This window comes from Streptomyces sp. NPDC005438, from assembly GCF_040606315.1.
GTDB lineage: Bacteria > Actinomycetota > Actinomycetes > Streptomycetales > Streptomycetaceae > Streptomyces.
The window spans coordinates 115,344-230,686 of the sequence record NZ_JBEXEP010000004.1; the positions used below are offsets into that span (position 1 = coordinate 115,344).

The window sequence follows — 115,343 nt, forward strand, 5'->3', positions numbered from 1 at the left end:
GGGACAGCCACCACGCCACCCTGGCCTCGGGGGTGACGGGCACCATGGGCCGGCCGTCGAGTACGGCGCGGAGCACGGCGTGGGCCACCCTCCGGGGTGGATAGGCACGGCGGGCGTAGGCGCGGGTGGTCCGCCGCCGGTGTTCGGCCTCCTCACTCGGGGTGGTGCCGACGAAGCGGGCGCGCTGGGTGATGCCGCTGTCGACGATGCCGGGACAGAGCACGGAAACCCCGATGTCCCGCCCGGCCAGTTCGGCGCCCAGGCACTGGCTGAACATCAGCACCGCCGCCTTGGAGGTGGAGTACGCCGGCAGGGCACGGGTGGGGAGGTACGCGGCGGCGGAGGCGATGTTGACGATGTGCCCGCCCTGACCCCGACGGACCATCTGCCGGCCGAACACGGTGCTGCCGTGGATGACGCCCCACAGGTTGGTGTCCAGCAGGCGCCGCCAGTCCTCGACGGTGGTCTCCAGCAGGGGGCCTGCCATGCCCAGGCCGGCGTTGTTGACCAGGACGTCGACGACCCCGTGTCGGTCGGCGACCCGCTCGGCGAGGCGCTCCATGGCCTCCTCGTCCCCCACGTCGACCCGCTCGGCGTACGCCTCGGCGCCGAGGGCCCTGGCCTCCCGGGCGGTGCGCTCGGCCCCGGCACCGTCCAGGTCGACGACCACCACCCGGGCCCGGGAACGGGCGAAGGCCAGCGCGGTGGCCGCGCCGATGCCGTGCGCCGCACCGGTGACCAGCACCAGTTGGCCGGCGAACCGCTGGGTGGCCCGCCCCTGGTCGGTGGGCAGGGCGTCGGGGTCCGGCGCGCCCCCCTCGGGGGCTGCTGACGCCGGGGGTGGGAGCGGGTCGGCGGACTGGTCGCGGGGCGGGCGGGGGTGGTGGGCCCGGGTGAACTGCCGTATCCACCGGGTGAGTTGGTCGGGCCGCTGGCGGGGGACCCAGTGGCCGCAGGCCACGGTGCGGCGGAGCAGCCGGGGCGCCCAGCGGTCGAGGTCGTCGTAGAGGTGGGGGCCCAGATAGGGGTCGCGGGTGGGGACGACGAGCTGCACCGGCACGTGGGCGTGGGCGTCGGGGCGGGGGTCGCGGTACCGCGCGGCCACGTTGTCGCGGTAGAGCCAGACGCCGACGGCGGCGTTGTGCTGCCGGTCCTCGGGGCGGGGCACGTCCTCGTCGGGCCGCGTGCCGTCCCGTCGTCCGACCAGCCGGAGGGTCTCCCGGCCCAGTGGGCTCCGCCAGAACAGCTCCGGCAGCCGGGGGGTACGCAGGGCGTGGACGTACCACGACCGGCCGCTCTGGCCCAGGAGTTGGGCCAGCCGTCGGGGATCGTGCGCGGTGCGGCGGTCCCGCGTCCAGTGGGCGAGGTGGTCCAGGGAGGGCCCGGATATGGAGGTGAAGCTGGCGATCCGGCCCCGGGTGCGGGCCACGGTGGCGAACTCCCACCCCTGCACCGAACCCCAGTCGTGGCCCACCAGGTGGACCGGTCGGTGGGGGCTCACGGCGTCGGCCACGGCCAGGAAGTCGTCGGTGAGCCGCTCCAGGGTGAAGCCGCCGCGCAGGGGGCTGGGCGGAGTGGAGCGCCCGCATCCCCGGACGTCGTAGGTCACCACGTGGCAGTGCCGGCTGAGGGGTCCGACCACGGCGGACCAGAGCCCACGGTCGTCGGGATACCCGTGCACCAGGACCACGGTGGGCCGGGAACCCTCACCCTCCTCGGTGGCACCGTCGGCGCCGTACTCCTCCACCAGGAGGTCCACCTCGCCGGAGCGCACCCAGCGCTCCCGCCCCAGTGGTCGGCCCATTCCACGCCCCCTCGCCTTCACGGGGGACGTCCTTCGCCTCCCGGTCCCGTGACCGTCAGCCGGGGTGTACGCGGAATGCCGTGGTCCCACGGTCCCATGGTTGACGGTGACAGCAACGACTGTGACAACAGCGCCTGGGCCCGTCAAGGCGTGCCCCCAGCCTGTGGATACCGCCGGTAAGCACACGTGGCCCCAGGTCAGGAGGCCGCACCCGTACCGCACCCGTACCCCCGCGAAGTCCGCGCCCCACGAACGTCCACCGTTCCCACCCCTTTCCGCCCGTTCGTCCACGCGGACCCCCACAGCGACCCCCATCACGACCCCCGGTTCCCCACGAGCCCCCTTAGGGCGCCGCTACGACTTCGGTAGCACCGGAGAGCCCGCTTCGAGGACGGAAGTCGGACGCGCCGGCCCCCGTGGCACCGCTAGCGTCGTCAACGTGACTGTGATCGCGACCGAAAACCTCAGCAAGCGGTACCCCGGTGTCGCCGCGCTCGACCGGCTCACCGTCGACATCGGCCCCGGCGTGACCGGACTGGTGGGTGCCAACGGTGCGGGCAAGTCGACCCTGATCAAGATCCTCCTGGGCCTGGCACCGGCCACCGAGGGCTCCGGCACGGTCCTCGGACTGGACGTGGCCACCCAGGGCGAGGCCATCCGGGGACGCGTGGGCTACATGCCCGAGCACGACTGTCTGCCACCCGACGTGTCCGCCACCGAGTTCGTGGTGCACATGGCGCGGATGTCGGGCCTGCCGATGTCCGCCGCCCGGGAACGCACCGCCGACACCCTCCGCCACGTCGGCCTCTACGAGGCCCGCTACCGCCCCATGGGCGGCTACTCCACCGGCATGAAGCAACGGGTCAAGATGGCCCAGGCGCTGGTCCACGACCCCCAGCTGGTGTTCCTCGACGAGCCCACCAACGGCCTCGACCCCGCCGGCCGGGACGAGATGCTGGGCCTGATCCGCCGGGTGCACAGCGACTTCGGCATCTCGGTGCTGGTCACCTCGCACCTGCTGGGCGAACTGGAACGCACCAGCGACCACGTGGTGGTCATCGACGGGGGCAAGCTGCTGCGCTCCTCGACCACCCGGTCCTTCACCACCGGCACCTCGGCCCTGGTCGTCGAGGTCACCGACGACGACCGGCACCCCGACGGCACCAGCGTGGCCCAGCGGGCACTCGCCGAGGCCGGGCTGAACGTGAAGGCCGACGGCCGGCTGCTGAACGTGGAGGTCGCCGAGGAGTCCGTACACGACACGGTGCGGGACGTGGTGGCCGAACTCGGCCTGGGCCTGGTGCGCATGGAGGAGGGGCGGCACGGCATCGCGGAGATCTTCCGCGACCGCCCCGAGGCCGCCGCCCCGCCCCCGACGGCAGACCCCGACTCCCCAGCACAGCAAGCCCCCGCGGCGGTGAGGAAACCATGAGCAGCCCACAGGCAACCCCCACCCAGGGGGCCTCCGCCTCCATCCACGACATCGGCTACCGCCACTACGACGGTGAGCGCAAGGGCACCGACTACGCCCGCCGCTCCCTGTACACCCACTCGCTGCGTGGCGCCTTCGGACTGGGCCGGGCCGGCAAGTCCAAGGTCCTGCCCATGCTGCTGCTGGGCATCATCTGCGTACCGGCCGCCATCGTGGTGGCCGTGGCGATCTTCACCAAGGCCGACAGCCTGCCTCTGGAGTACGGGGCCTACCCCACGAACCTGGAGCCGGTGATCACCCTCTTCGTGGCGGCCCAGGCACCCCAGGCGGTGTCGCGGGACCTGAGGTTCCGCACCATGCCGCTGTACTTCTCCCGCCCGATGAGCCGGCGCGACTACGTACTGGCCAAGTACGCGGCGCTCAGCAGCGCCGTGTTCCTGCTGACCGCGCTGCCCCAGGTGATCCTGTACGCCGGCGCCCTGCTGGCCAAGCTCGGATTCGTCGACCAGACCGAGGAGTTCGGCCGTTCCCTGGTGCTGGTCGCGCTGATGTCCCTGCTGTACTCGGGCCTCGCCCTGCTGGTCGCCGCCCTCACCCCACGCCGTGGCTTCGGGGTGGCCGGGGTGATCGCCCTGTTCCTCATCTCCAGTGGGGTGGTCGCCGCGCTCCAGGCCATCGCCTGGGAGCAGGGTGACAAGGGGCTGATCAGCTGGCTGGCCCTGGGCTCGCCCTCCTCCTTGGTGGAGGGCGTCAAGTCGGGTCTGCTGGGCTTCGAGGCCAGTTGGCTCGGCCCCAACCCCAGCGCGGCCATGGGGATGACGTACGCGCTGGTGTCCCTGTTGTTGATGGCCGGCTGCTACGGCCTGCTGATGCTGCGCTACCGAAAGGCCGGACTGTGAGCACCCTTCAGATCGACCACACCTCCCGCTGGTTCGGGACCCTGGTGGCCGTCAACGACGTCACCATGGACATCGGTCCGGGCATCACCGGGCTGCTGGGCCCCAACGGCGCCGGCAAGTCCACCCTGATCAACATGATGGCCGGCTTCCTCGCCCCCTCGACCGGCACGGTGTCCCTGGACGGCCAGCGGATCTGGCGCAACGAGGGCATCTACCGCGAGATCGGCCTGGTGCCCGAGCAGGAGGCGATGTACGACTTCCTCACCGGCGGGGAGTTCGTACGCGCCAACGCGGAACTGCACGGGCTGGCCGACGCCAGGGGAGCGGCGGCCCGCGCCCTGGAGACCGTGGAGATGACCCAGGCCGCCGACCGCAAGATCTCCACCTACAGCAAGGGGATGCGGCAGCGGGTCAAGATGGCCTCCGCCCTGGTGCACGACCCCTCGGTACTGCTGCTGGACGAGCCGTTCAACGGCATGGACCCCCGGCAGCGGATGCACCTGATGGAGCTGCTGCGGCGCATGGGCGAACAGGGCCGCACCGTGCTGTTCTCCTCCCACATCCTGGAGGAGGTCGAGCAACTCGCCTCCCATATCGAGGTGATCGTGGCCGGACGTCACGCCGCCTCCGGGGACTTCCGCCAGATCCGCCGGCTGATGACCGACCGGCCCCACCACTACGCCATCCACTCCAGCGACGACCGCGCCCTGGCCTCCGCGCTGATCGCCGACCCCTCCACCAACGCCGTGGAGTTCGACACGGCGGAGGGCGTACTGAAGGTGCAGGCCACCGACTTCGACCGCTTCACCACCCTGCTCCCCCGCCTGGCCAGGGAACACGGGATCCGACTGCTGAAGGTCTCCCCCTCGGACGAGTCGCTGGAATCCGTCTTCTCGTACCTCGTCGCGGCCTGAGGCCGCGCCCCAACGATCAGGAAGCCTGAGCGATGCCCGCAACCCAAGCCCCCGGGAAGGCACCCGGGGCCCCGAGCACCCCTCCTCCCGAGGGTGCCCTCTTCCATCCCACGGTCGCCCGGCTGACCCTGCGCGCCCTGCTGGGCCGCCGTCGGGCGCTGATCCTCTTCGCGCTGCCCGCCCTGCTGCTCCTGCTGTCGGTCGTGGTACGGCTCATGGTGGACGCCGACGACGACGTGGCCGTCTACGTACTGGGCGGCTTCGGCATGGCGACCATGGTGCCGCTGGTCGGGGTGATCGCCGGCACGGGCGCCATCGGCCCGGAGATCGACGACGGTTCGGTGGTGTACCTGCTGTCCAAGCCGTTGCGGAGGTCGTCCATCATCACCACCAAGCTGGTGGTCGCGGTGGGTGTGGCGATCTGTTTCAGCGCCCTGCCGATGCTGCTGTCCGGTTTCCTCCTCAACGGCAACGGACAGTCCATCGCCGTGGCGTACGCGGTCGGTTCGGCCGTCGCCGCCCTGGCCTACGGGGCGCTGTTCCTGATGATCGGCACCATCAGCCGCCACGCCGTGGTGTTCAGCCTGGTCTACGCCCTGCTGTGGGAGGCCCTGGTCGGCAACCTGGTGCCGGGCGCCCGGACGCTGAGCGTGCAGCAGTGGGCGACCGCCCTGGCCGAGAAGGTCGCCGCCCCCGGTGCGGGCGTCAACTCCGACGTCTCCTACGGCACTTCGATGGTGCTGCTGGTCGTGGTCACGGTCGGCGCCACCTGGTTCGCCGGCCGGAGGCTGCGGTCGATGACGGTCAGCGGCGACGAGTGACCCGCGCGGGCGCTCCCGGCTCCGCCACCGTGGGGGAGCCGGGAGCGCCGAGCCGTGGTACGTGCGGTCAGCCGGCCCGCCAGCGGACGGCGGCGGCACCGGAGAAGTCCCCGGCGTGCGCGAAGCCGCCGAACATCAGCAGGTCGCCGTCCGACACCCGCCCCTGCTCCAGCCCGTGTTCGAGGTTGATGGTCATCGCGGCGCCCATCAGGTTCCCGTACAGGTCGAAGGTCTCCAGGTGGCGGTCCGGCCCCAGTTCGAGCTGACGGGACCAGTGCTGGAGGAAGAACCGGTTGGGCTGGTTGGTGATCAGCAGGTCCACCTCGGAGAGCTTCAGGCCCAGCCGGTCGACCAGGGCCTGTACCGCCTCCGGCACCAACCGGCTGCCGCGCCTGATGATCTCGGTGACCTTGTCCGGGCTGAAGTCCAGGTGCATCTGGCTGGTGCCCGGCTCCCAGTACTTGCGCCCGTCGTCCAGGCGCAGTCCGGCGTCGGCCGCGAACTCCCCGTGGTAGCGGGTCTCCACCCCCAGCACCGGGGAGGCGCCGCTGGCCGCCACGTAGCTGACCCCGACCCCGTCCCCGGGGATCGCGGCCTCGGGCAGCTTCATCACCTCCGGCTGACCCATCACCGTCCCGGCGGTGTTCTGCACGTTGCACAGCAGGGCGTCCCGGATCTGCCCGGAGTCGATCAGCGCCTGGGCCAGCCCCAGCAGGTGGACGAGTGAGGCGCAGCCGCCGTTGTGCGAGTCCAGCACCCAGTCCGGGCGGGCGCCCAGCCGGTGGGCCAGCTCCGCGCCACAGCCGGTGAAGGGCAGGTCGGGGAGGTGGACGTTGGTCAACACCGCGTCCACCGAACGGAGTTGGTCCCAGCCGATCCTCTCCGCCAGGGCGTGGGAGGCGCGCTCGGCCATGTCGGCCGCGCTCTCCTCGCGGGCCACGTGGCGGCGGTACCGGGGAGGCCGGAACATCCGGTGGTCCCGGGCCTCCTCCTCCGGCTGCTGGGCGCGGAGGAAGTGCGCGGTGTCCAGCTGTCGCGGCGGTACGTAGGACGCCACCTCCAGCAGGCTCATGGTGGTCATACGAGGTCACCCTCCCCACCCGGGCCCGGCCGGCCGCCGTCGTACGGGCGTGGCCGGCCGTCAGGGAACCGTTGCCGAAGGTGCGCCCCCGCTCCCGGGGGACGCGCTATGCCCCCGCTGTCGGGGGGTGCGAGTGGACTGTTCATCCTCGGGGCTCCTGAGCGGTAGCTGATGGTTGACGGTCACCGGCCGGTACGGTCCCGGGGCACCGGATGGCCGGGGGGCCGCCCCGGTCGGCGGGGGCCGGGGTGCCCGGACCGGTCGCGGTGCCGTGACGCGACGGGGCTGGTGACGGGGGCTGGTGGGGTGCGGGGGACTCCCGGGCCACCCGGGGGAGGCGCGGTGGCGGTCGCGGGGGCACCGGAACGTCCACGACACGGTGTCGGTCGCTCACTGTTCCCCTCAGTGGTCGCCAGGCCGGGAAGTGTGCGTTCCCCCTTTTCCCGGGCGCTTTGGGAGAAGGGCCCGGGGAGCCCGCCGGATACGCCGGAAGGGCGCCGACGGCGCACGCGTCGCGGTCACGCGCTTTCCAAGTTGTAAACGATTACACAAGGGAGCGCAAGACTTCTCAACGTGAGGGGAAAGAAGGGGAAAGTCTTTCGGACACCGCTCACCAGGCGGTCCGGTGCGGAACGGGGAGAACCGTCCGCCGGGCGAACCCGCGCCCCCTCGGCAAACCCGCCGGAGGACAAAGAACTCCCCAAGTCGCCGCTAGGAAAGGGCAGGTGACGGCCCGTGCGCTCAGCCGAAGGGATTGCCGGCCAGCGGGTCCACGTCCCCGTCCCACTCGGACCCGGCGTAGGCGCAGGCCGTGAGCACGGCGTTGAGCTGCTTCTCGATCTCCTCGTGCGACATCATCTCCGGCACGCAGATCGCGGTGAAAAGGATGCCGTCCAGCATCGCCGCGAACATCCGGGCCCCACTCTCGGGATGGGGGAGGTCCAGGGAGTGCAGCACCCGCTGGAGGTGGCTGACCAGGAAACCCCGCCAGGAGGTCAACCGCTCCTGCAACTCCGGCTTGCGGGCCGCGTAGAGACACAACTCGAAGCGGGCCAGGGTGGTTTCCCGGGAGTCGTCCAGAAAGCGTTCCGTCGCCTGGGCGAAGACGGTGGCGATCTCGCTGGGCCCGCGCGGTTCCCGGAAGTACGGGTCCCGGGTCAGCTCGCTGATCGACTGGTTGTCGCGTTCCGCGAGATAGGCGACCACCTGTTCCAGCAGGGCGTCCCGGGTGCGGAAGTAGTAGCTGGTCGAGCCGTGGGTGGTACCGGCCTCGCGCTCCACCGAACGGTGGGACAACGCCTGGAGCCCCTCGCGCGCGATCAGCCTCACCGAGGCGTCGAGGAGTCGGGTCCGGGTGTCGGTTCGCTCAGCCATCTCCCCCAATCTACTTTCTCCGCTCGTAGAAAGAGAAAGCTTTCGGCATCTCCTCTCCCACCGTCGCGCCCCACCGGAGGCGGCGGCCGGCACCCCGAGGGGGCCGGCCACCCACGTGGGGCGCACCACGCGGCCGGGGTCAGCGGGCGGGGGCCGTCCACTCGGGGTCGCGGCCCAGCCAGGCGGCGAGCCGAGTGGTGACCTCGGCGTCCTCCGCGACCGGTCGCGGCTCGTCGAAGGGCACCCCCTCACCCCGTTCGGCGGAGACCGTACGAGCCACGCCCAAGGCGAACTCCCCCAGCTCCGGGTCGAGTTGGCCCCCGTCGCCGAGGGCCCGGGCCAGGTCCCAGGAGTGGGTGACCGCGTCCATGGTGAGCCCGCCGAGGGCGGCCCGCCCCGGCATGGTGCCCCAGACCAGGGTCACCGACTGGGACAGTCGGGCGTCGTCGGAGTACGCCGAGGCCAGACGGCGCCTGGCCCGCTGGTAGTCCTCCGGCCCCGGGGAGGGGGTGCCCTCGGGGGCGGAGGACTCCCCGCCGTCCACCAGTGCCGCGTAGTGGTGGGTGGAGCCCACCACGTGGGCCGCCAGATCCCGAACGGTCCACCGGGCACAGGGGGTCGGCAGGTCCCACTGGTCCTGACGTACCGACTCCAACAGCGCGGCGAACTGACCGCCGGCTCGTTCCACCATCACCCGGGGGTCGAGGTTGTTCTCCATGGCCGGACACACTCCTGCTCGTTCCCTGTCGACGGCCGTCGTCGACGGGCACCACTCTGCGGCCCAAACCTGACAGGTTCCGTCAGGTTTTCCGGGCGGGTCCCGTGGAGGGGCTCGCCGCGCGGGGCCGGGCGGGTGTGGGGCAGCCTGGTGGGGTGAGGTCCGACCGGCTGCTGTCCGTACTGCTGTTGCTCCAGACCCGGGGGCGGGTGACCGCCCCCGAACTGGCCCGCAGGCTGGAGGTGTCCACCCGCACCATCTACCGGGACGTGGACGCCCTCTCCGCCGCCGGGGTACCGGTGTACGCGGACCGTGGCCGAGGTGGGGGCATCGCCCTGCTGCCCGGGTTCCGCACCGACGTCACCGGACTCACCACCGACGAGACCCGCGCCCTGTTCGTCCTGGCCGGCGAGGCCACCCACGGGGCGCTGGGGCTGCGGGACGCCCTCGGGTCGGCGCTGCGCAAGGTGATGGCGGCGCTGCCGGACCAGCCGGCGCCCCACCGGGAGGCGGCCGAACGCACCAGCCAGCGCATCCTGATCGACCCGGACCGCTGGTTGTCCGGCCCCCGGGCCACGGTGGACCTGGACCCCCTGCACCACGCCGTGTTCGCGGACCGGCGGCTCCGTCTGCGGTACCAGCACAGCGGGGACCCCGCGCCGCGCCAGTACACCGTGGACCCGTACGGGCTGGTGTCCAAGTCGGGTCACTGGTACCTGGTCGCGGACCGGCGGGGGCGGCCCCAGCTGTTCCGGGCCGACCGGGTGCACCGGGCCACCGTGCTGGCCGAACCGGTGCGGCGGCGTACCGGTGTCGAACTGGCCGAGGTGTGGGCGGGGTTGAGGCGGCGCGTGGAGGACCGCCCGGTGGAGGTCACGGTACGGGCGCGGGTGCGGCGTGACCGGCTGGGCCGGTTCCGCCGCATCGTCGGCTCCATCCTGACCGGCCCGCCACCGGACGAGGAGGACGCCGCCACCCCCGACGGGGAGTGGGTGACCGTGGAGCTGGCCTACCCCGCGCGCCCCGCGGTGCGCCAGCTCCTCCAGTTCGGCACCGACGTACGGGTGCTGCACCCGGCGTGGGTACGTACCGAACTGGCCCGGATGGCCCGGGAGGTGGCGCTGTGGCACGAGGCGGACGACGGCTGAGCTTCGGCCTCCGGTGGCCGGACGGCCGCCCGGTTCAGGCCTCCGACAGCAGCCGTTCGAGCACCAGGGCCACGCCGTCCTCGTCGTTGGTGGCCGTGACCTCGTCGGCCACCGACAGCAGCTCCTGGTGGGCGCCGCCCATCGCCACCCCGTGGCTGGCCCAGCCCAGCAGGGGCACGTCGTTGGGCATGTCCCCGAAGGCGATGCTGCGGGCTCCCCGCAGGCCGAGCCGCCGGGTCACCAGCGACATCCCCGAGGCCTTGGTCAGCCCCAGCGGCAGCAGCTCCACGATGTCCGGGCCGGACAGCACCACGGTCACCAGGTCGCCGACCAGCTTCTGGCAGGACTTCGCCAACACCTCGTCGGACAGCCGGGGGTGCTGCACGTACAGCTTGGTCACCGGCTCGTCCAGCAACTCCTCCCGGGGGACCACCCGCACCGCGAGCGGGCCCAGCGTACGGAAGTCCGGTTCCTGGACGACCTCGCCGGCCAGGCCGTCCCGGGAGGCGGACACCATCAGGGTGCCCAGCTCCTCCTGGACCCTGGTCAGGGCCGCCCGGGCCACGCCACGGTCCAGGGTGAGGGAGGTCAACAGCCGTCGTTCGCCGGCGTGGTAGAGCTGGGCGCCCTGCCCGCACACCGCCAGTCCCTCGTACCCCAGCTCACGCAGCACCGGTTCGGTCACCGCGGCCCCGCGCCCGGTCACCACCACGTGGGTGGCTCCCCGACGCACGACCTCCGCCAGCGCCTCGCGGGCGCGCGGGGACACGCTGTGGTCCGTCCGCAGCAGGGTGCCGTCCAGGTCGGTGGCGACCAGGGCGTAGGGGAAACCGTCCACCGGGGCGGCCCCGGTCGCGGGCACGGTGTCCGTCACGGCGCCACCGGCTCCAGCAGTTCACGACCCCCCAGGTAGGGGCGGAGCGCCTCGGGCACCCGTACCGAACCGTCCTCCCGCTGGTGGTTCTCCAACAGGGCCACGATGGTGCGGGGTACGGCGCAGAGGGTGCCGTTCAGGGTGGCCAGCGGGCGGGTCCGTTTGCCGTCCCGCATCCGTACGGCCAGCCTGCGGGCCTGGAAGGAGTCGCAGTTGGAGGCGGAGGTCAGCTCGCGGTACTTCCCCTGGGTGGGGATCCACGCCTCGCAGTCGTACTTCCGGGAGGCGGAGGCGCCCAGGTCACCGGAGGCCACGTCGATCACCTGGAACGGCAGCTCCAGGGAGGTCAGCCACTGCTTCTCCCACTCCAGCAGTCGGCGGTGCTCCTCCTCGGCGTCCTCCGGGTTGGTGAAGGAGAACATCTCCACCTTGTCGAACTGGTGCACCCGGAAGATGCCCCGGGTGTCCTTGCCGTAGGAGCCCGCCTCGCGGCGGAAGCAGGGGGAGAACCCGGCGTAGCGCAGCGGCAGCCGCTCGGCCTCGACGATCTCGTCCATGTGGTAGGCGGCGAGGGGCACTTCGGAGGTGCCGACCAGGTACAGGTCGTCCTGTTCCAGGTGGTAGACGTCCTGCGCGGCCTGCCCCAGGAAGCCGGTGCCCTCCATGGCCTGCGGCTTGACCAGGGCGGGGGTCAGCATGGGGGTGAAGCCGGCCGCGGTGGCCTGGGCCAGGGCCGCGTTGACCAGGGCCAGTTCCAGCAGGGCGCCGACGCCGGTGAGGTAGTAGAAGCGGGAGCCGGAGACCTTGGCGCCGCGTTCGGTGTCGATGGCGCCGAGCAGCTGGCCGAGTTCCAGGTGGTCGCGCGGGGTGAAGCCCTCGGCGTCGAAGTCCCGGGCCTGGCCGTGGGTCTCCAGGACCGTGAAGTCCTCCTCGCCACCGACTGGCACCTCGGGGTGCACCAGGTTGCCCAGCTTCCTGAGCAGCTGCTCGGCCTCCTCGGCGGCCTCGTCCTGGGCGGCGTCGGCGGCCTTGACGGCGGCGGACAGCTCGCCGGCCCGCTTCAGCAGCTCGGTCTTCTCCTCACCCTGTGCCCTGGGGATCTGCTTGCCCAACTGCTTCTGTTCGGCACGCAGTTCGTCGAAGCGGGTGGAGGAGGACCTACGTCGTTCGTCGGCCTCCAGGAGGGAGTCGACGAGGGCGACGTCCTCTCCTCGGGCGCGCTGGGAGGCGCGTACGCGGTCGGGGTCCTCACGGAGCTGGCGAAGGTCAATCACGAGCGACAGGGTACCGGGCGCCGCCGACCGCCAGATCTGGCGGTGGACGGAGTCCGCCGTACGTCACCCCGAGCCCCTCGGCCCTCTCGAACCCCACCGACCGTGCCCGGTGGGCCGGTTGCCCCACGCCGGCCCACCGGGGGCGGAACTGCCGGGGTGGTTCCGCCGAGGCGGACCTCACACAGCGGTCCCCACAGAACAGCCGACCTCACAAGAAGGGGCGCTGGAGCGTCTACAGGGTGAGGGCCGCCCGGACGGGGCGTCAGCGCCTTCCGGGAGGCGGCGCCTCGGCGCGGCCGGCGACCGGGGTCCGGCCCGGGTGGGCCACGGGGCCGGCTCGGCCGGAGCCGGGGTCGCTCGGGGTCGGCACGGGCTCAGCCCGGGTGCTCCACGGGGCCGGCTCGGCCGGAGCCGGGGTCGCTCGGGGTCGGCACGGACTCAGCCCGGGTGGGCGCCGAGGCGACTCCGACGGGACGGCGAGAGCCACGGCAGGACGAGAGACACGAGGGGAGTGCACAGGTTGATGAGAGATACGCGACGAGTGGGGCGCCGGGTGCCCGGCACACCTGGCCGGGTCCGCCGTTCGACCAGGGACGTTGCCCCCATGAGGTCCGCACGGAGGGACTTCTGTCCACAGGGGGGTGAGGATTACGGCAAGTTATCCACAGGCTGGGGGTGGCGGGCGGGCCCGCCCCGGCCGACCGGGAGAAGCCGTGGTGAGCGGGGGTGGGGGCGGAAGTTCTTGGGCCGTTTCCCCTGTCGCTATGCCCTGTTCCAGGGAGAATTGCCCGACGAAACCCGACGGACACCCAGGGTCACGCCACCCGGAGTATGCTCGCCGGTTCGCCGCACACGTCACCTTTCGCGGCATTCACGTCGTACGCCGGATTTGACGACAAGTTATTCACAGCCTCCACGCACCCTGTGGACAACTCGATTCGGGAGAGAAACCGCCCCTGGTCACAGCCCCCGGACGGTACGCCGGACCGGGCGCCCACCACTGACGGCCGGTCCCACCGACCGCTCAGGCACGCCCGTCCATGCAGCGGTTCAGCCAGTCCGAGGCCTCCTCGAACGCCTTGTCCGAGGTGCCCTCACGAAGCTGGGGTGCCACCGCGTCGGCGCGCGGATAGGAGCCCAGGAACCGGACCTGGGCACAGGCCCGCTTCAGCCCCATCAGGACCTCACCCACCCGACGGTCGGTGACATGGCCCTCGCAGTCCACCGAGAAGCAGTAGCGTCCGATGCCCTCCCCCGTGGGGCGGGACTCGATCCTCATCATGTTGACGCCACGGGAGGCGAACTCCTGCAACAGCTCCAGCAGCGCACCGGAGTGGTCCTCGCGCAGCCACATCACCACCGAGGTCTTGTCCGCACCCGTGGGGGCCGCCGGCCGGGCCGGGCGCCCCACCAGCACGAAGCGGGTGGTGGCGTTGTGGGCGTCGTGGATGTCGGTCACCAGGGCCTCCAGCCCGTAGGTGGCCGCCGCGAACTCCCCGGCGAAGGCCGCGTCGAAACGCCCCTCCTGCACCAGCCGGGCGCCGTCCGCGTTGGAGGCCGCCGACTCCCAGTGCGCGTCCGGGAGATGGCTGCCCAACCAGTTCCGCACCTGCGGCTGGGCCACCGGATGGCCGGTGACGGTCTTGACGTCCTCCAGCTTCGTTCCGGGACGCACCAGCAGCGCGAAGGAGATCGGCAGCAGCACCTCGCGGTAGATGACCAGCGGCTCGCCCCGGGCCAGCTCGTCCAGAGTCGTGGTGACCCCGCCCTCCACCGAGTTCTCGATGGGTACCAGGGCCGCCGCCGCCTGACCTCCACGGACCGCGTCCAGGGTGGCGGCCACCGACACCATGGGCAGCAGCTCCCGGGTCGCGGCCTCCGGCAGCGTACGCAGGGCTGCCTCGGTGAACGTCCCTTCCGGGCCCAGATAGGTATAGCGGCTCACTGACATGTGGCCACAGTAGTCCCACCAGCGACATCGACCGACCCGTCTCACTGGGTGGGCAGCCGCCCCGTCCCGAAGCGCACCCGGGTCCCGCCCCGGGCGACTCCGGCAGGGCCCCATCGGGGTCAGCCCTCCAACAGCGCCTGCCCCACGTACTCCCCCGAGGCGGCACCCCCGGGCACCGCGAACAGTCCGCTGGCCTCGTGCCGGATGAAGGGGGACAGCGCGTCCCCCCGGTCCAGCTTCCGCTGCACCGGTACGAAGCCCTTGAGGGGGTCCGCCTGCCATGCCACGAACAGCAACCCGGCGTCCGGGGAGCCGTCCGAACGGAAGCCGTCGTGATACGAGAAGGAGCGCCGCAGCATCGCCGCGCCGCCGTTGCTCTCCGGCGCGGTCACCCGCACGTGGGCGTTGGCCGCGATCACCAGCTCCCCGTCCACCCTCTTGTCCAGGTCGACCTCGGTGTCCTCCTCGCCACCCGACAGCGGGGCGCCGTCGGACTTCCGCCGACCGATCACCCTCTCCTGTGCGGCCAGCGGCTTCTTCTCCCAGTCGTCCAGCAGCATGTGGATGCGGCGGAAGACCGCGTAGGAACCCTGCGCCATCCAGGACGGCTGGCCGTCGGACGGCACGAAGATCCGGCGGTCGAAGTCCTTCTCCTCGGGCTTGGGGTTGTTGGTCCCGTCCACCTGGCCCATCAGGTTGCGGCCGGTCATCGGCTGGGCGGTGGCGCCGGGGGAGCGGTGGAAACCGCTCATCTGCCAGCGGAGTCCGGCGTACCCGGCGGCCTGCCGCTGAAGGACCCGCAGCGCGTGGAAGGCCACCAGCCCGTCCATGGCGCCGATCTGCACCCACAGGTCGCCCTCGGAACGGTCACGGTCCAGCTGGTCCATGGAGAACTCCGGCAACGGGGCCAGCTGACGCGGCAGTTGGGCCTTCAGCCCGGTGCGCCCGAAGAAGCTCCGCCCGAAACCGAAGGTCACGCTCAGCGAACAGGGTCCGGCGTCGCGGGCCACCCCGCTGTCCCCCTCCGGCTCCCTCCCGGCCATCAGCTCGGCGGCCGTACGGGACCAGCGGCGCATCAGCGCGGCGGCCTGCCTCCGTCCGGTCCCGGGCTTGAGGTCGAAGGCCGCGAGATGGGCGTACGCCTGCTGGGGGGTGGTGATCCCGCTCTGCCGGCGCCCGTGGAAGGGCACCCGGGTCGCGCCCACACTGGCCAACTCGGTCGCCGGCTCGCCGTCCTGGGCGTGGGCCACCAGAGCGCCGCCGGTGGCGCCCAGGGCCACACCGGCCGCTCCGGTGGCCCCGACGGTTCCCAACAGGCGTCGGCGGGAGAGGTGTCGCTCGTCCATGGGTGGTTGTCCTTGTCGTGCCGCTCAGCCGATGGTGAGCTTCCGGGTCTCGGTGACCTGCTCGATCTCCGAGCTGCGGAGGGTGAGGGCAAGCTCCCAGTCGCCGGCGACCGGCAGCCTCAGCCCCTGACTGCTCCAGTGGCCCTTCTCCTCGGACTTCAACCTGACCGGCAACGGGCCGATGTCCTTGTCCTTCTGGGTGAGGCTGGCCTTCAGCTCCAGCATCCGCAACGGCCTGTCCCTGGGGTCGGTGAGTCGGAGGTGCAGGGTGTTGGCGCCGCTACGCCCCGGGTCCAGGTTCACCTCGGCGGTCCCCTTGCCCCCGGGCCCCGAGGTGTCGAAGGGCAGTCGCACGTTGATGGGGCGGTTGGGCACGGCGGGGGCGTCCCCCGACCGCGCGGCGTCCTCGGTACGGGCCGGCTCGGTGCCGGTCAGCAGGGTGGCGACCAGCAGGACGGCGGCGGCGAGTACGGCCTCGGCCAGCACCGTACGCCGCAGCCGTACCCGTATCGGGTCGGCGTCCCGCTCCCTGCGGCGCCGCGCCAGCTCCACGGCGGCGCGCTGTCGGGCCAGCTGCGCCGCCCGTTCCGGGTCGCCCTCCCCCACCTCGGAGGAGTCGGAGGGCGAGGCCCCCTCCTCGGAGGAGTCGGGGTGCGAAGTGCCCTCGCCTTCCCCCTCCTCGGTACGGTCAGCCCCCGGGCCCTCCCCCGAGGTCGGTGGCCGCTTCCCCGAACGGGCCCCGTAGCCCCCGGTCACGGGGCCACCAGTCACCGGCCCCCCGGCCGCGCGGTCCCCCCTCTCGGGGTCACCGTCCGAGGCACGCTCACCGGCGGCCCCCTCAGAGGCACCGCGCCCGGAGTGGTCCCCCTCCAAGGACCCACCCCCCAGGTCGGCACCCCCAGCTGGAACACCGCTACCCGAGGCACCCCCAGCTCCGGCGCCCTCTCCCGAGGCACGTTCACCAGCACCGGCACCCCCCTCAGAGGCACCGCGCTCAGGGCCGTCCGCAAAGGCACCCTCATCAAAGTCGCCGTCACCAAGAGCACCGCGACCCGAGGCACCCCCCGACCCGGCATCCCCAGCCGAGCCGCACCCAGCGGCATCCTCCTCAAAGCCACCCCCAGCGGCAGCGTCCTCCTCAGGGGCGCCCCCCGAGCTGTCCCGGGAAGCGGCTCCCCTCACCGGGAACCCCGGGGCGTCGCCGTTCAAGCGGGGCGACCGGTGCGCGGGGCCGCTCTCGGCCCGCGCCCCCGGGGTGGCACCGTCCAAGGCCGGGGGTGCCGGCTCGGGGACGCCGCCCGGGGAGGCGTGATCCCCCGGGGGCTGACCGGGGAGTGGTGCCCCGTCCCCCACACCGGCGTTGGCCGTGGCCGGCACCGGAGCGGGAAGCCGCTGGGCGGAGGGGAGGGAGGCGGCGGAGGCGGAAGCCGAGGGGACGTCAGAGGTGGTGGAGGCGAACCAGCGGGCCAGGCCCCGACGGGAGTACCAGGCCAGCACCAGCAACGGCAGCAGCAGGGCGAGCTTCCACAGCAGCAGCCGCCCGTAGTGGGTGCCGGTGAGCGTGCCCCAGCCGCCGAGTTGCCGCCAGGACTGGTAGACGCCGGTGACCACCAGTACGGCGACCGCCGTCATGGCCGCGCCGGAGAAGCGTCGTACCGCCGCGAAGGGTGCGCCCTCGGGCCGGTACAGCGCGAGCAGCAGAGTGGCCAGTCCGCCCAGCCAGACCGCCACCGCCAGCAGGTGGAGCACGGACATCGGCATGGCGAGGGCGGGCTGGGGACCGGTGGAGGCGTGCTCGGCCATGGCCCAGGTGCCGGCCACCCCGGTGGCCAGCACCCCGCCGCCCAGGCTCAGCCCCCACACCAGTTCACGTTGGCGTTCGGCGGGCCGTTCCCGGCCGAACGGCCCGAACAGTACGGCCAGGAACAGCGCGGCCACGCCCAGCAGCAGCAGTCGGCTCACCAGCAGGGTGCCGGTCTTGGTGCCGATCACCTGGGAGAGGCCGCCCGGGTCGAACACCTCGCCCCAACTGCCCTGCCCGGTATAGGAGTCACGCAGCAGCAGCATCAGCAGCGTGGCCCCGGTGAGGGTCACCCAGCCTCCGCTGATCAGCCGCTGGACCGGTCGGGAGCCGGCGGCCTCGCGCCAGCAGAACAGTACGAAGAACGCTCCGCCGACCAGGACCGTCAGGCCCCCGTAGGCGAGGTAGCGGGCCGTTTCGTAGGTGAGGCCCACCGGGCCCTCGTTCCCCACCGGTTCCTCGCTGACCGACACCGAGGTCTTGGAGGGGGCGCCGATGGAGAAGGTGAACGCCCCGGACACCGGGTGGCTGTCGGCGGACACCGCCCGCCAGGCGACGGTGAAGGTCCCGTCGGGGAGGCCGGAGTGCAGCGGGGTGCCGTAGCGGACGAGGTTCTCCCCGCACAGGTCGAGCAGCTCTCCGGTGTCGACCCGTTTGCCCCTGGGGTCGAGCACCCGGATCGCGCCCTCGGAGATCGAGACCCCCTCGGAGAACGTCAGGGTGACCTGTCGGGGCGCGCTGCTGAGCACCGCCCCGGACTTGGGGTCGCTGTCAGTCAGCGCGGCGTGCGCCGAGGCCGGGGTGGCCGTGCCGAGGACGCCCCACAGGGCGCACAGCGCGGTCACCAGCGCGGCGCACCACCAGCGGGGTGCTCCACGACGGCCCGTTGCCGTGGCGGTGGCAGGCATCGTTCTCTCCCTTGGAAGTACCAGGGGCGCGCGTTCGGAACGTGGCGGGTGAGCGGGCCCGACGCCGCGCCTCGATGGACCGCGGTCGGCCCTTGGCGCAGCGGTCCCGGGGACGTCCCGCGCCTCGGGTTTCCGCTGAGGCGCGGGACGTCGGGGCCCGCTCACCCCCGGTTCACGTCGCTCCCTAGTGGTGGGGCATGTGGTTGGTGGCCCGCACCGGCATGGACACCGTGAGCGGCCGGGACTCGGCGAAGCGCAGGGTCACCGTCACCTTGTCGCCCTTGACGGGCTTGTCCCTCAGGTCGAGGAACATCAGGTGGTTGCCACCCCGTTTGAGGGCCAACTCCCCGTCGGCGGGTACCGGCAGGGACTTCACCCGCTGCATCTGCTGGTCGACCGTACGGTGGATCTCCACCTTGCCGGCGACCTTCGAGCGGGCGCCGACCAGGCGGTCGGCCCGCTCGCCCTTGTTCCGCAGGACCAGGAAGCCGCCGGCCATCTCGTCGTTGAGCGGCTGGGGCATGTAGGCCCCGGTCGCCGACAGTTCCGGCGCGGCCTTGGCCTCGTCTCCCGAGTCCTCGGACCCGCAGCCGGCCAGGGCGAGTACCCCGACCAGCGCGCCCACCAGGGCGGTACGCACTGCCGTCACGGGTTCTCCCCCTTCACCAGCCTGGGCAGGTCCTTGGTGTAGGTGGACTCGGGCACGTTCTCGCCGTAGAGCACGTGCGCCCGGTCGTCCTTCGGGGAGAAGGCCAGCACCTGGGCCCCGTGGGTGGAGACGACGTCCCCGTTCTTCTTCTTGTACGAGGGCTCGATGGAGATGCCCACACTGCGGGCGCCGGCCTGGATGGTGTCGAAGTCACCGGTGAGCCCGACGAAGGAGGGGTCCTGGGAGCGTAGCCACTTGCCCAGTTCCCTGGGGGTGTCGCGCTTGGGGTCCGAGGTGACGAACACCACCCGCAGCCGCTTCTGTTGTGCCTTGGGCAGCTTGGACTTGGCCACCGCGATGTTGCCCATGGTGAGGGGGCAGACGTCCGGGCAGTGGGTGTAGCCGAAGTACAGCAGTGTCGGCCGGCCCTTGGTGGCCTCGATCAGGTCGTACTCCTCACCGGTGGTGTCGGTGAGCGTCAGGTCCGGCTTCTCGAAGGGGCGGTCCAGCACCGAACCCTTCTTGGGCGAGCTGCCGCCCTCGACCTTGGCCGCGTCGTGGTCGTGCTGGTCGGAGTCACCGTCCGAGCCGCCGCAGCCGGTCAGCAGCAGGGCGGCCAGGGCGCCCAGGCCCACCGCCGCCCGCGCGGTACGGGTACGGCCGGTGCGTCGACCCCGGGGGTGCAGGGTCCGGGTCATGCTCCACGCCTCCGTCCGGCCAGCGCGCCGAAGGCCACCCCGGCGGCGCCGATCACGATGCCCGCCACGCCCAGCACCCGGGCGGTGGTGTCGCTGCCCGAGGACTTCGCCGCCTGGTCCTGGTCGCCCTTGCCGGAGTCCCCGGAGTCCTTGGAGTCGGTCTGTCGCGCGGTGCCGCCGTGACCGTCCTCCTCGGGGGCGGTCAGTCGCAGCACCGGCGCCGGGGTCTCCGGCTCCTTCTCCCCCTTCTTGGGCTCCTCGATCCACCGCACGACCTCCTTGTTGTCGTACGTCTGGAGGGTCTTGAGCACCAACTGGTCACCCTTGGAGGGGAGTTGGCCGAGGGAGACCGGGAACTGCTGGAACTGGCCGGGCTTGATCTCCCCGCCGCTCCACACGATCCTGCTGGCCGCCTCGGTGATCTTCCGCCCGTGGGACTCCAGGGGCTTGTCCAGCTTGGACTGGGTGACCTTCACCTTCCAGCCCGGTACCGGCTGGGGCATGACCGAGGCCAGCGGATGCTCCTTGGGCAGGAAGACCTCGACCTTCACCGTCGAGGCGTTGTCCCGTTCGTTGGGGACCTTGAAGTTGACGGTTCCATAGCCGCCCCGCTCGGCGGTCTCGGGCACGCTCACGTGCGCCAGGGCCGGGCCGGTGCCCAGGGTGAGGGCCGTCACGGTGACCCCGCCGAGCACGAGCAGGCGTCGTACGGACTGATGCATCGGGTTCCACTCCACTTGACGGCACGGGAGGTTCGGCGGGCCGGTGGCCCACCCGCGCAGGGGCGCGCTCGCGGCGGCCACCCCACCGGTGCCGTCACCACAGCGGGATGGACCTCAGGCCGCGAGGTCGAACGGGGAACGGTCCCCGCCCGGTGGGCCCCTACGGCTCACCACGTGCCGCAACAGGGGGACCTGACGCTTCGCCTCGGCCCGTTCCGGGGCGGCGACCACCCACATCGGGCGCGGGCGGGTCAGCGGCCCCCGGGCCCACACCACGGCCACCCACCAGGAGGTGACCGCCCCAAGTCCCGTACCGGCGGCCCGTACCAGCCGCCACAGCGCCACCTCGCCGCGCCGCACCAACCAGCCCACGGCCAACGCGGCGAGCAGGTGGGCGAGCAGCATCGGCCAGTCGGCCAACTGCTCCAGGGCGCCGTGCAGCACGCCGTCCACCGGGGATCCGCCGGTGCCCTGGAGGTGACCCGCGTGGCCGGCGACGTCGGGGGACAGGCCGGCGTCGGCGACGACCTGCCGGGCCCGGGCCTCGGTCAACGGGCCGGCCCGGTGCTCGTCGCACAGCAGGGTGGCGGCCAACTGTCGTAGCCGTTCGCCCTCGTCGACGGGGTGGGTACCGGTGTGGGCACCCCCGGAACACAGGGAGAACAGCAGGTGCAGCCCGAGTTGGCTCGCTCCGAGGGCGGCGCAGATGCCCCGGCCTCCGCGTTCCCGACCGGCCAGGGGCACGGCCACCGCCAGGACCAGCAGGGTGCCCCACAGCAGGGGCCACACCCCCAGGTCTCCGCCGGCGAACAGGTGGGCGCCGGCGGACAACGCCACGCAGGCCGCGGCGAACAGCGCGGCCCGTAGCAGTCGGAAGCTCCCACCAGCGGCCATGGCGGCGCCATCATCCCACCCGTCACCGGACCGTTCGGCGCCGCCCCCTGTCGACCGAGGGTGGAGGGTCCGGTTCCCGGACGACGATCACGGTACGGACTCCGGGTGGACACGCTCGTGCCCCCAAACCGGGGACACCGGGATACCGGGGGCTTAGTCCCGCCGGTCTGGGGCAATAGGTACCCATGTGGCTACGTGGCCCCTGTGGGGCCGGCCGTCGAGCCGTGGCCAGGAGGCAAGAGCATGAGCATCTGGTGGTCTCTCCACTTGCGACGTGAGGCGGCGAGCGTGCCCCTCGCCAGAAGGCTCCTGCTGGGCACCATGGAAACCGCCGGAGTCGATCCCGACATCTCCTACGAAATCTCCCTGGCGCTCAGTGAGGCCTGCGCCAACGCGGTGGAGCACGGAAACGGCGAACACTCCGAGGCCTACCGGGTCAGCGCCTACGTGGAGGGAGACCTCTGCCGTATCGAGGTGACGGACGCGGGCCCGGGCTTCGATCCACCCCGTGCCCCGCTGCCCTGCCCCCCGTCCATAGAACGCGCCACCGACTGCGAGAACGGCCGTGGCCTGTTCCTCATCGAGTCCCTCGCCGACCACGTGCGCTTCGAGAACCTGCCGGGCAACGGCGCCGTGGTCACCTTCGACAAGATCCTCAAGTGGCGGGACGACCGGCAGGGCGAACTCCTCAAGGCGTCCTGACCCTTACCCGTCACGGGCGTCAACCGGCTCCGGTTTCGGTGGAGTTGGGGCGCTGAATGGTGGGATCGTCCGAAACCGCCGAGCGAACGGGGTTTCGTCGGACTCCTCGGGCCAGAATGGTCCTCCCGGGGATCTGCACCCCCGTGGGCGAGGGACGGGGCCGGTCGGTGCGCTGGTTGAGCGGCCAGCGCAGGCCGCCGTCCGGGAACCCGTTCCGTGCCGGGTGCTCGACCGACGTACCCCCTGGCGCCGGGGCCCGGCACGGAACGGCGCCTGAGCCGGCGTCAGCCACCCCCACCGGGCGCGGGTTGCCCGCTCACCCCCACAAGCCGTAGCGGGGAACGCCCCCGCGAGGCGTCAACTCGGGCCACGTCCAGACGCAGGTGCAGCGTCCGATGGCGCGAGGTTCCCGATGGCGTCGACGACGGCCACGACGACGCTCGGTCGCAAGGGCCAGCCGTGTCGGAAGCCGCCCACCGGGCGCAACCGCCAGAGGGCGCGTGGGCACCCGCAAGAGGTTCGCGGCCTCAACTCGCGGTGCCCCGAGGGGGGTTGACCTGGCCCCGAGGCGGATGACCGGCGCCGCTCTCCTCGCTCTCCGGGGCCCGACGGATCACCACCACCCGGTCGGTGAGCTGGAGGGTCGCCGCCTCCGGGTCGTCGAAGCCCAGGATGCGGTGCCCCCGCAGGACCGAGACCACCAGGTCCTCCAACTCCCGTGGGGAACGCCCGGCCTCCGCCTTGGTGATCGGACGTTCGCTGAGGTTGAGGCCGCTGCCCTGGTGGATGAGGTCCTCGATCACCGAACCGGCACTGGGACTGACCGTGGAGACGCCCAGCAGCCGGCCGGCGGCGCTGGAACTGGTGATCACCGAGTCGGCGCCCGACTGCCGCAGCAGGGGGGCGTTCTCCTCCTCCCGTACCGCGGCGACGATCTTGATGCGGGGGTTGATCTGACGGGCGGTGAGGGTGACCAGTACGGCGGTGTCGTCCCGCTGGGTGGCGATGACGATCTGCTTGGCCCGCTGCGCCTGGGCCCTCAGCAGCACACCGGAGCGGGTGGCGTCCCCCATCACCGCCGCGTACCCCTCGGAGGTGGCCAGTTCCACGGCCTTGGAGCTGGGGTCGATCACCACGATGCGCTCCTTGACCAGTCCGCTGGAGATCAGGGTCTGGGCGGCGGAACGGCCCTTGGTGCCGAAGCCGACGATGACGGTGTGATCACGCAACTGGGACCTCCAGCGGGACTGCCGCCACTGTTCCCTGGTGCGCTCGGTGAGCACCTCCAGGGTGGTGCCGACGAGGATGATGAGGAACAGCACCCTCAACGGGGTGACCAGAAGGATGTTGAACAGCCGGGCGCTGTCACTGACCGGCGCGATGTCACCGTAGCCCGTGGTGGAGAGGGTGACGGTGGTGTAGTAGACGCTGTCCAGCAGGGACACCGAACCGTCGTAGTTGTCCCGGTATCCGTCCCGTTCCACATAGACCAGCAGCGCGGTCACCGCCATCACCAGCAGCGCCAGCAACAGCCGCCGGACCACCTGGCGCAGCGGCCCGGCCGACCGGTGGGGCAGCCGCACGCTGCGGGAGGTCTGGTCCTCCACCGCGACCTCGGTGGGCCGCCGGTTCCGGGTACGCCTCAGTCGCGCCACGGCACCTCCCTCACGTACACGGTCCCTCCCGCCTCGGCACCGCCCGGAGGTACGACCGCGAGCCCGTCCGCCGAGGCCACGCCCCGCAGCATCGCCGGGCCGGCGAACTCCAACGGCTCGGCGAACCGCCGTTCCTCCGGCCCGCCCTCGGCCCGGTACTCCGCACTCCAGGCGTCACCCGACTCCCCCGGTGCGCCCCCGGGCCGGTCCAGGGCCACCGGCAGCAGCACGGTATCCCGAGGGTGGCCGGTGGCCGGGCGGGCCAACCGGGCGGCGACCAGGGGTGGTTGGGGTCGGCCGGCCAGAGCGAACAGCAGGGGCTCCACCAGGGTCAGCAGCCCCGCGACGGCCGCCAGGGGGTTACCGGGCAGCCCCACCAGCGGTACCCCGCCGGGCAGTTGGGCCAGCAGCATCGGATGCCCCGGCCGCACCCGTACCCCGTCCACCAGCAGGGCGGCGTCCACCGCGTCCAGGACGGGGCGCAGGTGGTCCCGGGGGCCGGCCGCGGTGCCCCCGGTGGTGAGCAGCAGGTCGGCGCGGCTGGTGTCGACCGCCTCCCGCAGCGCCTCCCGGTCGTCGCCCAGGTGCCGGGTGACCAGCACCTCGGCGCCCAGCCGCCGGAGCCAGGGGGCCAGCATCGGGCCCAGCGCGTCCCGGATACGGCCCTGCCGGGGGCGGCCCCGGCGCAACAGTTCCTCGCCCAGGACCAGTACCTCGACCCGGGGTCGGGGCCGTACCGTCAGCTGGTCGTAGCCGGCCGCCGAGGCCAACCCCAGTACGGCCGGGGTGACCTGGGTGCCCTCGGCCAGCAACGACTCACCTCGACGGCACTCCTGCCCGCGCGGGCGGATGTCGGCGCCCTGTTGGGGGGTACGGAAGGCCCGCAGACGTTCCCCGTCGACCTCGCCCCGTTCGGCGCGGAGCACGGCGGTGGCGCCGGCCGGTATCCGCGCCCCGGTGGCGATCGGTACCGCCTCCCCGTCGGCCAGGGCCGGCCCCTCGTCCGCTCCGGCCAGCACCCAGTCGCCCACCAGCTGCCAGGGGCCCGGCCCGGACACCGCCCAGCCGTCCATGGCGGAGGAGTCGAAGGAGGGCAGGTCGCTCAGGGCCGGCAACGAGGTGGCCAGCGGCTGGTCCAGGGCCTCGTCCAGCGGCAGGGTCACCGGGGGAGCGGGACTGCCGAGCCGTCGGGCCAGGACGCGGGCCCGGCCCCAGTCCAGGTCGGTGATCGCGGACGCCGCGCCCCCACCGGTCGGGGCGGCACCTCCGCCCGAGCCGTGCGGGGGCGCGGGGCTCCGGCCCTCGGACCACCCGTGGGGGCGCGGCCCCCAGCCGTTGGCCAGCGCCAGGGCCTGGTCCAGATCGTCGGGGTTCATTCGTCCGCCCACCGGCGGGCCAACTCCGAGGCGCGGCGGGCCACTTCGGCCACGTCCTCGGGCGAGCCGCCTCGCTGGGCAGCCGCGTAGCCCACCAGGAAGGTGGTCAGGGGGGCGGCCGGACGCTCCACCGAGTGGGCCGCGTCCCGCGCCAGGTCCAGCAGGACGTCCAGGTCGACGTCGAGTTCCACGCCCAGTTCGGCCTTGGCGGCCGTCATCCATTCGTGCAGCACCCGCTCATGCTCCCTGATCCTGACGCGGGCCGCGCCCAGGTCCTCCCAGGTGTCGCAGTCCCACGTCTGTTCCGGCGCCGGCGGCGGCACCCGGCGCAGCCTCAGCTCGTCGGTGAGCAGCCGTAGCGGCAGCCCGGCGAGGGTGCCGAACTCCCCCGCCAGTACGGCCAGTTGGTGCCGCAACGCCTCGGTTCGGTACATCCCCACCAGGGGCTGGTCCCGTCCGTCGTGCAGCAACGCCCCGTCCGTACCGTCCCCGGTGCCCGCACCGCCGGGGGCCAGGGCACGCACCGTCTCCCGGTTCAGGAACGGCAGGTCGGCGGAGAGCAGCAGCAGCCACTCGCCGGGGCAGTGGCCAAGCCCCGCCTGTACGGCGGCCAACGGGCCCCCGCCGGGGGGTGACTCCTGGGTCCAGCGCACCGGCCTGCGGGTGGGCTGCCGTGGGCCGACGACCACGGTGCGTTCGGCGTCCCCGGTGGCGTCCAGCACCCGGTCCAACAGGGTGCGGCCCCCCACGGTGAGCGCCGGCTTGTGCGCTCCGTCCAGTCTGCGGGCGGCGCCACCGGCGAGGATCAGCACGTCGAAGAGGGGTTCCACGGGGCAAGTATGACCATCGACGGTTCCCGGTCGGCCCGGGGGCCGGTGCGGGGCGCACCGCCGCCGGGGGAGTCGGGCTCCCTGGGTGTGTCGTGGGGATGTGGGGAGATCAGTGAGCGCGTTCTGGTGTGGTGCGCCCTGGGGGACAACGAGGCGGAGTCGACGTCGCGCATCGGCGACCCCGACCGCCACGGCGAGACAACGCTACGAGGTGCGGCACTCCCGGTGACGCCGCTCGCGCGCCTGGCGGTGATCCGAACGACGCGCCCTGGGGGTGGAAGAGGGACGCGTCCCGTGCGTACGGGCCCCCCACAGGCCGTACGCACGGGACGCGGCTGGCGGAGCGTCCGCACCCCTTGTGACCGGACGCCTCGCTCTCCTCCACGCGCCGGCACACCGACGCGTTCGTGGTGAGCGCGCCCCCACGCGTGCTCACCAAGCCGCCCCACGCACACGACCCCCATCGGGTGCGCGGGCGGACGACCCTACTGCGTGTCGGCGGGATCGGCTCCCGCTCTACAGGCAACGAAGCAGCAACGAAGGTCGTTCCACGCAGTCGGCCACGAACCGCAGGAAGCCCCCGGCGGTGCCGCCGTCACAGACCCGGTGGTCGAAGGTGAACGACAGCTGCACCACCTTGCGCAGCGCCAGCTCGCCCTCGTGCGCCCAGGGCCGGTCGACGATGCGGCCCACGCCGAGCATGGCCGCCTCCGGGTGGTTGATGATCGGGGTGGAGCCGTCCACGCCGAACACCCCGTAGTTGTTGAGGGTGAAGGTGCCGCCGGTGAGGTCGGTGACCCCGAGGCCGCCGGAGCGGGCCTTCTCGGTGAGCCGCCCCATCTCCTCGGTCAGCCGCTCGGCGTTCATGGCGTGGGCGTCCCTGACCACCGGAACCACCAGGCCACGGTCGGTCTGGGCGGCGAACCCCAGGTGCACCCCGGGCAGCCGGACGATCTCGTTGCGCTCGGTGTCGACCGTGGCGTTGAGCGCCGGGTACCGCTCCAGGGCCAGGGTGCTGATCCGGGCGAACAGCGCCAGCAGCGACACCTTGGGCCGGGCCGGGTCGCTGTTCATCTCGGCGCGGACCCGCACCAGTTCGGTGGCGTCGGCGTCCACCCAGCAGGTGGCGTCGGGGATCTCCCGCCGGCTGCGGGCCATCCGTTCGGCGGCCACGCCCAGGGCACCGCGCAGCGGCACCCGCTGCTCCCCGGGGGTCGGCCGGCGCTCGGGCTCGGCCGGGGTGGCGGGGCGGGTGGCGGCGCGTACCGCCTCCTCCACGTCCCGTCGCAGGATCAGCCCGTCGGGGCCGCTGCCGGTGAGTGTCGTCAGGTCCACCTGGTGTTCCCGGGCCAGCCGGCGCACCAGGGGGGAGATCACCGGTACGTTGCGGTGCCCGGTGTCCCCGTTGAGCCGGCCGGTGCCGAGCGGCGCCTCCGGGCGGGGTGCCGGGGGCGCGGGGGGCCTGGCGACCACGGCGGCGGTCCGCTCCACCCGGCGCCGGCGGGCGGCCGGCTTGCCGGTGCCGTATCCGACCAGCACGTTGCCGGAGTACTCGGAGCTGACGGCCTCCTCGGGCGCCGGCGCGGATACGCCGCCGTTCCGCGCCGCCGCAGACGCCGCTTCGGGGGCCGCCCCCGGTGTCGTCTGGGGTGCCGTCTGGTCGGGGGTGCCGGTGGTGGCGCCGACGGCGACCGTGACCAGGGGGGAGCCGACCGGGATGTCCTGCCCCTCCTCGCCGAACCGGGCGGTGACCACCCCGGCGTGCGGACAGGGCACCTCCACCATGGCCTTGGCGGTTTCCACCTCGACCACCGGCTGGTCGATGACCACGACCTCGCCGACCTCGACCAGCCACCGGACGATCATCGCCTCGGTGAGTCCCTCACCCAGGTCGGGCAGCGCGAACTCCCGCACCTCAGCCATGCCGTGCCCCCTCCACCCAGTCGCTCTCCCACTGCAACCGTGCCACCGCGTCGAGCACCCGGTCCACACCCGGAAGGTGGTGGGACTCCAGCATCGGCGCCGGGTAGGGGATGTCGAAGCCGGTGACCCGCAGCACGGGGGCGTGCAGGTAGTGGAAACAGTGCTCGGTGATCCGGGCGACGACCTCGGCTCCGGGGCCGCCGAAGCCGGTGGCCTCGTGGACGACCACGGCACGGCCGGTGCGGCGCACCGAGGCGATCACGGTGTCCTGGTCGAAGGGCACCAGGGTGCGCAGGTCGACCACCTCCAGGTCCCAGCCCTCCTCGCGGGCGGCCTCGGCCGCCTCCAGGCAGACCGGGACCGAGGGGCCGTAGGTGATGAGGGTCGCCGAGGTGCCCTGGCGGCGCACCTGCGCGTGGCCGATGTCCGGCACGGAGGCGGGGGAGTCGGGGTTCCAGTCGGCCTTGGACCAGTACAGCCGCTTGGGCTCCAGGAACACCACCGGGTCGTCGGACTCGATGGAGCGGCGCAGCAGCCCGTAGGCGTCGGCGACGGTGGCGGGGGTGACCACGTGCAGGCCCGGGGTGGCGGTGTAGTACGCCTCGGAGGAGTCGCTGTGGTGCTCCACCCCGCCGATGCCGCCGCCGTAGGGGACGCGGATGGTGATCGGCATGGGCACCCGGCCCCGGGTGCGGTTGCGCATCCGGGCCACGTGGGAGACGAGTTGCTCGAACGCGGGGTAGGCGAAGGCGTCGAACTGCATCTCCACCACCGGCCGCATCCCGTACATCGCCATGCCCACGGCGGTGCCGAGGATGCCGGCCTCGGCGAGCGGGGTGTCGGCGCACCGCTGGGGGCCGAACTCCTCGGCCAGCCCGTCGGTGATGCGGAAGACCCCGCCGAGGGTGCCCACGTCCTCGCCCATCATCAGGACGTCGTCGTCGGCGGCCATGGCGTCCCGCAGCGCCCGGTTGAGGGCCTGGGCCATGGTGGCCGGCTTGGGCGCCGTCTTCCCGGCGGTCTTCGTGGCGGACTTCGCCGAGGTAGCCGAACTTGCCGAGGTCGCTGAGGTCGCTGAACTCACTGCGCTCCACCCTTCGCGCCGCTGTCGGCCTCCGCGTCCAGTTCGGCCCGCAGCTGGGCCGCCTGCTCACGGAGGGGGACGGTCTGTTCCGCGTAGACGTGGGCGAACAGCTCCGTGGGGTCCAGCGCGGGGTCCTGGTTCATCCGGTCCCGCAGGTCGCTGGCCATGGCCTCGGCGGACTCGGTGGCCGAGTCCCGCAGCGCGTCGTCGAGCAGTCCGCGCCGGTTCAGTTCCTGTTCCACCAGCGCGATGGGGTCGTGCCGCAACCAGGCTTCGACCTCCTCGTTCTCGCGGTAGCGGGTGGCGTCGTCGGCGTTGGTGTGGGCGTCCACGCGGTAGGTCACGGCTTCCACCAGGGTGGGGCCGCCGCCCTGCCGGGCGCGCTCCACGGCCTCGGTCAGCACCTGGTGCACGGCGGGGGCGTCGTTGCCGTCCACCAGCCGGCCGGGCATCCCGTAGCCGACGGCCTTGTGGGCCAGGGTGGGGGCGGCGGTCTGCTTGGCCAGCGGTACGGAGATGGCGAAGCCGTTGTTCTGCACCAGGAACACCACGGGGGCCTGCCACACGGCGGCGAAGTTCAGCGCCTCGTGGAAGTCGCCCTCGCTGGTGCCGCCGTCGCCGACCATGGCCAGGGCCACCACGTCGTCGCCCTTGAGGCGGGCGGCGTGGGCGAGGCCGACGGCGTGCGGCAGCTGGGTGGACAGCGGGGTGCACAGCGGGGCGACCCGGGTGGAGCGGGGGTCGTAGCCGGTGTGCCAGTCGCCTCGCAGCAGGGTCAGCGCCTCGACGGGGTCCACTCCCCGGGCGACGGCGGCGAGGGTGTCGCGGTAACTGGGGAACAGCCAGTCGCGTTCGGTGAGCGCCAGGGCGGCGGCGACCTCGCTGGCCTCCTGGCCGGTGGTGGAGGGGTAGACGGCGAGTCGGCCCTGCTTGGTGAGGGCGGTGGCCTGCTGGTTGAAGCGCCGGCCCCGGACCAGTTCGCCGTAGAGGCGGGTCAACAGGGCCTCGTCCACCTCGGTGTCGGTGCCCAGCAGACGGTACGGCTCCGTGTCGGGCAGCAGCGGCTCGGGGTCACGGCGGGGACGCCAGGCGGGGGGCGGTGCCGGTTGGTACGCACCGGACTGTTCGAGGACCGTCATCGGAGCACCTCCTTGCGGGGTGGGCGGGCGCCGGGGCCGGTCCGACGGGGTGTGTCGGACGAGGGCAGGTCACACCGGGGGTACGGGTGGGGCACCCCGCTACCGATTGTTGGGCGGGGGGCACATTTTGGCTACAGCGGGGGGCAACCTGTGGACAATCGGCCGCCCCCGTTCTGTGATGGCAGCCGTACGTCCACGAGGGGAAGGCTGTCGGGCATGACCGAGGAACAGATGGCCAACGATCAGGTGCCCGAGTCGGTGGCCCCCTCGGCGCCTGTGGCGCCCACCCGTCCGCTGGACGAGATCGACCGGGAGATCATCAAGCTGTTGCGGCGGGACGGCCGGGCCTCGGTCCGTTCGGTCGCCGAGCGGGTGCACGTCTCCCGGGGCAACGCCTACGCGCGGATCAACCGTCTGGTCGAGGACGGGGTGATACGGGGGTTCAGCGCCCGGATCGACCAGGAGCGGGCGGGGCACGGGGCGTCGGCGTACATCACCCTGAAGATCGTGCAGAACTCCTGGCGCTCGGTGCGCGAGCGGTTGCAGCAGCTTCCCGGCGCGGCCCATCTGGCCCTGGTCAGTGGGGACTTCGACGTACTGCTGCTGGTGCACGCCACCGACAACCGCTCGCTGCGGGAGCTGGTGCTGAACCAGATCCAGTCCATCCCGGGGGTGCTGTCCACCCGTACGCTGCTGGCCTTCGAGGTGACCGACCTGGATCCGGCGCCCTGAGCGGGGACGGTCAGGGCCACACCATCTGGACCACGGCGGTGGCGCCGACCACCACGATCGCCGCCCGCAGCACCGTCGGTGGCAGCCGTCGGCCGACGCTGGAGCCGAGTTGTCCGCCGAGCACCGAGCCGACCGCGATCAGCAGGACGGCCGTCCAGTCGAAGTGGGCGACCAGCAGGAAGAACCCGGCGGCGACCCCGTTGACCACGGCGGTGAGCACGTTCTTCACCGCGTTGAGCCGCTGCATCGAGTCGTCGAGCAGTACCCCCATCAGGGACATGTAGATGATCCCCTGGGCGGCGGCGAAGTAGCCGCCGTAGACGCTGGCGAGGGTGAGTCCGACCAGCAGCAGGACCCCGCCGTCCGCCCGGGCCGGCTGCTGTTGCCGCTCCCGGCGTCGCCGTACCCAGGCGCTGGCCCGGGGCTGGAGGATGACCAGCACCAGGGCGAGGGTGACGAGTACCGGTACGACCGTCTCGAAGGTGTCGGCGGGCAGGCTGACCAGCAGGGTGGCGCCGACGAAGCCTCCGCACAGGGCGCCGGCGGCGAACCGCAGCACCCGCCGCCCCTGGCCGCGCAGTTCGCGGCGGTAGCCGAAGGCGCCGCTGAGCGAGCCGAACACCAGGCCCAGGGCGTTGGAGACGGTGGCGGTGACCGGGGGCAGTCCGGTGGCCAGCAGTACGGGGAAGGTGACCAGGGTGCCGGAGCCCACCACGGCGTTGACCGCCCCGGCGAACACCCCCGCCAGCAGGACGGCCAGCATCTCCCAGACGCCCATGAACCCCCCTGCCGGTACCGATGGCCCACCACGTGCGCGGCGGTCGGGGGCAGCCTAGGCGCAGCGACCCGGCCACGAACGGGCGGGCACCTCACCGGGGCGGGGGGGCGGTGGTCCCCGTAGCGAACAGGCGGGCACCTCACCGGAGCGGGCGCCGCCCCGAGCGGCGACCCGGGACCCGTCGGCTCACCCGGGGTGCGGTTCCCTCTCGGTGTCGGCGTCGGGTTGGTCGTGGGTGTGGGCCTCCCACAGGGCCCGGTAGGTGGGGCTGGCAGCGACCAGTTCCCGGTGGGTACCGGCGGCCTCCACCCGCCCCGCGTCGAGCACCACGATCTGGTCCACCTCGCGGACCGTCTCCAGCCGGTGGGCGATCACCAGCGTGGTACGTCCGGCCACCAGCCGGGCCAGCGCCTCCTGGATACGGGCCTCGGTGCGGGGGTCCACGGCGGCCACCGCCTCGTCGAGGATCAGCACCGGGGAGTCCTTGAGCAACGCCCGGGCGATGGCGAGGCGTTGGCGCTGGCCGCCGGAAAGGCTGGCCCCGCCGTCGGCGAGGTGGTGGTCCAGCCCGTCGGGGAACGCCCGGACCACGTCGTCGCACTGGGCGGCGGCGAGCGCGGCCCACACCTCCTCTTCGGTGGCTTCCGGCCGGCCGAGGGTGACGTTGTGCCGGACGGTGCCGTCGAACAGGTACACGTCCTGGTAGACGGTGGTGACCCAGCTCATCACCCGCTCGCTGCCCATGTCCCGCAGGTCGACGCCGCCGATGCGCACCGCCCCGGCATCCACGTCCCACAGGCGGGAGGCGAGGTGGGCGAGCGTGGTCTTGCCGGCCCCGGAGGCGCCGACCAGGGCGGTGAGGGTGCCGGGGCGGCACCACAGGTCGACCCCGTCCAGCACCGGGTCCCGCGTCGGGTCCGGCCCGTAGCCGAAGCGCACCGCGTCGAACTCCAGGGTGGCGTCGACCGGTTGGGCGGGCCGCTCGGGTTCGGGGAGCACCGGGGCGTCCCAGACCTCGGCGATCTTGCGGGCGATCTGCTCCTGGTTGCGGCGGTAGCCCGCGAGGGCGGTGAGTTCCTGTATCGGCTGGTAGAGCACCAGGGACAGCAGCAGGAACATCAGCAACACGCTGGCCGACACCGAGCCAGACCCGTAGAGCGCCGCGCCCACCACGATCAGCACCACCAGGCCCAGTTCCACCGCGATAGAGGCCAGGGCGGTCACCGGGGCGGCCCGTACCGACATCCGTACGCTGGCCAGCCGCAGCCGCTCTACCGCGTCCCGGTAGCGCACGGCGAGGGAGGAGTCAGGGTGGGCGCGCAGCGCGGCGGCTCCCCTGGCCTGCTCGATCAGCACCATCGAGGTCTCCGCCCGGGTGCGGTGGACCTCGGCGAACACCCGGTGGTAGACGCGGTCGCTCCAGGCGGTGAGCGCCACGAACAGGGGCAGCCCGACCAGAGCGGCCAGCGCCAGCCGCCAGTCGACGACCAGCAACACCACGGAGACGTAGAGGGGTTGGAGCAGGGCGCCGGCGAGCATCTGCGGCAGGTTCTGGAAGTCGACCATCACCACGTCGTTGGTCACCAGGGTGGAGACCCGGCCGTTGTCGACGCGGGAGAAGAAGCCGAGCGGGACCCGGCGGAGCCTCTCGATCACCGACAGCTGGAGGTCGGCCTTGCCCCGGCTGGCGACCGGCCAGACCACCGCGTTGGCCCGGTCGGCGGTGACCAGCCGCAGCACCAGTCCGACCGCGAGGAACGCGGTGACCGCCCACACCTGTCCGTGGCTGACCGGCTCGCCGCCGCCCTGTTGCCGTACCGCCGTGTCCAGCAGCAGGAACACCGCCGCCAGGGGCACCGACCGTACGGTGCCCTCCAGCAGCAGCCGTACCAGTCCGCGTCGCAGCAGCTCGGGCCAGCCGCGTCCCAGCAGGGCCCGCCACTGGGCGAGGAAGCCCAGGCCGCCCACGCCGGGGCGGACCACCTCGCGGGCGGCCCGGGTCCAGTCGTCGAGCGGCGGGGTGGCGGCGGGCACCTCCTCGGCGGCTGCGTGCCTCGCCCCCGCGCCACTGTCCGGCGCGTCCGGGTCGGAGGCGACCAGATGCCAGCCGGTGGCCTCCCGGTACGCGGACCACAGCCGGCGGTAGCCCTCGTCGGTGGCGAGCAGGTCCCGGTGGTCGCCGAGGGCGCTGACCCGGCCGTCCTCGATCACCGCGATCCGGTCGGCGTCCCGCACGGTGTCCAGCCGGTGGGCGATGGCCAGGGTGGTGCGGCCGGCGGTGAGGGTGCGTACCGCCTGGAGGGTCCGCCGTTCGGTGAGCGCGTCCAGGGAGGCGGTGGCCTCATCGAGGATGACCACCGGGGCGTCCTTGAGCAGGGCGCGGGCCACCGAGATCCGCTGCCGTTGCCCACCGGAGAGGTTGCCGCCGCCGGCGCTCAGCTCGGTGGCCCAGCCCCGGGGCAACTCGGCGGCCAGTTCCCCGAGTTGGGCGGACTCGGCGGCGGCGACCACCTCGCTGTCGGTGGCCTGGGGCCGGGCGATGCGGATGTTCTCCAGCAGGCTGGTGGCGAACACGTACTCGTCCTGCTGTACGAAGGCGACCAGCCGCGCCAGTGCGGCCGGGTCGATGTCCCTCACGTCCACCCCGCCCAGGGTGATCCGTCCGGCGCCGGTGTCCCAGAAACGGGCGACCAGCCGGGCGACGGTGGACTTGCCGGAGCCGGTGGAGCCGACCAGGGCGCAGCTGGTGCCCTCGGGTATCCGCAGGTCGACGCCGTGCAGCACCGGGCGGTCCGGGTCGTAGCCGAACTCGACGCCCTCCAGGGCGATGTCGTACCGCTCGGGCAGCCGGGGTTCGGCGGGGACCGGCAGCGGTTCCTCGTCGAGCATCCCCCGCACGGCGGTGGCGGAGAACTGCACCCGCACCATCACCGTGGCCAGCACCCCGACCAGGGAGATCACCGGGGTGAGGTAGCCCAGACCGACCACCAGGTACAGCGCCAGGGTGTCCAGGCCCAGGCCGCCGTCGACGAAGCGGTGTCCGGCCACCGGCAGCAGCAGCGCCACCGCCAGGCCGGTGCCCACGGTCATCGCGTTGACCAGCCAGCGCACCGGGCTGCGCAGGGTGCGGTCCTGGAGTTCGACACCGGTGATGACCGCTTCCCGTGCCTGGTCGTAGCCGGAGTCCTGGCGGAGGTAGCCCCGGATGACCTTGATGCCCTGGAGGTAGTTGAGGACGGCGGTGTTGAGCACCGTGGTGTGGGCGGCCAGGGCGGCGTTGTTCCTGGTGGCCAGGGCCATGCCGGTGGCGGAGACGGCGAGCAGCAGCACCAGGGCGAGCAGGGCGACCAGTCCGAGCCGCCAGTCGACGGCCACCAGCAGGGCGGTGGTGGTCAGGGGTACGGCGACGGCAGCGGCAAGGTCGGGTACCCCGTGGGCGAGCGCCTCCTCCAGCTGCTCCACGTCGTCGTGGAGCAGCTTCTTGGTCTCGCCGCCGGAGCGGGCCTGGACCCGGCCGAGGGGGAGGCGTTGCAACTGGTCGGCGAGGGCGAGCCGGAGCCGGGCCAGGATGCGGTACGCCGACACGTGGGCGATGTGGGAGGAGGCGCCGGACAGCACCGAGCGCAGGACGACGGCGACAGCGGTCCAGGCCGCGACGCGGCCGATGTGTCCCTGGTCAATGCCGTCGGGTCCGGGGGCGAAGAGTTCGGCGGCGGTGAGGTAGACGGCGATGTAGGGGGCCATGGAGCAGCCGGCCGCCAGGACGGACAGCAACGCCGAGGCCAGCAGGCCCCGTTGGTGGGCAGTGACCACCGAACGCAGGGTGGGCGGACGGTGGTTGGGTGGGCTGTTCACGGTGCTCCGCCTCCGTGGCGCGGGTAAGGGTCGCCTTACTTTGGCAGCGGAGCCCCAATAAATCAACGGTGTGTGTAATTAATCGGGGAGGGCGAACCCGCCCTACACTCGACGCCCCACCGTCGTCCCCCATCGGAAGCCGGCCCGCGATGAGTTCACCAGGCGCCCGCCCCCGCCGAGGCCGCCCTCCGGCCGCCGAGCGCCCCCCGCTGGACCGGGACCAGATCGCCCACGCCGCCCTGCGGATCGCCGGACAGGAGGGGTTCACCGCCCTGACCATGCGACGCCTGGCCGCCGAACTGAAGGTCACCCCCCGGGCGCTGTACAACTGCGTACGCGACCGGCAGGAGGTGGTGGACCTCACGGCCCGGCTGATGATGGAGCGGCTCCCCCGCCACACCTTCGACCCCGACGACTGGCGGGGCACCCTGCGACGGGTCTACCGGGACACCCGGAACGCCTACCGCGAGGCCCCCCGGGCCACCCTGATCTCCCTGGACGAGACGGTCACCCCGCAGGAACTGCACCCTGGACGGCTGTTGCGCTCCGAGGAGTTGCTGGCGTTCCTCCACACCATCGGCTTGGACCTCCAGGACGCGGTAGCGGTCCGGGGCCGACTGCTGTTGGACGTCTTCGCCTTCGTCCTGCTGGTGGACTACCGCTACGACCGGGTCGACGAACCGCTACGCCGGCAGATGCAACAGCCGGTACCGACCCCCTGGCTGGACGCCCATCCCGAGCTGGACCTGCCGCACTCCCGGGCGGCGGCCGACCTGCCCGTCCTGAGCAGCGACGAGCAGTTCGAACGGTTCGTGGACGACGCCCTGTTGGTGGTGGAGGCCAAACTGCGACCCCCCGGGGAGCGCGGCTAGAGAGTGTCGTGGGGCCTTGGCAGGTCAGTTAGCGCGTTCTGGTGTCGTGCGCGATGAGACGGAGGAAGGCGGAGGAGGAGTCGACGCGGCACATCGCCGACCGCCCCCTACAGCGGCCGACACGGCCGATGGGACCCACAGCGGCCCACAGCGACAACGCGGCGAGGCACGGCACACGCGGGCCTCCCCGTGATCCGAACGCACCTGGGGAACCCGACCTCCGGCCGGGGCTCGGCGGCCCCCCAGGCCAGGCCGTACGTCGGTACGGTACGGGCCCCTCGGCCGGGCGGCTCCCCCGGCACGGACCGGGCTACAGCACCCTCGGAGGCGGTCCGGGCCGGCCTCGACCGGACCGTTCCCACCCTCGGGGTGAACGGCTCCCACCCTCGTGGCCGGGGACCGGCCGGGCGTTGCCCCGACCTCACGGGCTCACGGGCTCACGGCCGTCCCGGGGAGGGTGGCTCGGTCCGCCCCCTCGTGGCCGGGGCGACGGGAAGGGTCGGGGTCCGGGCCGGGCGCCACACGTACCCGCCCGGGCCAGGCGCCCGCCGCGGTCCAGATACCGGCCGCAGCTCAGCGGCGCAGTCCGGCGAAGGCGGTGAGGACCACCGCGTCGGCGAGCTGGCCGCCGTCGACCCGGTCGCCGTGGCCGGGGCGGTACCACTCCACGATGGAGTTGATCATCCCGAACAGCAGCCGGGTGGCCAGCCGTTCGTCCAGGTCACGCCTGAGGTCGCCCTCCTCGGCGGCCCGGCGCAGCAGCTCGGCCACCCGCTGGTCGAACTCCCGCCGCCGGCGCATCGCCCAGCGCTCGGTGTCGGTGTTGCCCCGCACCCTCAACAGCAGCGTGACGTAGGGGAGTTCGGCCACCAGTACGTCGACGGTGCGACGCACCACGTACTCCAGCCGGTCCACCGCGCGGCCCTCCCGGGCGGTGGGCTCCTCCAGTACGGCGAACAGCTCGTCCAGGGCGCGGCTTATCGCGCGCCGGAGCAGTTCCTCCTTGCCCCGCACGTGGTGGTAGATGGAGGACTTGGAGATGCCGGCGGCCTGGGAGAGGTGCTCCATGGAGGTGCCGTCGTAGCCGCGCTCGTTGAACACCCGGGCGGCGACCGTGAGCAACGAGTCCGGGGTGTAGGTGTCGCGCTTGGCTGCCATGGCCCCGATCAAAGCACACGCGCTCGGCCCGGGGCCCGCCACCGACGGCCCGCCCCCCTTGCACCGACCGATCGTTCGGTTGCAGTATCTGTGGGGTGGCGCGCGAGGGCGCGTCCTTGTCCGATCCCGCTCGACGAGGAGTTGGTCATTCCATGACCCCGACGCTCTCCCCGGTGTGGCTCATCGAGAAGCACCGCCCCACCCTTGACCAGGCGCTGGACGCCATCCGCACCCGCGCCTACTGGTCACCGCACCCCGAGCACCCCAAGGCGTACGGGGAGGACGGCACCCTCGGCGCGGCCGAGGGCAAGGCCGCCTTCGACGCCCTGCTGGGGAACCGGTTCGAGCTGGACCAGCCGGGCGTCGACGGCTGGACGGCCACCGAGTCCTCCCCGTACGGGCTGGAGCTGGGTATCTCCTACCCGCACTCCGACCCGGAGGCGCTGCTCCCGGCGGCCAGCGCCGCGATGCCCGCCTGGCGTGAGGCCGGCCCGGAGATCCGTGCCGTGGTCTGCCTGGAGATCCTGGCCCGGATCAACGCCCGCACCCACGAGTTCGCCCACGCGGTGATGCACACCAGCGGTCAGGCGTTCCTGATGGCGCTCCAGGCCGGAGGCCCGCACGCCCAGGACCGTGGGCTGGAGGCCGTGGCCTACGCCTACGCCGAGCAGGCCCGCACCCCCGAGGTGGCCTCCTGGACCAAGCCGCAGGGCAAGCGTGACCCGCTGAACCTCACCAAGCGGTTCGTGGCCGTGCCCCGGGGCCTGTCCCTGCTGGTGGCCTGCAACACCTTCCCCACCTGGAACAGCTACCCGGCCCTGTTCGCCTCCCTGGCCACCGGCAACCCCGTGCTGGTCAAGCCGCACCCCCGGGCCGTACTGCCGCTGGCGCTCACCGTACGGATCGCCCGCGAGGTGCTCGGCGAGGCCGGTTTCGACCCCAACCTGGTCACCCTGGTCGCCGAGAACGAGGGCGAGGGCGTCGCCAAGCGGCTCGCCACCCGCCCCGAGGTGCGGATCATCGACTACACCGGCGGCACCGCCTTCGGTGACTGGCTGGAGGCCAACGCCCCCCAGGCGCAGGTGTTCACCGAGAAGGCCGGCGTCAACACGGTGGTCATCGACTCCACCGACGACTACCGGGGCATGTTGGGCAACCTGGCGTTCTCGCTGTCCCTCTACAGCGGCCAGATGTGCACCACCCCGCAGAACCTGCTGATCCCCCGGGGCGGCATCGAGACCGACGACGGCCACAAGAGCTACGACGAGGTGGTCACCGACCTCGCCACCGCCGTCGACAAGCTGCTCGGCGACGACCAGCGGGCCAACGCCCTGCTGGGCGCCCTGGTCAACCCCGGCGTACGGGAGCGGCTGGAGTCGGCCCCCTCCCTCGGCGAGGTGGCCCTCGCCTCCCGCCCGGTCGACCACCCCGACTTCCCCCAGGCCACCGTCCGCACCCCGACGGTGGTGAAGCTGGACAGCGCCAAGCCGGAGGCCGAGGGGTCCTTCCTGTCCGAGTGCTTCGGCCCGGTGTCCTTCGCGGTGGCCGTGGACTCCACCCCCTCCGCCCTGGAACTGCTGGGCCGCACCGTACGGGAGCAGGGCGCGATGACCGTCGGCGGCTACACCACCGACCCCGAGGTGGCCTCCGCCCTGGAGGAGGTGTGCCTGACCGAGTGCGCCCAGCTGTCGCTGAACCTCACCGGTGGGGTGTACGTCAACCAGACCGCCGCGTTCTCCGACTTCCACGGCTCCGGCGGCAACCCGGCCGCCAACGCCGCGCTGTGCGACGGCGCCTTCGTGGCCAGCCGCTTCCGCACCGTGGAGGTACGCCGCCCCGCGTGACGGCTGTCTGACACCCGTACGCGCCCGGGGGCGCCGTCCCGTGGACGGCGCCCCCGTCGGCCGGTACGCCGAGGTCGGACGCCAAGCCCCCAACCCCCGCCCCACCCCGCCGAGTCGGCCCACCCGGGCGTCGACGCCCCCGAGCCGGGGTGCGTGCCGGGTTGGGGTCACGCGTTGAGGAGTCCCGCGATGGGGTCCCGGGCTGAGGGGACCCGTGTTGGGGGCACCGGCCGCAATGGGCAACCCGCTTCGTGGGGCGCCCGGGTTGGGGGTCACGTGTTGGGGGCGCGCTTCGTGGGGCCCTGCCTGGAGGCCCTTCTGTGGGGCCGGACCCGTGTTGGGGTCACGCGTTGAGGAGTCCCGCGATGGGGTCCCGGGCTGAGGGGGCCCCGCGATGGGGGCACCGGCCGCAATGGGCAACCCGCTTCGTGGGGGCCACGTGGAAGGCCCCGGTTGGGAGCGCGATTCGTGGGGCCCACGTGGAGGCCCTGTTGTGGGCCCCGCCCGGGGACCGGTGTTGGGGTCACGGCAGGGGGCAACCCACCTCGGGGCCGCCTTGAGGCCAGTCACCTCGCCGGGTGGCGGCACTACTCCGGGGGCCCGTCTCGGAGGGGGCGGCCCCACCTCGGGGAGCGACCCACCTTGAGGCGATCAGCCACCCAACCGGGGGGGGCGGCGACCGACCTCGGCAAACGGCACCCCCTCCGGCCTCACCGTTCATCGCCGAGCCCCACACGGGCCCGGCCGGCCCCGCCCCGGGACCCGTGTCGGGGTCACGGCAGGGGGCAACCCACCTCGGGGCCGCGTTGAGGACAATCACCTCGCCGGGTGGCGGCACTACTCCGGGGGCCCGTCTCGGAGGGGGCGGCCCCACCTCGGGGAGCGACCCACCTCGGGGCGATCAGCCACCCAACCCGGGGGGGGCGGCGACCGACCTCGGCAAACGGCACCCCCTCCGGCCTCACCGTTCATCGCCACCGTTCATCGCCGAGCCCCACACGGGCCCGACCGGCCCCGCCCCGGGACCCGTGTCGGGGTCACGGCAGGGGGCAACCCACCTCGGGGCCGCCTTGAGGACAATCACCTCGCCGGGTGGCGGCACTACTCCGGGGGCCCGTCTCGGAGGGGGCGGCCCCACCTCGGGGAGCGACCCACCTCGGGGCGATCAGCCACCCAACCCGGGGGGGGCGGCGACCGACCTCGGCAAACGGCACCCCCTCCGGCCTCACCGTTCATCGCCGAGCCCCACACGGGCCCGACCGGCCCCGCCCCGGGACCCGTGTCGGGGTCACGGCAGGGGGCAACCCACCTCGGGGCCGCGTTGAGGACAATCACCTCGCCGGGTGGCGGCACTACTCCGGGGGCCCGTCTCGGAGGGGGCGGCCCCACCTCGGGGAGCGACCCACCTCGGGGCGATCAGCTACCCAACCGGGGGTGGCGGCGACCGACCTCGGCAAACGGCACCCCCTCCGGCCTCACCGTTCATCGCCGGGCCCCACTCACGGGCCCGGCCGGCCCCGCCCCGGGACCCGTGTCGGGGTCACGGCAGGGGGCAACCCACCTCGGGGCCCCACTCACGGGAGCGCCGAACCCCGGGGTGGCCACCTCGGGGCAAGCCCGCACGGCACCGCCGGCCGCGAAGCCGCGAGCCCGGTCCCCTCAGTCACGGCGGGCCGCCGGGGACGCACGAGTCCGGCCGGTCCAGCCCCCGGGCCGGGGTCAGCCGGCTACCACCCGTAGCAGCCGTTCCGCGCAGTCGGTCATCGCCTCCCGGGCCGGCCGGAGGTACTTGCGGGGGTCCACCACCTCGGGGTGGGCGCGCAGGTGGTCACGTACCGCCTGGGAGTAGGCGAGGTTCAGGGCCGTACCGATGTTGACCTTCACCATGCCCGAGCGCACCGCCTCCCTCAGCTCCCCGTCCGGCACCCCCGAGGAGCCGTGCAACACCAGCGGTACCGGCAGCCGCTCGCGCAGCCGCGCGATCAGCCCGTGGTCCAACCGGGCGGTCCGCGAGGTCATCGCGTGCGAACTGCCCACCGCCACCGCCAGGGCGTCCACCCCGGTGTCCGCCACGTACGAGGCCGCCTCGTCCGGGTCGGTCCGCACCCCCGGGGCGTGCGCCCCGTCCTTGCCGCCGATCTCCCCCAACTCGGCCTCCAACCAGATGCCCTGGCCACGCGCCCAGGCCGCCGCCTCCCGGGTGGCCGCCACGTTCTCCCCGTACGGCAGGGTGGAGGCGTCGAACATCGCCGAGGACACCGCCGTACCGGCCGCCGCCCGCAGCAGCCCCACGTCCTCCACGTGGTCCAGGTGCAGCGCCACCGGCACCGCCGCCTCCCCGGCCACCGCCGTACAGGCCCCCAACAGGCCCGCCAGCCGGCCGTCGTGGAACCGCACCGCGTTCTCACTGATCTGGAGGATCACCGGCAGCCCGGTGTTCTCCGCCGCCGCCACCACCGCCTCCGCGTGCTCCAGGGTGATGACGTTGAACGCGGCCACCCCGTGACCGGCCTCCGCCGCCGCCCTCACCAGTTCCGCGCCGCCCGCTACCGGCATGACGTCCCTTCCTCTCCCGTTCGCGACCCGATCCGCGCCCCACTGAAGGACGCCGGCACAACCCCCTCCTCCACCCGTACCAGGGGCAGCAGCTCCCGGAACGCCTCCCGGTCGAACTCCCCCGCACCCGGCGCCAACACCGTCGCCGCCGACAGCGCCACCGCCCGCCGCAGCACCTCCGGCCAGGCCAACCCCTCCACCAGCCCCGACAGCAACGCGGCCACCACACTGTCGCCGGCACCCGTCGGATTACCGGCCAGCTCCCACGGCGGTTCCGCCCGCCAGCCCCCCGCGCCCGCCACCAGTACCAGCCCCTTCGCCCCCAGGGAGGCCGCCACCGCGGTCGCCCCACCGTCCGCCAACCGACGGGCCGCCGCGTACGGGCACCCCAGACCGGTGGTCTCCGCCAACTCCTCCACGTTCGGCTTGATGATCTCCGGCCGCGCCGTCAACGCGTGCCGCAACGCCCCGCCACTGGCGTCCACCACCACCGGCAGCCGCTGCTCGTGCGCGGCCCGCACCAGCGTCGCGTACGCGTCCGGGGGCACCCCCGGCGGCAGGCTGCCGCACAGGGCCACCGCCGAACACTCCGGCAACAGCCGCCGGTACTCCCCACACAGCCGCGCCCACTCCCGCCCGTCCACCGTCGGACCCGGCTCGTTGAACAACGTCGCGCCCCCACCCTCCTCCACCACCGCCACCGTGCGCCGGCTCTCCCCGGCCACCGTCACCAGGGCGTCCCGCGCGCCCTCCCCCTCCCCGGCCAGCAGGTTCCGCAGCCGCTCCCCCGTAGCGCCCCCGGCGAAGCCGGTCACCACCACGCCGCAGCCCATACCGGACAGCACCCGCGCCACGTTCAGCCCCTTGCCACCGGCCCGCTCCAACGGCCGGCCCACCCGGTGGCTGGCGTGCGGAGACAGCGCGTCCACCCGGTAGGTGACGTCCAGGGCGGCGTTCAACGTCACCGTCAGCACCGGCCGCCGCACCACCCTCACCGCGCCACCCCCACCCGGGCCAACTGCCCCTCGGCCCGCCGCAGTTGACGCCACACCTCCCAGGCCCGCAGACCGGCACCCACACAGGCCGCCATGTCCCCGGTCGCCGCCGGACCCAACGAGGGCCCCACCGGCAACCGGCGCGCCAACGCCCCCCGCAACAGCTCCAGCACCGGCCACCCCGCCTCCGCCAACCGGCCCCCCACCACCACCGCCCCCGGAGGCCGCACACCCCACATCGGCGCCAACACCCCGGCCACCGCCTCCACCGCCCGCCCCCACACCCGCAACGCCTCCCGGTCACCGCACCGGGCCGCCTCCGCCGCGTGCTCCACCCCCACCCACGGATCCCCACACACCCGCGCCCACTCCTCGGCCACCGCCGAGGCGGCGGCCACCGTACGCAGACAGCCCACCGCCCCACAGGAACATCGCCGCCCCCGACCGGACACCGGCAGATGCCCGAACTCCTCCACCCACCCCGCACGGCCCCCCTCACACCGCGCGCCGGCCACCTCCGTACCCCAGGCCAGGTAGAAGAAGCGGGCCAACCCACGGCCCGCGCCCCACTGGGCCTCCGCCACCGCGCCGGCGTCCACCTGGTGCGTCAACACCACCGGAGCCCCCGCCACCACCTCCGCCAACGCGTCCCGGAACGGATGCCCCTCCCCGGGGCGTCCGAGACGCTCACCGTCCCAGACCGGCAGGGCGACCCCCACCGCCTCGGCGGGCCGGCCGAAACGACGGCGCCCCACCAGCCGCAGTTCCTCCACGAAGTCCGGTACCGCACCGGCGACAGGACCAGAGACCGGGGACGCCGAGGACACCGGGGACGCCGGAGACACAGCCCGCCGGTCCCCGTGGAGTACCGCCCCGTTCGGCGCCAACAGCGCCGCCCGCATCGAAGTGCCGCCCGCGTCCACGGCGATGACATGTCGCATCGGCCCGCGTCCCTCAGTTCAGGACCACGGAACGCGTCAGGTTCCGGGGCCGGTCCGGGTCCATCCCCCGCGCCTCGGCGACCGCCACCGCCACCCGCTGCGCCCGCACCAGGTCCGCCATCGGGTCCAGCTCCCCGACCGGGGCACTGGCCGGGCAGGAGTCGTGCAGCAGGACGGCGCCGGTCTGCCGCACGCTGTCCGCCAGCCCCTCGGGCAACCTGCCCAACGCCCACACCACCCGGTTCGGGGCGGCGATGCTGATCGGCCCGTGCCGGTGCTCCATCGCCGGGTACGCCTCGGTCCAGGCGCCGGCCGCCTCCCGCATCTTCAGCGCCGCCTCCAGGGCCAGACCGTAGGTCCAGTCGGTGCCCAGGAAGGTGAACTGCTCGGCCCGCACCACCTCGGCCGGCAACCTCGCGGCCAACGCCCGTTCCGCGTCCCGGGCCACCGGCTCCAGACGGTGCCCCAGGTGCGCCCGCAACAGGGCCAGCGCACTGGTGGCGAACCGGGTCTGGACCACCGACCGTTCGTCGGCGAAGTCCAGTACGGCGACCTGGTCGGCTGCCTCCATCACCGGGGTGCCGGGGTCGGCGGTGATCGCCGACAGCGGTACCTCGCCCCGCAGGGTGTCCAGCACCTCCAGCACCTCGGTGGTGGTGCCGGAACGGGTGAGGGCCAGCACCCGGTCGTAGACGCGGAGGGTGCCGTGCCGGGTGCCGCCACGGTTGCTGTCGGGGCCGCCCGCGCGGACCCGACCGTAGGGGAACTGGGAGGCGGCGAAGGCGTCGGTCAGGCCCTGGCCGGCACGTTCGCGCAGGGCGGCGTACGACTGGGCCACGAACCACGAGGTGCCACAGCCGATCACGGCCACCCGCTCGCCGGGTCCGGGCAGCACCTCCTCCAGGGAGGGGGCCAGTCGTTCCGCCTGGCGCCAGCAGTCGGGCTGGGAGGCGATCTCGGAGGCGGTCAGGGTCGTACCGGGGGACATCACGGCTCCTGTGGAAGAACGGTGCCCGGGGGAGCGGTCCCCAGGGCGGGAGTCGGTCGGGTGTCGGGGGTGTGGGTGAGCGGCGGGGTCGCCGGGCGTACCGGGGAGGTGCCGGCGGAGGGGGAGTCGGGCGGGCACACGGCGTCGGGCCGGGCCCGGCGGTTCGGTACGCCGCCGGAGCGGCGAGCGGCCGGGGCCGTACGGGACAGCGGGGAGCACACAGTCTTCATGCGCGTTTTTGATTCTTGCACGCCCATTTCGCGCAGTAAAGAGCATGAAGTGCGCGAGGATCTGAGAGAAACGGTGGCTCTACGCCCATGACCGCGCACTGTGCGACGCTACGCGCGCGGGACCCGCGCACCCACAGACCCCGATCACGCGCGACCACCCCTGACACACCGCGCCGGAACGACCGGCCGGCCCACACCAGCCAGACCCGAAGGGACGCCCGGTGGCCAAGCAGGAACGTTGGACGGCGCTGCTCGAACTCCTCGCCGAACGGGGGCGGTTGGAGGTCGAGGACGCCGCCGCCACCCTGGAGGTCTCCCCCGCCACCATCCGCCGCGACCTCGACGAACTCGCCGCCCAGCACATGCTCACCCGCACCCGGGGAGGGGCCACCGCGCACGGCGTCTCCTACGAGCTGCCCATGCGCTACAAGTCCTCCCAGCACGCGCCCGAGAAGCAGCGCATCGCCCGGGCGGTGGCCGACCTCGTCTCCCCCGGCGAGGTCGTCGGGCTCAACGGAGGCACCACCACCACCGAGGTCGCCCGGGCTCTCGCCCTCCAGCACGCCCCCCACCCGGCGGGCAACCACCAGCCGCCCGCCCCCCAGGGGCCCGCTCTCACCCTGGTCACCAACGCCCTCAACATCGCTACCGAACTGGCCGTACGCCCCCACATCAAGATCGTCGCCACCGGTGGGGTGGCCCGGCCCCAGACCTACGAACTCACCGGGCCGCTGACCGCCGGGGTACTGGACCAGGTCAACCTGGACACCACCGTGCTGGGCGTCGACGGACTCACCGGCGAACAGGGGCTGATGACCCACCACGAGGACGAGGCCGCCATCAGCCGGCTGTTCATCCGCCGGGCCCACCGGGTGATCGTCGCCACCCACGCCTCCAAGATCGGGCACCGGGCCTTCACCCGGGTCTGCGACCTCGACCAGGTCGACCACCTGGTCACCGACACCAGCCTCACCGCCGAGCAGCGCGGCCAACTCGCCGACAGCGGCGTGGAGATCACCACCGTCTGACCCCGTGCACGGCGCGCCCCGGTGCCCCAGCGGCCCGGTATCCCGGCGCCCCGGGATCCCCCATGCCCTGTGCGTCCCGTACCGGTCGGGCCCGGCCGGTACGGGTCAGGGCTCGCCCAGTCGCCAGTGGTAGAGGGTCATCGCCACGCTGGTCGCCAGGTTGTAGCTGGACACCTGGGGACGCATGGGCAGGGCCAGCAACCGGTCGGCCCCAGCGCGGAGTTCGGGGGAGACACCGTGCCGCTCGGAGCCGAACACCAACAGTGCCTCCGCCGGAATCCGCACATCGCGCAGGTCCTCCCCCTCGGGGTCCAGAACCCAACGGGGGCCCGAGGGCAGTTCCTCCGGCTCCACCCGTTCCACCCGGGTGGCGAAGTGCAGCCCGGCGCCGGCCCGTACCGCGCCCGGGTGCCAGGGGTCGGCGCTGCCGGTGGTGACCACGCCCGCCACGTCCATGCCCGCCGCGAGCCGGATCACGGCGCCCAGGTTGCCCAGGTGCCGGGGCTGGTCCAACACCACCAGGGGGGCGACCCTGGTCAGCAGGCCCAGCGCGGTCAGGTTCTCCACCGGGTCGGGCCGCTCGGCCAGGGCGACCACCCCGGTGGGGTGCACCCTCGGAACCAGGGCCCGCAGGGTGGCCTCGGGCACCCGCACCACCAGTGGGCCCAGTCGGTCCACCAGGTCGGGGGCCAACTCCCTCGCCAGCTCACGTACTTGGTCCGGGTCCAGGGCCAGCACCCGGAACAGGGGGGCGTCGAACCGGAGGGCGTGTTTCAGCGCGTGGAAACCGTCCAGCACCACCGCGCCCTCGGCCACCCGGGCCCTCCACTCCCGGACGACCCCGCTCGTCTCCTCACTCATCGCCCCACCCTACGAGTGTGGATCACCCACCCGGACACCCTGCTCCACCCCGGGCAGCCCGTCCAGTCGTCCACAGACGCAGCCGCTCCTCGTTGCATTCCTACGACTAACAAGGCCCCCTGTGGACAACGCTCAGCACACTCCCCGAACTTCGTGCAGGATGAACCACGGTTGGACTTCGGCCCCACCGTGCGGGCTCGAATGACCGCTGGCCAGCGGTCATTCGAGTGGGCCGAAGCTCGTCCGGGAGCAGCGCGCCTCCCGGACGGCCGCGGCCCAACCAGTCGGGGGTGGGTGGGGGTGGGGGGGAGGGGGACCCCCCAACTACAAGGTCATGCCCACCCGGTCCTGCGGCCCCACACGACGAGGGTGTGGGGTGCGTCAGGTTGCGGAGGCTGCCGTCTCGCCTACCGAGTCGCGGGGCTGACCTACCTACGTACCGCGTTGCGGGGGCACGTCCTGGGGCCGCCCCCGCACCAGGGACAGGCGAAGCCGGGCTCGGCTGGTGCCGCACGGCCGAGGTGGGCACGACCGCCCCCGCACCCCGTATCCACCCGGGCCCCGCACCGAAGCCCCCGCGCCAGGGACACCCCGCACCGAACCGAGCCGCCCACCCGGGCCCCTGCCCAGCGGAACGGGTGGCGGCCCCCGGGCAAGGGGCCCCACCGGTCAGTTGACCGGGAGGGGGACCTCCTCGGGGGAGTGCGGGTCGGGGTGGTCGTCGGCACGGTCGCGGCGACCGGGGAGGAGTCGTCGCCGTAGACCGTTGACGCGGGCGCCGGTCCAGCGGAGGAAGTTCTCCGGGAGGAACACCGCGTCGGCGGCGATCATGGCGAGGGAGAAGAACGGCAGCCCCATCAGTACGGCGATGCTGAGGTGTTCCGCGATCATCACCGTGAGCAGCACGTTCTTGATCCGTCGGTGGAAGACGGTGAAGGGGAAGGCGACCTGGATGATCACGGTCACATAGGTCATGCCCAGCACGATCAGGCTGCTGCTGACCAGGGTCTCGCCGAGTACGGGGAAGGGGGCGAAGTAGTCCAGGTGCATGGGGTAGTAGGAGGCGGTGCCGTCCTGCCAGCGGGAGCCCTGGATCTTGTACCAGCCGGCGGTGGCGTAGATGAAGCAGACCTGCGCCATGATCACCAGCAGGGTGCCGTTGTGGCCGATGTGGGCGAGGATGTCGCACAGTTGGCGGGGCTCTCCGACACCTCGGCGGTTGACCGCCCACCACAGGCCGTGGACTGCCCACATGCCCCAGAAGAACAGGGCCCAGCCCAGGCCGAGTTGGCTGGCTCCGGTGACCAGGGCGAGCAGCAGTCCCAGTACCGACCACAGCACCACTCCGGTGATGTCCTGGGCGGGTGGCTGCTGTTGCGGGCGCTGTTCGCGGCGGGCGCGGCGGGCGTCGAGGGACCAGACCTGGGCGCAGCGGGTGAGGACCAGGTACATGGCCATGAGGTGGATGACGTTGTCGCCGCCGTCGCCCATGAAGACGCTGCGGTTCTGTAGCGAGAGCACGCCGATCATGAACAGCAGGGAGCTGGTGCGGGTGCGCCAGCCCAGGGCGAGGGTGACGCTGGAGGCGAGGGCCAGGAGGTAGACGAGTTCGAACCAGCTGGTGGAGTCGGTCCACAGCAGGGCGGTGAACGCCTGGTTGTTGGAGACGAGTTGCTCGCCGAGGGCGAAGTCCCAGGGGCCGTCGGGGCCGTACAGCTCGTGGCGGTGGGGCCATTCGCGCAGGAGGAAGACCAGCCAGGTGAAGGCGAAGCCGATGCGTACCACGGCGGTCTGGTAGGGGCCGAGGGAGCGGCTGGTGACGGTGGCGAGGCCTCGGTTGAAGGCCTGGTCGGCGCGCTGTCGGGTGGTGTGGAGGGTACGGCGTGCGGTGGCGGGTTCTTGGGGGGTGGAGGGTTCTCGGGGGGTGGGTGTGGAGGTCATCGGTGGTCGCCCCCGGGGATGTCGGAGCTGGTGACGGTCCACCAGGGCATGGTCTCGTGGTTGGTGGTGGTGTCGGTGCGTTCACCGCTCCAGTGCGGTGCCTTGACGTTGGTGGTGGCGGAGCGGACCTGGATCTGTTCGACGGAGCCGCCGTCCCGTTCGGCGCCGATGCGCTGCATCACGATGCGTTTGATGTACCGCTCGGAGAGTTGTCCGCGAAGACCGACGGGCTTGTTGTCCTTGTCGTGGGAGTTGCGGAAGAACTCCCAGCCGCGTCGGAGTTCGTTCTGTTGGGTGTGGCTGGGGGCGGGGTTGCCCTTGATGTCCTCGCCGTCCATGGCGGACAGGTCGATCCACGCGGTGGTGGTGGTCTGTCCGTCGTCGCTGGCGATCTTGGCGCGGGTCTGGACGTGGATGTTCTGTTGCAGGGGGTTGGGGGCGAACAGTTTCCAGTTCTGTTCGAACTCGGGGAGGACGTAGTCGTCGACGACGTCGCCGTGGTTCTGGGTGACGGTGTTGGTGGGGGCGACGTGGAAGAAGACCATCAGCAGGTGGAAGCCGACGGCGACCACGGTGATGGCGAGGGCCACGGCGACGGTGATCCGGGCGGGGAGGGACAGGGAGAGGAGTCCGGCGAGGGCGGGGTCCTGGTCGTCGGGGAGGTCCTCGTCGGTGGGGGGCGGCAGGGTGCCGGGCCCCCCGGGGTCCCCGAGGTCGCTGAAGTCGTCGGGCTCGCCGAGGTCGCCGGGGTGGTCGAGGTCGCTGAAGTCGCCGAGGTCACCGGTGTCGTCGGGGTGGCCGCCCGTCGGTTCGCCCCGGCGGTCGATGCCGTGAGTGCTGTCAGTGCTGTCTGTGCCACTGGGGCCGCTGGGGCTGTCGGTGCCGTCCGGGGCCTCGGGGTGGTGGGGGACGGTGGCCTGGTCGGCCGGTCCCTGGGGGTCGGTGTCCTGGGGCTGTCTGGCGTCGGGAACGACGTGGTGCGGGGTCGCCTGGCCGTGCGGTGGGGGTTCCTCGTCGGATGGGCCGCCGCCGGCGCCCCTGGTGGGGGGCGCCGCCTCCCCGTGCGGCTGGTGCTGGGGGTCCATGCCCGCTCGCTCTCCGTGTGCCTGTGCGTGCCTTGGTACCGCGTACGGCCGGGGTGTCCGGTTCGTACGCGTGGGTACGGGCCGGTGTCCGCGTCCCGTCGCCCCCAGAGGTTATCCAGCGCCTTGACAGGGTGCGGAGGTACCGCCGACGATTGAACCGAACGATCGGTCGGTTGTACCGGACAGGCGGCGGCGGGGACACCCCTCGCGGAGCCGCATCACCCCAGGGATCGCGGGCAAGGGGGCTCGGATGACAGCAGTGCTTCCCGAGGCGAGCGGCTCGGACGCGGAGCGGCAGCGGGTCTTCGACGAGGCCATCGCGGCCGACGAACGCGTCGAGCCACGGGACTGGATGCCGGACGCCTACCGCACCGGTCTGATCCGCCAGATCGCCCAGCACGCGCACTCCGAGATCATCGGGATGCAGCCGGAGGCGAACTGGATCACCCGCGCGCCCTCGTTGCGGCGCAAGGCGATCCTGATGGCGAAGGTGCAGGACGAGGCGGGGCACGGTCTGTATCTCTACAGCGCGGCCGAGACCCTCGGCGCCAGCCGCGAGGAGATGCTGGACAAGCTGCACTCGGGCCGCCAGAAGTACTCCTCGATCTTCAACTACCCCACTCTGACCTGGGCCGACGTGGGCGCGATCGGTTGGCTGGTGGACGGTGCCGCGATCACCAACCAGGTGCCGTTGTGCCGCTGCTCCTACGGCCCGTACGCCCGCGCCATGGTGCGGGTGTGCAAGGAGGAGTCGTTCCACCAGCGGCAGGGGTACGAGCTGCTGATGGCCCTGAGCAAGGGGTCGCCGGCGCAGCACGCGATGGCGCAGGACGCGGTGGACCGTTGGTGGTGGCCGTCGTTGATGATGTTCGGCCCGCCGGACGACGCCTCGGCGCACAGCGCGCAGTCGATGGCCTGGAAGATCAAGCGGCACTCCAACGACGAGCTGCGTCAGCGGTTCGTGGACATCTGTGTCCCGCAGGCCGAGTCGCTGGGGTTGACCCTGCCGGACCCGGATCTGCGGTGGAACGAGGAGCGGGGCGCCCATGACTTCGGCGCCATCGACTGGGACGAGTTCAAGCAGGTCCTCAAGGGCAACGGCCCGTGCAACGAGCAGCGGCTGAGTCAGCGGCGCCGGGCGCACGAGGAGGGTGCCTGGGTGCGTGAGGCGGCGGAGGCGTACGCCGGCAAGCGTCGGCGGAGCGCGGCGTGACGGGCGGGCCGGGGACGGCTGCCGTGACAGGGCTCGGGGAGCGGACGGGTCGCCTTCGGCGGCCCCGGCAGGAAAGGGTTCGGCGATGAGCTCCAGTGACTGGCCTCTGTGGGAGGTCTTCGTACGCAGTAGGCGGGGGTTGTCCCACACGCACGCGGGCAGTCTGCACGCCCCGGACGCCGAGATGGCGCTGCGGAACGCGCGGGACCTGTACACGCGTCGTTCGGAGGGGGTGTCGCTGTGGGTGGTGCCGTCCTCGGAGATCACCGCGTCCTCCCCGGACGAGCGGGATCCGTTCTTCGCGCCGGCCGGTGACAAGCCGTACCGCCATCCCACCTTCTACTCCATCCCGGAGGGGGTGCCGAACCTGTGAGCGGGGTCGAGGCGGCGCTGGTGCTGGGCGACGACGCGTTGGTGCTGTCGCATCGGCTGGGCGAGTGGGCCGGTCACGCTCCGGTGCTGGAGGAGGAGGTGGCGCTCGCCAACATCGCGTTGGACCTGCTGGGGCAGGCACGTGCCCTGTTGTCCCTGGTGGGGGACGAGGACGAGTTGGCGTATCTGCGGGAGGAGCGGGAGTTCCGCAACGTGCGGTTGGCGGAGCAGCCGAACGGGGACTTCGCGCACACCATCGTGCGGCAGCTGTACTTCTCCACGTACCAGGGGCTGTTGTACGAGGAGTTGGCGGGCGTCGAGGAGGGTGTGCCGGCGATCGCGGCGAAGGCCCGGCACGAGGTGGCCTACCACCGGGACCACGCGGAGCACTGGACCTTGCGGTTGGGGGACGGTACGGAGGAGAGCCACGGTCGGGCCCAGCGGGCGGTGGACGCGTTGTGGCGGTTCACCGGGGAGCTGTTCCAGCCGGTGGAGGGTCTGTCGGTGGACTGGCGGGGGTTGGACGAGCGGTGGGTGTCCCAGGTGGGTGAGGTGCTGGGGCGGGCCACGCTGACCGTGCCGGAGGGGCCGCGTCAGGACGCGTGGAGCGCGGGTGGTGGCCGTCAGGGGCTGCACACCGAGTCGTTCGGTCCGATGCTGGCGGAGATGCAGCATCTGCACCGTAGTCATCCGGGGGTGAGCTGGTGAGCGCGACGACCGGGGACCCGGAGCTGCGGCGGCTGTGGGAGGCGGGTGAACTGCCTCTGCTGGAGCGGTTGTTGGCGGAGTGGGCCGGTGAGGTGCCGGACCCGGAGTTGCCGGTGTTGACCCTCGGTGAGCTGGGTGTGGTGCGGGGGGTGGAGGTGCTGGGGCCGGACGAGGTCGAGGTGCTGTTGACTCCCACGTACACCGGTTGTCCGGCGATCGAGGCGATGTCGGAGGACATCCGTCGGGTGCTGTACGGGCGGGGGGTGGGGCAGGTGGCGGTGCGTACCGTGTTCTCCCCGCCGTGGTCCACCGACGACATCTCGGACGAGGGGCGTCGGAAGATGGCCGAGTACGGGGTGACGCCGCCCCGGCGTTCCGGTGGCGGCACGGTGACGTTGAGTCTGGGTATCCGCTGTCCGCAGTGTGGGGCGACGGAGACCGAGTTGTTGAGCCGTTTCTCGTCGACGGCCTGCAAGGCGTTGCGTCGTTGTGTGGCGTGCGGTGAGCCGTTCGACCACTTCAAGGAGGTTCCTCCGGTGGGTTTCCCGCCGTCGGGGGACCGCTAGGACGTCCGTCAGCGCCCGGCGGTGGTCGGGCCCCTCCTTCTTGTCTTCCCGGTTCCTCTCTCGCCTGTTACGGAGACTGCCATGTCCGCACCGCGTCACGAGTTCCACGCGCTTCGGGTGTCCGCGTTGGAGCGGCTCACCGAGGACGCGGTGGCCGTCACCCTGGAGGTGCCCGAGGGGCTGCGTGAGGACTACCGGTTCCTGCCCGGGCAGCACATCACCCTGCGCCGGCCGCTCCAGGACGGGCGCGGTGAGGACGTACGGCGTACCTACTCGCTGTGCGGCCGGGCCCCGGCCGCCGGGGAGCCGGGGCCGGACCGGCTGACGGTGGGGGTGCGCCGGGTCGACGGCGGGGTGTTCTCCAGCTACGCGGTGAAGGAGCTGGCGGCCGGTGACCTGGTGGACGTGATGCCGCCGATGGGCCGGTTCACGCTGGATCCGGCCGAGGGGTTGTCGGGCCACTACGCGGCGGTGGTGGGGGGGTCGGGCATCACGCCGGTGCTGTCGATCGCCCGCACGCTGTTGGCGCGGTCTCCCGGGGCGCGGCTGTGCCTGGTGCGCGGTGACCGTTCGACGGCGTCCACGATGTTCCTGGAGGAGGTGGCGGAGTTGAAGGACCGCTACCCGGACCGTTTCCAGTTGGTGTCGGCGCTGTCGCGTGAGGAGCAGCAGGCCGGGTTGCCGTCCGGCCGGTTGGACCGGGAGCGGCTCACCTCGTTGTTGCCGGCGTTGGTGCCGGTGGAGTCGGTGCGCGGCTGGTTCCTGTGCGGCCCGTTGGGGCTGGTGGAGGGTACGGCGTCGGCGCTGCGGGAGCTGGGGGTGCCCCGGGAGCGGGTGCATCAGGAGGTCTTCCACGTGGCGGAGGTTCCGGCCCGTACGGTGCCGACGGAGGAGGTCCAGGCGGACGCCACGGTAGCGGTGACCCTGGATGGTCGGGGCGGCAGTTGGCCCTCGCGGGGTGGGGAGAGCGTGTTGGAGACGGTGTTGCGGCACCGTGCGGACGCCCCGTTCGCCTGCAAGGGCGGGGTGTGCGGGACCTGTCGCGCCTTCGTGGTGGACGGTGAGGTGCGGATGGACCGTAACTACGCGCTGGAGGACGACGAGGTGGAGGCCGGCTACGTACTGGCCTGTCAGTCCCATCCGGTCACCGAACAGGTGGAGCTGGACTTCGACCGCTGACCGCCCGCCCGACTCCCGTACCGTCGCCCGGGGTGGGCCGTTCTCGGTCGCCGTACCCCCTTGGGCCGCCGCTCCGGGGCCGGTCGCGGCCCCTGGTGCCGGTGCCCCGGGGTGCCCCGGCCTTGGCCCGCCCTCGGCCGGAACCCGTGGCAGAGGCTCCACCCCCGCCCGACCACACCGGGCTCCCCCGCCGGTGACCCGACTCCCCGGCCCCGAGCCGGGGTCGGCCGCACCGGCCGGCGTACCCGAGCACCCGGAGCTGGACGAACACCACACGCCACCCACGGCGTACGGGGCCCCACGCGCCCAACTCCCGGCCCCCCAACCGGGGTTGACCACCACGGGAGCGGTACTCCCTGCGGGGCCCCTCCATCCGAGGCCACGCGCCCGCGAGAGGCGCCGCCCGACCAGCCGGGAACCCTCCACGGGACACGACGCACCGTACGAGGCGTACCGGCACCCCTGGCCTCCCCCACCGGAACCCCGTGGAGAACACCACCCGCCACCCACGGCGTACGGGGCCACGCGCCCACCAACTCCCCACCCCCGAGCCGGGGTTGCCCCCCACGGGAACCGCCCCGGGCCCGGGGCGGGCCGGGGCCGGGGTCAGAGCACGGAGGGGTCGGTGCCTTCGGGGGCGACCAGTTGGCGGCCGGCGGCGGCCCAGGCGAGCATCCCGCCGTCGACGTTGACCGCGTCGATGTCCTGGGCGCGGAGGTACTGGGTGACCTGGGCGGAGCGTCCGCCGGCCCGGCAGACCACGTACACCCGCTGGTCGTCCTCCAGGCGTTCGGTGAGTTCACCGAAGCGGTTGACGAAGTCGCTCATCGGGATGTGCAGGGCGTCCTCGGCGTGGCCGGCCGCCCACTCGTCGTCCTCCCGGACGTCCAACAGCAGCCCTTCGGCCGGTACCGCGTCGACGTTCACCTCGGGTGCTGGGCCGTGCATCTGCGTCTCTCCTCGTTCTCGGGTTCAGCCGTCGTGTTGTTCGGCGGCCATCCGGGCCAGTCTGGCCTCGCGTTCGGCGACCTCCGCCAGGAGCCGTTCGGCGACCTCGTCGAGCAGTTGGTCCGGGTCGTCGGGGGCCATCCGCAGCATGGAGCCGATGGCGCTGGACTCCAACTCCTCGACCAGTGCGGCGAGTTGTTCCTTGCGTTCGGCCAGCCACTCCAGCCGGGCGTACAGCTCCTCGCTGCGGCTGGCCTCGGTGGGGGCGGGTGCCGGGCCGCGTTCCCACTCCTCGGCCAGTTCCCGCAGGGTGTCCAGGTCCCCCTGGGCGTAGGCCCGGTTGACCCTGGCCATGAAGGTCTCGCGGCGTTCGCGTTCCCGGTCGTCGCGGGCCAGGTCGGGATGGGCTCGGCGTACCAGTTCGCGGTAGGTCCTGCGGGTCTCCTCGCTGGGCCGTACCCGTTCCGGTGGGCGTACCGGGCGGTCGGTGAGCATGGCCTCGGCCTCGGGGGAGAGCCCGTCGGAGTCGACCCAGCCGTGGAAGAGTTCCTCCACTCCGGGGACGGGCAGCAGGGCGTCGCGGGCTTCCTTGGCCTTGCGCAGGTCCTCGGGGTCCTGGGTGCGTGCGGCGACGGCGGCGAGGATCTGGGCGTCCAGTTCGTCCAGCCGCGCGTACATGGGGCCCAGCCGCTGGTGGTGCAGGCGGGAGAAGTTCTCCACCTCGACCCGGAAGGTCTCCACGGCGATCTCGAACTCGATCAGCGCGCCCTCGGCCCGCTGTACGGCGGCCTCCAGCCGCTGGGTGGCCTCCTCTTCCCGTCGCCACTGCTCCTCGGGGTCTTCCCGTCGCCACTGCTCCTCGGGACTCTCCGCCCGCAGGTGCTCCTCGGGGGCCTCCGCCCGCTCGTCCGGGGGCGCGTGGTGGCCGCGCGCGCCGGTGTACGCGTCCGCCGTGGCCTGTTCGCCGTGGTCGCCGTGCCGCTCCATATCGCTGCACCCTACGGGTTCGGGCCGGGGGGCCGTGAGCCGGTGGGCGTCAGGGGCGGTAGGCCTCGGGGCACTTGCTGGAGCCGCCGGGCAGGTGGGCCTCGGCCCAGCGGGTGAGTTCGGTCATGGCGGGGCGGAGGGCCACGCCGGCGTCGGTGAGTTGGTAGCGGACCCGCAGTGGGGGGCCGCCGTCGACCTCGCGGACCACCAGGCCGAGGGCGGCGAGTTCGGTGAGCCGGTCGGACAGCATCCGTTCGCTGATGCCGGGGATGGCCCGGCGCAGTTCGGCGAAGTGGCCGGGGCCGCTCATCAGGGCGGCGAGGATCAGCCCGGTCCAGCGCTTGCCCAGCATCTGGAAGACGCGGTTGATGCCGTCGTCGGGCACCCCGCACGCGCCCTCGCCCTCTTCCCGGTCCGTGACGTGGGCCTGCTGGGGATGGGGTCTGTCGGGCGCGGCCATGGGGCCAGGGTACCTCCGCGAACCAAGCGGGTGCAGAAAAGTAAGTACCTGTGTTATCAATAGCCGCATACGAAGTCCAAGCTACGCACCCTTCGGGAGTACCCCCATGGCGACCCTGCTCCACCTCGACTCCTCCGCCCTCCCCACCGACAGCTCCGCCTCCCGCACGGTGACCGCCCTGTTCCGGGAGGCGTGGGAGCAGCAGCACCCCGAGGGCACGGTGATACGTCGGGACCTGGCGGCCGAGCCGGTGCCGCACCTCGACGCCCCGGCCATCGGCGCGGGGTTCACCCCGTACGAGCGGCGCACCCCCGAGCAGCACGAGGCGTTCCGGCTGCGGGAGGAGCTGACCGGCGAGCTGGAGCGGGCGGACGCGGTGGTGATCGGGGCACCGATGTACAACTACGCGATCCCCTCGACCCTCAAGGCGTGGCTGGACCACGTGATCGTGGTGGGCCGCACCATGGGTACCGACCAGCCGACCGTGGCCGGAAAGCCGGTGACCGTGGTCGCCAGTCGGGGTGGCTCCTACGAGCCGGGCACCCCTCGGGAGGGGTGGGAGTTCGTCCGCAACTACCTGGGGACCGTGCTGGGCGAGGGCATGGGCATGGACGTCGACTTCATCGTCCCGGAGCTGACCCTGGCGCCCACCAACCCGGCGATGTCCGAGCTGGTGCCGAAGTACGAGGAGTCCCTGGAGCGGGCGCACTCGACGGCGCGGCGGCGCGGCAAGGAGGTGGCCGTACAGCTGGCCGGCTGAGCGCGGGGCGGTGCCGGCCCCGCTGGCCCGCTGGTCGGGGTGCGGCCCCGGTACCGGCCTCGGCCCGGGAGGGGCCCCGGGGTGGTGGGTCTCCCCCTCGCCCACCCACCCCCGGGGTGCTCAGGGGGTCGGGACGTCGACCTCGGTGTGGAGGCGTACGTCCTCGACGCTGCGGCCGGCTTCCAGGCGGTACCGCCCGGGTACCTGGCGCCATCCCCCGGCCCGTTCGTCCCACGTCTGGGCCGCCCGGGGGTCCAGCTCGACGGTGGCCGTGACCTCCTGCCCTGGTCGGGCCTCGACCACGGCGAAGCCGACGAGGGACCGTGCCGGGGTGGCGGCCCGTTCGGTGGGGTGCTCCCGGGATGGGGCGCCGGCCGTCGGGGTGTTCAGGTACAGCTGGACCACCTCGCGTCCCGGGCGGTCACCGCTGTTGCGCACCCGCACGGTGGCGGTCAGCCCCGAGCCGCCGTCCTGGGTCGCGCCCTCGGGGGCTTCCGGGGTCCGGGCGGCTTCCAGGGCGAGGTAGTCCCAGGTGGTGTAGCCCAGGCCGTGTCCGAAGGGGTAGGCGGGGCGGGTCTCCGAGCGGTCCCAGGCCCGGTAGCCGATGAACAGGCCCTCCCGGTAGGGGAGTTGGCCGTCCTCGGGGACGACCTGGCGTACCGGGGCGTCCTCCAGGGTGGCCGGCCAGGTGGTGGGCAGCCGGCCGCCGGGCTCGGCGTGGCCCAGCAGTACGTCGGCGAGGGCGGCTCCTCCCTCCTGGCCGGGGAACCAGGTCACCAGTACCGCCGCCACCCGGTCCCGCCAGGGCATCTCCACCGGTGACCCGGCGTTGACCACCACCACGGTGCGGGGGTTGGCCTCGGCCACGGCCTCGACCAGGGCGTCCTGGTGGCCGGGTAGGCGCAGGTGGTCGCGGTCGAAGCCCTCGCTCTCCACCCGGTCGGTGGTGGCCACGACCACCACCGCGACCCGGGCCCGCCGGGCGGCGCGTACCGCCTCGGCGATCAACTCCCCCGGATCGCGCCGGGGTTCGCGGTGGGTCAGGGCGAAGCTGACCGCGTCCAGGGGCAGGTCCTCGGGCTTGAGGATCTCGGCCCGCAGGCTGACCGTTACCGGTTGGCCGGCGGTGAGCCGCACGGTGCCGTGGTGGGCGGGCGAGCCGAGGAAGCCCTCGAAGGGGTCGTCGCTGACCGGCAGGTGCGGCCCGTGGAAGAGGACCCGCCCGTCGACCTCCAGGCGGAAGTGGGCGACGCCCAGGGTGCCGAAGTCGTGGTCGCCGCTCTCCCGGGGGGTGAGGGTGCCGGTGATCTCCACCGAGTGCAGCCGGTCGAAGTCCACGCCGTCGGGGAACTCGCCCACCCAGCGGACCTCGCCTCCGGGCAGGGGTTGGCGTCCCAGTTCCGCCCCGCTCTGGTCACGGGCGACGGCGGTCAGGTCGAAGCCCCGGCCGGCGACGCTGAGGTGTTCGTTGGGGTCGGTGCCCAGGGCGTAGCGCAGGGCGCCGTCGGGGAGCGCTTCGCCGAGTCCGTCCAGGGGGGAGGTGACGTGGTCCGGGAAGACGGTGGCGGAGCCTCCGCCGAGGACGCGGGCGTCGCGGGCGGCGGCACCGAGCAGGGCGACGGTGGTGGTGTCGGGGTCGAGGGGCAGCAGCCGGTCGTTGCGCAGCAACACGAAGGAGCGGCGGGCCAGTTGGCGGGCGGTGGCCGGCCCGTCCACGGGGGGCGGCAGCTGGTCGGCGGGTACGGCGGGTGGGGTGCCGCGCAGGGCGCCGGTGCGGGCGGCGAGGCGGAGGAGGCGGCGTACGGCCTGGTCCACCAGGTGTTCCGGTACCCGGCCCTCCCGTACGGCGCGGGCCAGGGCGGGGCCGTAGACGGTGCGGGGGCCGGGCATGGCCAGGTCGAGGCCGCCGAGGAGGGCGGCGGCGGTGTCGCGGGCGGCGGTCCAGTCGGAGATGACGACTCCGTCGAAGCCCCACTCCTCGCGCAGCACCCGGGTCTGGAGCTGGTGGTGCTCGCTCATGGTGTGGCCGTTGACGGAGTTGTAGGCGCTCATCACGCCCCAGGGGCGGGCCCGTCGGACGATGGTCTCGAAGGGCCTGAGGTACAGCTCGCGCAGGGTGCGCGGGTCGATGAGGTTGTCGACGGTCATCCGCTGGGTCTCGGCGTCGTTGGCGACGAAGTGCTTGACGGTGGTGCCGACTCCGCCGTCCTGGACGCCGAGGACGTAGCCGCTGCCGATGGCTCCGGTGAGGTGGGGGTCCTCGCTGTAGCACTCGAAGTGGCGTCCGCCGAGGGGGGAGCGGTGGAGGTTGACGGTGGGGGCCAGCAGCAGGTGTACGCCCTTGCGGCGGGCCTCCTGGGCGAGCAACCGGCCGGCGAGGCGGGCGAGTCGCGGGTCCCAGGTGGCGGCCAGGGCGGTGGGGGAGGGCAGGGCCAGCGAGGGGTCCTCGGCGCTCCAGCGGGTGCCGCGTACCCCGACGGGTCCGTCGGAGGTGACCAGGGACTCCAGGCCGATCGCGGGGTGGGCGGGGAGCCGCCACATGTCCTGTCCGGCCAGCAGTCGGGTCTTGTCGTCGAGGTCGAGGGCGGCGAGGGCGTCCTCGACGGGCCGCTGGTACGGGTCGGTGGTGTGGTTCACGGGCGGCGCCCCTTCTCGTGTTCTCGTGTGGTGCGGGTGGTCCTCTGCGGTCAACGGGCGGTACGGATGCGGGTGACGAGTACGGAGCCGAGCAGGGCGCAGGCGGCGGAGGTGCCGAACAGCAGGGCGTAGTTGGGGTGGGTGCCCACCGACAGCAGGACGGGCGCCATCAGGGGCATCACCGACTGGGGCAGGGCGTTGGCGATGTTGACCACGCCGAGGTCCTTGGCGGGGTTGTCGGGGTCGGGGAGCACCTCGGTGATCATGGCGGTGTCCACGGCGCCGAAGAGGCCGGCGCCGATGCCGAGGACGAGTTGGGCGAGGATCAGCCCGGGGAGGGCGTCGGCGCCGATGAGGGTGGCCAGTCCGGTGGCGATGGTGAGTCCGCCGGCGATCACCAGGGGCTTGCGGCGGCGCAGCCGGTCCGAGATCCAGCCGCCGAGGGCGGCGGAGCTGGCGTTGACCAGGGCGGACGCGGCCAGGAGCAGGGAGACGGTGCCGGCGGCCTCGGAGGCGGTGGTGTCGAGTTGGTGCGGTACGTACAGGGCGATGTAGGTCAGGGGGGCGGTGCCGCCGAGCAGGACCAGGAACTTGGTGAGCCAGGCCCAGCCGAAGTCGGGGTGGCGGCGGGGGTGGAAGGCCAGCCCGCCGAGGAAGGCCCGGGCCGAGAAGGGGCCGGGGTCGTCGTCGGGCACCTGGTCGGGGAGCCGGTGGGCGAACAGTCCGAGGGTGGCCAGGGCCAGCAGTGCCGGCGCCAGCAGCCCGACGGGTACGGGTACGGCGCCGGCGAACAGGACGGCGAGGGTGACGCCGAGGGTCATGCTGACGCCGACGGCGGCCGAGGCCTTGCCCCGGTCGTCCCTGGGGACCTGGTCGGGGATGGTGGCCAGCAGGGCGGCGAAGGCGCAGTTGTAGCCGACCTGGGCGAGGCACCAACCGGCCAGCAGCGTGGGGGTGTTGGGGGCGAGGGTGACGACGAGCAGGCCGAGCCCGCCGAGGAGGGCGCCGCCCACCAGGTAGGGGCGGCGGCGTCCGTGGCGGGAGCGGCTGCGGTCGGAGAGCCGTCCGGCGAGGGGGTTGGCGAGCAGGGCGACGACGGCGCCGACGCCGAGGACCAGTCCGAGGGTGCGTTCCCGGTCGTGGGGGGTGACCTGTTCGACGCGGAGGGTCATGGTGAGGATGACGGGGGTCATCAGGGCGGCGAACAGGCCGAGGTTGGCGATACCGAGGCGGAGTACGAAGGGCCCGCCCAGGGTGCCGTGCGGGGTGGTGGCCTTGTCCGTGGGCGGAGGTGTGGGATGCGGCACGGGCCACCTCGGGGGTTGAGGTCCTGGGGTGCTGGGGTGCCGTTATCCTGCACTCCCTACCGAGTAATCAGTAGGTGACGTGACCACACCGTTACCTCTCGGGTCGCCGGATGCCGGTCGGGGCACCGTACGGATCCGTCGCCCGGCCCCCGGGAGGGCCGGCAGGCGCGTTCCGGTGCCGTACGTCCCGGGGCGGGAGCCGGGCGGAGGAGTCCGGTGCGGCACTCCGAGGACCGGGGATCGGCGACCACCCCGGCGACCGGGCGGGGCCCGGCACCCGAGAGGCTCCGCACACGCGCGCCTGAGCGATCCGAGCGGCACGCTCTAGGCTGCTGGCAACCGGAGGGAGGCGGCCCATGGCGGAGACCCGACACCGGGCGCGGGGGGTGGAGCGCCGGGCGGAGATCCTCCGGGCGGCGTTGGAGATCATCGCCGAGCGGGGGTACCGGGGCGCGACCCTGGCCAACGTGGCCCAGCGGGTGGGCCTCACCCAGCAGGGGATACTCCACTACTTCCCCACCAAGGAGGCCCTGTTGGTGGGGGTGCTGGAGGAGCGGGACGACTGGGACGCGATGGCGACCTTCGGCCGGGGCGGCGCCTCGGCCCACGCCGACGACCCCTCGCACTCCCCCTGGAACCTGGACAACCTCGGGCTGCTGATCGAGTACAACGCGATGCGCCGGGGCATCATCCAGACCTTCTCCGCACTGCTGGGCGAGAGCATCACCGACGGCCACCCGGCCCGGGAGTTCTTCCGCCGGCGCTACGCCTGGACCCGTCGCCAGGTGGCCGAGACCCTGCGCGCCCACTACGGGGACACCCTGCCCAGCGGGCTCACCCCGGAGCAGGTGGCCCCGCTGGCCCTCGCGGTGCTGGACGGCATCCAGTACCAGTGGCTGCTGGACCCGGACGAGGTGGACATGACCGAGGCCTTCGAGTCCCTGCGCGTCCTGCTGGGTCCGCCCTCCTGACCGGGGCCGCGTCGGACCGGTTGCCCTCCACACGGGGAACGGCACCGGGCCCGGCCGGTACGGGACGGTGACCGCCCACGCCCCGTACACCCCGGGCCGATGGGGGTCACCGACGGGTCACGGCGGGCGGGACGGCGGGGATCAACTTCGGCCGTTCTCCGACCGGTTGGCGTCATCCTGGCGGGACGCCTCGGGGGCTCCCCCGGGAGCGAGGTGCCCGGACAACCAGAAAGACCCCAGCGATGCTGGGGTCTTTCTCTGGTGCGCGAGGGGGGAGTTGAACCCCCACGCCCTTTCGGGCACTGGAACCTGAATCCAGCGCGTCTGCCTATTCCGCCACCCGCGCATTGGGTGAGCCGGGGCCTTGCGACCTGCCGACTGCCTGAAGGCTAGCACGTACCCGGGGTGCCCTTCACATCCGTATCCCGGCCCCTCCGGCACCGCCGACGATCACCCCCGGCGACCCCCCAGCCCCCTCCCTCGGCCGCTCCCCCTCCTGCCCCGGCGCCCGGGAGGGCGGGCACGGCCCACGCCACCGCCCACGCCCCGTACGATGCCTGTTGTGGCCTGAAGGGGTAGCTGGACCATGGCTGTGACGGTCAACACTCGGTCTCAGGGGGGCAGCCGGGGAACCAGCTCATTTCCCCGTGCGTGGATACGATCAGCGGTCGGTATCGCTAACGGTTCGTGCTGCGCTCGGCGAGACTGGTCACGGTAGAGCCGAAGGTAGTGGGGAAGGAGGTGCGGCGTGGGAGTTCTGAAGCGCTTTGAGCAACGGCTTGAGGGCCTCGTCAACGGCACCTTCGCGAAGGTGTTCAAGTCCGAGGTGCAGCCCGTGGAGATCGCGGGCGCCCTCCAACGTGAGTGCGACAACAACGCGACGATCTGGAACCGCGAGCGCACGGTCGTACCGAACGACTTCATCGTCGAGCTGAGCGCCTCGGACCACGAGCGCCTCAGCCCCTACTCGGGACAGCTGGGCGACGAGTTGGCCGGGATGGTCCGGGAGTACGCCAAGCAGCAGCGATACACGTTCATGGGCTCGGTCAGAGTCACCCTGGAGAAGGCGGACAACCTCGACACCGGCCTGTACCGGGTGCGCAGCCGCACCCTGGCCTCCAGCAGCTCCAACCCGCGCCCCGGCACGGCGGCGGCCGGCGGCCAGACCGCGGCCGGCGCCTTCCCTCCGCCGCCCAGCGGCCCGCCCCCGATGCCCTCGCACAGCCCGGGCGCCTCGCAGGGACTCGGGGCGCGCCCCCAGACCCAGGTGCGGCGCTGGGTGGAGATCAACGGCAACCGGCACCAGATCTCCCGGGCCTCGCTGGTGCTGGGCCGCAGCACCGAGGCCGACGTGCGGATCGACGACCCGGGAGTCTCCCGACGGCACTGTGAGATCCGGGCCGGGGAACCCACGACCATCCAGGATCTGGGATCCACGAACGGCATCTTGGTAGACGGGCAGCACACCACTCGCGCTACGCTCCGCGACGGCTCACGGATCGTCGTGGGCAGCACCACGATCATTTACCGGCAAGCCGAAGGGTGAAGCGGGGGCAATGTCAGAGCTGACCCTCACGGTCATGCGGTTGGGGTTTCTGGCCGTACTGTGGCTGTTCGTCATCGTGGCCGTTCAGGTCATCCGTAGTGACCTCTTCGGTACCCGGGTCACCCAACGCCCCACCCCCCGGCGGGGCGGCGGCGAGCAGCGACCGCAACAGCGCGCACCGCAGCAGCCCGCGCCCTCCTCGCGGCGGGCACGCGGGGGTGGCCGTAACACCCCGACCAAGCTGGTGGTGACCGAGGGGTCGCTCACCGGCACCACCGTCACCCTGCAGGGCCAGGTCATCGGACTGGGCCGTGCGCACGATTCGACAATCGTGCTGGACGACGACTACGCGTCAAGCAAACATGCCAAGATCTACCAGGACCGTGACGGCCAGTGGATCGTCGAGGATCTCGGGTCCACCAACGGCACGTACCTGGACAGGACCCGGCTGACCCAACCGACACCGATCCCACCCGGCGCGCCGATTCGCATCGGGAAGACGGTCATCGAGCTGCGGAAGTAGTGAGACAGACATGACGACCGGAGGGTGGGCATCGTGCGGATGTACCCGGAGTCGACGGATGAGGTGCGTATGAGTCTGTCGCTGCGCTTCGCCGCGGGATCACATGACGGAATGATCCGCGAGCACAACGAGGACTCCGGTTACGCCGGTCCCCGACTGCTCGCGGTCGCGGACGGGATGGGTGGCCAGGCCGCCGGTGAGGTCGCCAGCTCGGAGGTGATCTCGACCATGGTGCAGCTGGACGAGGACATCCCCGGCTCCGACATCCTCACCTCCCTGGGCTCGGCCGTGCAGTCCGCCAACGACCAACTGCGGGTGATGGTCGAGGAGGACCCCCAGCTGGAGGGCATGGGCACCACCCTCACCGCCCTGCTGTGGACCGGTCAGCGCCTCGGCCTGGTGCACGTCGGCGACTCCCGGGCGTACCTGCTGCGGGACGGGCAGCTGTCCCAGATCACCCAGGACCACACCTGGGTGCAGAAGCTGGTCGACGAGGGGCGGATCACCGAGGAGGAGGCCACCACCCACCCCCAACGGTCCCTGCTGATGCGGGCGTTGGGCAGCGGTGACCATGTGGAGCCGGACCTGTCGATCCGTGAGGTACGGGCCGGTGACCGTTACCTCCTCTGCTCCGACGGGCTGTCCGGGGTAGTGTCCCACCAGACACTGGAGGACACCCTCGCCAGCTACCAGGGTCCGCAGGAGACGGTGCAGGACCTGATCCAACTGGCCCTGCGCGGCGGCGGACCGGACAACATCACCTGCATCGTCGCGGACGTGCTGGACGTGGACGACACCGACGGCCGGGGCGCCCAGCTCAACGACACCCCGGTGATCGTCGGGGCGGTGGCCGAGACCGAGCACCAACTCGGCGAGGACCCGGGGGCGTTGCAGACGCCGGCCGCCCGCGCCGCCGAACTGCACCGGGCCGCCCCGCCGCCGCCCGCCCCGGGCGCGCACGAGCAGGGTCCGGCCCCGGAGGGGTTCGGCCCTCCCGGGAGCGGTGACCTGTCGGCGACCTCCGCCCCTCCGCCGGGGGTGTACGGGGGGTACGCCGACGACGACCTCAACAAGCCGGGCGGCGGGCGCAAGTGGGGCAAGCGTTCGCTGTACATCGTGCTGACGCTGGCCGTGCTGGGCGGTGCGCTGTACGCCGGTTGGCGCTGGACGCAGAACCAGTACTACGTGGGCCCCAAAGGCCAACACCTCGCGCTCTACAAGGGGTTGAACCAGGAGGTCCTGGGCGTCAGCCTCAACGAGGTGCACCTGGACCACCCCGAGATCGAACTCAAGTACCTGCCGACGTACCAGCGCAAGCAGGTCAACGAGACCATCGCCTACGAGAACCTCGGCCAGGCGCGGACCAAGGTCACCGAGCTGGGCGCGCAGGCCAAGGTGTGCAAGATCGTCGCGCACCAGGAGCAGCAGCCGGACAAGAGCAAGAGTGACAAGGCCCAGCGGGAGAAGGCCGAGCGGGAGAACGGTGGCCAGGGCAGCCGTGGCGGCGGCGGTGCCGGCGACCACACCGGCGACACCGGTGGCTCCGGCGCCCGTCAGGCTTCGACGAACGACAACGGCGACAAGAGCAGCTCCAAGCCCCCCTCCGACGGCCCCCGGCTGTCCGAGGAGCAGCTCAAGCTCGCCAAGCGGTGTACCACACCGTGAGGGGGCCGCTGAACGATGAGAGGTAACACGCAGTCGGGCAGCAACACCACCATCTCCTCGGGTGGGTTGCCGAGCCGACGGAACACCGAGCTGGCGCTGCTGATCTTCGCCGTGGTGATCCCGGTGCTGGCGTACGCCAACGTGGGCCTGGCGATCGACGGTTCACTGCCGGCCGGCATGTTGGGGTACGGCGCGGGGCTGGCGTTGATGGCCGGGGTGGCGCATCTGGTGGTGCGCCGCTGGGCGCGGTACGCCGACCCGCTGATGCTGCCGATCGTGACCCTGCTCAACGGGCTGGGTCTGGTGCTGATCTGGCGGTTGGACCAGTCGCAGCGGCTGATCGACCGGGCGGAGAACGCGTTCGGCGCCTTCCACCCCGACGCCCCCAAGCAGTTGCTGTACTCGGCGATCGGGCTGGCGCTGTTCGTGGGCATCCTGCTGGCGCTCAAGGACCACCGGGTGTTGCAGCGCTACACCTACATCTCCATGGCCACGGCCCTGGTGCTGCTGGTGCTGCCGGTGTTCTTCCCGCCGGTGAACGGCGCGCGGATCTGGGTGAAGCTGGGCTTCATCAACATCCAGCCCGGGGAGTTCGCCAAGATCATCATCGCGGTGTTCTTCGCCGGCTACCTGATGGTGAAACGGGACGCCCTGGCCCTGGCCAGCCGGCGCTTCATGGGCCTGTACCTGCCGCGTGGCCGTGACCTGGGTCCGATCCTGATGATCTGGGCGCTCAGCCTGATGATCCTGGTCTTCGAGACCGACCTGGGCACCTCGCTGCTGTTCTTCGGCCTGTTCGTGATCATGCTCTACGTGGCGACCGAGCGCACCAGTTGGATCGTGTTCGGTCTGCTGATGTCCGCCGGTGGCGCGGTGGTGGTGGCCAGCTTCGAGCCGCACGTGGAGTCCCGGGTCCAGGCCTGGCTGCACCCCTTCTCCGACGAGGTGATCCAGGCCACCGGCACCGACCAGATCGCCCAGTCGCTGTGGGCCTTCGGCTCCGGCGGGGTGCTGGGCACCGGTCTGGGCCAGGGTGACTCGGACCTGATCGGCTTCGCCGCCAACTCCGACTTCATCCTCGCCACCTACGGCGAGGAGCTGGGCCTGACCGGGCTGATGGCCATCCTGATGCTGTACGCGCTGCTGATCGAGCGGGGTATGCGTACCTCGCTGGCGGCCCGTGACCCCTTCGGCAAGTTGTTGGCGGTGGGGTTGACCGGGGCGTTCGCGCTCCAGGTGTTCGTGGTGGCCGGCGGGGTGATCGGACTGATCCCGCTGACCGGTATGACCATGCCGTTCGTGGCCGCCGGTGGTTCCTCCGTGATCGCCAACTGGGCTCTGGTGGCGATCCTGTTGCGGATCAGCGACACCGCCCGCAGGCCGGCGCCCAGCCCGGCGCCCTCCCCTGACAACGAGATGACGCAGGTGGTCCGCACATGAACAAGCCACTCCGCAGGGTCTCCATCTTCTGTGGGCTGCTGGTGCTCGCGCTGCTGGCACGGGTGAACTGGGTGCAGTTCGTCCAGGCCGACGAGCTGAAGACCGACGACAAGAACCGTCGGGTCTCCATCGCCCGGTACGCCCAGCCGCGCGGCAACATCATCGTGGACGGCAAGCCGATCACCGGTTCCGCCAAGACCGACACCGGCGACTTCAAGTACAAGCGCACCTACAAGGAGGGCCCCATGTGGGCCCCGGTGACCGGGTACGCCTCGCAGGCGTTCGGGGCCAACCAGTTGGAGAAGCTCAACGACGGCATCCTCAGCGGTGACGACGACCGGCTGTTCTTCAACCGCACCATCGACATGATGACGGGCAAGCCCAAGAAGGGCGGCAACGTCGTCACCACCCTCAACGCCAAGGCCCAGAAGGCCGCGTTCGACGGGTTGCGGGGCAAGAAGGGCGCGGTGGCCGCCCTGGACCCGAAGACGGGCGCGATCCTGGCGCTGGCCTCCACCCCCTCGTACGACCCGTCGTCCTTCGCCGGCAACACCGACAAGGACAGCAAGGCCTGGGCGGGGCTCCAGAAGGACAAGAACGAGGACGACCCGATGCTCAACCGGGCGTTGAAGCAGACCTATCCGCCCGGTTCCACCTTCAAGGTCGTCACCTCGGCCGCCGCCCTGGAGAGCGGGGAGTACGACCTGGACAAGGGCACCGACTCCCCCGACCCGTACCGTCTGCCGGACAGCACCACCGACCTGGGCAACGACGGCAACCACCCCTGCAAGAACGCCTCGTTGCGGGTGGCCCTCCAGTGGTCCTGCAACACCGTCTTCGCCAAGGTCAGCAACCAGCTGGGCAACGAGAAGATGAAGGAGATGGCGGGGAAGTTCGGCTTCGACGACCCCGAGGTGGACACCCCGGTGCGCGCGGCCGAGAGCCGGTACCCCAAGGACAACAAGCCGCAGAACGCCATGGCCGGCATCGGCCAGGCGTCGGTGACCGCCTCGCCGTTGCAGATGGCGATGGTGGCCTCGGCGGTGGCCAACGACGGCAAGCTGATGAAGCCGTACATGGTCGACCAGTTGGTGGCGCCCAACCTCAACGTGGTGGAGCAGCACAAGCCGCAGACCTACGGCGAGCCGGTCTCGTCGGAGAACGCGCAGAAGCTCCAGCAGATGATGGAGACGGTGGTCTCCGACGGCACCGGCACGACGGGCGCGATCCCCGGTGTGACGGTCGGCGGCAAGACCGGTACGGCCCAGCACGGTGAGAACAACACCAAGAACCCGTACGCCTGGTTCATCTCCTACGCCAAGACGGACGACGGTTCACCGGTCGCGGTGGCCGTGGTCGTCGAGAGTTCGGACGTGGCACGAAGCGAGATCGCGGGAAGCAAGTTGGCCGCTCCCATCGCCAAGAACGTGATGCAGGCGGTCCTTCGCGACAAGTAGGGGCAGTTCGGGACAGGTCGTACGTGACGGCGGTCGCGTGGGGGCGGCCCGGTACCGTATGCCGAGCAGCGCAGCCGCCGGGCATCCGCGTGACACCGCCCGGACGATCGGGAGAGGGCTGGAGACTATGGAAGAGCCGCGTCGCCTCGGCGGCCGGTACGAGCTGGGCGCGGTCCTCGGCCGTGGGGGCATGGCCGAGGTGTACGTGGCCCAGGACACTCGCCTGGGTCGCACCGTGGCCGTGAAGACCCTGCGTGTGGACCTGGCCCGAGACCCCTCGTTCCAGGCCCGGTTCCGGCGGGAGGCCCAGTCGGCGGCCTCCCTCAACCACCCCGCGATCGTCGCGGTCTACGACACCGGCGAGGACTACGTCGACGGGGTCTCCATCCCGTACATCGTGATGGAGTACGTCGACGGCTCGACCCTGCGGGAGCTGCTGCACTCCGGGCGCAAGCTCCTGCCGGAGCGGGCGATGGAGATGTGCGTCGGCATCCTGCAGGCGTTGCAGTACTCCCACCAGAGCGGCATCGTGCACCGGGACATCAAGCCGGCGAACGTGATGCTGACCCGCAACGGCCAGGTGAAGGTGATGGACTTCGGCATCGCCCGTGCCATGGGCGAGTCCGGGATCACCATGACGCAGACGGCGGCGGTGATCGGCACCGCGCAGTACCTGTCGCCGGAGCAGGCCAAGGGCGAGTCGGTGGACGCCCGTTCCGACCTGTACTCGACCGGCTGCCTGCTGTACGAGCTGCTCACCGTGCGGCCACCCTTCGTCGGGGACTCCCCGGTGGCGGTGGCCTACCAGCACGTGCGGGAGGAGCCGCAGCCGCCCAGCTCCTTCGACCCCGAGGTCTCCCCGGAGATGGACGCCATCGTCCTGCGGGCGCTGGTGAAGGACCCGGACTACCGGTACCAGAGCGCGGACGAGATGCGCGCCGACATCGAGGCCTGCCTGGACGGGCAGCCGGTGGCGGCGACCTCGGCCATGGGCGCGGTGGGGTACGGCTACCCCAACGACCACTCCGGCGGCGCGGCGCAGCCCCAGGGCTCCGGCGGCCAGACCACCATGCTGCCCCCGGTGCGGGACGACGACTACGGCTTCACCGGGGACCAGGGCGGTGGACGTCGACGGCAGCCGAAGAAGAGCAACCTGTCGATCATCCTGTGGGTGATCGCCGCGATATTCGTGCTGGTTGGCGCGATCTTCATGGGCCGTGCCCTGTTCGGGGACGGCAAGGACGGCGATCCCGAGGTGCCCCAGCTGAAGGGGCTGTCGTACCAGGAGGCCGAACAACGGGCCTCCAACGTCAACCTGAAGGTCGCCAGGAAGGACAGCACCTACTGCGGCGAGAAGGCGCGCGTCATCTGCTCCACCGACCCGGCGGCCGGCACCAAGCTGGCCGAGGGCGAGACGATCCAGCTGACGATGTCCAAGGGCGCCAAGCCGGTGGACGTACCGAGCGTGGTGGACTCCTCCTTCTCCGACGCCAAGGAGGAGTTGGAGGGGGCCGGCTTCAAGGTCAAGAAGAAGACCGAGGAGAGCGACAAGGACCCCGACACCGTGCTGCGGCAGGACCCGGCCGGTGAGTCCAAGGCGAAGAAGGGCGCGACGGTCACCCTGACCGTGGCCATCAAGCAGACGATCAACGTGCCCAGTGTGGTCGGCAAGCCCTACGAGGACGCCAAGGCGGACCTGGAGAAGCTGGGCTTCGAGGTGGCGCGCAAGGACGAGGAGAACCCCTCCAAGCCGGCCGGTGAGGTGCTCAAGCAGAACCCGGAGGCCAACACCCGGCACCCGGGCGGCACCCAGATCACCCTGACCGTCGCCAAGGAGGAGGAGTCCGAGGACGAGCCGGCGACCGTGCCGGACGTCACCAACAAGCCGCTGTCCGAGGCGAAGAAGATGCTCACGGACGCCGGCTTCAAGGTGGGCCGCATCGTCGGCGCGCAGGGCCCCACCATCCCGGTCAGCAGCACCGACCCGGCGGCCAACACCGAGGCCAAGAAGGGCGACTCCGTCGAGATCAGGACGCGTCTCGGTCCCGGTGACCAGAACACCGGCGGCCTCTTCGGAGGCGTGATCAACTGACGCCGGCCCGCTGGCCTCCCACCTGGTGGGCGGGATCGGCGGGATCGGCCGAACTGACGGACAGGGGTTGTCCGACCTCCACGGGGGTCGGACAACCCCTTCGTCGTGCCCGGGGGTGTCCTGCCGGGGGTACGGGCGCGGGGAGCGCGCCCCCTTCGGGAGGCCCTTCGGGAGGCCGCGAACTCTTCGCGGGTGCGCCAACGACCTGTTGTGGTGGGCTCGGGTGGCCGGCTTCCGACACGGCTGGCCCTTCACGACCGAGCGCCGTCGGGGCTGTCGTCGGGCACCCTGCGCCGTCGTCGGGACGTGGCCTTCGCGGGGGCGGGGGCCGCCGTGGTGGGTGCCCGTGGCCGCCCGGGCCCCCGCCGTACGCCACGAGCTTCCCCGCGGGTGCCCCGGCACCTGGGCGGGCCAACCGATCGATCACGGGCGGACCGCGACCGGGCGGTGCCCACGCGCCCGGGGTGACGGTGGGCACCCGATGCGGCCGGGGCCGCCGCGGCCGGCGTCGGCCTTCTCGGGACTTCGCGCCGTCGGGGCCGCGCAGACGTCGGGACCAGGGTGCCCGCCGACCGAAGCCGGACCGGCGGGCCCCTCCCGTGGTCCACGGTGCCCGGCGGGGGGCGGGGCGGTGCAGGTCCGAGGGGGCGGCCGACGCGTACGAGGGCGGCCCACGGCCGGTCACGCCGCCGAGGCCGCCCTGCCCCCGTCACCGCTGCCCACCGCCGCCGTCAGCGCGACGAGAGCCCCGGTACGGTGGCGGACCGTTCCCGCGCCCTCCAGGGCCCGTCCGGGCCGGACGGGCGCTCAGATGCTGGTCAGCGCCCAGATGGCGACACCGAAGCAGAGCAGCGCCAGCACGATCACCGCCACGGCCACCCTGGGGGACGGCCCCGAGGGCCCCGTGGCCCGGGTGCTGCCCACGGTCGGCGCCGACGGCGGGTCGACCGGGCCACCGATCGGGCCGGCCATCCCGCCCCCCACCGGTCCGCCGTACGGAGCGGGGGCGGGCGCCCCCGGCTGGACGCCGGGAGGGGCACCTTGGTGGACGCCGGGAGGGGCGCCGGGGTCGGCGAACGGGCGCCCACCCCCGGGCGGGGTCGGGGCGGTGCCGGGAGCCGGCTGCGGCGGGTGGACGCCGTACGGGCCCGGCTGGTTGCCGGGGTGGGCGCCCGGGTGGCCGCTCTGCTGGCCGCCCGCAGCGGGCACGCCGGGGTACGGGTCACCGGGCCGCGCGCCGGGGGTCTCGGTCGGGGTGGGGGTGACGGGGGCCGGCGCGGGCGCTCCCGGGGACCAGTAGGGGCCGGTGGGGGTGGGTGGGGTGTCCTGGAGGCCGGTACGAGGGGGAGCGAGGGAGAAGTCGTTGTCCGGGGCGGCGGGGCGCGGGCCGGAGGGGCCGCTGTCCTTCGCGTCGGTCCCGGGTCGGCCGGTGGGGCCGCTCTCGTCGAACCCCGGTGGCAGGGGGCCGAGTTGGTCGAAGACCTCGACCACGTCCTGTTCCAGGGTGGAGTCGGTGGTGAGCAGGGGCACCACGTCCGCGAGGGCCTTGCGGGCTCCGACGGCGGTGCGGAACCGGTCCTGGGGGTCGGGCCGCAGCAGGGTGGACAGCACCTGCCACAGGGGCTCGGGCACGTACTCCGGGGTGGGGGGCACGCCCTGCTTCTGGTACTGGGCGACCAGGCCGGTGGAGTCCGGCTTGGTGGCGCTCAGCAGGTACAGGGCGACCAGCCCGACCGCGTACAGGTCGGCGCTGAAGTCCGGTTCGGCGCCCTGGAGTTGCTCGGGGGCGAAGTAACCGGGGGTGCCCACCACGAAGTTGGTCTCGGTGAGCCGGGGCTCGCCCTTGCGCATGGAGATGCCGAAGTCGGACAGCCGCAGGTGGGGCCGGCCCCGGCCGGTGGCGTCCAGCAGCAGGTTGGCCGGTTTGATGTCCCGGTGCACCACGTCCTCGGCGTGCACCGCCGACAGCCCCGACAGCAGCTGGTCGAGCAGGGTGCACACCAGGGTCGGGGGCAACGGGCCGTAGTCGGCGATGAGTTGGGCGAGCGAGCCGCCGCGCATCAGGTCCATGGTGAACAGGACCTTGTCGTCGTCGGCGGCCCAACTGGCGGGGGCCAGCACATGCGGGTGGTCGATCCGCAGGGCCTGCTCCCGCACGAAGCGCAGCAGGGCGTGGGACTCGCTCTGCTGGAGCACCTTGGCGGCCACGTAGCGTCGCCGTCGCTGGTCCCAGGCACGCCAGACGGCGCCCACGCCGCCCCGGCCGATCGGGTCGACCAGTTCGTACCGCCCGGCGAAGACCTCACCCATCGTGTCGCGCCCGCCTCTACCTCACCCTGTGTGCTTGCTCAGGACTGGTGGGTCTCGTAGTGCCGTACCGCGTCACTGGTGCGTCCGGCGCCGTAGACCCGCAGGAACTCTGCCAGTTCCGGGTGGCTGGGCGCGAGTGTGGCCGAGGCCTCCAGGATCTCCGAGGCGTCGGAGACCGAGCGCAGCAGGCTCTGGATCTCCCGGACCACCCGCTTCACCGGGGTCTGTACCCCGCCGCCGGAGGAGGCGGTCTGGCTGGTGTTGCTCAGTACGCTGCCGCCGGCGGTACGGCGGATCTCGTCCATGCGGGCCGTGGCGTCGGCGGCGCTGACCTCGCCCCGGGAGACCTGGGCGGCCAGCTCCTGGAGGGACTGCACCCGCTGCACCACCGCCGGGTTGCCGATCTTGGCGCGCTGGCCGCTCATCAACTGCGACAGCATGGGCGCGGAAAGTCCCAGTACCGACGCCAGTCGGGCCTGGTTGAGACCGAGATCGTCGATGAGCCGGCGAAAGAGGGTTCCCAGTGGCTCCCCGTACCACTGGCTCTGTAGTTCCCTCGCCTTCGCGGTGGCTTCCTGCTGTGCTGCGTCCATCACGATCTCCCCTGGACTCCCCGATGTCGCTTCGCTGACGCGAACTTGCCGAGCATCCTACGAACCTGGGCTGGGGCGGGGCGATACCCGGTCGGCTTTCGGTGACGAGACCGGGTACTCTGGTGCGCGTCGGGGCCTTAGCTCAGTTGGTAGAGCGCCGTCTTTGCATGGCGGATGTCAGGAGTTCGACTCTCCTAGGCTCCACGGGAATCAGCAGGTCACAGCCTGTGTGACCGGAGGCGTACGGCCCCGGGACCCGGTCGGCGGCACCGTTCGCCGGACCGTGGTACCGGGGCCGACGCAGTTTTCGAAGGCCGCATCCGGTGGTGACCGTTCCGTCCACGGGCGTCAATCCCACCGGGTACGGCTCCACCCGGAAGTGGCGGTCCCCGACACGGTCGCCGCCCCGCGTCCGAGCGCCCGGATCTTCGCGACTGGAGCATTGCTGACGCCGCGTCAGCCCGACCCCGGGGGTCGGCCGGCTCCCCGTCCTCCCCGCCGGGGGAAATCCCCGGACACCGCGCCCCCGGCCCTGCGAGAATCCGCTGATGACCGGTGAACGTACCTCCCCGCCCACGGTGGCGGACGAACGAACCATGCTCCGCGCCCACCTGGACTACCACCGGGGCACCCTGGGGCTGCTCTGCGACGCGGTGCCCGAGGAGGAGCTGCGCCGCCCCTCCATGGCCCCGTCCTCGCTGTCCCTGCTGGGCCTGGTGCGGCACATGGCCGAGGTGGAACGGGCCTGGTTCCGGCGGATCGTGGACGGACAGGACGTGCCGCTGGTGTGGTCGGACCGCTTCGACTTCCAGGAGGCGTACCGCGCCGAGGGCGCGAGCGCCGCCGAGGCCTTCGCGGCCTGGCGTACGGAGGTCGAGCACTCCCGGCGCGTCGAGCGGGAGGCCGACTCCCTGGACCTGGTCGTCCGGGACGCCCGCCACGACCAGGAGGTCTCCCTGCGCTGGGTGATGCTGCACATGATCCACGAGTACGCGCGGCACAACGGCCACGCGGACTTCCTGCGCGAGGCCATCGACGGCACCACCGGGGTGTGAGGCCCGGCGGTCCCGGACGGTCGGGGGCCCGCGCGACCGCGGGTAGCCTGCCGGCGAGGCGAGGGTGGTGGTCAGCGATGCCGCGGACGACGGCGGACACACTGCGGGTGGGCACCCGCAACGCGAGGTTCCAGCAGTGGCAGGCCCTGTTGGGCAACCGCACCAAGCGGCAGCGGGCCGGCGAGTTCCTGGTGCAGGGGGTACGGCCGATCAGTGTGGCCGTGGAGCGGGGCTGGCCGGTGCGGGCCCTGCTGTGTCCCCAGGGGCGCCAGCTGTCCGGCTGGGCCCGGGAGCTGGTGGGGTCGGTGCGGGCCGAACGGTACGCGCTGGCACCGGAGTTGCTCGCCGAGCTGGGGGAGAAGGACGACCGCGCGCCGGAGCTGATCGCCGTACTGGGGATGCCCGAGGACGACCTGGGGCGCGTCCCGGTGGGCCCCGACTTCCTGGGCGTGCTGTTCGACCGGCCGACCAGCCCGGGCAACATCGGCTCCCTGGTCCGTTCCGCCGACGCCTTCGGGGCGCACGGCCTGATCGTGACCGGTCACGCCGCCGACGTCTACGACCCCAAGTCCGTACGGGCCAGCACCGGTTCCCTGTTCGCGCTGCCCGTGGTGCGCGCGCCCTCCCCGAACCAGGTGCTGGACTGGCTGCGCCGGCACCCCGAGGTGCGGGTGGTGGGCACCGACGAGTCGGGGGACACGGAACTGTTCGACCACGACCTGACCGGGCCCACCCTGCTGCTGGTGGGCAACGAGACCACCGGGCTCAGCGCCGCCTGGCGGGAACGCGGCGACCACATGGTGCGCATCCCCATGACCGGGTCGGCCAGTTCGCTGAACGCCGCCAACGCCGGCACCACCGTGCTCTACGAGGCCGCCCGACAGCGCCGTACCGCCCGCTGACCACCCGGCTCCCGGGCCGCCGGGGTGATCCCCCGGTCCCGGGGAGCCGCACCGTGGGGGTGCCGGACACGACGAGGTGGGGCGTGCCCTTCCGGGTACGCCCCACCTCGGTGACCGTGGACGCGGCCGGTACGACCGGCCCGGCCTCAGTGGTCCTTGGAGTTCTTCGAACCCTTCGAGTCCTTGGCGTCCTCCTCGGCCTGCTTGGCCTCCACCTCCGGGTCCAGCAGCGCGGCGTCCGAACCCTCGCCGTCCACCGACCGCAGCGGTCCCCGGTCGCCGACCTCGGTGGCCGCCGAGGGCTCCACCAGCCAGTCGGGGTTGGCCTGCTTGTCCCACCAGCGCCACACCAGGTAGGCGCCGCCGCCGACCAGTCCGATCACCCCGAGTCCCTTGGCGAGCTTGCCGGCCCGCGCCCGACGGGCCCGACGGCGGGTGAGCTTCTCGATCTCCTGGGCGGTCACCTCGCCACGGAGCGCGGCCAGGGTGGCGGCACGTCGGGAGGCGGCCTCCTGGCGGGCCGGCGCGGTCGCCGAACGGGCGTCGGCCACGGCGGCCTCCACCCGGGGTCGGGCGGCCTTCTCCGCCTTGCGGGCCTGCTTCTTGGCCTGGGACCGGGCCTGTGCGCCCCGGTGCTCGGCCTCCTTGGCCAGCCGGCTGGACAGGGCACGGCCCTGCTTCTCCGCCTTGCGGGCGGCCTTGCGGGTGCGCTTCTCCACCTTCGAGGCCACCTCCTTGGTGTGCCGAGCCGTGACATTGGCGGCGTGGTCGACCTCCGGCGGCATCGAGTCCAGAGCCTGAGCCAGCAGCGGGGCGACCTGGTGTTCGTAACGGTCGCGGGCCTGCTCACGAGCCACCCGGGCGGCGTCGGACACCCTGGGGCCCAGGTAGGCGCCGGCTTCCTGGGCGTAGCGGGAGACGGTGTCCTTGGCGGTGCCCGCGTACGGCGCGACCACCTCGGCGGCGTGCCGCACACTCTCCTTGGCGCTGTCGGACGCGGCGCGCGCGCTGTCCATGCGGGTCACGGGATCCTCCTCCTCCATGTCAGGTGCTCGGGAGGCTTTCCTCCGCAAGACACAGTTCGCATTCCACTCTCGGGGAAGATCATGCCTACGGTGGCGCGGTTCACTGGTGCGGTGGCGGCATCCGGGCGCGTGTCGCTGAGCCGACGGTGACAGCGAGTGTTCGTTCACCTCCTCCTCACACACCCCGACGGCCCCGTACGTATCCGTGGGAGGATCGACCCAGTCAACGCACGACAGACGGAAGGCACATCGTGGCTGAGCAGCTGTACGCCACCCTGAAGACCAATCACGGCGACATCGAGGTGCTCCTCTTTCCCAATCACGCGCCCAAGACCGTGAAGAACTTCGTGGAGCTGGCAGAGGGCGCCCGCGAGTGGACCCACCCGGAGACGGGCCAGAAGACCACGGCCAAGCTGTACGACGGCACCGTGTTCCACCGGGTGATCAGCGGTTTCATGATCCAGGGCGGTGACCCCCTGGGCAACGGCACCGGCGGCCCGGGGTACGAGTTCGAGGACGAGATCCACCCCGACCTCGCGTTCACCAAGCCGTACCTGCTGGCGATGGCGAACGCCGGCCCCGGCACCAACGGGTCGCAGTTCTTCGTCACCATGGGCGCCACGACCTGGCTGAACGGCAAGCACACCATCTTCGGTGAGGTCACCAGCGAGGCCGGCCAGAAGGTCGTGGACTCCATCGGCAACACCCAGACCAACCCCCGTACCGACCGGCCGGTGCAGGACGTGGTCATCGAGTCGGTGGTCGTGGAGCGCCGCTGAGCCTCCGGCTCCCACGGGAACCTCGGTACCCCGCCCGTCCGTAAGGAGGGGTGAGGCGCCGGGGTTCCCGTGCGCGGGGCCAGCACCGAGCAACCGGACGCGGCGAAGTACAGCGGGGCAGAGGGGAACGAGCCATGGCGGGCGAGCGACAGGCGGCGGACGGGGCCACCGGTGGTCTGCGCGGCTGCTATCGGCATCCTGACCGGGAGACCGGGATCAGCTGTGCGCGATGCGGCAAGCCCATCTGCCCCGAGTGCATGATCTCCGCCTCGGTGGGGTTCCAGTGCCCCGACTGCGTACGGCAGGGTCAGGCCGACCAGCGGTCGACGCAGCCGCGCACCCTTGCGGGCGGTTCGCTGGCCGCGGATCCCCGACTGGTCGTCAAGATCATCCTGTCGGTGAACGTGCTGGTGTTCCTGGCCGTGCAGGTCTTCGGGGACCGGCTGGTGACCGAGACCTTCATGCTGGGGTACGCCGCCGAGAACCCGTACGACCCCCGGATGCTGGGCGTCGCGGACGGCGAGTGGTACCGCATGGTGACCTCGGCGTTCCTGCACGAGGACCTGACGCACATCCTGTTCAACATGCTGTCGCTGTGGTTCCTGGGCGGACCGTTGGAGGCGGCGCTGGGGCGATCCCGCTTCGTCCTGCTGTACCTGATGTCGGCGCTGGGCGGCAGCACCCTCTTCTACCTGCTGGCGGCCCAGACCCAGCCGGCTCTGGGCGCCTCGGGCGCCATCTTCGGACTGTTCGGCGCGATGGCCGTGGTGATGCGCCGCCTCAACTACGACCTGCGGCCGGTCGCGGTGCTGCTGGGCATCAACCTGCTGTTGACCTTCACCTGGGACGGCATCGCCTGGCAGGCCCACATCGGCGGGCTGGTGGTGGGGGCGGTGCTCGCCTACGCCATGGTGCACGCGCCCCGGGAGAAGCGGGCGCTCTACCAGTACGGCACCGCCGGCGCGCTGCTGTTGGTGATGGTCGTGGCCTGTGGAGTACACACCGCCCAACTGCTGGGCTGAGCCCGTTCGCGCCCGTTTCGGGCGGTTGCGGGGCCGCTTCGGACCGAGATTTCCACAGGCTCGGAGGCCCTTGTTCCACATGAGGAACATCCGTGCCGGGATTCGATCAGGGGTGCGTTTTCCCAGCAGGGACAAGGGAGTTGGGAGCGTACGCGGGCTGACGCCGGTGTGATCGGCGTCAAGGCTCCGCCCGGTTATCCACAGATCTTGTGAACAGTTCACACAGCTGTGGATCAACCTGTGGATAACTTCGGTCGCGGACCGCCCACAGGGGCCGCGCACACCCCCTCACCAGCACCCCCGACAGCGCCACCCACAGGCCGGCCCACACCTCCCGCGCCCGGCCGCACCACTCACCCCACCGGCCACCAGGGCAGCACCGAAGCCCGTGTGACCGGACCACGGGGGTCGTCACACGGGGAGCCCCACCACGGTGCGGGGGTCAGTCCGACGAGGGGACCAGGAGCGCGAACGCCCCTACTTCCACTGCGTCGAGACGACGAAGCCCGCCGCGATGAAGCCGAAACCGACCACGATGTTCCAGTTGCCCAGTGAGCCAACGGGGAAGTCGCCACTGCTGATGTAGAAGGCGACGATCCAGACCAGGCCGATCCCGAACAGGGCCAGCATGACCGGCGCCGGCCAACGACGCCCGCCCTGACTCAGATCGATCTTGGTCGCCTTCTTCGCCGGCGGCGGGGTGTAGTCGTCCTTCTTGCGGATACGTGACTTCGGCACGAGGGATTCTCCTGTCGATGCGCTGCGTGACCGCGCTTGGGCTGCCCGTCCTCCCTCTGGGCCGGTACGGAGTCCATTGCTCAGCCACGGGGGAAAAACGCTTCGGTGGTCAGCTAGCGTAGTCCTTCCGAGGGGCGGAGGGAGACCAGGGTACGGTGACCAGTTCACGCTTCCGACCGGTGCGCCTGGCAACGGCGGGCATCTTCGCCCTCGCCGGCCTCATCTTCTGGATCAGCTTCAACACCGCCCAGGGCACCAACCTCCGCACCGACGACTCCATGCTGCGGCTGTCCGACCTCATCGCCGAACGCAGCCGGACCAACAAGGAACTGGAGTCCACCGCCGCCGGAATCCGCGCCCAGGTGGACCGGTTGGCCAAGCGCGACGGCGGCTCCAGCGAGGCCGACGACCAGCGGCTGGGCTCCCTGGAGCGGGCCGCCGGGACCAGGAAGCTGTCCGGCCGTGGACTGACCGTCACCCTCACCGACGCCCCACCGGACGCCACCGCCAAACGCCCCGGCATCCCCGACCCGGAGCCCAACGACCTGGTGATCCACCAGCAGGACCTCCAGGCCGTGGTCAACGCCCTGTGGCGGGGCGGGGCCGAGGGCATCAAGATCATGGACCAGCGGCTGATCTCCACCAGCGCGGTGCGCTGCGTGGGCAACACCCTGATCCTCCAGGGCCAGGTCTACTCACCTCCGTACAAGGTCACCGCCGTCGGGGACCGGGGCAAGCTCCGCAAGGCGCTGGACCAGGACCGGGCGATCAGCAACTACCTGCAGTACGTGGAGGCGTACGGGCTGGGGTGGAAGGTAGAGGAGCACCACGCGGTCACCCTGCCCGGGTACACCGGCACCGTGGACCTCCAGGCGGCCAAGCCCGTCGACTGAGGTGACCGCGACCGGACGCACCCCGCCCCGGACCTCCCGGCGGCGGGCCGGGGTGAGCGGAGTCGGTCGGCTTCGGGCGACCGGGGGCACCGACCCGGGCGGGTTCGGCCCCCAGACGGTCAAGTTGGGCGGCCGAGGCCCGAACCCGGTCGCCACTCCCCTTACTCTGGGAACGCGTCAACGGAAGGGACCACCAGGAGATGTACGGCTGGATCTGGCGACATCTGCCGGGCAACACATGGACGCGGGCGCTGCTCTCGCTGCTCCTGGCGCTCGCGGTCGTCTTCGTACTGTTCCAGTACGTCTTCCCCTGGGCCGAACCGATGTTGCCCTTCAACGACGTGACCGTGGACGAGGGTCGGGCGGGTTGATTTCGTGAGTACGCGCGTACTGGTCGTGGACAACTACGACAGCTTCGTCTTCAACCTCGTGCAGTACCTCCACCAGCTGGGGGCCGAGTGCGAGGTGGTGCGGAACGACGCGCTGCGCCCCGAGGACGCCACCGAGGGCCACCGCTTCGCCGGGGTACTGCTGTCCCCCGGTCCCGGCGCCCCCGAACAGGCCGGCGTCTGCGTGGAGATGGTGCGCCACTGCGCCGAGGCCGGGCTGCCGGTGTTCGGGGTCTGCCTGGGGATGCAGGCGATGGCCGTGGCCTACGGGGGAACGGTGGACCGCGCCCCCGAGCTGCTGCACGGCAAGACCTCCCCGGTGACCCACGAGGGGGTGGGTGTCTTCCGTGACCTGCCCTCACCGTTCACCGCGACCCGCTACCACTCGCTGGGGGTCCGCCCCGACTCCGTACCGAAGGAGCTGAGGGTCACCTCCTGGACCGGGTCGGGGATGGTGATGGGGCTGCGGCACCGTGACCTGCCGGTGGAGGGCGTCCAGTTCCACCCCGAGTCGGTGCTGACCGAGTGGGGGCACCGGATGATGGCCAACTGGCTGGCCGAGTGCGGGGACCCGGACGCGGTGGAACGCTCCCGGGGCCTCGCCCCGGTGGTGGGGGCGTAGGCGGGTGAACGTCTCAGGTCCGGGGGGCGAGAACCACTGGGGCACGGGGCACGGCCGCCGTCGACGTCCGAGCGAGGCGGAGCTGGACGGCGTGGACGCGCTGGCCGACCCCCTCAACGACCCGTTGCCCGGCCAGCGTTCGGACCGCTGGTCGCACCCCCCTGCCGAGGCCTCCGCCCCGCCTCCCGCCTCTCCGACCGTCTCCACCCTGGGCGGGGCCCGGGTGGGCGGGCCCCGGCCCGGCGGGGCCACCGAGGGGCACCCCGGCGAGGAACCGCCGGCCGCCTCCCCCTGGTTCCAGCCGGCGAACGAGGCGCGGCCCGCCACGGACTCCGCACAGGCCGAGGGTTCCCCCTGGTTCCAGCCGAGGTCCTCCGGGCCGGCCGCCCCCGACGGGGAGCCGTCTCCCACCCCGTACCCGCCCCAGGACCCGGGCCTCCCCTCGACCGGCGCCACCCCGTACCCGCCGGGCCCGCAGGACCTCGGTGACCCGCACCTCGGTGAACGGCACTACGGCGCGGCGGACTTCCAGACGCCCGCCACCCCCGGCGGCCCCGAGGGGTACGGCGACTCCCTCGGCGTACCCGCTCCCGCCCCGGACCCGTTCGCCGGCGCCGCACGGGGCGGCACGGCGCCCAGGCGGCGCGTCGAGGGGGCGCCGGACGACCGGTCGTCCGGCGCGGTACCGGCCCCCCGGGCGGGGGAGGGCGGCGAAGCCCCGACCGGACCCACGGGCACGACCACCGGCGCGACGACCACGACCGCCGCCATGCCGGTGGTGCCCTCCGACGCGACCCCGTCAACGGCGGCGGCAACGGCGGCAGCAGCAACGCCGACCTCCGCGGCGACCTCGGCGACCGGGGGAGGCCGGGCCGCTGCCCGGGCCGCCAACTCCCCCTCGCGCAGGGCCGGTCGGGGCCGGGGACGCCGTACGGCGGAACCGCCGGAGACCGGGGGCAGAGGGGGCCGGCGCCGGGCCGGCTCCACGTCGGACAGCGGCCCGGCACCCCGGAACCCGGAGCCGATGGACCAGACGGTGGCGCTGCGGCAGGCCGAGGTACGGCCTCCGGGGCGTGCCGAACGCCGCAGGGCCGGACGCCGGGGCCGCGACCCGGTTCCCCCGCCGACGCGGGGCACCCGCCTGGAGACCCGCCGCGCCATCCGGGCCCGCCGTGAGGGTCCGGTGGCGGTGATCAGCCGTGGGGTGGGGGAGGCCTTCATCACGCTGGGCGTGCTGATGCTGCTGTTCGTCGCCTACCAGCTGTGGTGGACCAACGTCCTGGCCGGCCGGGAGGCGAAGGGTCAGGCCAACCGGCTGGCCCAGGAGTTCTCCGAGCGTTCCGAGCGGAAGCCGGGCGCGTTCTCCCCCGGTGAGGGCTTCGCCATCATGTACATCCCCAAGCTGGACGTCCGGGTGCCCATCGCCGAGGGCATCAGCAAGCAGAAGGTCCTGGACCGGGGCATGGTGGGCCACTACGACAAGGACTCGGGCGTGAAGACGGCCATGCCCTGGGACGAGAAGGGCAACTTCGCGGTCGCCGGTCACCGCAACACCCACGGGGAGCCCTTCCGTTACGTCAACCGCCTGGTGTCCGGGGACAAGATCGTGGTCGAGACGGCCAGCCGCTACTTCACCTACGAGGTGCACCACCGCCTCGCCTCCACCCCGCCGAGCAACATCGGTGTGGTGGCCCCCGTCCCCAGGGAGTCCGGTTTCCGCAAGGCCGGGCGGTATCTCACCCTCACCACCTGCACCCCGGAGTTCACCTCGAAGTACCGCCTCATCGTCTGGGGCAAGATGGTGGAGGAACGAGCGCGGTCCAAGGGGAAGCCGGACGCGCTGATCAGTTGACGAACAGGGGGGCGGACGCGGTGTCCGATCCGGGCAGCAAGGACCAGACCGGTGGACCGGAGAAGGACACCAGCGACTCCCCCGAGGTCCCGGACGGCGACGAGAAGTCCCAACAGCCGGCCGAGGCCGGGGAGTTCACCGGAGCGGACCGGGTCCCCTCACCACGGCGCGAGGAGCCGGCGGACGCGGAGGAGGAACCGGAGCCCTCCGGGGCCGAGGACTCCCACACCCCGTCAGACGTGGACGCCGATGCCCAGCCGGCCGGGGCCGACCGGCCCGCTGCCGAGGAGAAGTCCCCTACCGACACCGGGAGTTCCGACACCGGGCCCCCCGACAGTCGGCCCGCCGACGCGGCGACTACCGACACCGGGACCCCCGAGCCCGACCCGGTGACGGCCGCCGCCACCAGCGACTCCGAGGCTGCCTCCGCCGCCGACTCCCCCGCGCGGCCGGCCCGTTCGGACGGGGACCGGGCCGGGCGTACCCCGCGCTCCCGTGCGGCAGCCGTGGTCAGCTTGGCGGGGGAGCTGCTGATCACCGTCGGGGTGGTGCTGGCCCTGTTCGTCGTCTACTCGCTGTGGTGGACCAACGTGCTGGCGGACCGGGAGGCCAAGCGGGAGGGTGACCGGATCCGTAACGGCTGGGCGGACAACCGGGGGCCCGGGGTACCGGGGAAGATCGACACCAAGGACGGCGTCGGCTTCCTCCACGTACCGGCCATGAAGAACGCCGAGATACTGGTGAAGCGCGGTACCGACCCCGAGGAGCTGAACCAGGGGATCGCCGGCTACTACACCCACCCGGTCAAGTCGGCCATGCCCCAGGACCAGTCCGGCAACTTCTCCATGGCCGCGCACCGGGACGGGCACGGGGCGAAGTTCCACCACATCGACAAGATCAGCAAGGGCGACAGGATCGTCTTCGAGACCAAGAACACCTGGTACGTCTACAAGGTCTTCGAGACGCTCCCCAAGACCTCCAAGTACAACGTGGACGTCCTCAACCCGGTGCCCAAGGGGTCCGGCAAGCACCGCGACGGCCGGTACATCACCCTCACCACCTGCACCCCGGTGTTCACCTCCGACTACCGGTACGTCGTCTGGGGCGAGCTGGAGCGCACCGAGGACGTCGACGTACGCCGCACCCCGCCCAGGGAACTGCGCTGACCGCCCGCTGACAACTCCCCCCGCCCCGGGGGAGGTCGGGGCGCCCGGCGGTCACCGACCGGACGGGGCGCGGGTCAACGGCCGTCCGGTGAGCCGCCCCCCTGCGGGTAGCCGTAACCGTCCCGGCCGCCCTGGGGCGGGTGGCCGTAACCGCCCTGTGCGCCGTCCCCGGGGTAGCCGTAGCCGGCCGGTGGGGGTGCCGGGGTGGTGGGCGGCTCGGAGGTGTCGGGGCCGTCGGCCGTGGCCGCCGCCCGACGTCGGGGCAGCCAGAACCAGAGGCCCAGCCCCACCAACAGCACCGTCCCGGCGCCCAGTCCGGCGTAGGCGATCAGCCTCTTGTTCCCGTCGTCCTCCGCCTCGTCGGCGGCCCGGCCGTCCCGGGCCTGCCTACGGTCCCGGTCGCTGACGCCGAAGCCGGCCGCGTGCGGGTCGGTCTTGTACTCCGGGACCTTCTCGGGCTTGCCGACCACCTGGAACCGGACGTTGACCGGCAGCCCGTCCGGCGCCTCCTCGGCGACCTCGCCGGTCAGCGCCACCGAGACGTAGTACCAGCCGGAGAACCGGGCACCCTCCAGATCGGTCTCCCCGGTGTCCCGGTTGCGGTAGGAGACCTTCGGGGTCTGGACGTTGATCGTCTGGGGCATCCCGGTGAACGTCTGCTCCTCGCCGACGACCGTCCCCCGCACCGTGTTGTGCACCCGCAGCTGGAGTCCGGCGCTCACCGAGGTGCGGTCGCCCTGGGTGTTGGCGATCTCCGCGCTGGTCCGCAGCGTCTGGCCCCACTCCAGGGGGATGCGGTAGTAGCGGAACTGTCCGGGCAGCAACAGGTCCCGTCGGGCGCCCTGTTGGACCCCCACCGCGTCGTTGAACCCCGTACCGCCCCGGATCTTCCGGGGCTCACCCTCGACCCGGGGCGGCTCGACGCCCTTGCTCCCGCCCTTCTCGTTGCTGGGGGCCGGCAGTTGCTGGCCGGGCCTGATCCTCGGTTCCCGCATGGCGTTGATCTCGACCGGCCAGGGCTCGGGGTCGCCGTCGGTGGAGTGGACGCGGGTGACGGCCAGCAGGTGCTGGCCGGGGCGGCAGTCACCGCCCTCCGGGGCGCTCTCCACCACGGCGGTGATCGGGAAGGCCGAGGAGTCGTTCACGAAGCTGGCGTCGTCCTGGTCGCACTCGCCGTCGCCGGGGTCGAGCAGCCTCACCCTGAGGTAGGCGCGCACGTCCACCTCCGACCGGGGCTTGGGCGCCGCGGTGACGGAGAAGTAGGAGTGCGCCTTGTCGTCCAGGGTGACCCGGTAGTACGCGGTCTCATCGTCCGACAGCGAGTCCCGGGACAGACCGGTGGGCAGCTTGGGGGCGTCGGTGCTCTTCTTGGTGCCCTTGATCCGGTGGGCGTCCTGGGCGAACCGGTACGGGCGCAGCTCGTCCTCGGACCCGTCCGCCAGCGCCGGCCCGGGCAACACTCCGAGTACCCCCAGCGCCGCGACGCCCGCCCCCGCCGTCCTGGTCAGCCGCCTCACCACGAGCCCCTTCCCTCAGGTCCTGCCGGACCGTCGTCCGACCCCTGACCGGGGCCACTCGGACAGTTGTAACCTTCCGCGCCCCACCCCCGGTCCCCGGGGTGCCCCTCACCCGTGCGAGGGGTGGGCGCACCGTCCGTGACCGGGGGCGCGGCTCGTCCCGCGCGGCGGCGGGAGCGGCGTCGGGCGGCCGGCCCGCGCAGGGCCAGGGCCACCAGGGCCGCCGCCAACAGCAGCCCCGCCAGGGCCGCCAGGACCCAGACCAGCGGCCCGGTACCGCTCTCCTCCTCGGCGGTGTGGTCGGCCGGCACGCCCTCGCGGGCCTGCCTGCGGTCCTCGTCGCTGACCCCGAAGCCGGCCGCGTGCGGGTCGCCCTCGTACCGGGGCGAGGTGCCGGGCGTTCCCTCGCGCCGCACGGTGAGGGTGAGGGGCAGCGCCTCCCGCTGCACCCGCTCCACCTGGGGGGCGAGGCTGACGGACAGGTAGTACCAGCCGGAGAACCGCATGGTGGTGACCTTGGCCGAGGTCTGACGGCGGTTGTCGTAGGAGGCGGTCGGGGTGGACAGGCTGACCGGGGCCGTACCGTCGCCACGGCCCCGGGGCGCGACCAGTACCGGGGTCCGGGTGGTGTTGTGGACGGCCAGCCCCAGTGCGGTCGGCGGCCTGGTGTCACCGTCGTCGGGGGCGCCCAACTCGGCGGCCACGTTCAGCCGTTGCCCCCACTCCACGGGCACCCGGTAGTACCGCACCTGCCCGGGCAGCAACCGGTCACGGTAGGTGCCGTCAGCCACGCCCACCGCGTCGTTGAACCCGGTACCCCCGCTGATCCGGCGGCTCTCGCCCCGGACGCCGGGGGTACGGCTGGGCTCCGTGCCGGTGGCCGGGGGCGGCAACCGTTGCCCCGCGCGGATACGCGGCTCGGCCATGTGGGACAGCTCGATCGGCCAGCGCCCGCTGGCGGCCTTGCCCACCCGTCCGACGACCAGCAGGTAGTCCCCCTCGGGGCAGTTGCCCTCGGGCTGCCACCGCACGGAGACGGTGAGCGGGAAGGCGGCGTCCCGGGCGCCGAACCCTCCCCGTCCCCGGTCACAGGCTCGGCCGTCGGTGCCCTGGAGGGTGACCCGCAGCCCGTCCGAGGGCGCGACGCTGGTGCGGGGCGGGGGTACGGCGGTCACCGAGAGGTACGTGCCGTGGTCCTCGTCCACCCGGACCCGGTAGTAGGCGGTGCCGTCGGCGGACAGTTCGTCGGTGTGGCGGCCGACCTTGAGTCGGGGGGCGTCGGTGCTGATGGGGGAGCCCTCGGTGTGCCGGGCGTCCTGGGCGAACCGGTAGCGGGGCACCTCGTCCCCGGACCCGTCCGCCAGCGCCGACCCGGACAGCCCCGACGGCACTCCCAGCGCTCCCAGCACTCCGAGGGCCACCGCGCCGGTCCACGCCGTCCTGGTCAACCGCCTCACCGCGTACTCCTTCCCTGGGGTCCCACGGGTCCGGGGGTTCTCGGGGCCTTCGGCCCCTTCCGTGCCTTCCGCCGCTCGGCCAGTGCGCCTCGGCCGGTCGCCGGCGGCGGGTGGCGGAGTGCCTCCTCGGCGTCCAGGCCGAGGGTGCGGGTGCGCCCGTCACTCGTGGGGAGGGCACCGTATCCCGTACCGGGCCCGTGGTACGCCGCCGTGACGGTGCTCACCCGAGGAGGGCCGGCCCGGACGGGGCACGCCCGCCGGGTACGACCGAACCCGAGCCAGGGCGGGCCCGAGACCATCAGGGCGCCCAGAGGGGCGACCAGTCCGGCGACCAGGGTGCCGGCCGCCGTGCCCAGCGGGGCGCCGACCGGGCCGGGGTCGTGGTCCGAACTCCCGCCGCCCGTCCGCCTGTTGGCGTCGCCGGCCCGGTGGTCGCCCACGCCCAGCGCCGACGCCCGGTGGTACGGGCCCGCCGTGGCCCGCCCCCCTGACGTCCGCCCACGGGGTGACGCCGGTCGCCCCGTCGCGGGCCAGCCTGACGGCGTCCACGCCGACGCTGACCGCGAGGTGGCGGTGGCCTCGTGGCGATGGCAACGATCACGACACCGGCCCACACCCCCCAGAGCCACCTTCTCCCGTTCAGCACCACGGACTTCCGCCCCTCGTCCGGCACCTCGCACCGTTTGCCTCAGCACCGTATTCATTTGCTTCGGCACACGGCAACCCCTCCACCGTCACACCCGGGCAACAACCCCGACCGCCTGGCTGCCGAGGCCACCCGGCGGCGGGCGGGGGGGGTGGGAGTTCGGGCGGGCGGGGTGTGGGAGTTCGGGCGGGCGGGGCACGTGGGGGCGTTGGGGCGTTGGGGCGCCGTGCTGTCGGGACTGCCGGGTGGGGGGCACGGGTTCGCGGGGGCGAAGGGGAGCGCCCTGGGGCCCTGGGTTGTCCGGGGGCCTTGGGTGGCGTGGGCACGCACCTGGCTCGGGGGCGAGGGCGGCGCGGTACGCGATCGCGGTACGTGCGGGCGGGTGCGCGCCCCGGGGGGCTGCGGCCGGCCGGGGCTACATGGTGTGGGCGCCCGGGTGCTCCGTGAGCCGGGGGCCGTACACGGTGGAGTGGGGGCACCTGTGGTCGGTGCGCGTGGTGGCCTCCGCGTTCCCCGTACGGGGCTCACCGCTGGGCACGTGACGAGGGGATGCGGCGGGTGATCCGTGGCCCCCTGGGCGTGACCGACCGTGCGGCAACGGCGAGGACGCGGGACTGTTCGCGGTACGGGGTCGGGGCTGGCCCTTGTACGTGCCGGCGCCCTCAACGGCGCCCCGACACGTAACGCCGGCCCCTCAGACAGGGCCCCCCTCAAGAGCCCCCATACGCCAAAAGCCCTGACCACCACAGCGGTCAGGGCCTCGGAGCCAGTGCGCTCCGTCTGAGAGTCAGACGTCGGAACCCGCGGGCACGGAGTCGGTCGCCTCCGTCCACAGATCCTGCTCGGCGCGATCCGCCTGGATCTGGCGGTACACGAGGAGCCCGCCGATGGCGGCCAGTGCGACCAGGAGAAGCTTCTTCACCGCGCTACCTCGTCCTTCTTAGACGTTGGGACCTACTTGGCGCCCGATGATACCCAACCACCGCCGCCCACAAAGCGATCGCGGCCCGGAAAACCGGAGCATTCCGGGCACTCTCCGTATCACCGCGCCCACACCCCGAAAACCCCACCACCACCAGGGACTTACGCCGTCCCGCGAAGACGCCACGAAGCCACCGCAAAGGCACCACGACGACCCCGGAACGCCGCTCCACGAGCCCCGAGCGACCACCACCAGACCCCCCCCCGCCGGCGGGCACCGCCCGCACACCCACCGGAACACCCCCAGGGTGGCCGGCGCTTCACGACCCCACCCACCGGAGCCATGCCGGGCCGGCGACCCCACGGGTGCCCCCTCACCGAGGTGGGACGGGAAGGGGCACCCCATCGGTACGGCGCGGCGGGGGTACGTCCGACGCCGAACCGGTCAACGGATCCAGCCGAACCCCTGGATCGTGTCCATCCCCAGGCCCCAGGAGCGCAGCGCCTCGACCAGCCTCGGGTCCGCCTCCACACGTACCCTCAGCCGGGCACCGACCCGGAGCGTGCCCTTGACGACCATCCGTCGACGGGGCCCCGCGGCGACCACCCCTACGTCGAGGGGCGGAGGAAGCCCCAGGAAGTCGGCCTTGCGCTCCAGGTTCTCCCTCAGGCACTCCGTGTAGCGGTCGTCGTCGGGAAGCAGATAACGCGCCCCGTCCCGCAGAACGACGGGTGTGGCCGTGATCAGTTCAAAGGTCTTCTCCGTACTGGACAAAGGCATGTCCACGGCGAATCCCTTGATCTTCAGAAGTGCGGCGCCCCAACGAATCTCCCTTCGCGCGGAAATCGCCGAAACCAGGTTGCCGGCGATCTCCGGTATCGGAGATCCCATCCAGATCGACCCGTCCTGGGAAGTGGTGTAGACCCCGTTACGGGAAGCGGCTCCCCGGAACTGGGGGATGGCGACACCCAAAGGTCCCGTTCCACCACTCCCCGGCCCGTTCTCGTGCAACGACTTGGCCAGCATCGGATCCTGGCCCGCCAGCAGCTCGTACATCACCCCACGGGCCGGACCGTGTACGTCTTCCCAGCGCAGCGTGGGCACGTCCGTCCCGACATCAACTCGAACCCTCATCCTCACCCCCGAGATAGAAGGACAAACAACTATGCCCGACTCAATCCTGTTTGACCATGTGTGGGTAGAGATTACTTTTGAATAACGGAATGTAGATAACCTTCGAGAAAGCCCGAGAAACGAAACTTTCCTCCGGTAAGCCCTTTCCCCTCTTTCCGGTGAAGCTTTCGACCAGACGACGCCCGCCCCAACTCCCCGAATCACCACGGTGAAAGATCGACTGTTCGGGCCTCTCCGCATTCACCGCGATCACGGAAATCACGAGTGCCACAGCACCCCACCGCGAAAGCGCGAGCCCACAGCGCCCCACACCCCCGTCGAAGCCAACTCCCCTTCCCCACCCACCCGTTGAGGCTCCCGGACCCGTTCGAGGCCGATCCTGGTCCCCGGCGACGAGGTACGACCCACCCGAGCCTCGCCACCAACCCCCCTGGGGACAGCGTCAGTTGAAGCCCCCGCAGCGCCCCTCAGGGGGTGCCGGCCAGCGCCCGAGACAGCCCACACCAGCCCCCCATGGCGGAGGGTTCGGGGACGGGTGGGGGTGGGAGGGTCTGGGGGGTGACCGGTACGGGCCCGTCGCCCTTGGCTCCGGGAGCGGACGGCCGGCCTCGACCAGTACGGGCACGGCCCGTATCCGCTCGGCCGGTACCGTCCACGAGACCGTGCCCGTCAGCCGTTTCCCGGCTTGCCCGACAACTCCCCTCTCCGTCGCCGAAACTCGTCGGCGACCGGTACTCCGTGGGCAAGGCGACACGTCCCGGTCCGCAACCTCGCTCTCCCGATCCCAGCCGGCGTCCTTCCGAGGAGCACTCAAAGGTCGAGGGCGACCGTGTAGAACCTCGTGTAGTTCTTGACGGGGGCCGTGTCGTCGGAGACCAGGTAGAGCACCTGCCGCCCCCGGTGTCTTCCCGTCGTCAACTTCGGCCCGAGAGCCATGCCTTCGACGTTGTGCACCAGGGGGTGCGGCCGGTTTCCCGGTGCGGGGGCTCCTTGGTCGGGACAACGGTGCAGGCTGAAGATCCACTTGCGCTCTCCGGCCCCGGCGGACGAATCAGGCGCCGAGGACGTGCCCGTCGAGCGACCGTCGCCTGCCTTGCCCGGAGAGACGCGGTGTACCCGTACCTGGTACCCCTTGCCCTTCACGTAGGCGCGTTCCAGGGCGAGGAGGTCCCCGTCGTCGGTCGTCGTGAAGTCGGTCAGCTGCGTACCAAGGCTGGGGCGATAGTCGAACTCCCGCTCCACCCTGTACCGGCCTCCGGGGCTGCCCTTGTAGTGCAGGACGCGGGCCTGTGGCCTGCTGTCACCGACGCCGCCTCGCACGGAACCCGTCTGAGCGACATAGAGGGACCTGCCGTCCTTGCTCAGGGCCATGGACTCCAGGCCGTAACCCACTCCGCCACCGTCCGTCTCCGGCACCTTGAACGTGTCCAGCAGACGGCCGCTCTTCCGGTCGAAGCGGCTCACCGACGGCTCTTGCCCCGAGGCGACGAGAACGGTCTTCCCGCCCTTCTCCGGCACCACCGCCTCGGGATCGAAGGGCCCGACGGCGCGGGACTCGTCCTTGTCGAGCCGGAGAGCGGTACTCCTGATGATCCGCGTCTCGTCCGGTTTCCCCGGGTCGCCCATTGCCAGTTCGTACAGCCGGGCGCTTCGCCCCTCGAATCCTTCCGTCGTGTCCGAGACGGCCACCGCCCGCGAGGCCCCGTCCATCGCGACGGACGACAGCCCGGACACCCGCCCGTCCAACCGGTCGGAGAAACCGAGGAGCGAGGCTCGGGCGGAACAGACGCCCGGATCGGGACTGCTGTCGGACCACCGGTGAACGAAGGGCGTCCCGACGGCCAGCGCCAGGACCGCGACGGCAGCGGTGCCCAGACGGGTCGACGGACGCCAACGAAAGCGTGAAGAGGGTGAACCTTCCACGGCGTCCGGGCTCTCGCGTAAGAAGGGCAGGAGGGAAAGCCTGCCGCGGCTCCTGTCCCGCATTGCCGGCGCGGACCCCTCACCGTTGCCCAGGGAGCCGCGCACAGACTCCTGGCCGGTGTCCCAGGCCGGGAACTCCCGCACGCCAGGCACCCCTTGAGGTCCTTCCTGGCCGGGCGGCGGGTGGGGGACGAATCGGTCGGATACCGGGGGGTGATCCGCACGTGGGGAGTGGTCCTCAGGGTCCGGTGTACGGCTGTCGGCGGGGCCGACGGCAGGGGTCTCCGGGGCCCCGGCCGTGGGCGGGGGCGACTGGGTGTGCAGACCGTTCGGTGGCGTGGCAGCGCGTAAGTGGAAGGTGTGGGCGACTGGTTCGGGCAGCCAGTGTTCCCCGCCGAGTACCTGGTGGGCGGCCGGCTGTTCGGCGGCGGTGAGCTGGGCCAGTTCGGCGAGCAGAACGGGGACCGTGGGTCGGTCCGAGGGCTCCTTCGCCAGCATCCGGCCCACCAACTCCCGCAGCTCGGCGGGCAGTTCGTCCAGTCGGGGCTCTTCGTACACGATGCGGTAACACACCGCGTCCACGGGCCCGCTACCGAAGGGACCGACCCCGGCAGCGGCGAACGCGAGCACCGCGCCCAGCGAGAAGACGTCGCTCGCCTTACCGACGACGTCGCCCACCACCTGCTCGGGCGACATGTAACCCGGACTGCCGATGCGGGCACCGGTTAGGGTCAGTTGGCTGGCGTCGCCCGCCCGCGCGATCCCGAAATCGATCAGCCGGGGGCCGTCGGTGGCGAGCAGCACGTTCGACGGTTTGAGGTCACGGTGCACGACACCGGCCGCGTGGACCGCCTCCAGCGCCTCGGCCAGTCCCGCCCCCAGCGCCAGTACATGCGCCACAGGCCACGGCCCGTGCTCCGTCACGGCACCCGTCAGCGAGCCGCCCGGCACGTAGGCGGTGGCCAGCCAGGCGGGGCTCCCCTCGGGGTCGGCGTCGATCACCGCCGCCGTGTACACCCCGTTCACCCGGCGGGCCGCCTCCACCTCGCGGGCGAACCGGCGCTGGAACTCCCTGTCCCTGGCCAGCTCGGGATGCACCACCTTCACCGCCACCCACCGGCCCCCCGGGGACCGCGCCAGATACACACGGCCCATCGCCCCGGCGCCCAGCCGCCCCAGTGTGCGGTACCGCCCTACTTCGCGTGGGTCTCCCGCCTCCAACGGCAACACCTCCACGCCCCCCTCGCACGTGCACCGGCTTCCCCCCACAGCGGTAAGCCAGTGCACCGGCCAGGGGCCAGAAGCCTCCAACCACCCCACACCGCGCACCCGTTACCGCCGCAGCTCTCCACCAGAGAGTTTAGTGGCGCCTACACCTCGTCACTGGCCCCCACCGCATACGCCCACAGGTCCACCGGCCCACCGGACACACCCCCGCCGAACCCGTCCTGGCACCCGGCCCCACCGCACCGGTCACCGAAGAACCCGGAGGAACCCGCGCGCCGGTCACGGCCCCTCGCTCCCGCCGGCCCGCCAGGGCGACGACAGTACGGGCACCGGCCCAGGGCGGTAGTTCCCAGCCTCCGGTCGCCCACCGCGACAAGCCGCCCAGGGTCTCCCGGGAGAACCCTGGCACTCCCACCACAACGAAGAGGGCGCCTCCCACCTGGGGAGACGCCCTCTTCCGTTACCTCAACTGCTGTGGGGCTAGGAGGACTTGAACCTCCGACCTCATCCTTATCAGGGATGCGCTCTAACCATCTGAGCTATAGCCCCGCGCTGCACGGAAAGGTTAGCGCACTTCGACGCGTGCCCAAAATCCGTTGGGAGCCGGCGCCAGCAGGGGAAACCGGCTGGCGCCGGGACGGCCGGACGACGGCCCGTGGTGGGCCTACTCGTCCTCGGCGAGGGTCAGCTCCACACCGCCGACGAAGCCGGCCGACAGGTTGTAGATGAAGGCGCCCAAGGTGGCCAGGGCGGTGGCCAGGACCACGTCGATGATCCCGATCACGCCCGTGAACAGCAGAACCCTGGGCAGCGACAGGAAGGACTCCAGGTCGAACCCGCTGCTGCCCTCGGAACCGGTGGCCTGGGAGACGGTGCCGCCGACGGTGGAGAAGACGCCCATGGCGTCCATGACCATCCACAGCACCGACACGGCGACCAGGGTGCAGATGCCCAGGGCGATGGACAGCAGGAAGCTGACCTTCATCACCGACCAGGGGTCGACCTTGGCCACCCGGAGCCGGGCCTTGCGGGTGCGCGGCACCGTACTCGCGCCGGTGCGGGCGACCCGTACGCCCTGGCCCTGGGTGGAGTGACCGCCGGTCTGGGGGCTCTTGGCCGGGGGCGGGGGGTAGGCGCTCGGCGGCCGGTGGGGGCCGGTGGTGCCCGGCTCGGCCGCCGGCTGGGGCTGCCGTGCCCCAGGCTGCGGCTGGGGCTGGGCCTGCGAACGCGGCTGGGCACCACTCACGCCGTTACTCCTTCTCCTCGCTCACCGGAGCGGACTGCGAAGCGTCCTGGGCTTCCGAATCCTCCGGGGCGTCGTCCGGCAGGCCGCCGACAGCGGACTCGACCACGGCCTCGACCTCCTCCGCCTCTCGGCCCTCTTCGGCGTTACGGGCGATACCCACCACCGCGTCACGCTTGCCCAGGTTGATCAGTTGGACGCCCATGGTGTCACGCCCGGTCTCCCTGACCTCGCTGACCCGCGTACGGATCACGCCGCCACTGAGCGTGATGGCGAGGATCTCGTCGCTCTCCTCCACCACCAGCGCGCCGACCAACGAACCGCGATCCTCCACGATCTTGGCCGCCTTGATGCCCAGACCGCCACGTCCCTGGACGCGGTAGTCGTCGACACCGGTGCGCTTGGCGTAACCGCCGTCGGTGGCGGTGAAGACGAACGTACCCGCCCGCACCACATTCATCGAGAGCAGTTCGTCTCCCTCACGGAAACTCATGCCCTTGACACCGGAGGTGGCGCGGCCCATCGGGCGCAGGGTGTCGTCGCCGGCGGTGAAGCGGATCGACTGGGCCTTCTTCGACACCAGCAGCAGGTCGTCCTCGGAGGACACCAGCTCGGCGCCGATGAGTTCGTCGTCCCGGCCGTCCTCCATGGACCGCAGGTTGACGGCGATGACGCCGCCGGAGCGGGGGGAGTCGTAGTCCTTGAGCGGGGTCTTCTTCACCAGGCCGGACTTGGTGGCCAGGACCAGGTACGGGGCGGCCTCGTAGTCGCGGATGGCGAGGATCTTGGCGATCTGCTCGTCGGGCTGGAAGGCCAGCAGGTTGGCCACGTGCTGGCCGCGCGCCTCCCGTCCGGCGTCGGGGAGTTCGTAGGCCTTGGCGCGGTAGACGCGGCCCTTGTTGGTGAAGAACAGCAGCCAGTGGTGGGTGGTGGACACGAAGAAGTGGTTGACGATGTCGTCTTCCTTGAGCTTCGTGCCCCGTACGCCCTTGCCGCCGCGCTTCTGGGCGCGGTAGTCCACGGTCTTGGTGCGCTTGACGTAGCCGCCACGGGTGATGGTGACGACGATGTCCTCTTCGGCGATCAGGTCCTCGATGGACATGTCGCCCTCGAAGGGCACCAGTTGGCTGCGCCGGTCCTCGCCGAACTTCTCGACGATGGCGGCGAGTTCCTCGGAGATGATGCCGCGCTGCCGCACCTCGGAGGCGAGGATCTGGTTGTACTCGTTGATCTTCGCCTGGAGGTCGTCGTGCTCGGCGGTGATCTTCTGCCGCTCCAGGGCGGCCAGCCTCCGCAGCTGCATCTCCAGGATGGCGTTGGCCTGCACCTCGTCGATGGTCAGCAGGTCCATCAGCCCGGTACGGGCCACGTCGACGGTGTCGCTGCGCCGGATCAGCGCGATGACCTCGTCGATGGCGTCCAGCGCCTTCAGCAGGCCGCGCAGGATGTGGGCGCGCTCCTCGGCCTTGCGCAGGCGGTACTGCGTACGGCGGACGACCACGTCGACCTGGTGGGCCACCCACTGGCGTACGAAGGCGTCCAGGGACAGGGTGCGGGGGACGCCCTCGACCAGGGCCAGCATGTTGGCGCCGAAGTTGGTCTGCAGGTCGGTGTGCTTGTACAGGTTGTTGAGGACGACCTTCGCCACCGCGTCCCGCTTCAGCACGATCACCAGGCGCTGGCCGGTACGGGAGGAGGTCTCGTCCCGTACGTCGGCGATGCCCCCGACCCTGCCGTCCTTCACCAGGTCGGCGATCTTCAGGGCGAGGTTGTCCGGGTTGACCTGGTAGGGGAGTTCGGTGACCACCAGGCACTGGCGGCCCTGGATCTCCTCGACCTCCACCACGGCCCGCATGGTGATGGAGCCCCGGCCGGTGCGGTACGCCTCCTCGATGCCCTTGCGGCCCACCACCAGGGCGCCGGTGGGGAAGTCCGGGCCCTTGATGCGCTCCATCAGGGCGTCCAGGAGTTCCTCCTGGGTGGCGTCCGGGTGCTCCAGGTACCACTGGGCACCGGACGCCACCTCGCGCAGGTTGTGCGGGGGGATGTTGGTGGCCATGCCGACCGCGATGCCCGCGCTGCCGTTGATCAGCAGGTTGGGGATACGGGAGGGCAGGACGACCGGTTCCTGGTTACGGCCGTCGTAGTTGTCCTGGAAGTCGACGGTCTCCTCGTCGATGTCCCGGAGCATCTCCATGGCCAGCGGGGCCATCTTGCACTCGGTGTACCGCATGGCCGCGGCCGGGTCGTTGCCCGGGGAGCCGAAGTTGCCGTTGGAGTCGACCAGCGGCATCCGCATCGACCAGTGCTGGGCCAGTCGTACGAGGGCGTCGTAGATGGAGGTGTCACCGTGGGGGTGGTAGGTGCCCATCACGTCGCCCACCACGCGGGCGCACTTGTAGAACCCCTTCTCGGGGCGGTATCCACCGTCGTACATCGCGTACAGCACCCGACGGTGCACCGGCTTGAGGCCGTCGCGGATGTCGGGCAGGGCACGGGAGACGATCACGCTCATCGCGTAGTCGAGGTAGGAGCGTTGCATCTCCGTCTCGAGGCTCACCGGCTCCACGCGCATCGCGGCACCCTCCAGGACGGTGGTGCCCTCCTCGGGCGGCAGGTCGGGGGTGCTGTCGGGTGCGGGGATGTTCTCGTCGGCCATCGCTGGTCAGGTCCTTTTTGTGTGTACGGCGCGGTCGGTGGGGCCGACGTGTCGTTCAGATGTCGAGGAAGCGGACGTCCTTGGCGTTGCGCTGGATGAAGGAGCGGCGGGCCTCGACGTCCTCGCCCATCAGGATCGAGAACAGGTCGTCGGCCGCGGCGGCGTCGTCCAGGGTCACCTGACGCAGCACCCGGTGGTCGCTGTCCATGGTGGTGATGCGGAGTTCCTCGGCGTTCATCTCGCCGAGGCCCTTGAAGCGCTGGATGGAGTCGTCCCTGATGCGCTTGCCCTGTTCCCGGCCGAGCCGGATCAGGCTGTCGCGCTCGCGGTCGGAGTAGGCGTACTGGTGCTCCTCCCGACCCCACTTGATCTTGTACAGCGGGGGCTGGGAGAGGAACACGTGGCCGGCCTCCACCAGGGGGCGCATGAAGCGGAACAGCAGCGTCAGCAGCAGGGTGTTGATGTGCTGGCCGTCCACGTCAGCGTCCGCCATCAAGATGATCTTGTGGTAGCGGAGCTTGGAGATGTCGAAGTCCTCGTGGATGCCGGTGCCGAACGCGGAGATCAGCGCCTGCACCTCCTGGTTCTGGAGGACCTTGTCGATACGGGCCTTCTCCACGTTGAGGATCTTGCCCCGGATCGGGAGGATCGCCTGGTACTGCGGGTTACGGCCGGACTTGGCGGAGCCGCCGGCCGAGTCGCCCTCCACGATGAAGATCTCGCACTTGACCGGGTCGTTGGACTGGCAGTCGCTCAGCTTGCCCGGCAGCGAGGCGGTCTCCAGCAGGCCCTTGCGCCGGGTCAGGTCACGCGCCTTACGCGCGGCCACCCGGGCGGTGGCCGCCTGGATGCCCTTGCGGATGATGTCCGCGGCCTCGTTGGGGTTGCGGTCCAGCCAGTCGGTGAGGTGCTCGTGGACGACCTTCTGCACGAAGGTCTTGGCCTCGGTGTTGCCCAGCTTGGTCTTGGTCTGGCCCTCGAACTGCGGCTCGCCCAGCTTGACCGAGATGATGGCCGTCAGCCCCTCCCGGATGTCCTCGCCGGTGAGGTTGTCGTCCTTCTCCCGCAGCAGCCGCTTGTCCCTGGCGTACCGATTCACCAGTCCGGTCAGCGCGGCCCGGAACCCCTCCTCGTGGGTGCCGCCCTCGTGGGTGTGGATGGTGTTGGCGAAGGAGTACACGCCCTCGCTGTACTGGTTGTTCCACTGCATCGCGACCTCGACCGACAGCAGCCGCTCGGGGTCCTCCGCCTGCACGTCGATGACCGTGGGGTGGACCAGCTCGCCCTTGCGGGAGTTGAGGTAGCGCACGAAATCGGAGATACCGCCCTCGTAGTGGTACCGGACGGCGTTCTGGTTGCCCTCCTCGTCCACGTGCTCGGCGCGCTCGTCACGCAGGGAGATGGTCAGGCCCCGGTTGAGGAACGCCATCTCCTGGAAACGCCGGGCCAGGGTCTCGAAGGAGTAGTCCGTGGTCTCGAAGATGTCGCCGTCGGCCCAGAAGGTGACCGTGGTGCCGGTCTCCTCGGTGGCCTCGTTCTTCGCCAACGGGGCGGTGGGGACGCCCAGTTTGTAGTCCTGGGTCCAGCGGTAGCCGTCGGTCCTGACGTCCACCGACAGCTTCTGGGACAGGGCGTTGACCACCGACACACCCACACCGTGCAGACCGCCGGAGACCGCGTACCCGCCGCCGCCGAACTTGCCGCCGGCGTGCAGCACCGTGAGCACCACCTCGACGGCCGGCTTGCCCTCCGAGGACACGATGCCGACCGGGATGCCACGGCCGTTGTCCACCACCCGCACCCCGCCGTCCTCCAGCAGGGTCACCTCGATGGTGTCCGCGTGACCGGCCAGGGCCTCGTCGACGGAGTTGTCGACGACCTCGTACACGAGGTGATGAAGGCCACGTTCACCGGTGGACCCGATGTACATACCCGGTCGCTTACGGACCGCGTCCAGTCCCTCCAGGACGGTGATGGCACTCGCGTCGTACGACGGCTCCCCCGGCCCCGGCACGGGGACGGCGAGATCGGTCTCGGACGGACTGTTTGCGTGGGGGTTGCCGGAATCGGCCACGAAGCGCCCTTTCTGGCACAGCACATGCCGACCCCCGGGTGAGGGGGAACGGCTGCGTCGTTCGACAAGTTCCGCAACGAAGCGCGGGTGCGGTCAGTCTACCGGTAGGTCCGACCAGAGGGGGCGTTTGCGGGTACCTGAGTTCGCATGTGCCGCCCAAAGTCCCACGCCGGCGCATCCCCATATGTGGGACGGGGATACAGGAGCTTCACAACGGCGCACAGCGCTTTGACGCGTCCACCCTGCGCAACCGCCCCGACTCATCCGTAGGTGTCCCCCGGGCCCCGGCTCCCGGGCGCCCGCAACGGGCCGAAACGCTGCTCCGGCCCCCGGGGCCCCCGCACCTTGATCATCCGTACGGTGCCCTGCCCCAGGTCCTCGTTGAGCCGGGCCACCAGGCGCGGGGCCAACAGCCTCAGCTGGGTCGCCCAGGCCGTGGAGTCGCACCGCACCAGCAGGCTCCGCTCCTCCTCGTCGAACCGCTCCGGCTCGCAGTGCTGCGCCACCTGTGGTCCGACCATCTGGGGCCACCGCCCCATCACGCCTCCGACCGCCGCCGGGGTCTCCCAACCGCGTTCGGTGATCAGCCCGTTGACGGCGGCGCCCAGGGGCAGCGGGTCCCGGCCGTCCCGGCGCGCGCCCGAACGCAGGGTGCCCCGTCGGGCCTCGCGGCGCTGTTGCCGTTCGGCTCCACGTTGCCGCGCCTGCTCCTTCGCCGCCCGCAGGGCCACCCGCGCCAGGTCGGCGCCGGAGGGCGGAGACGACGGGGCCGTCGGGGCCGGATCGGGGGCGTCCGGCGTACCCGATCCGGCCGGCTCCGCCGCGCTCGGGGGCTTCGCCTCGTCCTCGCTCACGTCGGGGTCACCTCCCCGTCGGCCACCGAGAAACGGTCACCGGACAACAGTGCGGGCACGTCCTCGGCCACCGCCGCCGTGACCAGCACCTGCTCGCCCTCGGCCACCAGGCGGGCCAGCCGGTCCCTGCGCGCCGCGTCCAACTCGGCGAAGACGTCGTCCAGTACGAGTACCGGCTCGCCCCCGGCCCCGCCCCCCTCGGACCTCAGCAGGTCGTACGAGGCCAGCCGCAGGGCCAGGGCGCAGGACCAGGACTCCCCGTGGCTGGCGTACCCCTTGGCCGGCATCCCGCCCAGCGACACCAGCAGCTCGTCACGGTGCGGGCCCACCAGGGTCACCCCGCGTTCCACCTCGCGGGGCCGTGCCTCGGCCAGCCCCGCCAGCAGCGCCCGGACCAGGTCCTCACGCCCCGGTCCGGCCGGGGCGTGACTCTCGGCGCCCTCGCCGCCCTCGCCGGCCACCGAGGAGCGGTACTCCAGGCCGACCGGCCCACCACCGGGGGCCAGCTCCCCGTACGCCTTCTCCACCAGGGGGCGCAGCGCGGACACCAGTTCCAGTCGGCAGGCCCACAACTCGGCGCCGGCTCGGGCCAGGTGCTCGTCCCACACGTCCAGGGTGGACAGGTCCACCGAGCGACCGCCGTGCCGCCTGGCCATGGCCGCCGTGCGCAGCAGGGAGCCGCGCTGTTTGAGCACCCGGTCGTAGTCCTGGCGCACCGCCGCGACCCGGGGGGCGCGGGAGACCACCAACTCGTCCAGGAAGCGCCGGCGTTCGGCCGGGTCGCCCTTGATCAGCGCCAGGTCCTCGGGGGCGAACAGCACGCTGCGCACCAGTCCGAGCACGTCGCGGGGGCGGGACTGGGCGGAGCGGTTGATCCGGGCGCGGTTGGCCCGCCCCGGGTTCACCTCCAGCTCCACCAGCTGTTCCCGTTCGCCGGAGCGCACCGCCGCGCGGATCACCGCGCGGTCGGCGCCCATCCGCACCAGGGGGGCGTCCGAGGAGACCCGGTGGCTGCCGAGGGTGGCCAGATAGCCGACGGCCTCCACCAGGTTGGTCTTGCCCTGGCCGTTGGGGCCGACGAACACCGAGACCCCGGGGCGCAGCGGCACCTCCACCCGCTGGTAGGAGCGGAAGTCCGCCAACGACAGATGAGCTACGTGCATGACGACCGGCTGTGCGCCACCAACCTCCCCCTACCGTGGGCTACTTGGACCGCTCCACCGCGTGGCCACCGAACTGGTTGCGCAACGCGGCGATCATCTTCATCTGCGGGGAGTCCTCCTGGCGCGAGGAGAAGCGGGCGAACAGGGAGGCGGTGATGGCCGGCAGGGGTACGGCGTGGTCGATCGCCGCCTCCACCGTCCAGCGGCCCTCGCCCGAGTCGGCGGCGTATCCCCGCAGTTCGTTGAGGTGCTCGTCGTCGTCCAGGGCGTTGACGGCCAGGTCCAGCAGCCAGGAGCGGATCACCGTGCCCTCCTGCCAGGAGCGGAACACCTCGCGTACGTCGGTGACCTCGTCGGCCGCCTCCAGCAGCTCCCAGCCCTCGGCGAAGGACTGCATCATGGCGTACTCGATGCCGTTGTGGACCATCTTGGCGAAGTGCCCGGCGCCGACCTTGCCGGCGTGCACCGAGCCGTACTCGCCCTCGGGCTTGAGCGCCTCGAAGATCGGCCGGACCCGGTCCACGTGCTGGGCGTCGCCGCCGTACATCAGCGCGTAGCCGTTCTCCAGGCCCCAGACACCGCCGGAGACCCCGCAGTCGACGAAGCCGACGCCTCGCTGGGCGAGCTGTTCGGCGTGCCGTTTGTCGTCGGTCCAGCGGGAGTTGCCGCCGTCCACCACCACGTCGCCCTCGGACAGCAGCTCCGCCAGCTCGTCCACGGTCGACTGGGTCGCCTCGCCGGCCGGGACCATCACCCACACCACCCGGGGGGCGGCCAGGCGGTCCACCAGCTCCGACAGGCTGTGGACGTCGGAGACCTTCTCGTCCCGGTCGTATCCGATGACGGTGTGGCCTCCGCGGCGGATGCGCTCGCGCATGTTGCCGCCCATCCGGCCGAGACCGATAAGACCGAGCTCCATCTGTGGGCCTTTCTCCCGTGGTTCCACGTCCGTACGCGGCCGTCCACCAGCCCACGAGTCGGGCCGGCGGGCTGGTCCGGCCGCCCGGCCGAGCCTACGCCCCACGGGTCCCGCACGGTTGTGGGCCCGGGCGCTCATCCGGGGCCTGACCAGCGGCCCCACTCGGTCCGCGCCCACCGGGGCGGGGCCCTGTGGACGGGGTGCGGCGGCCCTCCACAGGCTGGGGAGGGTTCGGCTCGTCGGGTCAGCCGGACAGGCGGACGGGCATGATCAGGTACTTGTACGCCTCGTCGACCTCGGCGTCCTTGCCCGGACGGCCACCCAGCAACGCCGGCTTGGTGGAGGTGGTGAACGACAGCTGGGCCACCGGGGAGTCGATGGCGCTGAGCCCCTCCAGCAGGAAGCCGGGGTTGAAGGCGATCGAGATGTCCTCGCCCTCCAGGTCGGCGTCCACCCGCTCCACGGCCTGCGCGTCGTCGCTGGAGCCCGCCTCCAGGGTGAGCACCCCCTGCTCGAAGCTCAGCCGGACCGGGGTGTTGCGCTCGGCGACCAGGGCCACACGCTTGACGGCCTCCACGAAGGGGGCGGTCTCGATCACGGCCACCGAGTTGAACTCGGTGGGGAACAGCGTGCGGTACTTGGGCAGGTCGCCCTCCAGCAGCCGGGTGGTCGTACGGCGGCCGGCGCCCTCGAAGCCGATCAGGCCCTCACCGGGGCCGGAGCTGGACAGCGCCAGGGTGACCTGGTCGCCGCCGCTGAGGGACTTGGCGGTGTCCAGCAGGGTCTTGGCGGGCACCAGGGCGACGGCCGAGGCGTCCGGCGTCTCCGGCTTCCACAGGAACTCGCGGACCGCGAAGCGGTAGCGGTCGGTGGAGGCCAGGGTGACGGTGTCGCCCTCGATCTCGATCCGCACACCGGTGAGCACCGGCAGGGTGTCGTCCCGTCCGGCGGCGATGGCCACCTGCTGGACGGCGGAGGCGAACACCTCACCGGGCACCGTGCCGGTGGCGCTGGGCATCTGGGGGAGGGCCGGGTACTCCTCGACGGGCAGGGTGTGGAGGGTGAACCGGGAGGATCCGCAGACCACTTGGGCCTTGACCCCGTCCGTGGAGATCTCCACCGGCCGGTTGGGGAGGTTGCGGCAGATGTCGGCGAGCAGCCGGCCGGACACCAGGACGGTGCCCTCCTCCTCCATCTCGGCTTCCACCGAGACGCGGGCCGAGACCTCGTAGTCGAAGCTGGACAGGCTCAGGCTGCCGTCCTCGGCCTTCAACAGCACTCCGGCGAGGACCGGCATCGGCGGACGGGCGGGCAGGCTCTTCGCCGTCCACGCCACCGCCTCCGCGAGTACGTCGCGCTCCACGCGGATCTTCACTACCGCCTCCTGCTGTCGCTGGCTGCTCGCCCTGCTGGGTGTTCGTCGGCCTGATGCCGGGCACCAGTCTGACGCACCTCACTGACAGCTGGAGAGTCGCTGGGTCAAATCGGGCTGAGGGCCTGATCCACGAGTTGTGCACAGCACCCACTTCGAAGCGAATCCAGCCCTCTATCTCTCTGGTCGTAGTAGTAGGGCTTGTGGATACCGTGGATAACGTGGTTCGCGCAGGTCAGAGCGCAGATTTTGTCCACATGGCCTGTGGGTGGACCGGTGGACGAACAAGGGGTCCCTGTGGAGGAGTCGCGGCCGTCCACATCCCGTACACAGGCCGACAGGGGTTGTCCCCAGTGCCGCCCACAGCTTTTCCCCAGTTCTCCACCGCTCAATCCGGCAACTTCGTGTGACGCCTTTCACTCGAAGCGGCGTACGGGCTCATGACGTTGCCGAACAGTGGACAACTCTGTGGAAGAGGTGTGCATAAGTGCCCCCAGCCTGTGGGCGGCCGGTGGACAACCCGATCGTTGTATGCACCCTCCAACTGCGGTCCACAGTCTGTGGACAGTCGTTGACCACAAGTCCACAGGCCTCTGACCTGAGGGAAGTGATCATCGGCCGGCCCGCCTGTGGAGGAAATCTGGATAACTTCCCGTTCCCCAGGGTGTGGAGAAGAAGTTACCGGGCGGTCTGTGGACAACTGCCCCTGGCCCCGGGGAAATCGAACAGCATGGGTCGCGCGGCAGCGGGGTAAAGGCGTCGCTCGCGATCCATTCGGCCCTCCGCGCAAGGCAGTTGGACCCGTTCCAGAGGCGTCAGGAGCCCGCGAGGGAGAGCGTTCGCGGTTCGTACGGCCCGTCCTGGCGCCCCCGACCGTCCGGCGAACCGGCCTCTGGCCGCCCGCCCGACCACGGCGCGGCAGTGGGGAGAGAGCCCGTACGGCCTGGTGAGCGGCCTGTGGGCGCCCCAGGAGCTCGTCTGGTGAGCCTGGGTGGGCGGACGTCGGTGAACGTCGGCGAACGCGACCGGGGCCCGGGACGGGCGCCGTGATCCGTCGGGTGGTCGCGGTACGGGGAAGCGCCCCGAGGAGCCCGTACGGCCGTGGTGGGGGCGCCGTCAGGGGCGGCAGGCGGGGGCGAGGGAGGCTCGGCGACCGCTGGTGGGGACGCCAACTGCCGCGTTATCCACAGGAGTTGGGGATAACGCGGCTACCCGGGGAAAGAGCGGTGCCCCCGGGGCCTTGGGGCGACGGTGACGGGAGGGCTGAGAGGGAGACGGGGAGGCGGCCCGGGAGGCCAACGGGCGTGCGCTCAGCCGTTCTTGATGCGGTTGGTGAGTTCGGTGACCTGGTTGTAGATGGAGCGCCGCTCGGCCATCAGGGCGCGGATCTTCCGGTCGGCGTGCATCACCGTGGTGTGGTCACGGCCACCGAACTGGGCGCCGATCTTGGGCAGCGACAGGTCGGTCAGCTCCCGGCAGAGGTACATGGCGATCTGACGAGCCGTCACCAGCACCCGGCTGCGGGAGGAGCCGCACAGGTCCTCCCGGGTGAGGCCGAAGTACTCGGCGGTGGCGGTCATGATCGCGGTCGCGGTGATCTCCGGTGCCGCGTCCTCGCCGCCGGGGATCAGGTCCTTCAGCACGATCTCGGTCACGCCCAGGTCCACCGGCTGCCGGTTGAGGCTGGCGAAGGCGGTGACCCGGATCAGCGCGCCCTCCAGCTCCCGGATGTTGCGGGAGATGCGGGAGGCGATGAACTCCAGGACCTCGGGCGGGGCGTTGAGCTGTTCCTGCACCGCCTTCTTCCGCAGGATCGCGATCCGGGTCTCCAGCTCGGGCGGCTGGACGTCGGTGATCAGTCCCCACTCGAACCGGTTGCGCAACCGGTCCTCCAGGGTGACCAGTTGCTTGGGCGGCCGGTCGCTGGAGAGCACGATCTGCTTGTTGGCGTTGTGCAGGGTGTTGAAGGTGTGGAAGAACTCCTCCTGGGTGGACTCCTTGCTGGCCAGGAACTGCACGTCGTCCACCAGCAGGATGTCCATGTCGCGGTAGCGCTTGCGGAAGGCGTCCGCCTTGCCGTCGCGGATGGAGTTGATGAACTCGTTGGTGAACTCCTCGGAGCTCACGTAGCGCACCCGGGTGCCCGGGTAGAGGCTGCGGGCGTAGTGGCCGATCGCGTGCAGCAGGTGGGTCTTGCCGAGCCCGGACTCCCCGTAGATGAACAGGGGGTTGTACGCCTTGGCCGGCGCCTCGGCCACCGCCACGGCCGCCGCGTGGGCGAAGCGGTTGGAGGCGCCGATCACGAAGGTGTCGAACAGGTACTTGGGGTTGAGCCGTGCCGTGGGCTCGCCCGGCCCGGTGGCGGGGGCCGGCTGGGCGGCGAGGGGGCCGGGTGCCCCACTGGGCGCCGGGAGTTGGGCCGGGGCGTCGAACCGGGCGGGGGGCGGGGGGTAGCCGCCCTCGGGCCGGCCGTCGTAGCCGTGCGGGCCGTCATACCCGGGCCGCTGGTCGTAGCCGGGGCGGGCGTCGTAGCCGGACCGCTGCTCGTACCGCTGGTCCTCGTAGCGGGGTTCGGGCACCGAGGCGCGGTGCGGGGGCGGGTGGTGGCCCCGGTAGTCCGGGCGTTCCCCGGTGTGGGTCTGGCCGCCCCGGTTGTCGCCGTAGTTGTCGCTGTAACTGTCGCCGTACGTGTCGCCGTACTCGCGGTTGCCGTGGCCGTGGCCCTGGTCGTAGGGGCGGAGGGCGCCCTGCTGCGGTGGCGGCCCGGTGTGCGGGGGCTGGGCGTACGGGTCGTCCCAGCCGCCGTGGGGGTGGTGGGCGGGGTGGCCCTCGTATCCGGGGCCGGCCGGGTAGTCGCGGTAGGCGGGGCGGGGCGCGGGCAGTTCGGCCGGGCCGTACCCGCCGGGGTTGCCGGGGGGTGCCTCGGCGGTGTCGGCGGCCGGCGGGGGCTGGGCGCCGGACTCGGGCGGCGGGGCCACCGGGCCGGTCACCGTGACGGCGAGCCGGATGGGCTGGCCGCACTCGCGGCTGAGGGCCTCGCCGATCTTGGGGGCCAGTCGTCCTTCGAGTACGCCCTTGGCGTATTCGTTGGGTACCCCGAGGAGTGCGGTGCCGGACACCAGTACCAGCGGCTGGCAGTCCTGGAGCCACCGCCGGTCCTTGGCCTCCACACCCTGTTCCTCGGAAAGGAGTTGTTCCAGTACCCGGGGCCACACCGCAGCGAGGTCGGCAGGTAGGTCAACCACGGGCACGCTTCTCTCAACTCGCGGGGTGGGGTGGTCTCGTGGGATCGGGCCCGGCGCGACAGTGGGTGTTCTGGGGGTGGTCGTCGGGCTTGGGAAGTTCAGTCACGGTAGTAAGGCAGACGTACGCGTTCAAGTTGTTGTCCACAGGCTGTGTACGGCCAGCCCACGGAGGGGAGGCTGGTTTGACCGCCGACCTGAGCCGCGCGTACCGTAATCAGGTCGAGTTGTCGATGGCTGCTGCCGCCTGCCTGGCGAAGGGTCAAGATCGCGAAGGTCAGGTCCCACAGGTCCCCCGTGAGGTTTTCGGGTCAGATCTGTGGTTCACGGCTGTTCACGGTGATGGGTGGTTCCCGCGAGGGAGTCGCACACTGGTCGTGGGCACACGGTGACAGCCATTCGACTCCCACATCTCGTCTCCTCGTGAGACCAAGCATTCCTGGAGCCCCCGAGTGAGCAAGCGCACCTTCCAGCCGAACAACCGTCGTCGTGCCAAGACCCACGGCTTCCGGCTGCGGATGCGGACCCGTGCCGGCCGCGCGATCATCACCAACCGCCGCGGCAAGGGCCGCGCCCGTCTGTCGGCCTGAGGCAGCTGACCGCAGGTCCACGACGTGCTGCCTTCCGAGCACCGGCTGAGGCGGCGCGAGGACTTCGCCACCGCGGTACGCCGAGGACGTCGAGCGGGTCGCCCGCTTCTGGTCGTCCATCTGCGACGCGCCGCCTCCGCCGAGGCGAACGCCGGCCCGCACGCGACCGGGAAGACCGCTTCCCCGTCACGTGCGGGTTTCGTCGTGAGTAAGGCGGTGGGCGGCGCTGTGGTCCGTAACCGGGTCAAGCGTCGCCTTCGCCACCTCATACGGGATCGGCTGGAGAGCCTGCCCACCGGTAGCCTGGTGGTCGTACGGGCGTTGCCCGGCGCGGGTGAGGCGGAGTACGCGCAGCTGGCTCGTGACCTGGACAGCGCGCTGAAGCGGCTGCTGGGAGGGGCGCCGCCATGAAGTACCCCCTGCTCTGGTTGATCAAGTTGTACCAGCTCACCGTGAGCCCCTTGTTGGGGCCGGTCTGCAAGTACTACCCCTCGTGTTCGCACTACGGGTACGAGGCCATCCACCGCCACGGCGCGGTGAAGGGCACGGGGCTGACCGCCTGGCGCGTACTGCGCTGCAATCCCTGGTCGGCCGGCGGCGTCGACCACGTTCCCGCCCGGAAGCACCCGGTCTGGCACCAGCGTCTCCGTCACCGATGGTCGCGGTACCGGACTCAGTCCAACGCCCAAGGAGTCTGATTCGTGGACACGATCCTCGGTCCTCTCTATACCGCTGTCTCCTGGATCATCGTCCAGTTCCACACGCTGTACAGCCTTGTCTTCGACAAGGACAGTGGTTGGGCCTGGGGTCTGTCCATCGTCTCGCTGGTGATCCTGATCCGCATCGCGCTGATCCCGCTGTTCGTGAAGCAGATCAAGTCGACGCGGAACATGCAGGCGCTCCAGCCCAAGATGAAGGCCATCCAGGAGCGCTACAAGAGCGACAAGCAGCGTCAGTCCGAAGAGATGATGAAGCTGTACAAGGAGACGGGGACCAACCCCTTCTCCAGCTGTCTGCCGATCCTGGCGCAGTCGCCCTTCTTCATCGCGCTCTACCAGGTGCTCACCAAGATCTCCCGGGGCCACGAGGTTGGCGTCCTGGGCCAGGACCTGGTGGACAGCGCGCGTAACGCCCACATCTTCGGCGCTCCCATCGCCGTGAAGTTCATGGACAACGCCGACAAGGTCGAGGCGCTCAACGCGACGCTCAGCGACGTACGGGTCGTCACCGTCGCCATGATCCTGATGATGTCGGCCTCGCAGTTCTTCACCCAGCGGCAGCTGATGACGAAGAACGTCGACCTGACCGTGAAGACGCCGTTCATGCAGCAGCAGAAGATGCTGATGTACGTCTTCCCCATCATGTTCGCCGTCTTCGGCATCAACTTCCCCGTGGGTGTGCTGGTCTACTGGCTGACCACCAACGTCTGGACGCTGGGCCAGCAGATGTACGTGATCAAGCGCAACCCCACCCCGGGAAGCCTCGCGTTCAAGGAGCGGCAGGAGAAGCTGCGGGCCAAGGGCAAGCTGAAGGAGGACCCCGAGGAGGTGGAGGCCCGGGAGGCCGCCGCCGCCGCGCGGGCCAAGCGCCAGCAGCCCAAGCGCCAGTCGAAGTCCCAGCGCCAGTCCGGCGTCGCGCAGCCCAGGACCGGCGGTGCGCAGGCGGAAGACGGCAGGGACGAGGACGCCACGGCCACCACGAAGTCGGCGAACTCGGCCTCCAGCGAACACTCCCTGGACAGTGGGAGCGGCAGTAGTGCCAAGCCCGCCGGCTCCTCCCCCAAGGCCGGGAAGAAGAAGGCCGGACAGCAGCGCAAGGGCGGCGGCCCGCAGCGACCCAAGCACCCCTCGAAGAAGTAAGTAAGGAGCCGATTCGTGACGGACACCACCGCGCACGCGCCCTCGGCGGAGGAGCCGACCTCGGGGGCGGACCGCGTGACCCGCCTTGAGCAGGAAGGCGACATCGCGGCCGACTACCTCGAGGGGCTGCTGGACATCGCCGACCTGGACGGCGATATCGACATGGACGTGGAGGGGGACCGCGCCGCGGTCTCCATCATCAGCGAGGGCCCCGCCCGTGACCTGCAGAAACTGGTCGGCCGGGACGGGGAGGTCATGGAGGCCCTCCAGGAGCTGACGCGGCTGGCGGTGCACCGGGAGACCGGTGAGCGCAGCCGGCTGATGCTGGACGTGGCCGGTTTCCGGGCGCGCAAGCGGGCCGAGTTGACCGAGCTGGGCACCAAGACGGCCCAAGAGGTCAAGAGCAGTGGCGAGTCGGTGAAGCTCAAGCCGATGTCCCCCTTCGAGCGCAAGGTCGTCCACGACGCGGTCGCCGCTGAGGGGCTGCGGAGCGAGTCCGAGGGCGAGGAGCCGCAACGCTGTGTGGTCGTCCTGCCGTGACGGACGAGGGCCCGGAGCAGGAGGAGGCCCCGCGGCTCTCGGAGCCTCCCGAGTCCGCGCGTCTACTGTTTGGCGACGCGCTGCCGGACGCGGTGCGCTATGCGGAGCTGTTGGCGGACGCCGGGGTACGACGGGGGCTGATCGGCCCGCGTGAGGTACCCCGGCTGTGGGAGCGGCACCTGGTGAACTGCGGGGTGCTGTCGGAAGCGGTACCGGAGGGGGTCACCCTCTGCGATGTGGGCTCGGGTGCGGGCTTGCCCGGTATCCCCCTCGCCCTGGTGCGGCCGGATCTGAAGATCACCCTGCTGGAGCCGCTGCTGCGGCGAACGACCTTCCTCCGCGAGGTCGTTGAGCTGCTGGGCCTGGACCACGTGGAGGTGGTCCGTGGTCGGGCGGAGGAGGTGCTGGGCACCCTTCCCCCGGTACACGTGGTCACCGCCCGGGCGGTGGCTCCCCTGGACCGGCTCGCCGGATGGGGGGTGCCGCTGCTTCGCCCCTTCGGGGAGATGCTGGCCCTGAAGGGCAGCACTGCCGAGGAGGAGCTGCGGGGGGCTCGTGCCGCCCTGCACAAGCTGGGTGTGGTGGAGACCTCCGTGCTGTCCGTGGGAGAGGACACGGTCGGGCTGCGGTCCACCGTGGTGCGGGCCGAGGTCGGGGAGAGCCCCGGCGGGGTACGGTTCGCCGCGAAGCGGGCCCGGGCCGCGCGGTCCAACCGTTCTAGGAGAGGCGGACCCCGGCACCGTTGAGTGTGGGGACGACGAGGACTGAGGGCCGGGGCGATGCGCTCCGGCCCTCAACGCGTGCTGGACGGTTGCCCGTTCGGCTCGTGCGGTGCGTGGCGGGCCGGGTGGTGGGTTCCCCGTACGGGGGCGGGGGCGCCGCGCTGTGAGGGGCTGGGGTCGGGGTCGGCCGCTCACAGCGGCTACCGGCCCCTGCCACGCGTCCACGGTCCTCGCGGGTCGGGCCGGCCCCTCGTGCGTACGAGCCTGGCCGGCCGTACCGACCTGGTGACGGGGCGGGTGTGGGTGCCGCTCGCCCTGGGCCTCCGCGCGAGGGGGGCGGGGCCGGTGTGGGTGGCCGTGGGGGTGGCGAGTGCCCCAACCGCCCGGTGAGGGTGGGTGCTTGTGCGGTTCGGGGGCCGTAGCCGGGGGCGTATCCGGGGCGGACCGGTTCGGTGGTCGGTGGGGGAGGCGGTGGTGTGCGGTGGGCAACCGGTGGTGTCGCGGTGCCCGTTGGGCGCCCAGCCGAGGGAAGGGGCCTACTCCATACCAGCCTTCGCGTCGGTGCCTCGCGGAGTGTCGTCGTCCTCAGCGGCCGGGGGCGCTGCATCGTGTTTCACGTGAAACGACGTTCACTGCTCCAGGGAATCATCAGCCGGGGGCGGGCTGCCGCTCCACGTGATCGTAAGTCTCGTTCCACCACCGATTTGTCCACAGCTGGGCGGGCCTCGCTGGTTCACAACCCCAAAAGCATGGCAGGCTCTCCCCAGAGAGAGCCTGCTGTCGAGGAGAGTGAGCCCGTGCGGTCCGACGCCAACGTCGCGGGACCGATGACCGAACCGGTCCCCGGCCCCCGTTCAGAACCGGCTGACGTTTCACGTGAAACGCCACCTCCCATGGACGCCACTCCGGTCATCGAGGGTCCTGGTGACGGTTCCGCCCCGGTGGGGCGTGCCGCGCAACAGGCAGTGGAGGCGATGAACCGCTCCGGGGAACGGCTCCCCCGCCCGGAGCGGACCCGAGTGATGATCGTCGCCAACCAGAAGGGGGGCGTGGGGAAGACCACCACCACGGTCAACCTGGCCGCCTCCCTCGCCCTGCACGGTGCCCGGGTGCTGGTGGTCGACCTCGACCCCCAGGGCAACGCCTCGACCGCGCTGGGCATCGACCACCACTCCGAAGTCCCCTCCATCTACGACGTGTTGGTGGACAGCAGGCCGCTGGCCGACGTGGTGCAGCCGGTACCGGACGTGGAGGGACTCTTCTGCGCTCCAGCCACCATCGATCTCGCCGGTGCGGAGATCGAGTTGGTGTCGCTGGTGGCGCGGGAGAGCCGGCTGCAACGGGCCATCACGGGCTACGAGCAGCCGCTGGACTATGTGTTGATCGACTGCCCGCCTTCCCTGGGGCTGCTGACGGTCAATGCCATGGTCGCGGGCAACGAGGTGGTCATCCCCATCCAGTGCGAGTACTACGCGCTGGAAGGACTGGGGCAACTGCTGCGCAACGTGGATCTGGTGAAGGGGCATCTGAACCCACAGCTGCACCTGTCCACCATCATCCTCACCATGTACGACGGGCGCACTCGGCTGGCCTCCCAGGTTGCCGAGGAGGTGCGCGGCCACTTCCACAGTGAGGTGCTGCGCACCAACATCCCGCGTTCGGTGCGGATTTCGGAGGCGCCGAGCTACGGGCAGACGGTTCTGACCTACGATCCGGGTTCCAGTGGCGCCCTCTCCTACCTGGAGGCGGCCCGGGAGATCGCGTTGCGGGATCCGGCGGCGTCCGGGGACGGACGGCACAACAGTGGTATGGCGGAGGGGACGCAGTGAGCGAACGACGTAGGGGGCTGGGTCGGGGGCTGGGCGCTCTGATTCCGGCCGCGCCCAAGGGCGAGCAGGACCAGGCCGGCGCCGAGGGCACCGCCCTCCTCACCTCGGACCGGGGTGTGGCGGCGGCCCGGGTGGCCGAACTCCCCGACAGCGCTGTTTCACGTGAAACCGTGGCGGAGCAGCCCTCAGCCCCGGAGGTCGAGTCGCTGGAGGAGGAGAGCATCGGCGCCCACTTCGCCGAGGTTCCCCTGGACTCCATCACCCCCAACCCCCGGCAGCCGCGCGAGGTCTTCGACGAGGACGCCCTCGCCGAGTTGGTGACCTCCATCCGCGAGGTCGGACTGCTCCAGCCGGTGGTGGTACGCCAACTCCGCGCTGACCGCTACGAGTTGATCATGGGTGAGCGTCGTTGGCGCGCCTGCCGTGACGCGGGGCTGGAGCGTATCCCCGCGATCATCCGGGCCACCGACGACGAGAAGCTGCTCCTGGACGCCCTGCTGGAGAACCTGCACCGGGCGCAGCTGAACCCCCTGGAGGAGGCGGCGGCGTACGACCAGCTGCTGAAGGACTTCAACTGCACCCACGACCAGTTGGCGGACCGTATCGGACGGTCCCGCCCTCAGGTGTCCAACACCCTCCGGTTGCTGCGGCTGTCTCCCTCGGTGCAGCGCCGGGTGGCCGCCGGGGTGCTGTCGGCGGGGCACGCTCGTGCCCTGTTGTCGGTGGAGGACGGCGAGGAACAGGACCGGTTGGCGCACCGGATCGTTGCCGAGGGTCTCTCGGTACGTGCGGTCGAGGAGATCGTGACCCTGATGGGGAGCAAGGGGCGCAAGTCCTCCCGCCCCAGCAAGCCTCGTGCCGGCCGCCGTGTCTCTCCCGCGTTGGACCACCTGGCCGGTCGGTTGTCGGACCGCTTCGAGACCAGGGTGAAGGTCGACCTGGGGCAGAAGAAGGGCAAGATCGTGGTGGAGTTCGCCTCGGTGGATGATCTGGAACGGATCCTCGGCCAGCTGGCTCCTGGCGAGGGGCCGGTGCTCGACCAGCTCACGCGGGAGGATGGCGACCAGGCAACCGAGGAAGCCTCGGCGGAGGAAGTCGACGAGGGTGGGAAGGCGCGGAAGCGGCAGGACGCCGACGACGGCTGAGACCTCCCTCGGCCGGTCGCCGCGCGTAGCCGCCTGGCACCGCGTATCGCTCCGCCCGTTACCGCGAATCAGCGAGACGCCCCGTGGATACTGGATCCATGGGGCGTCAGCTTGTTTCGCTTACCTTGGACCGGCTCGCCGACCTGCCCGACCCCTGCCGCAGCTGTGTGTTCTGGGAGATGGACCCGGTCAGCGGCGAGGAGGCGGTACGGTCCGGCCAGGCCGCTCTGGAGAAGGAGTCCTGGCTCTCGGCGGTTCTGCTGGAGTGGGGCTCCTGTGGGCGCGTGGTGCTGGTGGACGAGGAGCCGGTGGGGTTCGTGCTGTTCGCGCCCTCGGCCTATGTGCCCCGCTCGACGGCTTTCCCCACCAGTCCGGTCACCCCGGACGCGGTGCAACTGATCACGGCCCGGCTGGTGCCGGGCTTCCAGGGGCAGGGTCTCGGTCGGGTGATGGTGCAGACGGTCGCCAAGGACGTACTGCGACGGGGATTCAAGGCCATCGAGGCGTTCGGTGACGCGCGGTGGCAGGGGCCCGGTTGTCTGCTGCCGGCTGATCATCTGCTGGCGGTGGGCTTCAAGACCGTACGCCCGCACCCTCGGTATCCCCGGCTGAGGCTGGAGCTGCGGACGACGTTGTCCTGGAAGCAGGACGTGGAGCAGGCGCTCGACAAGCTCCTGGGAGTGGTGCAGAAGGAGCCCGCGCTACGGCCCCTGTAGCCGCCGGGCGGCCACGTAGGTCGCTCCAACTGACTGTGGGGGCAACGGAGTTGGAGGTACCGCCGGGTCGGCTCCCTGGAGCGGGACGCCTCGTACGGCTTCCCGGGGGCTGTCGGGGAGACGGACAGGGAAACGGCCCCTCGCCGTCGTACGCGAGGGGCCGTTTCACGTGAAACCTCGACCGGGACCTCAGCCCCGGTCTTCGGCGGGAGGGGCTCAGCCGATGAACTCGGCCAGCTCCTTCTCCAGGGCGGCCTTGGGCTTGGCGCCCACGATGGTCTTCACCACGTCGCCGCCCTGGTAGACGTTCATGGTGGGGATGGACATGATGCCGTACTTGGCGGCGATGGCGGGGTTCTCGTCAATGTTGAGCTTGACGATGGTCAGCTTGTCCCCGTGCTCGGAGGCGATGGCCTCCAGCGAGGGGGCGATCTGACGGCAGGGGCCGCACCAGGCCGCCCAGAAGTCGACGAGTACGGGCTTGTCGCTCTTGAGCACGACCTCGTCGAAGTCGCTGTCGGTCGCGGTCACGGTGGCACCGGCCATGGGTCAATCTCCTTGTCTAGCGGATGAGTTGGGGAAAGTTGGGGGGCCGGGTCAGACGGCCACGGACTTCTCGGGCTCGGGGGTGGAGTCGCCGTCGGTACGGGCGGCGAGGTACCGCTCGGCGTCCAGGGCGGCGGCGCATCCGGTGCCGGCGGCGGTGATCGCCTGCCGGTAGGTGTGGTCGACCACGTCGCCGGCGGCGAACACCCCGGGGACGTTGGTGCGGGTGGAGGGAGAGTCCACGGAGACGTACCCCTCCTCGTCGAAGGTGAGCACGCCCTGGAACAGCTCGGTGCGGGGGTCGTGGCCGATGGCGACGAACAGCCCGGTCACCGACAGCTGCGAGGTCTCACCGTTCTTGGTGTTCCGCAGGGTGAGGCCGCCCAGCTTGCCGTCCTTCTCGTGGATCTCGGCGACCTCGCTGTCCCAGACGAAGTTGATCTTCGGGTCGGCGAAGGCCCGCTCCTGCATCGCCTTGGAGGCCCGCAGGGAGTCCCGACGGTGGACCACGGTCACCGACTCGGCGAAACGGGAGAGGAAGGTGGCTTCCTCCATCGCCGTGTCCCCGCCGCCGATCACCGCGATGTGCTGCTCGCGGAAGAAGAAGCCGTCACAGGTGGCGCAGTAGGAGACGCCCCGGCCGGACAGCTCGTCCTCCTTGGGAAGCCCCAGCTTGCGGTGCTGGGAACCGGTGCTGACGATCACCGTACGGGCGCGGTAGACCGTGCCGGCGGAGTCGGTGACGGTCTTGATGTCGCCGCTGAGGTCGACGGCGCTGACGTCGTCCGGGATCAGCTCGGCGCCGAACCGCTCGGCCTGGGCGCGCATCTGGTCCATCAGGTCAGGGCCCATGATGCCGTCACGGAAGCCGGGGTAGTTCTCCACCTCGGTGGTGTTCATCAGGGCGCCGCCGGCGGTGACCGACCCCTCGAAGACCAACGGTTCCAAGGAGGCACGGGCGGTGTAGAGAGCGGCGGTGTAACCCG

At 71.9% G+C, this 115,343-nt stretch carries 95 protein-coding genes, 3 tRNA genes and 1 pseudogene (2 of these 99 cut by a window edge); 42 read left to right on the forward strand and 57 right to left on the reverse strand.

Annotated elements, in window-relative coordinates:
- Positions 1-1,804: the 5' portion of an SDR family oxidoreductase gene (locus tag ABZT14_RS10810; RefSeq protein ID WP_356299511.1), read on the reverse strand. The gene continues 47 nt to the left of window position 1, outside the view; only the first 1,804 of its 1,851 coding nucleotides appear in the window; it begins with the start codon at positions 1,802-1,804; its stop codon lies off the left edge, out of view.
- 445 nt (positions 1,805-2,249) lie between these two features.
- On the opposite strand from ABZT14_RS10810, the gene ABZT14_RS10815 reads away from it, so the two are divergent.
- Genes ABZT14_RS10815 through ABZT14_RS10830 form a run of 4 tightly spaced genes read left to right on the forward strand, consistent with a single transcriptional unit; the run spans position 2,250 to position 5,870 of the window.
- Positions 2,250-3,236 carry an ABC transporter ATP-binding protein gene (locus ABZT14_RS10815; protein WP_356300144.1) on the forward strand — a complete coding sequence of 329 codons (987 nt, stop codon included), beginning with the start codon at positions 2,250-2,252 and terminating at the stop codon, positions 3,234-3,236.
- Positions 3,233-4,135 (forward strand): ABC transporter permease subunit, encoded by a 903-nt coding sequence (locus tag ABZT14_RS10820; RefSeq protein ID WP_356299512.1) that lies wholly within the window; start codon positions 3,233-3,235, stop codon positions 4,133-4,135. The genes ABZT14_RS10815 and ABZT14_RS10820 overlap by 4 nt, the downstream gene beginning before the upstream one ends.
- Entirely contained in the window at positions 4,132-5,049 is a 918-nt protein-coding gene (locus ABZT14_RS10825) for an ABC transporter ATP-binding protein (protein ID WP_356299514.1), read from the forward strand. The genes ABZT14_RS10820 and ABZT14_RS10825 overlap by 4 nt, the downstream gene beginning before the upstream one ends.
- Before the next feature lie 32 nt (positions 5,050-5,081).
- Complete coding sequence (locus ABZT14_RS10830; protein ID WP_356299516.1) at positions 5,082-5,870, forward strand: ABC transporter permease; 789 nt, start codon at positions 5,082-5,084, stop codon at positions 5,868-5,870.
- A gap of 67 nt (positions 5,871-5,937) precedes the next feature.
- Here the strand turns inward: ABZT14_RS10830 and ABZT14_RS10835 are convergent, their stop codons facing one another.
- From ABZT14_RS10835 to ABZT14_RS10845, 3 genes are all read right to left on the reverse strand, one after another.
- Positions 5,938-6,951, reverse strand: coding sequence for a 3-oxoacyl-[acyl-carrier-protein] synthase III C-terminal domain-containing protein (locus tag ABZT14_RS10835; RefSeq protein WP_356299517.1), 1,014 nt, complete (start codon positions 6,949-6,951; stop codon positions 5,938-5,940).
- A gap of 741 nt (positions 6,952-7,692) precedes the next feature.
- Positions 7,693-8,325, reverse strand: a complete 633-nt coding sequence (locus ABZT14_RS10840) for a TetR family transcriptional regulator (protein ID WP_356299519.1) — start codon at positions 8,323-8,325, stop codon at positions 7,693-7,695.
- Between the two features lie 139 nt (positions 8,326-8,464).
- Positions 8,465-9,043, reverse strand: a complete 579-nt coding sequence (locus tag ABZT14_RS10845) for a TIGR03086 family metal-binding protein (protein WP_356299521.1) — start codon at positions 9,041-9,043, stop codon at positions 8,465-8,467.
- A 155-nt stretch (positions 9,044-9,198) separates the two neighbouring features.
- Here ABZT14_RS10845 and ABZT14_RS10850 point away from each other — a divergent pair, with 155 nt between their 5' ends.
- Positions 9,199-10,191: a YafY family protein gene (locus ABZT14_RS10850; RefSeq protein WP_356299523.1), complete on the forward strand. Its 993-nt coding sequence runs from the start codon at positions 9,199-9,201 to the stop codon at positions 10,189-10,191.
- A gap of 34 nt (positions 10,192-10,225) precedes the next feature.
- On the opposite strand, the gene ABZT14_RS10855 is transcribed toward ABZT14_RS10850, so the two are convergent.
- The 9 genes from ABZT14_RS10855 to ABZT14_RS10895 form a co-directional block, all read right to left on the reverse strand.
- Complete coding sequence (locus ABZT14_RS10855) at positions 10,226-11,065, reverse strand: HAD family hydrolase (RefSeq protein ID WP_356299524.1); 840 nt, start codon at positions 11,063-11,065, stop codon at positions 10,226-10,228.
- Positions 11,062-12,339: a serine--tRNA ligase gene (gene serS / locus ABZT14_RS10860; RefSeq protein WP_356299526.1), complete on the reverse strand. Its 1,278-nt coding sequence runs from the start codon at positions 12,337-12,339 to the stop codon at positions 11,062-11,064. Before serS ends, ABZT14_RS10855 begins: the two co-directional genes overlap by 4 nt.
- Before the next feature lie 1,024 nt (positions 12,340-13,363).
- Positions 13,364-14,290: a prephenate dehydratase gene (gene pheA / locus ABZT14_RS10865; protein WP_356299528.1), complete on the reverse strand. Its 927-nt coding sequence runs from the start codon at positions 14,288-14,290 to the stop codon at positions 13,364-13,366.
- Between the two features lie 119 nt (positions 14,291-14,409).
- Positions 14,410-15,636 carry an iron uptake transporter deferrochelatase/peroxidase subunit gene (gene efeB, locus ABZT14_RS10870; protein ID WP_356299529.1) on the reverse strand — a complete coding sequence of 409 codons (1,227 nt, stop codon included), beginning with the start codon at positions 15,634-15,636 and terminating at the stop codon, positions 14,410-14,412.
- A 24-nt stretch (positions 15,637-15,660) separates the two neighbouring features.
- The gene (locus ABZT14_RS10875; RefSeq protein ID WP_356299531.1) at positions 15,661-18,345 is read right to left on the reverse strand and encodes a copper resistance protein CopC; all 2,685 of its coding nucleotides are present in this window, start codon (positions 18,343-18,345) and stop codon (positions 15,661-15,663) included.
- A 184-nt stretch (positions 18,346-18,529) separates the two neighbouring features.
- Entirely contained in the window at positions 18,530-18,994 is a 465-nt protein-coding gene (locus tag ABZT14_RS10880; protein ID WP_356299533.1) for a copper chaperone PCu(A)C, read from the reverse strand.
- On the reverse strand, positions 18,991-19,692 hold the full coding sequence (locus ABZT14_RS10885; protein WP_356299535.1) for an SCO family protein: 702 nt from the start codon (positions 19,690-19,692) through the stop codon (positions 18,991-18,993). The genes ABZT14_RS10880 and ABZT14_RS10885 overlap by 4 nt, the downstream gene beginning before the upstream one ends.
- A complete protein-coding gene (locus ABZT14_RS10890; RefSeq protein WP_356299537.1) occupies positions 19,689-20,414 on the reverse strand; it encodes a YcnI family protein in 726 nt (241 codons plus the stop codon). Before ABZT14_RS10890 ends, ABZT14_RS10885 begins: the two co-directional genes overlap by 4 nt.
- 114 nt (positions 20,415-20,528) lie before the next feature.
- Entirely contained in the window at positions 20,529-21,308 is a 780-nt protein-coding gene (locus ABZT14_RS10895) for a hypothetical protein (RefSeq protein ID WP_356299538.1), read from the reverse strand.
- A gap of 243 nt (positions 21,309-21,551) precedes the next feature.
- On the opposite strand from ABZT14_RS10895, the gene ABZT14_RS10900 reads away from it, so the two are divergent.
- Entirely contained in the window at positions 21,552-22,010 is a 459-nt protein-coding gene (locus tag ABZT14_RS10900; protein ID WP_356299539.1) for an ATP-binding protein, read from the forward strand.
- A 527-nt stretch (positions 22,011-22,537) separates the two neighbouring features.
- Here the strand turns inward: ABZT14_RS10900 and ABZT14_RS10905 are convergent.
- The 6 genes from ABZT14_RS10905 to pdhA all read right to left on the reverse strand — a co-directional run bounded on the left by ABZT14_RS10905 (position 22,538) and on the right by pdhA (position 30,017).
- A complete protein-coding gene (locus tag ABZT14_RS10905) occupies positions 22,538-23,617 on the reverse strand; it encodes a potassium channel family protein (protein WP_356300147.1) in 1,080 nt (359 codons plus the stop codon).
- 35 nt (positions 23,618-23,652) lie between these two features.
- Positions 23,653-25,041, reverse strand: coding sequence for a molybdopterin molybdotransferase MoeA (locus ABZT14_RS10910; RefSeq protein WP_356299540.1), 1,389 nt, complete (start codon positions 25,039-25,041; stop codon positions 23,653-23,655).
- Positions 25,038-25,871 carry an NTP transferase domain-containing protein gene (locus ABZT14_RS10915; protein ID WP_356299541.1) on the reverse strand — a complete coding sequence of 278 codons (834 nt, stop codon included), beginning with the start codon at positions 25,869-25,871 and terminating at the stop codon, positions 25,038-25,040. Before ABZT14_RS10915 ends, ABZT14_RS10910 begins: the two co-directional genes overlap by 4 nt.
- 516 nt (positions 25,872-26,387) lie before the next feature.
- On the reverse strand, positions 26,388-27,794 hold the full coding sequence (locus tag ABZT14_RS10920; protein ID WP_356299542.1) for a dihydrolipoamide acetyltransferase family protein: 1,407 nt from the start codon (positions 27,792-27,794) through the stop codon (positions 26,388-26,390).
- Positions 27,787-28,782 (reverse strand): alpha-ketoacid dehydrogenase subunit beta, encoded by a 996-nt coding sequence (locus ABZT14_RS10925; protein ID WP_356300150.1) that lies wholly within the window; start codon positions 28,780-28,782, stop codon positions 27,787-27,789. The genes ABZT14_RS10920 and ABZT14_RS10925 overlap by 8 nt, the downstream gene beginning before the upstream one ends.
- A gap of 92 nt (positions 28,783-28,874) precedes the next feature.
- Positions 28,875-30,017: a pyruvate dehydrogenase (acetyl-transferring) E1 component subunit alpha gene (gene pdhA / locus ABZT14_RS10930; RefSeq protein WP_356299544.1), complete on the reverse strand. Its 1,143-nt coding sequence runs from the start codon at positions 30,015-30,017 to the stop codon at positions 28,875-28,877.
- A 216-nt stretch (positions 30,018-30,233) separates the two neighbouring features.
- Here pdhA and ABZT14_RS10935 point away from each other — a divergent pair, with 216 nt between their 5' ends.
- Positions 30,234-30,749: an Lrp/AsnC family transcriptional regulator gene (locus ABZT14_RS10935; RefSeq protein WP_356299545.1), complete on the forward strand. Its 516-nt coding sequence runs from the start codon at positions 30,234-30,236 to the stop codon at positions 30,747-30,749.
- Positions 30,750-30,759: 10 nt separating this feature from the next.
- Here ABZT14_RS10935 and ABZT14_RS10940 read toward each other — a convergent pair whose 3' ends face one another.
- Positions 30,760-31,527: a sulfite exporter TauE/SafE family protein gene (locus tag ABZT14_RS10940; protein WP_356299547.1), complete on the reverse strand. Its 768-nt coding sequence runs from the start codon at positions 31,525-31,527 to the stop codon at positions 30,760-30,762.
- Between the two features lie 186 nt (positions 31,528-31,713).
- Positions 31,714-35,382, reverse strand: a complete 3,669-nt coding sequence (locus ABZT14_RS10945; RefSeq protein WP_356299548.1) for an ABC transporter ATP-binding protein — start codon at positions 35,380-35,382, stop codon at positions 31,714-31,716.
- Between the two features lie 149 nt (positions 35,383-35,531).
- Here ABZT14_RS10945 and ABZT14_RS10950 point away from each other — a divergent pair, with 149 nt between their 5' ends.
- A complete protein-coding gene (locus tag ABZT14_RS10950) occupies positions 35,532-36,254 on the forward strand; it encodes a TetR family transcriptional regulator (RefSeq protein WP_356299550.1) in 723 nt (240 codons plus the stop codon).
- A 573-nt stretch (positions 36,255-36,827) separates the two neighbouring features.
- Here the strand turns inward: ABZT14_RS10950 and ABZT14_RS10955 are convergent.
- Positions 36,828-37,412 carry a TetR/AcrR family transcriptional regulator gene (locus tag ABZT14_RS10955; RefSeq protein ID WP_356299552.1) on the reverse strand — a complete coding sequence of 195 codons (585 nt, stop codon included), beginning with the start codon at positions 37,410-37,412 and terminating at the stop codon, positions 36,828-36,830.
- Positions 37,413-37,564: 152 nt separating this feature from the next.
- Here ABZT14_RS10955 and paaN point away from each other — a divergent pair, with 152 nt between their 5' ends.
- On the forward strand, positions 37,565-39,256 hold the full coding sequence (gene paaN / locus ABZT14_RS10960) for a phenylacetic acid degradation protein PaaN (RefSeq protein ID WP_356299554.1): 1,692 nt from the start codon (positions 37,565-37,567) through the stop codon (positions 39,254-39,256).
- Positions 39,257-40,975: 1,719 nt separating this feature from the next.
- Here the strand turns inward: paaN and ABZT14_RS10965 are convergent.
- The 4 genes from ABZT14_RS10965 to ABZT14_RS10980 are packed head-to-tail and all read right to left on the reverse strand — an operon-like array spanning position 40,976 to position 44,736.
- Positions 40,976-41,812, reverse strand: coding sequence for a class II fructose-bisphosphate aldolase (locus ABZT14_RS10965; protein WP_356299556.1), 837 nt, complete (start codon positions 41,810-41,812; stop codon positions 40,976-40,978).
- Positions 41,803-42,807 (reverse strand): 1-phosphofructokinase family hexose kinase, encoded by a 1,005-nt coding sequence (locus ABZT14_RS10970; RefSeq protein ID WP_356299558.1) that lies wholly within the window; start codon positions 42,805-42,807, stop codon positions 41,803-41,805. The genes ABZT14_RS10965 and ABZT14_RS10970 overlap by 10 nt, the downstream gene beginning before the upstream one ends.
- Positions 42,804-43,748 (reverse strand): ROK family protein, encoded by a 945-nt coding sequence (locus tag ABZT14_RS10975; protein ID WP_356299560.1) that lies wholly within the window; start codon positions 43,746-43,748, stop codon positions 42,804-42,806. Before ABZT14_RS10975 ends, ABZT14_RS10970 begins: the two co-directional genes overlap by 4 nt.
- A gap of 13 nt (positions 43,749-43,761) precedes the next feature.
- Complete coding sequence (locus ABZT14_RS10980) at positions 43,762-44,736, reverse strand: sugar isomerase (protein WP_356299561.1); 975 nt, start codon at positions 44,734-44,736, stop codon at positions 43,762-43,764.
- 451 nt (positions 44,737-45,187) lie between these two features.
- Between ABZT14_RS10980 and ABZT14_RS10985 the strand changes: the two genes are divergently transcribed.
- On the forward strand, positions 45,188-45,994 hold the full coding sequence (locus tag ABZT14_RS10985; RefSeq protein WP_356299563.1) for a DeoR/GlpR family DNA-binding transcription regulator: 807 nt from the start codon (positions 45,188-45,190) through the stop codon (positions 45,992-45,994).
- Between the two features lie 105 nt (positions 45,995-46,099).
- On the opposite strand, the gene ABZT14_RS10990 is transcribed toward ABZT14_RS10985, so the two are convergent.
- The 3 genes from ABZT14_RS10990 to ABZT14_RS11000 form a co-directional block, all read right to left on the reverse strand.
- The gene (locus ABZT14_RS10990) at positions 46,100-46,855 is read right to left on the reverse strand and encodes an RNA methyltransferase (RefSeq protein ID WP_356299565.1); all 756 of its coding nucleotides are present in this window, start codon (positions 46,853-46,855) and stop codon (positions 46,100-46,102) included.
- A 669-nt stretch (positions 46,856-47,524) separates the two neighbouring features.
- Entirely contained in the window at positions 47,525-48,796 is a 1,272-nt protein-coding gene (locus ABZT14_RS10995; RefSeq protein WP_356299567.1) for an HTTM domain-containing protein, read from the reverse strand.
- Positions 48,793-49,881: a DUF5819 family protein gene (locus tag ABZT14_RS11000; protein WP_356299569.1), complete on the reverse strand. Its 1,089-nt coding sequence runs from the start codon at positions 49,879-49,881 to the stop codon at positions 48,793-48,795. The genes ABZT14_RS10995 and ABZT14_RS11000 overlap by 4 nt, the downstream gene beginning before the upstream one ends.
- A 250-nt stretch (positions 49,882-50,131) precedes the next feature.
- Between ABZT14_RS11000 and paaA the strand changes: the two genes are divergently transcribed.
- The 5 genes from paaA (at position 50,132) to ABZT14_RS11025 (ending at position 53,919) form a co-directional block, all read left to right on the forward strand.
- Complete coding sequence (gene paaA, locus ABZT14_RS11005) at positions 50,132-51,094, forward strand: 1,2-phenylacetyl-CoA epoxidase subunit PaaA (protein ID WP_356299571.1); 963 nt, start codon at positions 50,132-50,134, stop codon at positions 51,092-51,094.
- Between the two features lie 85 nt (positions 51,095-51,179).
- Positions 51,180-51,467: a 1,2-phenylacetyl-CoA epoxidase subunit PaaB gene (gene paaB / locus ABZT14_RS11010; protein ID WP_356299573.1), complete on the forward strand. Its 288-nt coding sequence runs from the start codon at positions 51,180-51,182 to the stop codon at positions 51,465-51,467.
- Complete coding sequence (paaC, locus tag ABZT14_RS11015; RefSeq protein WP_356299575.1) at positions 51,464-52,174, forward strand: 1,2-phenylacetyl-CoA epoxidase subunit PaaC; 711 nt, start codon at positions 51,464-51,466, stop codon at positions 52,172-52,174. Before paaB ends, paaC begins: the two co-directional genes overlap by 4 nt.
- A gap of 32 nt (positions 52,175-52,206) precedes the next feature.
- Positions 52,207-52,740: a 1,2-phenylacetyl-CoA epoxidase subunit PaaD gene (gene paaD, locus ABZT14_RS11020; protein WP_356300153.1), complete on the forward strand. Its 534-nt coding sequence runs from the start codon at positions 52,207-52,209 to the stop codon at positions 52,738-52,740.
- Positions 52,741-52,821: 81 nt separating this feature from the next.
- The gene (locus tag ABZT14_RS11025; RefSeq protein WP_356299577.1) at positions 52,822-53,919 is read left to right on the forward strand and encodes a 2Fe-2S iron-sulfur cluster-binding protein; all 1,098 of its coding nucleotides are present in this window, start codon (positions 52,822-52,824) and stop codon (positions 53,917-53,919) included.
- A 606-nt stretch (positions 53,920-54,525) separates the two neighbouring features.
- Here the strand turns inward: ABZT14_RS11025 and ABZT14_RS11030 are convergent.
- The 3 genes from ABZT14_RS11030 to ABZT14_RS11040 are packed head-to-tail and all read right to left on the reverse strand — an operon-like array spanning position 54,526 to position 56,206.
- Positions 54,526-54,867, reverse strand: coding sequence for a rhodanese-like domain-containing protein (locus tag ABZT14_RS11030; RefSeq protein WP_356299579.1), 342 nt, complete (start codon positions 54,865-54,867; stop codon positions 54,526-54,528).
- A 24-nt stretch (positions 54,868-54,891) separates the two neighbouring features.
- On the reverse strand, positions 54,892-55,854 hold the full coding sequence (locus ABZT14_RS11035) for a hypothetical protein (protein ID WP_356299581.1): 963 nt from the start codon (positions 55,852-55,854) through the stop codon (positions 54,892-54,894).
- Between the two features lie 49 nt (positions 55,855-55,903).
- On the reverse strand, positions 55,904-56,206 hold the full coding sequence (locus tag ABZT14_RS11040; protein ID WP_356300156.1) for a helix-turn-helix domain-containing protein: 303 nt from the start codon (positions 56,204-56,206) through the stop codon (positions 55,904-55,906).
- A gap of 214 nt (positions 56,207-56,420) precedes the next feature.
- Here ABZT14_RS11040 and ABZT14_RS11045 point away from each other — a divergent pair, with 214 nt between their 5' ends.
- Positions 56,421-57,074, forward strand: a complete 654-nt coding sequence (locus tag ABZT14_RS11045; RefSeq protein ID WP_356299583.1) for an NAD(P)H-dependent oxidoreductase — start codon at positions 56,421-56,423, stop codon at positions 57,072-57,074.
- Between the two features lie 120 nt (positions 57,075-57,194).
- Here the strand turns inward: ABZT14_RS11045 and ABZT14_RS11050 are convergent, their stop codons facing one another.
- Entirely contained in the window at positions 57,195-59,711 is a 2,517-nt protein-coding gene (locus ABZT14_RS11050; RefSeq protein WP_356299585.1) for a glycoside hydrolase family 3 C-terminal domain-containing protein, read from the reverse strand.
- A 50-nt stretch (positions 59,712-59,761) separates the two neighbouring features.
- Entirely contained in the window at positions 59,762-61,018 is a 1,257-nt protein-coding gene (locus ABZT14_RS11055; RefSeq protein ID WP_356299587.1) for an MFS transporter, read from the reverse strand.
- Between the two features lie 356 nt (positions 61,019-61,374).
- On the opposite strand from ABZT14_RS11055, the gene ABZT14_RS11060 reads away from it, so the two are divergent.
- Positions 61,375-61,989: a TetR/AcrR family transcriptional regulator gene (locus tag ABZT14_RS11060; RefSeq protein WP_356299589.1), complete on the forward strand. Its 615-nt coding sequence runs from the start codon at positions 61,375-61,377 to the stop codon at positions 61,987-61,989.
- Positions 61,990-62,248: 259 nt separating this feature from the next.
- On the opposite strand, the gene ABZT14_RS11065 is transcribed toward ABZT14_RS11060, so the two are convergent.
- Positions 62,249-62,335: transfer RNA gene (locus ABZT14_RS11065), tRNA-Leu, on the reverse strand.
- 402 nt (positions 62,336-62,737) lie between these two features.
- Here ABZT14_RS11065 and ABZT14_RS11070 point away from each other — a divergent pair.
- The 6 genes from ABZT14_RS11070 (at position 62,738) to pknB (ending at position 70,712) form a co-directional block, all read left to right on the forward strand.
- On the forward strand, positions 62,738-63,535 hold the full coding sequence (locus tag ABZT14_RS11070) for a DUF3662 and FHA domain-containing protein (RefSeq protein ID WP_356299591.1): 798 nt from the start codon (positions 62,738-62,740) through the stop codon (positions 63,533-63,535).
- 10 nt (positions 63,536-63,545) lie between these two features.
- Complete coding sequence (locus tag ABZT14_RS11075) at positions 63,546-64,058, forward strand: FHA domain-containing protein (protein ID WP_356299593.1); 513 nt, start codon at positions 63,546-63,548, stop codon at positions 64,056-64,058.
- Positions 64,059-64,127: 69 nt separating this feature from the next.
- The gene (locus tag ABZT14_RS11080; protein ID WP_356299595.1) at positions 64,128-65,723 is read left to right on the forward strand and encodes a Stp1/IreP family PP2C-type Ser/Thr phosphatase; all 1,596 of its coding nucleotides are present in this window, start codon (positions 64,128-64,130) and stop codon (positions 65,721-65,723) included.
- Positions 65,724-65,738: 15 nt separating this feature from the next.
- On the forward strand, positions 65,739-67,163 hold the full coding sequence (locus ABZT14_RS11085) for an FtsW/RodA/SpoVE family cell cycle protein (RefSeq protein WP_356299597.1): 1,425 nt from the start codon (positions 65,739-65,741) through the stop codon (positions 67,161-67,163).
- A complete protein-coding gene (locus tag ABZT14_RS11090; protein WP_356299598.1) occupies positions 67,160-68,620 on the forward strand; it encodes a penicillin-binding protein 2 in 1,461 nt (486 codons plus the stop codon). The genes ABZT14_RS11085 and ABZT14_RS11090 overlap by 4 nt, the downstream gene beginning before the upstream one ends.
- A 127-nt stretch (positions 68,621-68,747) precedes the next feature.
- Positions 68,748-70,712, forward strand: coding sequence for a Stk1 family PASTA domain-containing Ser/Thr kinase (gene pknB, locus ABZT14_RS11095; RefSeq protein WP_356299600.1), 1,965 nt, complete (start codon positions 68,748-68,750; stop codon positions 70,710-70,712).
- Between the two features lie 807 nt (positions 70,713-71,519).
- On the opposite strand, the gene ABZT14_RS11100 is transcribed toward pknB, so the two are convergent.
- The gene (locus tag ABZT14_RS11100; protein ID WP_356299602.1) at positions 71,520-73,022 is read right to left on the reverse strand and encodes a protein kinase; all 1,503 of its coding nucleotides are present in this window, start codon (positions 73,020-73,022) and stop codon (positions 71,520-71,522) included.
- Between the two features lie 38 nt (positions 73,023-73,060).
- Positions 73,061-73,615 (reverse strand): DNA-binding protein, encoded by a 555-nt coding sequence (locus ABZT14_RS11105; RefSeq protein ID WP_356299604.1) that lies wholly within the window; start codon positions 73,613-73,615, stop codon positions 73,061-73,063.
- Between the two features lie 131 nt (positions 73,616-73,746).
- On the opposite strand from ABZT14_RS11105, the gene ABZT14_RS11110 reads away from it, so the two are divergent.
- The 3 genes from ABZT14_RS11110 (at position 73,747) to ABZT14_RS11120 (ending at position 75,572) form a co-directional block, all read left to right on the forward strand.
- Positions 73,747-73,819 (forward strand) — tRNA-Ala (locus ABZT14_RS11110).
- 344 nt (positions 73,820-74,163) lie between these two features.
- Positions 74,164-74,670 carry a DinB family protein gene (locus ABZT14_RS11115; RefSeq protein ID WP_356299606.1) on the forward strand — a complete coding sequence of 169 codons (507 nt, stop codon included), beginning with the start codon at positions 74,164-74,166 and terminating at the stop codon, positions 74,668-74,670.
- Positions 74,671-74,747: 77 nt separating this feature from the next.
- Positions 74,748-75,572, forward strand: a complete 825-nt coding sequence (locus ABZT14_RS11120; protein WP_356299608.1) for an RNA methyltransferase — start codon at positions 74,748-74,750, stop codon at positions 75,570-75,572.
- A 146-nt stretch (positions 75,573-75,718) separates the two neighbouring features.
- Here the strand turns inward: ABZT14_RS11120 and ABZT14_RS11125 are convergent, their stop codons facing one another.
- Positions 75,719-76,588 carry a DUF5324 family protein gene (locus ABZT14_RS11125; protein ID WP_356300159.1) on the reverse strand — a complete coding sequence of 290 codons (870 nt, stop codon included), beginning with the start codon at positions 76,586-76,588 and terminating at the stop codon, positions 75,719-75,721.
- A gap of 260 nt (positions 76,589-76,848) precedes the next feature.
- Between ABZT14_RS11125 and ABZT14_RS11130 the strand changes: the two genes are divergently transcribed.
- Together ABZT14_RS11130 and ABZT14_RS11135 are read left to right on the forward strand one after the other, a co-directional pair.
- Positions 76,849-77,376 (forward strand): peptidylprolyl isomerase, encoded by a 528-nt coding sequence (locus ABZT14_RS11130; RefSeq protein ID WP_356299610.1) that lies wholly within the window; start codon positions 76,849-76,851, stop codon positions 77,374-77,376.
- Positions 77,377-77,510: 134 nt separating this feature from the next.
- The gene (locus ABZT14_RS11135; RefSeq protein ID WP_356299611.1) at positions 77,511-78,398 is read left to right on the forward strand and encodes a rhomboid family intramembrane serine protease; all 888 of its coding nucleotides are present in this window, start codon (positions 77,511-77,513) and stop codon (positions 78,396-78,398) included.
- 477 nt (positions 78,399-78,875) lie between these two features.
- Here the strand turns inward: ABZT14_RS11135 and crgA are convergent, their stop codons facing one another.
- Positions 78,876-79,136: a cell division protein CrgA gene (crgA, locus tag ABZT14_RS11140; RefSeq protein WP_356299612.1), complete on the reverse strand. Its 261-nt coding sequence runs from the start codon at positions 79,134-79,136 to the stop codon at positions 78,876-78,878.
- Positions 79,137-79,291: 155 nt separating this feature from the next.
- On the opposite strand from crgA, the gene ABZT14_RS11145 reads away from it, so the two are divergent.
- The 5 genes from ABZT14_RS11145 (at position 79,292) to ABZT14_RS11165 (ending at position 84,058) form a co-directional block, all read left to right on the forward strand.
- Entirely contained in the window at positions 79,292-80,029 is a 738-nt protein-coding gene (locus ABZT14_RS11145; RefSeq protein ID WP_356299614.1) for a DUF881 domain-containing protein, read from the forward strand.
- Positions 80,030-80,229: 200 nt separating this feature from the next.
- Complete coding sequence (locus tag ABZT14_RS11150; RefSeq protein ID WP_356299616.1) at positions 80,230-80,400, forward strand: hypothetical protein; 171 nt, start codon at positions 80,230-80,232, stop codon at positions 80,398-80,400.
- A gap of 4 nt (positions 80,401-80,404) precedes the next feature.
- Entirely contained in the window at positions 80,405-81,040 is a 636-nt protein-coding gene (locus tag ABZT14_RS11155) for an aminodeoxychorismate/anthranilate synthase component II (RefSeq protein WP_356299618.1), read from the forward strand.
- A gap of 4 nt (positions 81,041-81,044) precedes the next feature.
- Positions 81,045-82,892 (forward strand): class E sortase, encoded by a 1,848-nt coding sequence (locus ABZT14_RS11160; RefSeq protein ID WP_356299620.1) that lies wholly within the window; start codon positions 81,045-81,047, stop codon positions 82,890-82,892.
- A 506-nt stretch (positions 82,893-83,398) separates the two neighbouring features.
- The gene (locus ABZT14_RS11165; RefSeq protein WP_356300162.1) at positions 83,399-84,058 is read left to right on the forward strand and encodes a class E sortase; all 660 of its coding nucleotides are present in this window, start codon (positions 83,399-83,401) and stop codon (positions 84,056-84,058) included.
- Between the two features lie 74 nt (positions 84,059-84,132).
- Here the strand turns inward: ABZT14_RS11165 and ABZT14_RS11170 are convergent, their stop codons facing one another.
- The 16 genes and pseudogenes from ABZT14_RS11170 to dnaA all read right to left on the reverse strand — a co-directional run bounded on the left by ABZT14_RS11170 (position 84,133) and on the right by dnaA (position 106,413).
- Positions 84,133-85,575 carry a hypothetical protein gene (locus ABZT14_RS11170; RefSeq protein WP_356299621.1) on the reverse strand — a complete coding sequence of 481 codons (1,443 nt, stop codon included), beginning with the start codon at positions 85,573-85,575 and terminating at the stop codon, positions 84,133-84,135.
- A complete protein-coding gene (locus tag ABZT14_RS11175) occupies positions 85,572-87,032 on the reverse strand; it encodes a hypothetical protein (protein ID WP_356299622.1) in 1,461 nt (486 codons plus the stop codon). The genes ABZT14_RS11170 and ABZT14_RS11175 overlap by 4 nt, the downstream gene beginning before the upstream one ends.
- Positions 87,033-88,465: 1,433 nt before the next feature.
- Positions 88,466-88,600: a DLW-39 family protein gene (locus tag ABZT14_RS11180; protein WP_217628745.1), complete on the reverse strand. Its 135-nt coding sequence runs from the start codon at positions 88,598-88,600 to the stop codon at positions 88,466-88,468.
- Between the two features lie 444 nt (positions 88,601-89,044).
- Complete coding sequence (cas6, locus tag ABZT14_RS11185) at positions 89,045-89,734, reverse strand: CRISPR-associated endoribonuclease Cas6 (protein ID WP_356299625.1); 690 nt, start codon at positions 89,732-89,734, stop codon at positions 89,045-89,047.
- A 40-nt stretch (positions 89,735-89,774) separates the two neighbouring features.
- The gene (locus tag ABZT14_RS11190) at positions 89,775-90,005 is read right to left on the reverse strand and encodes a hypothetical protein (protein WP_356299627.1); all 231 of its coding nucleotides are present in this window, start codon (positions 90,003-90,005) and stop codon (positions 89,775-89,777) included.
- Between the two features lie 539 nt (positions 90,006-90,544).
- Positions 90,545-91,720, reverse strand: a complete 1,176-nt coding sequence (locus ABZT14_RS11195) for an esterase-like activity of phytase family protein (protein ID WP_356300165.1) — start codon at positions 91,718-91,720, stop codon at positions 90,545-90,547.
- A 387-nt stretch (positions 91,721-92,107) separates the two neighbouring features.
- Positions 92,108-92,887, reverse strand: a pseudogene (locus ABZT14_RS11200) (serine/threonine-protein kinase); the annotation flags it as partial.
- 472 nt (positions 92,888-93,359) lie between these two features.
- Positions 93,360-93,433 (reverse strand) — tRNA-Ile (locus tag ABZT14_RS11205).
- A 115-nt stretch (positions 93,434-93,548) separates the two neighbouring features.
- A complete protein-coding gene (locus ABZT14_RS11210; protein ID WP_356299629.1) occupies positions 93,549-94,130 on the reverse strand; it encodes a DUF3566 domain-containing protein in 582 nt (193 codons plus the stop codon).
- 4 nt (positions 94,131-94,134) lie between these two features.
- Entirely contained in the window at positions 94,135-96,786 is a 2,652-nt protein-coding gene (gene gyrA / locus ABZT14_RS11215) for a DNA gyrase subunit A (protein WP_356299630.1), read from the reverse strand.
- Positions 96,787-96,841: 55 nt separating this feature from the next.
- Positions 96,842-98,884 (reverse strand): DNA topoisomerase (ATP-hydrolyzing) subunit B, encoded by a 2,043-nt coding sequence (gyrB, locus tag ABZT14_RS11220; RefSeq protein ID WP_356299632.1) that lies wholly within the window; start codon positions 98,882-98,884, stop codon positions 96,842-96,844.
- A gap of 236 nt (positions 98,885-99,120) precedes the next feature.
- Positions 99,121-99,600, reverse strand: coding sequence for a DciA family protein (locus ABZT14_RS11225; protein ID WP_356300168.1), 480 nt, complete (start codon positions 99,598-99,600; stop codon positions 99,121-99,123).
- A 110-nt stretch (positions 99,601-99,710) separates the two neighbouring features.
- Positions 99,711-100,877: a DNA replication/repair protein RecF gene (gene recF, locus ABZT14_RS11230; RefSeq protein ID WP_356299634.1), complete on the reverse strand. Its 1,167-nt coding sequence runs from the start codon at positions 100,875-100,877 to the stop codon at positions 99,711-99,713.
- 40 nt (positions 100,878-100,917) lie between these two features.
- Positions 100,918-101,796: a phosphogluconate dehydrogenase (NAD(+)-dependent, decarboxylating) gene (gene gnd / locus ABZT14_RS11235; protein ID WP_356299636.1), complete on the reverse strand. Its 879-nt coding sequence runs from the start codon at positions 101,794-101,796 to the stop codon at positions 100,918-100,920.
- A 244-nt stretch (positions 101,797-102,040) separates the two neighbouring features.
- Complete coding sequence (dnaN, locus tag ABZT14_RS11240) at positions 102,041-103,171, reverse strand: DNA polymerase III subunit beta (RefSeq protein ID WP_356299638.1); 1,131 nt, start codon at positions 103,169-103,171, stop codon at positions 102,041-102,043.
- 1,307 nt (positions 103,172-104,478) lie between these two features.
- A complete protein-coding gene (gene dnaA / locus ABZT14_RS11245) occupies positions 104,479-106,413 on the reverse strand; it encodes a chromosomal replication initiator protein DnaA (RefSeq protein WP_356299640.1) in 1,935 nt (644 codons plus the stop codon).
- A gap of 449 nt (positions 106,414-106,862) precedes the next feature.
- On the opposite strand from dnaA, the gene rpmH reads away from it, so the two are divergent.
- From rpmH to ABZT14_RS11290, 9 genes are all read left to right on the forward strand, one after another.
- Positions 106,863-107,000, forward strand: a complete 138-nt coding sequence (gene rpmH / locus ABZT14_RS11250; protein ID WP_233872002.1) for a 50S ribosomal protein L34 — start codon at positions 106,863-106,865, stop codon at positions 106,998-107,000.
- A gap of 24 nt (positions 107,001-107,024) precedes the next feature.
- Positions 107,025-107,411: a ribonuclease P protein component gene (rnpA, locus tag ABZT14_RS11255; protein WP_356299642.1), complete on the forward strand. Its 387-nt coding sequence runs from the start codon at positions 107,025-107,027 to the stop codon at positions 107,409-107,411.
- A complete protein-coding gene (gene yidD / locus ABZT14_RS11260) occupies positions 107,408-107,698 on the forward strand; it encodes a membrane protein insertion efficiency factor YidD (protein WP_356299644.1) in 291 nt (96 codons plus the stop codon). The genes rnpA and yidD overlap by 4 nt, the downstream gene beginning before the upstream one ends.
- Positions 107,699-107,701: 3 nt before the next feature.
- On the forward strand, positions 107,702-108,859 hold the full coding sequence (gene yidC, locus ABZT14_RS11265) for a membrane protein insertase YidC (protein WP_356299646.1): 1,158 nt from the start codon (positions 107,702-107,704) through the stop codon (positions 108,857-108,859).
- 15 nt (positions 108,860-108,874) lie between these two features.
- A complete protein-coding gene (locus tag ABZT14_RS11270; RefSeq protein ID WP_356299648.1) occupies positions 108,875-109,399 on the forward strand; it encodes a R3H domain-containing nucleic acid-binding protein in 525 nt (174 codons plus the stop codon).
- Positions 109,396-110,145, forward strand: coding sequence for a 16S rRNA (guanine(527)-N(7))-methyltransferase RsmG (gene rsmG, locus ABZT14_RS11275; protein ID WP_356299650.1), 750 nt, complete (start codon positions 109,396-109,398; stop codon positions 110,143-110,145). The genes ABZT14_RS11270 and rsmG overlap by 4 nt, the downstream gene beginning before the upstream one ends.
- A gap of 725 nt (positions 110,146-110,870) precedes the next feature.
- Positions 110,871-111,950, forward strand: a complete 1,080-nt coding sequence (locus ABZT14_RS11280; RefSeq protein ID WP_356299652.1) for an AAA family ATPase — start codon at positions 110,871-110,873, stop codon at positions 111,948-111,950.
- Positions 111,947-113,095, forward strand: coding sequence for a ParB/RepB/Spo0J family partition protein (locus ABZT14_RS11285; protein WP_356299653.1), 1,149 nt, complete (start codon positions 111,947-111,949; stop codon positions 113,093-113,095). The genes ABZT14_RS11280 and ABZT14_RS11285 overlap by 4 nt, the downstream gene beginning before the upstream one ends.
- 98 nt (positions 113,096-113,193) lie before the next feature.
- A complete protein-coding gene (locus ABZT14_RS11290) occupies positions 113,194-113,811 on the forward strand; it encodes a GNAT family N-acetyltransferase (protein WP_356299655.1) in 618 nt (205 codons plus the stop codon).
- Between the two features lie 216 nt (positions 113,812-114,027).
- On the opposite strand, the gene trxA is transcribed toward ABZT14_RS11290, so the two are convergent.
- Positions 114,028-114,357: a thioredoxin gene (gene trxA, locus ABZT14_RS11295; RefSeq protein WP_356299657.1), complete on the reverse strand. Its 330-nt coding sequence runs from the start codon at positions 114,355-114,357 to the stop codon at positions 114,028-114,030.
- Between the two features lie 51 nt (positions 114,358-114,408).
- On the reverse strand, positions 114,409-115,343 hold the 3' portion of the coding sequence (gene trxB / locus ABZT14_RS11300; RefSeq protein WP_356299660.1) for a thioredoxin-disulfide reductase. The gene runs 43 nt beyond the window's last position; only the last 935 of its 978 coding nucleotides appear in the window; its start codon lies off the right edge, out of view — the gene reads right to left on this strand; the stop codon is at positions 114,409-114,411.

Coding starts and splice junctions, on each gene's coding strand:
- ABZT14_RS10820 (WP_356299512.1), top strand. CDS start 3,233: ATGAGCAGCCCACAGGCAACCCCCACCCAGGGGGCCTCCGCCTCCATC.
- ABZT14_RS10830 (WP_356299516.1), top strand. CDS start 5,082: ATGCCCGCAACCCAAGCCCCCGGGAAGGCACCCGGGGCCCCGAGCACC.
- ABZT14_RS10835 (WP_356299517.1), bottom strand. CDS start 6,951: ATGACCACCATGAGCCTGCTGGAGGTGGCGTCCTACGTACCGCCGCGA.
- ABZT14_RS10840 (WP_356299519.1), bottom strand. CDS start 8,325: ATGGCTGAGCGAACCGACACCCGGACCCGACTCCTCGACGCCTCGGTG.
- ABZT14_RS10845 (WP_356299521.1), bottom strand. CDS start 9,043: ATGGAGAACAACCTCGACCCCCGGGTGATGGTGGAACGAGCCGGCGGT.
- pheA (WP_356299528.1), bottom strand. CDS start 14,290: ATGTCAGTGAGCCGCTATACCTATCTGGGCCCGGAAGGGACGTTCACC.
- efeB (WP_356299529.1), bottom strand. CDS start 15,636: ATGGACGAGCGACACCTCTCCCGCCGACGCCTGTTGGGAACCGTCGGG.
- ABZT14_RS10875 (WP_356299531.1), bottom strand. CDS start 18,345: ATGCCTGCCACCGCCACGGCAACGGGCCGTCGTGGAGCACCCCGCTGG.
- ABZT14_RS10885 (WP_356299535.1), bottom strand. CDS start 19,692: ATGACCCGGACCCTGCACCCCCGGGGTCGACGCACCGGCCGTACCCGT.
- ABZT14_RS10890 (WP_356299537.1), bottom strand. CDS start 20,414: ATGCATCAGTCCGTACGACGCCTGCTCGTGCTCGGCGGGGTCACCGTG.
- ABZT14_RS10895 (WP_356299538.1), bottom strand. CDS start 21,308: ATGGCCGCTGGTGGGAGCTTCCGACTGCTACGGGCCGCGCTGTTCGCC.
- ABZT14_RS10900 (WP_356299539.1), top strand. CDS start 21,552: ATGAGCATCTGGTGGTCTCTCCACTTGCGACGTGAGGCGGCGAGCGTG.
- ABZT14_RS10910 (WP_356299540.1), bottom strand. CDS start 25,041: ATGAACCCCGACGATCTGGACCAGGCCCTGGCGCTGGCCAACGGCTGG.
- ABZT14_RS10920 (WP_356299542.1), bottom strand. CDS start 27,794: ATGGCTGAGGTGCGGGAGTTCGCGCTGCCCGACCTGGGTGAGGGACTC.
- ABZT14_RS10925 (WP_356300150.1), bottom strand. CDS start 28,782: ATGGCCCAGGCCCTCAACCGGGCGCTGCGGGACGCCATGGCCGCCGAC.
- pdhA (WP_356299544.1), bottom strand. CDS start 30,017: ATGACGGTCCTCGAACAGTCCGGTGCGTACCAACCGGCACCGCCCCCC.
- ABZT14_RS10935 (WP_356299545.1), top strand. CDS start 30,234: ATGACCGAGGAACAGATGGCCAACGATCAGGTGCCCGAGTCGGTGGCC.
- ABZT14_RS10940 (WP_356299547.1), bottom strand. CDS start 31,527: ATGGGCGTCTGGGAGATGCTGGCCGTCCTGCTGGCGGGGGTGTTCGCC.
- ABZT14_RS10950 (WP_356299550.1), top strand. CDS start 35,532: ATGAGTTCACCAGGCGCCCGCCCCCGCCGAGGCCGCCCTCCGGCCGCC.
- ABZT14_RS10955 (WP_356299552.1), bottom strand. CDS start 37,412: ATGGCAGCCAAGCGCGACACCTACACCCCGGACTCGTTGCTCACGGTC.
- paaN (WP_356299554.1), top strand. CDS start 37,565: ATGACCCCGACGCTCTCCCCGGTGTGGCTCATCGAGAAGCACCGCCCC.
- ABZT14_RS10965 (WP_356299556.1), bottom strand. CDS start 41,812: ATGCCGGTAGCGGGCGGCGCGGAACTGGTGAGGGCGGCGGCGGAGGCC.
- ABZT14_RS10975 (WP_356299560.1), bottom strand. CDS start 43,748: ATGCGACATGTCATCGCCGTGGACGCGGGCGGCACTTCGATGCGGGCG.
- ABZT14_RS10980 (WP_356299561.1), bottom strand. CDS start 44,736: ATGTCCCCCGGTACGACCCTGACCGCCTCCGAGATCGCCTCCCAGCCC.
- ABZT14_RS10990 (WP_356299565.1), bottom strand. CDS start 46,855: ATGAGTGAGGAGACGAGCGGGGTCGTCCGGGAGTGGAGGGCCCGGGTG.
- ABZT14_RS10995 (WP_356299567.1), bottom strand. CDS start 48,796: ATGACCTCCACACCCACCCCCCGAGAACCCTCCACCCCCCAAGAACCC.
- ABZT14_RS11000 (WP_356299569.1), bottom strand. CDS start 49,881: ATGGACCCCCAGCACCAGCCGCACGGGGAGGCGGCGCCCCCCACCAGG.
- paaA (WP_356299571.1), top strand. CDS start 50,132: ATGACAGCAGTGCTTCCCGAGGCGAGCGGCTCGGACGCGGAGCGGCAG.
- paaB (WP_356299573.1), top strand. CDS start 51,180: ATGAGCTCCAGTGACTGGCCTCTGTGGGAGGTCTTCGTACGCAGTAGG.
- ABZT14_RS11025 (WP_356299577.1), top strand. CDS start 52,822: ATGTCCGCACCGCGTCACGAGTTCCACGCGCTTCGGGTGTCCGCGTTG.
- ABZT14_RS11030 (WP_356299579.1), bottom strand. CDS start 54,867: ATGCACGGCCCAGCACCCGAGGTGAACGTCGACGCGGTACCGGCCGAA.
- ABZT14_RS11035 (WP_356299581.1), bottom strand. CDS start 55,854: ATGGAGCGGCACGGCGACCACGGCGAACAGGCCACGGCGGACGCGTAC.
- ABZT14_RS11040 (WP_356300156.1), bottom strand. CDS start 56,206: ATGCTGGGCAAGCGCTGGACCGGGCTGATCCTCGCCGCCCTGATGAGC.
- ABZT14_RS11045 (WP_356299583.1), top strand. CDS start 56,421: ATGGCGACCCTGCTCCACCTCGACTCCTCCGCCCTCCCCACCGACAGC.
- ABZT14_RS11060 (WP_356299589.1), top strand. CDS start 61,375: ATGGCGGAGACCCGACACCGGGCGCGGGGGGTGGAGCGCCGGGCGGAG.
- ABZT14_RS11075 (WP_356299593.1), top strand. CDS start 63,546: ATGTCAGAGCTGACCCTCACGGTCATGCGGTTGGGGTTTCTGGCCGTA.
- ABZT14_RS11080 (WP_356299595.1), top strand. CDS start 64,128: ATGAGTCTGTCGCTGCGCTTCGCCGCGGGATCACATGACGGAATGATC.
- ABZT14_RS11085 (WP_356299597.1), top strand. CDS start 65,739: ATGAGAGGTAACACGCAGTCGGGCAGCAACACCACCATCTCCTCGGGT.
- ABZT14_RS11090 (WP_356299598.1), top strand. CDS start 67,160: ATGAACAAGCCACTCCGCAGGGTCTCCATCTTCTGTGGGCTGCTGGTG.
- pknB (WP_356299600.1), top strand. CDS start 68,748: ATGGAAGAGCCGCGTCGCCTCGGCGGCCGGTACGAGCTGGGCGCGGTC.
- ABZT14_RS11100 (WP_356299602.1), bottom strand. CDS start 73,022: ATGGGTGAGGTCTTCGCCGGGCGGTACGAACTGGTCGACCCGATCGGC.
- ABZT14_RS11105 (WP_356299604.1), bottom strand. CDS start 73,615: ATGGACGCAGCACAGCAGGAAGCCACCGCGAAGGCGAGGGAACTACAG.
- ABZT14_RS11115 (WP_356299606.1), top strand. CDS start 74,164: ATGACCGGTGAACGTACCTCCCCGCCCACGGTGGCGGACGAACGAACC.
- ABZT14_RS11120 (WP_356299608.1), top strand. CDS start 74,748: ATGCCGCGGACGACGGCGGACACACTGCGGGTGGGCACCCGCAACGCG.
- ABZT14_RS11125 (WP_356300159.1), bottom strand. CDS start 76,588: ATGGACAGCGCGCGCGCCGCGTCCGACAGCGCCAAGGAGAGTGTGCGG.
- ABZT14_RS11135 (WP_356299611.1), top strand. CDS start 77,511: ATGGCGGGCGAGCGACAGGCGGCGGACGGGGCCACCGGTGGTCTGCGC.
- ABZT14_RS11150 (WP_356299616.1), top strand. CDS start 80,230: ATGTACGGCTGGATCTGGCGACATCTGCCGGGCAACACATGGACGCGG.
- cas6 (WP_356299625.1), bottom strand. CDS start 89,734: ATGAGGGTTCGAGTTGATGTCGGGACGGACGTGCCCACGCTGCGCTGG.
- ABZT14_RS11195 (WP_356300165.1), bottom strand. CDS start 91,720: ATGCGGGACAGGAGCCGCGGCAGGCTTTCCCTCCTGCCCTTCTTACGC.
- gyrA (WP_356299630.1), bottom strand. CDS start 96,786: ATGGCCGACGAGAACATCCCCGCACCCGACAGCACCCCCGACCTGCCG.
- recF (WP_356299634.1), bottom strand. CDS start 100,877: ATGCACGTAGCTCATCTGTCGTTGGCGGACTTCCGCTCCTACCAGCGG.
- gnd (WP_356299636.1), bottom strand. CDS start 101,796: ATGGAGCTCGGTCTTATCGGTCTCGGCCGGATGGGCGGCAACATGCGC.
- yidD (WP_356299644.1), top strand. CDS start 107,408: ATGAAGTACCCCCTGCTCTGGTTGATCAAGTTGTACCAGCTCACCGTG.
- ABZT14_RS11280 (WP_356299652.1), top strand. CDS start 110,871: ATGGCAGGCTCTCCCCAGAGAGAGCCTGCTGTCGAGGAGAGTGAGCCC.
- ABZT14_RS11290 (WP_356299655.1), top strand. CDS start 113,194: ATGGGGCGTCAGCTTGTTTCGCTTACCTTGGACCGGCTCGCCGACCTG.
- trxA (WP_356299657.1), bottom strand. CDS start 114,357: ATGGCCGGTGCCACCGTGACCGCGACCGACAGCGACTTCGACGAGGTC.